The organism is Natribaculum luteum (assembly GCF_023008545.1).
GTDB lineage: Archaea > Halobacteriota > Halobacteria > Halobacteriales > Natrialbaceae > Natribaculum > Natribaculum luteum.
In genome coordinates this window covers 1,294,032-1,407,123 of sequence record NZ_CP095397.1, presented here as the reverse complement: position 1 = coordinate 1,407,123, position 113,092 = coordinate 1,294,032, and the positions used below count along the sequence as shown (strand labels likewise).

The window sequence follows — 113,092 nt, the reverse complement described above, 5'->3', positions numbered from 1 at the left end:
TAAAGGGGTAACGGGAAGTGGTGAATCGTATGGCAGACCTTATCGTCAAAGCCGCCGTGAAAGAAGCGCTCGATGACAAGAACGTCGCCTCGGACTTCTACGACGCTCTCGACGAGGAAGTCTCCGAGCTGCTCGACGACGCTGCCCGCCGTGCGGAAGCGAACGACCGAAAGACGGTCCAGCCCCGCGACCTGTAAGGGCTACTCGAGCGATATTTTTTCGCGAGTCGACGTCGGACAGCGACTGCTCCCGGCTGTGCGGTAGCGGGCCGTCGCGAGCTACAGCGGCCAGCGGCCGTCCGAACGGTCGGCCAGCCGTCGCACCGCGTCGTCGGTCAGTCGATACCCCTCGTCGACCCGCTCGAGATCGCCAGCGCGAGCCAGGTGCTCGAGGTGGGCGTACGCCTCGCCGGGGCCGTGGAGAACGTGGATGTCCGAAAGGTCGCCAAACAGCTGTGCGCTGACGGTCCAGGCGTCGGCCGGTCCGTACTCGTCGAGCACGGAGAGGACGCGATACGATCGTTCTTCGTGGTGTGCGACGATCTGTCGCGCCCTCGCCGACGGGTCGTCGATCGGATCGCGATGGCCAGGCCACGCGCGGTCGAACCCGCGGTCGGCGATCGTCTCGAGCGTCTCGAGGTACCGCTCGAGCGGTCGGTCGACGCGGACGTCGGCACCGCCGACGTTGGGCGTGTACTTGGGCAACAGGGCGTCGCCGGTGAGCACCTCGTCGCCGCTCTCGAGGACGAACGTGGAGAGGCCGGCGGTGTGGCCCGGCGCGTGGAGGACATCGAGTTCGAATCCGTCGAACGAGAGGCGGTCGCCGTCTTCGAACGGCGTGACGTCGGCGGGCGTGCCGGACAGATCGCGGCCGTCGTGGAGATAGGAGAGCAGTTCCTCGCGGTCGGCCGCCGGCATCCCCCACTCGTCGAACAGCCGTTCGTGCGTCTCTCGGACGTCGTCCCACGCGTCGGCGTCGCCCGCGATCAGCGGCGCGTCAGCGACGTGGGCGTGGACGGTCGCCCCGCTCGCGGCCTGAATCTCCCCGGTCAGCCCCGTGTGGTCGGCGTGGTAGTGCGTCAGGACGATCGCGTCGATGTCGGCGAATTCGACGTCGTGGGCGGCGAGACCGGCCTCGAGTTCGGCGCGCGTCTCCGCGACCGCGACGCCGGTGTCGACCAGGACGGTCGACTCGCCGGCGTGCAGGTACGCATTGTTCTCCCCCTCGAAGACGGTGTTCGCCAGCGTGATCCGGTGCATCTGACGGGAGTACGAAAACGAGATATTTGTCTTCAGCGATCGCGGCGACTCTCGAGGTACTCGTTCGTCCGGCCGAGGACGACGTACTCACACTCGCGCAGGTCGGCGATCGACTCGGAGCCGGTGACGAACATCGCCGTCGTGAGCTCGAGGACGAGGTCCTCGATCAGCTCGACGACGGCCTCGGTTCCCTGGCCCGCAGGCGCGAGGAAGGGTTTGGCGAGACCGCCCGCTCGCGCGCCGAGGGCGATCGCCTTCGCGACGTCGAGCCCGGAGCGGACGCCGCCGCTGGCGATCACGCAGTCGTGGACGGACGCGGCCTCGAGCGTGCTCACGGCGGTCGGGACGCCCCAGGCCCGGAAGCGCTTTCCGACTTTCTCTTGGCGGGTCGCGCCCACCGCGGCCGCCCGGTAGGACTCGATACCGGACCACGTCGTCCCGCCTTTGCCCGCGACGTCGATCGCGTCGACGCCAGCGTCGGTGAGGCGTTCGGCAGTCTCTCGCGAGATGCCGTTGCCCGTCTCCTTGACGATCACCGGGACCGAGAGGTCGCTTGCGACCCGTTCGATCTCGTCGAGACAGCCCCGGGCATCGACGTCGCCTTCGGGCTGGACCGCCTCCTGGAGGAAGTTGAGGTGGATCGCCATCGCGTCGGCCTCGATCATCTCGACGGCGCGTTCGACGTCGTCGACGTCGTACTCGAGCAACTGGGCCGCGCCGACGTTCCCGTAGAGGAACGCGTCGGGGGCGGCCTCGCGAACGACGGTGTACGACTCGAGGAGGTCCTCGTCGTCGAGTTCGAGACCGGCGCGCTGGCTCCCGACGCCCATCGCGATCCCCGTCTGCTGGGCGGCGGCCGCGAGGTTCCGGTTTATTTTCGTCGTGTTGGGATGCCCGCCGGTCATGCTCTCGATGACGATCGGCGCGGCCAGTTCGTGGCCGACGAGCGAAATCGAGGTGTCGATCTCGTCTCTGTGGATCTCCGGCAGCGCCTCGTGAACCAGTTCGACGTCCGCGAATCCGGTCCCCGAGGTCTCGACGTCTTCTTCCTGAATGATGCGAATGTGGTCGTCCTTCCGGTCGGATGTTTCGGGCATCTACGTCTCCACCCGGAGTGTGACGGGGGGAGAGTGAAAAGGTACCTGATCGTCGAAGGTGGCGTGCTCGAGCGATCGAAGCGGATCAGTACCGGTGGACGTCGACGCCGTCCGTGGTGCCGACGTAGGTGGCGTCCGCGAGGTCGACGAACAGGCCGTGTTCGACGACGCCGGGGATCGCCGACAGGCGCGCCGACAGGTCGCCGGGATCGTCGATTTCGCCGAACGCACAGTCGAGCACGAGGTTGCCGTTGTCGGTGACGACGGGGCCGTCCTTTCGCTCCGCGGCTCGAAGGTGGGGTTCGCCGCCCGCGTCGCGGACTCGCCGTTCGACGACCGGGCGAGCGTCCGGCAGGACTTCGACGGGAACGGGGCGCTCGAGCCGATCGACGAGCTTCGACGGGTCGGCGACGACCAGAAAGCGGTCGGCCGCCGAGTCGACGAGTTTCTCTCTGGCGTGGGCCGCGCCGCCACCCTTTATCAGGTCGCCGCCGGCCACCTGGTCCGCGCCGTCGATCGCGAGGTCGACCGCGTCGACTTCGTCGAGCGCCGTCAGCGGGATACCGACGTCGATCGCCAGCCGCCTGGACTGGTAGGACGTCGGGATGCCGCGGACCTCGAGGCCGTCGTCGACGGCCCGGCCGATCGCCTCGATCGCGTAGGCGGTCGTCGAGCCGGTGCCGAGCCCGACGACCATCCCGTCCTCGACCGCCTCGGCCGCGCGTTCGCCGGCGCGTCGTTTCGCCGCGTCTGAGCCACCGTCCGTCTTCATGCTCTCACGAGTGCGTGGGGAGCCCAAAAGCGTGTATATACTACCGGACGACAGTCAGTGACACTCGATCGCGTGCGATCGATGGATGACCCGTCTCGTCCGGCAGTATACTCCACGATCGGACGGACGACTCCAGAAACGACCACCTCGGCCGTATCTCTCGAAGTGACGTTTCAGCGAAGATTTTTCGGTCGGCAGGTCAACGGAACGTCCATGGAGACGGGCGAGACGGCAGTCGAGCTGATCGACGTCCGCAAGACCTACCGCATCGGCGAGCCAGTTCACGCGCTCGACGGCGTCTCACTCGAGGTGCCCCGTGGCTCCTACACCGCGATCATGGGGCCGAGTGGCTCGGGCAAGTCGACGCTGATGAACCTCGTGGGCTGTCTGGATACGCCGACGGAAGGGACGGTCGTCGTGGGAGGCCACGAGGTCGGTTCACTCGGCGACCGCGAACGGACGCGTCTCCGGGGGACGGAGGTTGGCTTCGTCTTCCAGACGTTCAACCTCATGCCGCGGCTGAACGCCGTCGAGAACGTCGCGCTGCCGCAGCTGTTCCAGGGCGTCGACCGCGCCGAGCGCCGCGAGCGAGCGCGCAAGCTGCTCGAGCGCGTCGGTCTGGCCGACCGGGAAGAGCACCTGCCGAACGAACTGTCGGGCGGCCAGCGCCAGCGGGTCGCGCTCGCCCGCGCGCTGGTCAACGATCCGGCGATCGTGCTGGCCGACGAGCCCTCGGGGAATCTCGACACCGACACCGAAGCCGAAATCCTGGACCTCTTCGACGAGTTCCACGAGGGCGGGACGACGATGCTCGTCGTCACCCACGAGCGCCACGTCGCCGAGCGGGCCGACCGAATCGTCCACCTCCTCGACGGGAAAATCGAGCGGATCGAGGAACTCGACGACGGATCGACGACGGACGAATCGGGGACGGAGGCGAGTGCCTGAATGCGACCGCTCGAGTTTCTCCGGCTCTCGTGGCGGTCGATACGCGGCCACAAGCTCCGGTCGTCGCTGACGACGCTGGGGGTGATCATCGGTATCGCCGCGGTGATCGCGTTCGTCACGCTCGGGGCGAGCCTGCAGGCGGGGATCATCGGCGACATCAGTCCCGACGACCAGCGCAACCTCTACGGCTGGGCTGCAGAGCCAGACGCCGAGGGCGGCCCGCTGGCGGGTGCACAGCCGGTGTTCAGCCAGCACGACCTCGAGGAACTGTCCGATCGCGAGGACGTCGAGGCGGCCTACGGCTACGCGACGATCCAGACGCAGGCGATCTCGAACGGGGACGAACAGGTGCCACAGGGAGACGGGTTGATCGCCGCGGGACCGTCGTACATCCGCGAGGACGACCTCCGGGAGGGACGGCAGTTCGAGATGAACGAAAGCGAGGCGGTGATCAACCCCGCCGCAGCCGAGCAGTTCGAGGAGAACGTCACCGTCGGCGACGAACTCACGCTCACGATCCTCGGCGGCCAGCAGACGACCGTGACCGTCGTCGGCATCACCGACACCTCCGAAGGGTTGAGTCCGTTCGAGGGATTCGAGACCGCGCCGCGCGTGTACGTCCCGACGGATCCGTTCTACGCGGAACAGGCTGCCGGGCTGGGGTTCGGCGACGGTGGCGGCGACCAGGCGCGGTACCTCGCGATCGTCGTCGAAGCCGAGTCCGCAGACGACAGGGCGGTCGACCGGGCCCGCGAGAGCGCGACGTCCTACCTCGAGAGCGAGCAGTCGGACGCGAGCGACCTGCTGGGCGACGACCTCGAGGTGAGACTCCAGACCAGCACGGAACTGCTCCAGCAACTCCAGGACGTCCTCGATCTGTTGCAGAACTTCATCGTCGGCATCGCGGCCATCTCGTTGCTGGTGGGCTCGATCGGCATCGCGAACATCATGCTCGTCTCCGTGACCGAGCGCACCCGCGAGATCGGCATCATGAAAGCCGTCGGTGCGCAGAATCGCGACGTCCTCGGTCTGTTCCTCTCGGAAGCGGTGATCCTCGGCACCGTCGGCGCGATCTTCGGAACCGCGGTCGGACTGCTCGCAGGCTATCTCGGAGCGTGGTACATCGACCTGCCACTCGTGTATCCCTACGAGTACGTCGCCCTCGCGATCGTCGTCGGGGTCGTCGTCGGCATCCTCTCCGGACTCTACCCCGCGTGGCGGGCCGCACGGACGGACCCGATCGACGCGTTGCGTTACGAGTGACCGGCGGCCGGAGTGTTAGTTCGACTCGAGGTCGTCCCGGCCCAGATCGTCGGTCGCCGACTCGTCGTTCCCGAACTCGCCACGGCGGCCGTCCTCGCCGGGACCGCGTCCGAACTCGTCGAGTTCGTGGTCGTCCCGACGGCTCGCACGCGAGTCACCCATTCCGATGGTCTCGCGGGCGTTCGCCTGCGTGTCGGGATACTCCTGGGCGAAGTACGCGCCCAGGAGCCCCCCGACTGCGGCCAGGCCGACGGTGTAGACGAACAGGACCGTCGCGGCGAACGCGAAGAAGAGCACGAAGACGGCGAACCCCTCGATCGGGAGGCCGCCGAGGCCGAAACCGAAACCCAGCACGCCGAGGACGAAGCCGCCGAGCAGGCCGAACGGGAGGTACATGAGCAGGCCGGCGAGCGTGCCGGCGACGGCACCCGCTCGTCCGTCCGATCCCTCGAGAAAGCCCGAGAGTGCACCGCCGAGCAGCGGCGAGAAGGGGAGAAACGAGAGCACGATCCCGGCGACGGCACCGAGAACGGCGTTGACGAACGTGTGGCGTCTACTCATAGGAGTTGTCACACGTCGAGGGCCCAAAAGCCCGAGGGTCATCATACACAGCAGACGGTATCAGGGAGAGTCACTCGCTCGCGACGGTTCGTCGGCGCGTGCCTCGCTCGAGGCGTCGGCAGCGTCGACGGAGACGTCGGGAACGCCGACGCGCGGGCCGGACGAGTCGTCGAGGTCGGGGAGGTCCTCGCCGTTGACCTCGTCGGCCAGCAGCGAGACGGCTTCGACGAAGATGGCGACGACGAGCGGCCCGACGACGATGCCGATCGCACCGAGCGTGAAGAGGCCACCGGTGAAGCCGACGAAGTAGAGACTGCCGGGGAGACCAGCCGAACGGCGGGCCAGCCGCGGTCTGACGACGACGTCGGGGAGCCAGCCGATGAGGACGACGCCGAGGCCGCCGACGACCACCGCAGCGACGGGTTCGCCGAGTGCGACGTGATAGAGCGCGATCGGGGCGACGAGCATCGTCGGGCCGACGATCGGCACGAACTGTAAGATGCCGGCGACCATCGCGAGCATGAGCGCCGCGTCGTAACCCAGCAACCGAAAGAACGGGTACGCAGCGATGGACGTCCCCACCGCCGTCGCCAGCTGGAGGACGTAGATGGCGTACAGCGTCGATCGGGCGCGCCAGGCCAGCGCGTGGACGACGTCGCGGTACTCGTGTGGAACCGGGGCGATCGCCGCCCGGCCAGCCGCGTCGCCCTTGAGGAGGAGTCCGAACAGCAGGAGGACGAACAGCGCGAACTTCACTGCTAACTCGGGTGCCGCCGTCGCAAGGGCCACCGAGAGGCTCCGTAGCTGGTCGATCAGCCACGCTCTGACCTCCGTCGCCTCGAGCGTCACCGTCGCGTCGGCGATCGTGATCGTCAGTTCCGTCGGCAGGTCGCGGACGACCGCGAGCAGTTCGTCCATTCGCAGGTAGAGCGTGACGACGATCGGCGAGACGACCGCGACTACCCCGGAAAAGCCGACGAGCGTGGCGACGACGCCCGCCGTCCACTCCGTGAGGCCGCGCCTGACGAGCCAGCCGTGGACCGGCAAGAGGACGTACGCGACGGTGAGCGCGAAGAGGATCGTCCCCAGCACCTCGAGCAGGATCACACCCGTCACCACGCCGAGCGCGGCGACGACGCCCGCGAGGACGTACCGGCGATTGGCAGTCACAGAAGAGAGTCACGCTCGAGGATGAAAACTGTTCGCTTCGACTGAAAGACGATCCACCGAACTTAAGACTACTCGGTGTAACAACCGCGTAATGAATCGACGAACGGTGCTGCGAGCCGCCGGTGCTGGCGTCGCGGGCGTCACGCTCGCCGGTTGTCTGACTCGCAACGGTGACGAAAACGGGACGCCGGCGGAAGACGACGGTCCCCTCCGGATCGCGACGTACACGTCCATGGTCGACGGCTACGATCCCGCCGGCCCGTGGCTCAAAGAAGCCTTCGAGGAGGAGCATCCGGACGCCGAACTCGAGTGGACCGTCCCCGAAGACGGCGTGAACCTCTACGTCCAGCAGGCCCAGCAGGACGTCGAGGTCGACGCCGACCTCTACTTCGGCCTCAACGTCGACGACCTCGTGCGCGTCGACGAGGAACTCGGCGAGGGGGCGCTGTTCCAGCCGCTCGATCGCGATCGCCTCGAGAACGCGGGTCGCGTCCGGTCCGACCTCGAGTTCGACGACCCGAGCGGCCGGGTCCTCCCCTACGACACGGGCTACATCAGCCTCGTCTACGACGAGAACGAGGTCGACGAGCCGACGACGTTCGAGGACCTGGTCGATCCAGCCTACGAGGGGACGCTGCTTGCCCAGAACGCCCAGCAGTCCGACCCGGGACAGGCGTTCATGCTCTGGACGATCGACGCCTACGGCACCGACGGCTACCTGGAGTACTGGCGCGAACTCGTGGACAACGACGTGGACATCCGCGGCGACTGGGACTCGGCGTACAACGCCTACCTCGAGGGTGAGCGGCCGATCGTCGTCTCCTACTCGACTGACCAGGTGTTCGCCGTCGCCGACGACCTGGACCTCTCGCGCCACCAGGTCGCGTTCCCGAACGAGCAGGGCTACGCGAATCCCGAGGGGATGGCGATCTTCGAGGGCGCACAGACCGACCTCGCGTACGAGTTCGTCGACTTCGTCCTCTCGAGTGAGGCACAGGCGGAGATCGCGACGCGCAACGTCCAGTTCCCGGCGATCGAGGCCGAGTACGTCGACCTCGAGGACAGTTTCACCGACTACGCCTTCGAACCGTCGGAGGCGGTGACGTTCAGCTACGACGACCTCCGGGGGAACCTCGACGGGTGGACCGACGAGTGGTCGCGCGAGATCGTCGGTCGGTAAGCGTGTCGGCGAGCGGTCGAATCGCCGACGTTCGTGCGTGGTTCGCCGGGCGCGCGCTCGTCGTGATGGCGCTCGCGACGGCCGCGGTACTCGTCGTGATGCTCTACGTCCCCGTCGGTGTCGTCTTCTCCGAGGCCCTGTTCGTCGACGGCCGATTCTCCGTCGGGAACTTCCGGGCGGTGCTCGCCGATCCGTTCTACCTCGGCGTCCTGGCACCGGTGTTCGCCGATCCGCTCGCGGTCGGAACGCACCTCGGCGCGCTCGTCGGCTGGCTCGCGTCGATCTCGGTGTCGGTCTCGCCCGCGTTCCCCTGGTTCACACTCGAGGTGCCGGACGTCCGGCTGGGACTGTTCGGCTTCACCGCCTACCAGGCGACCCTCTCGACCGTCGCGAGCGTCGTTCTCGGCCTGCCGGCGGCGTACGTCCTCGCGAATTACGAGTTTCGCGGCCGGCAGACACTGCGTTCGCTCACCATCCTCCCGTTCGTCCTCCCGGGGATCATGGTCGCCGTCGGCTTCTACGCCACGTTCGGACAGACGGGCACGCTCAACTCGCTGCTCGGACTCGCTGGACTCGGTCCCTATCCGTTTCTCGGCCGGTACCCGCTGGCCGTGGTGATCGTCGCCCACGCCTTCTACAACGCTCCGCTGGTCGCCCGAATCACCGTCGCCGCCTGGGAGAGCGTCGACGTCCGGACCGTCGAGACCGCCCGCTCGCTCGGCGCGAGCCCCCGGCGAGCGTTCCGGGACGTGGTCGTCCCACAGCTCCTTCCCGCCGTCCTCACCGGCGCGTTGCTCACGTTCGTCTTTACGTTCATGACGTTCCCCATCGTCCTCGCGCTCGGCGGACTGCAACTGGCGACGGTCGAGGTCTGGGTCTACGACCGCATCCGGCGGCTCGCGTTCGCCGAAGCCGCAACGCTCGCCGTCCTCGAGACGATCGTCACGCTGTCGGTCACCTACGCCTACCTCCGGTACGAGTCCGCACAGGCGGGGATGAGCCGGGCCGCCTCGCCACCGCCGCGCGAGCAACTGTTTCCCGACGTCCGAACCGCGTTTACCCCCAGTCGACTCGCCATCCTGGGGTACGGCGTCGTCGCCGCGGTCGTCTTCGTCGGCCCGCTCGCGAGCCTGATCGTCGGCAGCGTCACCGACGGCAGCGGCTTCACGCTCCGGTACTACGCGTTCTTGCTCGAGCGACAGGTCGAGGGAGCGTCGTTCCAGACCCGGCCGTGGCCGGCGATCCGCAACTCGCTTCTCTTCGGCGTCGCGACGCTCGCCGTCGCGCTCCCGATGGGCGTCGTGATCTCGGTGCTGACGGCTCGAGCGGGTCGGCTGGGGACCGTCGTCGACGCCCTCGCGATGCTCCCACTTGCGGTCAGCGGGATCGTCTTCGGCATCGGCCTGCTCCAGGGACTCGTCTTCGGCATCGCGCTGCCCGGTGGCTGGCGGCTACAGGTGACGGGCGCGGTCGCTATCGTCGCCGCCCACGCCGTCGCCGCCTACCCCTTCGTCACCCGGAACGTCTCACCGCTGCTCGCCGACCTCGACCCCGCGATGGTCGAGTCCGCCCGTGCGCTCGGGGCCACCCGCGCTCGCGCGTTACTCGACGTCGAACTGCCGCTAGTCGCGAGCGGGGTCGTCGCCGGCGCAGCCTTCGCGTTCGCCATCTCGATCGGCGAGTTCTCTTCGACGGTGATTTTGGCGGCCGGCAGCGAGACGTACACGATGCCCGTCGCCGTCGAGCGCTACCTCGGTCGCAGGCCCGGTCCCGCAATCGCCATGGGAACGCTCTTGCTCGTCGTCACGGCCGCGAGTTTCGTCGTCGTCGACCGCGTCGGCGGGAGGTTCGAACGTGACTGACCTGGCTCTCGAGTCCGTCACCAGACGCTACGACGGGACGACCGCACTCGAGTCGATCGACCTCACGGTCCGCGACGGGGAGTTTTTCACCCTCGTCGGCCCGTCCGGCTGTGGGAAGACGACGACGCTGCGGGTGATCGCCGGCTTCGAGGAGCCCACCGAGGGGACGATCCGCTTCGACGGCCGGGAGACGACCGGCGTGCCGCCCGAAGAACGCGACGTCGGCGTCGTCTTCCAGAGTTACGCCCTGTTTCCGCACATGACCGTCGCCGAAAACGTCGGCTACGGGCTGCGCTTTCGCGACCCGCCCAAGGGGACGAGCGAGGACGAACGGATCGCCGAGTTGCTCGACCTGGTCGACCTGCCGGGGACCGAAGAGCGAGCGCCGACGGAGCTGTCGGGCGGCCAGCAACAGCGGGTCGCCCTGGCTCGAGCACTCGCCCCCGAACCCAGCCTGCTGTTGCTCGACGAACCCATGAGCGCGCTCGACGCACGCCTCCGGGAGTCGCTGCGCCGACAGCTCAAACGCATCCAGTCGGACCTCGAGATCACGACCGTCTACGTCACCCACGACCAGGCGGAGGCGCTGGCGATCTCCGACCGCGTCGCCGTGATGTCCGACGGCCGGATCGAGCAGGTCGGCACGCCAGAGGAGATCTACCGCGAGCCCGCCACGCGCTTCGTCGCCGAGTTCGTCGGCGACAACAACGTCTTCGAGGGCCGGGTGCTCGAGCGCGACGGCGAGGGGACGAGCGTCGACGTCGACGGCGACGTCTTCCGGCTCCCGCCACTCGAGACCGACGCCGACAGACTCACCTTCTGCGTCCGTCCCGAGGCGCTCTCGCGGGCGGTCGAGGCGAACCGACTCGAGGTCGACGTCGAGACGAGCGAGTTCCTCGGCGAGAGCGTCCGGGTGCACGGCCGCCGGAACGGCACGCCGGTCGTCCTTCGGGTGAGCGACCCCCCTTCAGACGAGACGGTCACGGTCGGGTTCGATCCCGAAGCGGTCCACGTCGTCGACGGCTGATACTACTGGACGAAACGATTCACACATCGATCGCACTCGAACGGCCGTCGCCGGTGGCGACGGACCGTGAGACGCGATCGAGTGTTCAGTGACTGTTGTCCGGCAGTATGAAGCGTCGACGGCCGACGTCTGTGCGTTCACGGCGGCGATTCCAGCGAACTGAGAACGGGCGTCTCGACTGAAAAGGAACGGCGACGAACCTCGAGGTAGAATCGCGTCACCGAACCACGTTCCGTCGCAGATCACCATGGACCGATATACCGCTATCATCGCGCTCGCGAACACCACCACGCTCGTCGTCGGCGGGCTAATCGTGCTGCTCGCTTACCGGGCGTTCCGTCGAACCGGTTCGTCACCGCTTCGCGCGGTCGCCGTCGGGTTCGGGTTCATCGTCACCGGCTCGCTTTTGGGCGGTCTCGTGCACCTCATCGGCGAGAACGTCGCCCTCGGCATCGCCGTCCAGAGCTCGTTCACCGCCGGGGGATTCGTCGTGCTGTGGTACTCGCTGTACACGAGCGGATCGACGGCGACCACGATCAGACGATCGACCGGGTGAGGCGGGGCCGCGACGGACGGCTCACGGCTCCTCGAGTCGATCCCGGATTCGATCGAGACCGAACTCGAGCATGTCGGGGCTGACCGGCTGGAACGCCTCGCGTTCGTCGGCGGGCAGGTAGCCGCGAACGGAATCCCAGCTGTCGCGAGCGTAGCGTTCGTCGAGCAGGACACGGACACCGACGTCCTCGGGGCCACGGATGACTCGTCCGGTCGCCTGCCTGGCCTTTCGCACCGCGGGAACGAGCAGGGCATAGGCGAACCCCTCGCCGAACGTCTCGTCGTAGGCTCGCCGAACGGCCTCGGTCCGCGGACTCGAGGTGTTGACGATCGGAACGCCACAGACGACGGCCGCGTTGAGGCGATCGCCGCTGTAGTCGACGCCCTCTGTGAGCGTGCCGCGAAGGCTCGTCACCAGCACCTTCCCCTCGCCTGTGAAGAAGTCGTCTTTCAGCGACTCCGTGACCTCGTCGGCGCTCGACTCGTCGAGCAAGACGGGTTTGTCGACGCGATCCTCGAGGACGCCTGCGGCCCACTCCGCCTCGCCGTAACTGGGCATCCCGACGAGGACGTTGCCGGGCACGCGGGCGACCTTCGAGATCGCGTCGGCGTAGTGGGTCCGGGTCGGATTCTCCTCGCCGGGCCGGCCCCGGTTGTCGTAGGTGAACTTCGGCGCGGCGACGGCGAAGCTCTCGCGGTTCTCCGCGGGGAAGTGCAGGCCGTAGCGGCGCTCGACGACCGGACGGTCTTCCTCCCGCTCGACGTACTCGAGGCCCGTCACCTCGGCGAACGCCTCCATCGGCTCCAGGGTCGCGCTCATCAGGATGCCGCCGCCGAAAGCCGAAAGGCGCGAGCCGATCGCGTCGCTTGGCACGCAGTTGTGCAAGGCGAGGCGGGCGGTGTAGGCGCGTCGCCACGAGTCGGCGGGTTCGGTGTCGTCCCAGGTGCGCTCGAGTTCGATCTCGCGGAAGTAGTCGGTGTGTCCACACCGGTACCACTCTCCCAGGACGCGCCCGACGGCGGGCGTGGCTCTCGCCCGTTCTTCGTCTTCTGCCTCGTCCAGGATCCGCTCGACCACCGCGCCGACGTGTTCGGCCCGGACCCAGGCGACGTCGCCGTAGCCCGCCCCGTCGGCCCACTCGGAGAGTTCGTCCTGCGCGGGCGTCGCGGGGTCTCGCAGCGGAATCTCGTCGTCCTCGAGGTCCGTGAGGGTCGACTGCCAGCCGCGGTGGGTCCGATCGAGGTAGGCCCGCACGCGACGGTCGAGTTCCTCGCGGAGGTCGCGGACGAACTGGCGGGTCCGCTCGAGTTCCTCGAAGGAGACGTCCGAATCGGCCAGTTCCGCCCGCACGAGTTCGGCGTCGGCGGTCATCGAACCGCCCTCGGCCCGTCGTCCCTCGCGTTCGAATTTGATCGGCTGGATCACCCGCGAGAGTTCGGTCTCGGCGTCGCGCAACGTGGTGTCGGCGACGCCGTCGCTGACGAGGTCGCGGACGCGCGGCTCGAGCATGTGTGCCTCGTCACAGACGAGAAACGTCGAATCGTCGAGCAACGCAGCGGTGAACGCCGCGGTCGTCTGCGGGTCGAACGCGTGGTAGTAGTTGCCGATCACGACCTCGGCGTGGCCCAGCAGCGCGCCCATCACCGAGTGGGGACAGGTGCCGTGGCGTGCCGACAGCGCCACGAGGTCCTCGGGCGTGACGAGTCCGGTTTCGGTGAAGTCGAAGGGGACCGCCTCGGCGGCGTCGCCGTCGCTTCCCTCGTCTGGCAGGTCCTCGAGGTACTGCGCGTAGAACGGACAGTACTCGATCTCGCTTCCGACCGCGCCGCCGTCACCGTACGCCGGCAGGTCGGGCGGGTACGGCGTCGGTTCGCCGGCCGTCTCGAGAAAGCGCCCGCCGCCGCCCTGGCGGCCGCTGTCGGCGAGTCCGATCTGCTGGCTCCGCGCGTTCGCCGCGAGACTCCCCGCCGTCGTCTCGCCGCCCTCGCCGACCAGGTCACGGGTCCGGTCTCGCAGCGTCTCACAGCGGTCGTAGACGTTCCCGTCGTCGAAGTTCGCCGCTCTCTCGCGGTTGTACGGACAGACGTCGGCTTTCCCGACCAGCGTGAGTCCAGAAACCGGGTTCCAGCCGGTCGGCAGGTTCGCGTTGATCGTCTCGAGGTCGGCCTCGAACTGACGCAGTTGCTGTTTGACGCTCGTGAGCACGAACACGCGCTCGAAGTCGGTCTCGGGGTCGCGCACGAGGTCGATGCCCGCGGTCAGGGCGATCATGGTCTTGCCCGTCCCGCAGGCACCCTCGATCACGGTGTAGCCGCCCTCGCGGGCAGTGTCGATGGCCGTCTCGATGCCGTCGACCTGCTCGTCGTAGGGCTCGTCGTGTCCGAAGACAGCGCGCCAGTCCGTCATTCCTGCCGTACTCATCGTCGGTCGGTCATAGGGTTGACGGACGACACTGGCCCCGCTTTCGGATATAAACCTGCGGTCGTCGGTGGAAAAATACGCTACCGATCGGAAGCCGATCGGAAGATTCGGCGAGAGTGCGATCGGCGACACCTCGAGCGACCACCGATCGCTGCCTACGGCGGATTATGCGCTCTCGTTCCCGGTCTCGTTACCGTCAGTTTCGTTACCGTCAGTTTCGTTACCGTCGGTTTCGTTACCGCCGTCGCCTTCGAACTCCTGGAAGAGCGTACACCATCCCTGCGGGTCGATCAGTCCCTCGACTTCGACGCAGGCACCCATGCCGTCGTCGTTCTGGTCTGGGACGTAGAAGCGACAGTTCTCGCAGGCTTCGCCGTCGCTGGGTTCCTCCTGATACTGGACGTCGTCTTTCGCCAGGAGGTCGGCGTTGGGATCGTACTCCGTCCCGTCCAGTGCGGTCGCGCCCTCGTACTCCGACGGGACCTCGTCGTCGCCGCCGTCGCCGCCGTCGCCGCCGTCACCACCGTCGCCGCCATCACCGTTCCCATTACCGCCACAGCCGGCGAGTCCGACGACAGCAGTCGCACCGGTCAACTGGAGGAAGCGTCGCCGCTCTTTCGATAACTCGTTGGGCATCGTCTGTACGTTACAGACCATGAACTTTAAAAGGAGACCCTACGTTCTCAGCGATTGAGAACATTCTGACGAGTTCTTGAGGCGTACTGAAGCACACCGGAAACACAACGCCTTCACCTCGCGACCGACAACCTCGAGTATGACAGATTCCGTCGACGTCGACCGCTGGACGAGCGAACTCGAGGAGAAACGCGACGAGAAAGACCGCTTTTTCGCCGAACACCCGCAGTCGCCGATCCCGCCGGGAGAACGCGACGGGTTCGACGGGCTCGAGTACTTCCCGCCGGACCCGGACTACCGCGTGAGCGCGACCGTCACCGTCCACGACGATCCCAACCCGGTGACGATGGAGACGACGGCGGGTCGCGAGGTTCGCTACCTCCGGGTGGCGACCCTCGCGTTCGACCTCGAGCGCGACGACGCGGATCTCGAGGACGGCACGTTCGAACTGGCTGCCTACCAGCAGGAGGGTGCACGCGAAGAGGCGCTGTTCGTCCCCTTCCGGGACAAGACGACCGGCCAGCAAACGTACCGGGGCGGGCGGTACATGGAACTCGAGACCGAGCGGGGTCTGGAGACGGGCGACGAGATCGTCGTCGACTTCAACCTCGCGTACTCGCCGTTCTGTGCCTACAGCGAGACGTTCGACTGCCCGCTCCCGCCCGAGGAGAACTGGCTCGAGGTGGCGATTCCGGCGGGCGAACGGTTCGAACGGTAGGTTCGAGTGGAAACGGAGGGGTCGTCGGATTCAGGGCGCGACGCCGACAGTGAGGAGCGTCCCGAGCTCGCGGTAGCGTTCGACCATCTCCTCGCGGGTGTTCCACTCCTCGAGGGGGAACTCGGCTTCCGCCGGAATCGTAATCTCGCGATCGGGGACGTTGTCCTGTTCGGCAACGTGGAGACCAGCCTCGCGGAAGGCCTCGCGGTACTGCCGGCGAGACCAGCGGGTCATCTCGACCGAGATCGACGCCTGCCACTCGTGGGAGTGGACGTTCTCCTCGTAGTAGTTGACGGCACAGTAGAAGGTGCCGCCGGGCCGGAGGACGCGAACGATCTCCTCGAGTGCTCGGTGGGGGTCGGCGGCGTAGTAGAACGCCTCCATCGACCAGACGTGGTCGATCGAGTCGTCGGCGAAGGGCAGCGACCCGAAGTCGCCGACGACGTAGCCGACCTTCTGGTCGTCGGTATAGCCTCGGGCGTTGCGAGCCATCTCGGGTGCGCCGTCGAGTCCGTAGACGCGATCCGCGTCGTAGGTCTCGCGGATGGCCCTGCCCGCGTAGCCGCTCCCACAGCCCAGATCGAGGACGACGTCGCCGGACTCGACCGGCATCCTCGCGAGTGCGTGTTTGGCAGTGTGCCAGTGGCGTTCTTCCATTCCTCTGTCGCGGCCCGCTTCGGCCCAGGCGTCGAACTCCTCGCGAACGCTCATACCGACGTCATCGACCGCACGTGACTAAACGGGTTCGTATCACCGCGCCCCTTTGGCGGACAATCACCGACAAGCTTTTTAGGCCTGCCTAAATAATATCGACTCGAAGGGTTTAGGCCAGCCGAAAATCCATGGGCATCGGGTTTTCGTCGTCCGCAGAGTCCCAGACTCACCGCCCCCTTCAGCCTTTTTGCGGGAAGGTGTACCGTCGACGGCCGACACCGGCGAAAAACGAAGAAAAGTTGTGATACCCGCAATCTTAAGTCAGTGCCGAAACTTGTTCACTCCAATATGGAGTACTCGCTCGAGATCGACGAGACACCGGAGACGGTACCAGGGGGGACAGGCGTTCTCTTGCTCCACCCGAGTACGGGTGAAACAGACCGCATCGACACCGACTTTCTCAAGACCGACACCGACCACTTCCTCGTCGTCTCGACGCGAACGACCGCCCGCGAAGTCAGACAGAAACTCGAGTACTACGACGTCGACGAGAGCTGCGCCGACATTCTCGACACCCTGAGCATCGAACGCGGCTACTCGCGGCGCTCGAGCGACAACGTTCACTACGTCGCTGCACCCGACGACCTCGACGGAATCGTCGAACAGGTCCGACGGTTTCTCGACGCCAACGACGGGAAACTCCGGATCAGCTTCGACTCAGTCACCGAACTCGCATACTACGCCGGCGACGAACCGACCCTCGAGGCGACCGAGCGAATCCTGGACCTGCTCGAGGAACACGACGCTGTCGGTCTCTTTCACCTCTCCGAGGAGGTCCACGACGACGACGTCGTCGCCGACTTCCGTGCGCTGTTCGACGGCGTGATCGACCTCGACGAGGACGGGACGGTCACGGCCAAGTTCTGACCGCCGTGACCCGGTACGACAAGCTCGTTCGCGACCGGATTCCGGAGATCATCGTGGCCGACGGAAAGCAGCCGGTCGTCCACGTCTCCGACGACGACGAATACGAACGGCGACTCCGAGAGAAACTGCGCGAGGAAGCAGACGAGTTCGCCGAGAGCGGCGACCTCGAGGAACTCGCGGACGTTCTCGAGGTGATCGACGCCGTCCTCGAAAACCGGGGAGCGTCGAGAGCGCGCCTCGAACGGCTCAGACGGGAGAAACGCGACCGACGCGGTGGGTTTTCGAAACGGATCGTTCTCGAGCGGGTCGAGAGCGACGACGCCGATTCCTAGGAAAGCGCCTCGAACGTCTTCTCGGCCCACCGGATCGCGTAGGCCGGGCCGTGGTCGCGATACGCCGTCGTATCGAGCGCCGCGAAGGGTGCCGGGAGTTCGATCGCGTGCTTGATCGCGCTACAGGCCAGTTCCGTGGCGTCCGCGAAGTCCGTCTCGCCGCGAGCGACCGCCGCCGGTAGTTCGGAGACGCGACCCTCGAGTCTCGTCCCGGCATCTTGCCACGCGTCGGCGAGGGTGGGATTCTCGTCGTACCAGGTTGCGAACACGTCTCGCGTCTGGAGGCCCTTCCAGCCGTCGTAGAGCGCGGCCGCGACCTGGTACGTCCCGTTCGCCTCGAGCGGGAGCGCGGCGTCGAGATCGCGGTAGCCGTCCTCGAAGAACCCGAGGAAGTGCTCCGGAACGTCGAGGCCGACCTCGACGAGTGCTTCGGCGAGCAGGAAGTCGATGAACGATTCGGGAGACCCCTGTACGCGCGGTTTCACGAGCACGACGGGCGGGTGGGTCTGGCACGTCCAGGCGACGCTGCCATCGCCGGGCATTCCGACGGTGAAGTCGCTGCTCGCGTATCGGCACAGGAGCGTCGGCGCGTCTGCTGGGAGCCACTCCGCGGGATAGCTCGCCGGCTCGAGAGCGTCGACGAGTAAGCCGAGATCCTCGGCGACGGCCGGCGGGAGCGTCTCGAAGTCGCGCGCGCAGTCGACCACGAGCGTGTCGGGTGCGTGCTCGTCGCGAACCGACTCGACGGCATTCGAGAGTTCGCGGGCCTCGAACATCAGGCGAACGTCGTCTGGAAGACGAGCAGGATCGACAGTAGTGCCGCCGCGACGATCGTGGTGAGGACGATCTTGGTTGCAGTGCTCATGTTTCGTGGCTGTCGTCCACGTCGCTTAAATCCATCTTTCTTCCGCCCGTGGTACGTCTCGCCTGCACCAGACGATACCTCCGGAGTCGACGATCACCGACCGGGGCGATCGCGTCTTTTCGACTGGAGCCGAACCACCACGGACAGAGATTCATCATCAAAAATCGAGCTGATTCGCAGAAGAAACAGAGGCGTTGCAAACGTCGACTCACTCGGATGGGACACGCTGTGACGCGAGCAGGTCCCTCGGGGATCGTTACTCTGCGTCGCGCCAGGAGTCTGGTACGTTGATAACGTACCGACCGTCCTCTTGCAACGAGACGATGTACTCTTCGCGATCGTACAGTTCCATCAGGTTGAGTTCGTACTGGCCCGGACGGAGGATCTTGATACTCTCGAACTGATCGTTGAGCTCCTCGCGAAGTTCCTCGAGCGATGGCCGGTCGTCGGACGGCTCGCTGACGACGCGGCCGTGGTCCGGCCGCTCGTCCTCGTCAGGACGCGCCGAGTGTGCGGGCAACTCCTCGGACGAGACGACCTCGCTTCGGGCGTCGGCCTGTGCCGTGTCTTCGGTCTCGTCTCGACGTGTGCCATCGCCGACGTCCGTCGTGGCGTCGGCGTCGGGTCTCGGTCCAGCACGGGACGTGTCGACGCTCGAGGGTTCGTCACCGCTCGACGGCATCCCGGAGGCCGACGACTCGTTGCCGACCGACGATCGGTCTTCTGGCGGGCGGGCGGAGTCGGGCCACGCCGCGAACTCGCCGGTCGAGGAGTCCGACGCGGCGGTTTCAGCGTCGTCGTGTGACGGCCACGAGCGATCGTCGCTCGTTCCGTCGGAGACGAACTCGCGAACCGTCTCGACGCCTCGAGAGATCGCGCCGTCGGAGTCGTCGGACGGACGCTGTTCGGCGCGTTCGCGCGACTGGGCGGCCGCGCTCGATTTCGCGCTGGTGGACGGGACGAACTGGAACTTGTTGCCACCACAGTCGGGACATCCAGAGAGCATCTCTTTGGACCCATCGGCGAACGTGCGGCCGCAGTTCGTACACTGGTGAGGCATTAGTTTCGGGACACGAGTGCGCTGATGAGCGTTTCGTCTTTGTGGAGTGTTTCGATCTGATCGGCCGGCCCGATCACGGTCAGTTTGGCGTTCGATTCGCTATTGCCCATCAACCGCCCGAGCAGCGACGAGTTGTTCGCACTCGACTTCGGGTAAGTCTCGATCTCGATGCCGTTGAACTCGTCCGGGCTGATCTCGGTCATCGTCACCTCGATGAGCCTGCTCTCCTCGTCAGGGGTAAGTCCCTCCTCGAGGATGACGATCTTTCCGTCGTGGACGCCATCCAGGATCATCCGGATCTTCTCCATGGTGGCCATCTCGTCCATCCGCTGGCCACTGATGAGGTCGATCTGAACGCCGTCGGCGTCGTCTTTCCCTCGTGCTTCTGGCATGATATCACCCGAAGTACTCCGCGATGCTGTCGTACACTTCGTCCATGTTGTCACCCTCCTTCGCCGAAAGCGGGATCGTCTCGTGTTGGGGGAAGGCGTCTTCGATGCGTTTGACGCTCGACTCCTCCAGGTCGATCTTGTTCGCGAAGATGAGGACCGGAAGGTCGCGGGACTCGATGATCCCGATCAGCATCGTGTTGACCTGCGTGATCGGGTCTTCGGCACTGTCTAACACGTAGATAACGCCGTCGACGTCCTCGCGCAGCCAGTGCATCGCCTCGGCGACGCCCTCCGTCGCCTCGCGGGACCTGCGGATGGCGTCGTCCTTGCTCATCTCGTCGGTAAACTCCTCGTAGTCGACTTTCGTCGTCACCCCCGGCGTGTCGACGATGTCGATCGTGACCTTCTTGCCGTCGCGTTCGATATCGACGTTTTCCTTCCTGCGCGCACGTCGCGTCTCGTGTGGAACGTGACTTTCGGCACCGACCGCGTCGCCGGTCCAGTCGCGCGCAATTCGATTCGCCAGCGTCGTTTTCCCGGCATTCGGCGGACCGTAGATACCGATCCGCTTGGGCTCCTGTTCCGAAAACAGGCGTTCCGTAACGCGAGAGATACTATCTTTGAGTTCTGTGAACAGTCCCATCCTTGGGTCCTCCGGCACCTACGGGGGTGCGTCTGCGCGTAATACTGGACTCGACTCACTTAAGCCTACGTCAGACGTGATTAATAACCAATATTATGTAATGACAGTTATCTGTGACAGTTCTCCAAGACGAGTCGTGATGCTGTGTGCGGCTTCGGGGTGTGCGAGACGATGATACGGTATTACGGGCAGAGTACCGATAAGATACGGTACGATAGCACATGATAGATAATATCGATGCCTATCACTATAAGAGACAATATCACCTTTGACTGATATAGGCCCGGCGAGATGCCCCCCACCCCTTCGTTTCAACTGGAGACACTCGAGGCAGTGTCCCTGTAATCGACCGAACGGCAGGGATGTGGAGGAAATAGACCCCTCGTTTCACCTCGACCGAGGAGCTGAAGCCCAGAAACCGACGAATTCGACAGAAGAGTTCGTTCTAGTAACTCGAGGCTCTATCTGAGAGAATTCTAGTGGTTCCTAGCAACTAGAACGGCTATTTCTAGTAAAATACTCGATTTGCTAGGAGTGCGGATATTGTTTTCTTCCTATCTACTTGAATCTTCCCGTTCTAGAGACCGTCATCCCCCCACCCCCTCCCTCGGAGAGTTCCACCTGAAACGAAGGGGTGGGGGGGATACCCAGCAATTCGATAGACACTCTCTAACAGAAAACGATTCCGAGAGACACGATCCAGATCCTGCAAAAATCCTGCGAAACAGTCTCAACAAATTGGGTGACACTCACTGTCAATGACACTGGTCGGTGACACTCACTGTCAATGACACTGGTCGGTGACACTCACTGTCAGTGACACTGGTCGACAACTTTCGGCGCTGTCTCTCTACTGTGTGCTATCACGTATCATCGATAACGAGATTACGTGTCATCGATCGCGCAACCTCCACTGCATCTCTGGTCTCTCTTCTGGCTCGCTACCGTCTCGATTCTCGCCAAACTGTTAGTACACTCACACAACCTCGCTCGGTCCGTCGGTTCTCCATCACTTCGAGACGAAACCCACCGACTGCAGTCCAATCGGACGGATCGATCTCTTGAGCTACCTGACCATCTTCCGTTCTGAAGGGAATAATTTAATACCTAGGTACCCCTCTGGTTCGTTTGCATCAACTGGACCCGACGAACGGATCTGTTCGCACACGATGGCTTTCTCGAGCCGTGTACGAGCCCAAATTCCCGTCCTCGGGTCGGTGTTCCACACGAAACAAGGGGGTACGCGTACGACGAATGTCTGACGATAACTCAGAACGACCGGGCTCGAGCCAGGAGGTCAATCTCGACTCCCCTAGCGGGTTCGCGACGAATCTACCGGAAACCGAGCTGACCGACGACGAGTCGAATCAGGGCCTGTTCGACGATCTGCTCAGCGGCGAACCGATCTTCGAGAACAAGGAGGTTCTCCGGCCGTCGTACACGCCACACGAACTTCCACACCGGAGCGACCAGATCAACAAGATGGCGACGATCCTCGTCGCAGCGCTCCGCGGCGAGACGCCATCGAACATCCTCATCTACGGCAAGACCGGGACGGGCAAGACGGCGAGCGCGAAGTTCGTCAGCAAGGAACTCGAGAGCACCTCCCAGAAGTACAGCGTCCCGTGTGACGTCGAGTACATCAACTGCGAGGTGACGGACACGCAGTATCGCGTCCTCGCCCAGCTCGCGAACAAGTTCATCGAGGAGAACGAACGGCTCATCGACGACCGGATCGCCTCACTCGAGGACCTCGTCGCGGCCGTCGACGAGCACGACGCAAACGCAGATAGTCGCGACGACCCCCTCGAAACGACTCGAGACGACGACGGAATCGTCTCGCAGTCGGGCGATTCTCCAGTCGAAACGAAGGGGTATGGGTCGCCGGAGAACGGGTCCGAGTCATCGGGGAACAGATCCGAGTCACCCGGGATGTCGGTTTCGGACTCGTCGGTCGACGGTCGCGACGCCGCCGGACATCCACTCGCCGGGACGCCGTTCTCGTCGGTCGCCGACGTCGAAGCGCAGATCGAGTCGCTCGAGGCGGACAGAGAGAACTTCGAGGAGGTGCCGATGACCGGCTGGCCGACCGACCGCGTCTACAGCGTCTTCTTCGACGCAGTCGATTACTCCGAGCGCGTGGTCGTCATCATGCTCGACGAGATCGACAAACTCGTCGAGAAAAGCGGCGACGACACTCTCTATAACCTCTCGCGGATGAACTCCGAACTCGAGAACTCGCGGGTGTCGATCATCGGAATCAGCAACGACCTGAAGTTCACGGACTTTCTCGACCCTCGCGTCAAGTCGAGCCTGGGCGAAGAGGAGATCGTCTTTCCGCCGTACGACGCAAATCAGCTCCGGGACATCCTCCAGCACCGATCCGAGGTGGCGTTCAAAGACGGTGCGCTCTCACCGGACGTCATCCCGCTGTGTGCTGCCTTCGCCGCACAGGAACACGGCGACGCCCGACGCGCGCTCGATTTACTTCGCACGGCGGGCGAACTCGCCGAACGGTCCCAGGCCGAGACGATCGTCGAAGAACACGTCCGGCAGGCACAGGACAAGATCGAACTCGACCGCGTCGTCGAGGTCGTTCGGACTCTCCCCACGCAGAGCAAACTCGTCCTCTTTGCGATCATTCTCCTCGAGAAAAACGGCGTCCACAGCATCAACACGGGCGAGGTGTTCAACATCTACAAGCGTCTCTGCGAGGAGATCGACGCGGACGTCCTCACCCAGCGTCGAGTCACGGACCTGATCAGCGAACTCGACATGCTCGGCATCGTCAACGCCGTCGTGGTCTCGAAGGGTCGGTACGGCCGAACGAAAGAGATCAGCCTCTCGGTTCCACTGGAAGAGACGGAGGTCGTCTTGCAGTCTGACTCCCGGCTCTCCGACATCGACGACGTCCAGCCGTTCGTCCAGGCTCGATTCGACAACTGATCGTACGGCCTCGAGTCGAAACGTCGCTCCGGGCTCACGTGCTCCCGAACTTACGCAGTCACCAGCTTCCCGGTCGTCGACTGCCGGCGACGGCGAGTGCGCTCGCGACCCCGACGAGGCCGATCTCGATCCCGTCCGGAGCGGGTGACAGTCCGGACGTGGACGCCGCGCCCGCGTCTGGTGACGTCGTCAGCGTCTGCGCCGTCAGCGTCTGGTCGAACGCGAGGCGGATGTGGCCGAGCCACGGAATTCGGAACATGGCCTTGCCGGTGATCCACTCGGGCTTGACGATCCCCTTTCTCGCGCCGCCGTGTGCCTGATCGTAGCCGCTGTTCGCGTCGCCTTTCGTGACGAAGCCGGCGTACGGGGCGGGACAGGTTCGCACTTCCGCACAGGTGGCACCACCAGTGTACTCCGGGTTCGCTTTCGTCTCGACCCAGTTTTCGTCTTCGTCGACCCAGAAGTGTGCCCGATGGATAATCGGCGTCTGCGATTCGCTTCCGTCGGGTTTGAAGATGATGACGTCGCCGGGATTGCCGAACTGCTCGTACCCGGCGGTCGCGCCGGCGTCGTAGGTAACCACGCCCGTCCCGTCGATCGGCTCGTTGCCGACGAACCGCGTCTCGTTGACGACGAAGACCAGATCGCCGCGTTCCATGTGCGGTTCCATGCTGCCGCTCTCGACGGCGACCAGCGGTGGCCAGACGCCGCTGACGCCGAACAGCACGAGGCCGACGAGGAGGACGATCGCGACGCTACTTAAGACGTCGCGCATCGCGACGACCGTCCCGTCGTTGCTCCGCAGAAACCAGCGGAAGACGCCGTCGTCTTCGACCGTCACCGGCCTGGAACTCGACGTCGACCGTGCGTCCCGCGGTCGATCGGCGTCGCTGCGATACTCTTCCCTGTGCTCGTCGCTGGCACGACGCTCCACGTCGGCGTCCGACTGACCTGATCTGTCGTCGAGTCCTCCGCTGTCCGCTTCGCCCGTCGTCTCTCGACCGTCCCTCCGAGACGACGGCCGGCGTTGATCGTCGTGGTCGCTCGTGGACGACGACTCCCGTCGATCCCAGTCGTCACTGTCGCCGAAATCGTCCGAGGAGTCGTCGGAGCCGGGACCGCTCATCGTCACCTGTTTTGCCGGGGCCGGCAATCAACCTTCTGTTCCCTCTCACGTCACCGACCTGGCTCTCATCGACCTGGCTCTGTCGTCGATTCGTCTCGGCGAACCATCACCGCCGTCGACGCATTCGCCACCCTTATTTCCGCGCTCACGAATTCGAGTGGTGTGCCACTCGAGGGTCCCGCTCGGATCGTGAGCGAACTCACGAACCGCGGATACAACGCCGAACGCGAGGCAGTGACGCTGATCGCGTCGGCCGACGATCCGGGTGCGACGCTCGAGCGCGTCGTCGACGCTGTCCCCGAGGACGCCCTCGTCGTCGAATGCGACCACGTGCGATCGGTTCTCGACTCGTCCCGTGGCTCCGCTGGCGGTGACGCCGATCGACCCGACACCTCTACTTCAACTGGAGACGATTCGAGGAATCATCGAGATACGGAAGCGAGATCTGCAGTCGAAACGATGGGGTCTGACGGTGGCTTCGAGCGATCGGTCGATCCGTCGCAGCGAGACCTCGAGATCGTTGGCGACATGACGGGCCAGAGTACGGGAACCGGCGAGTATCGCGACTTCGTCTCCGTCTTTCGCGACCGACTCGATCGGCTCGGCTCGAAGCTCCGTGGGCGAGTCAACCACCGGCCGGCGACCGCCATCGAGGACATGCCCGGCGGCAGCGAGGTCGCGATGGTCGGACTCGTCAACGACGTCCGGTCGACCGCGAGCGGCCACTGGCTGATCGAACTCGAGGACGCCACGGGGACGTTCCCGTGGCTGGTGATGAAAGATCGCGAGTACGTCGACCTCGTCGACCAGCTGCTGTACGACGAGGTGCTGGCGATGGAGGGGACGCTCTCCGACGATTCGGGAATCGCCTTCGTCGACTCACTGTACTTCCCCGACGTTCCGCGAACGCACGACCCCTCGACTGCGGATCGCCACGTGCAGGCGGCGCTGATCAGCGACGTCCACGTCGGCAGCCAGGAGTTCATGGCGGACGCGTGGAACCGCTTTGCCGACTGGCTCCACACCGAGGCGGCCGCACACGTCGAGTACCTGCTGATCGCCGGCGACATGGTCGAGGGCGTCGGCGTCTACCCCAACCAGGACGAGGAACTCGATATCGTCGATATCTACGAGCAGTACGAGGCGTTCAGCGAACACCTGAAGCGAGTTCCCGGCGACCTCGAGATCGTCATGATCCCGGGCAACCACGACGCGGTCCGGCTCGCCGAGCCCCAGCCCGGGTTCGACGAGGACCTGCGCGAGATCATGTCGGCCCACGACGCCCGGATCGTGAGCAACCCCTCGACCGTCACCGTCGAGGGCGTCTCGGTGTTGATGTACCACGGCGTCTCGCTGGACGAGGTGATCGCGGAACTCCCCGAGGAGAAGGCGAGTTACGACGAGCCTCACAGGGCGATGTACCAGCTGCTCAAAAAGCGCCACGTCGCCCCGCAGTTCGGTGGCCACACCCGCCTCGCGCCCGAGAAGAAAGATTACCTCGCTATCGACGAGGTACCCGACATCTTTCACACCGGCCACGTCCACAAACTCGGCTTCGGCAAGTACCACAACGTGTTGGCGATCAACTCCGGCTGCTGGCAGGCCCAGACCGACTTCCAGAAGAGCGTCAACATCGATCCCGACGCGGGATACGCCCCGATCGTCGACCTAGATACCCTCGACGTTACGGTCCAGAAGTTCAGCTAGCGTCTGCGCTCGTTCCGTCTCTGTCGGCCTGACGCTCAGGAGCTCGGCTCGAGTCGAAACCGTATCGTCCGCGAGCCGTCGAACTGCGGGCCGAATCCGTTCTCCTCGAAGCCCAGCGCCTCGGCAGCCGCCTTGACGTCCTCGTCGCCGATCGGAACGAGCACCTCGACGGCCATCGCCTCGCGCTCGGCGAACCGAACCGGTTCCGCGAGGAGGCGTTCGCAGGCGTCTTCGGTTCCGTCGATCTGCGTGATGTGGACCGTCTCTTCCTGGGCGTCGAAGCTGATGAATCCGAGCAGATCTTCGGGATCCGAACCGTCGTACTGTGAGCCTTCGACGTCGGCGTTCGGATCCGTGGCCCGGGCGCCGTCTTCGGCCACGCGCACCGTGCGATCGTGCACGAGATTCCGCATTACGTCGGTTGGCGAGTCGGCGATCGCCGCGAGCGCGTCCGCGTCGGCCTCGAGTGCATCCCGTACGTTCATCAATGACCGGTAATGACACACACTGGTATAAATCCCGCCCGAACAGGCTTCAGTTCCGATACGAACGTACAGGTTTTTCCCATCGTCTGCTCGGTCTATACTACCGGACAACAGTCAGTGAATACTCGATCGCGTCTCGAGTGCGAACGATGTCTGTACCGTGTTGTCCGGCAGTATATCACCTCGGCTGACCCGCCCGTGTCCGGTAACATCGGGAGAGATGAACACAGTTATCTGCCCTCTCCGGCAACGAACCTGTACATGAGTGTATCCATCGGTTCGCCACAAGCCAGTGGGGTGTGGCCATGCGCGTCGTAGCGAAGTTCGGCGGCACCAGTCTCGGAAGCGGTGATCGGATCAACCGCGCCGCCGACTCGATCGCCGCCGCAGTCGAAGACGGCCACGAGATCGCCGTCGTCGCCAGCGCGATGGGATCGACGACCGACGATCTTCTAGACGAGATCACGTTCGAGGCCGACGAGGCGGATCAGGCCCAGATCGTCAGTATGGGCGAGCGCACGTCCGTTCGCATGCTCAAGGCTGCGCTCTCGGCTCGTGGCGTCGACGCGTGCTTCCTGGAACCCGGCAGCGACGACTGGCCAGTCGTCACCGACGAGTACGGCGAGGTCGACGTCGAGGAGACCCGCAAACGCGCACTCGAGGTCGCAGCAGATCTCGAGGGCGTGGTTCCCGTCATCACCGGCTTCCTCGCGGAAGGCCCCGACGGGTCGATCACGACGCTCGGGCGTGGCGGCTCCGACACGACGGCCGTGATGCTCGGCAAGTACATGGAGGCCGACGAGGTCGTGATCGTCACCGACGTCGAGGGCGTCATGACCGGCGATCCCAACGTCGTCGAAGGTGCCCGTAACGTCGGTGAGATCTCCGTCGACGAACTCCGGAACCTCTCGTTTCGGGGCGCGGAAGTGGTCGCGCCCTCGGCGCTGTCGTACAAGGACGGCGACCTCGACGTTCGCGTCGTCCACTACCAGCACGGCGACCTCCTGACCGGCGGCACCAGCATCGAAGGCCAGTTCGAGAACCTGGTGGACATGCGCGAGGAGCCACTCGCCTGTCTCACCGTCGCCGGCCGCGCCATCCGCAACCAGCCCGGCGTCTTCCAGTCGCTGTCGGCCGCCCTCGGCGACCACGACGTCAACATCGACGCCGTCGCCAGCGGCATGGACACTGTCACCTTCTACGTCGACGACGAGGAAGCCGAGTTCGCCGAGAACATCCTCCACCGACAGGTCATCGAACAGGACGCGCTCTCGAGTGTCACCGTCGACTCGCCGCTGGCCGTCGTTCGCGTCACCGGCGGTGAACTCCCCAACCGACCCGGTATCATCAGCGAGATCGTCAACCCGATCGAGAACGCCCGGATCAACATCCACGACCTCATCACGAGCGCGACCAGCGTCGCTATCTTCGTCGACTGGGACGATCGCGAGCAGACCCTCGAGATCACCCAGGACCTGTTCTAGCGTTCGACGACGCGTTCGCGTTCGGTTTTCGTCGGCTCACTCGTCTGCGAGTAACTCCTCGTCTGCGTACTCCTCGCGGAGCACCTTCTTGTCGAACTTGCCGGTCGCCGTCTTCGGCACCTCGTCGATGAAGACGATCGCGTCCGGCGTCCACCAGTCGACGAACTCGCCGGCGATCGTCTCATGGAGGTCTGCCTCGAGGGCGTCGCGATCGACGTCGGCGTCGTCGACCGGCACGACGAACGCCGCGGGGCGTTCCTGCCACTTCTCGTGGGGGACGCCGACGACGGTCGCCTCGGCGACGGCGTCGTGGGCCATGATCGTGTTCTCGAGTTCGACCGAGGAGATCCACTCGCCGCCGCTTTTGATGACGTCTTTCGCCCGGTCGACGATCTTGACGTAGCCGTCGCGGTCGACGCTGACGATGTCGCCGGTCTTGAGCCACGACCCCTCGAAGTCGGTCTCGTCTGCCTCCGGGCGCTTGAAGTACGAGTCGGTGACCCACGGGCCGCGGATCAGGAGTTCGCCGAAGTCCTCACCGTCTTCTCGCGGGCTTTGCCCGCTCGAACGGTCCGCGGAACTTCGTTCCGCGCTATTCCATGGCACTTCTTCACCGTCGTCGTCGACGACCTTGAACTCGAGGCCGGGGACGATCAGCCCCTGTTTCGTCCGCTTTTCGTACTGCTGGTCTTTCGGGAGGTCCTCGAGATCCGGCTTGAGGTGCGAGACAGTGCCGATGGGGGCGGTCTCGGTCATTCCCCAGGCGTGGACGACCTCGACGCCCAGCTCGTCGAATCGCCGGATGACGCTCCGCGGCGCGGCGCTGCCGCCGATGACGATCCGCTCGAGCGAGGAGAGGTCGACCTCGTTGTTCTCTATGTACTCGAGCAGGCCGAGCCAGACCGTCGGAACGCCCGCGGTGAGGGTGACGCCTTCCTCCTCGATGAGCGCCGCGAGATCCGCCGGATCGGGTGCGGGGCCGGGGTAGACGTGTTTCGCGCCGGCGGCCGTCGAGGAGAACGGCAGCCCCCAGGCGTTGACGTGGAACATCGGCACGACGGGCATGACGACGTCGGAATCGTCGATTCCGAGGCCCATCGGCGTCAGCGTCGCCATCGTGTGACTCCAGAGCATCTTCTGGGTGTACTCGACGCCTTTCGGCTCGCCCGTCGTCCCCGACGTGTAGCACATTCCCGCCGGGAGTTCTTCGTCGAGTTCCGGCCACTCGTAATCGCCGTCGTGCTCGCCGATGAACGACTCGTAGTCGACGACGGATTCGAGGTCGGTCTCCGGGACCGCAGCGCCCATCACGACGAACTGTTCGACGTTCTCGAAGGCCTCGGCGTCGTAGGCGTCCTCGAGCACCTCGAGCAGGGACGGGTCGACGAATATCAGCCGGTCGGCGGCGTTCTCGACGATGTACTGGATGTGTTTGGGTGGGAGCAGTGGGTTGATCGTGTGGAGTTGTCCGCCGACGTTCGGCGCTGCGAAGTACACCTCCGCGTGCCGGTGGTGGTTCCAGCAGAAGGTACCGACCCGATCACCTTCCCCGACGCCCGCGGCCTCGAGCGCGTTGGCCAGCTGTCGGATCCGTTCGGCGTAGTCGCCGTAGGTGTATCGTTCGATTCCCTCGTGCGTCCGCGAGACGAGTTCCCTGTCCGGGTACAGTCGTTCGGCGCGCCAGAGGAATGGTCGCAGGGTCTGGTCGTATCCTGCCATGTCATGTCATGACTCTCTTGCATTATAACTCCGTGTTTTTTTGACGGGAACGTAACGTGTCGCCGACGACCCCGTCGAGAGCGGACTGATTCGTACATCGCTCGTCGACTTCGGCGATAAACCGCCGCCTCGAGCCGTTAGAACCCGAAAACCACCAGATGGATTGAACAGGCCTCCGGTCCGTTCTAGGGTATGGTCGCCTACAAGTCCAAGATGGTCGAACGGATCTCGCTGCCCAGTCGGGAGCAGCGGGAACGAAACCTCGAGGCCGCCGGCTACAACGTCTTCAACCTCGACGCCGCCGACGTGTTCGTCGACCTGCTCACGGACAGCGGAACGGGGACGATGAGCGACGCCCAGTGGGCCGCGCTGATCCGTGGCGACGAGGCTTACGCCGGGTCGTCGAGTTTCGACCGCCTCGAGTCGGCCGTCCAGGACGTGATGGGCTTTCCGTACGTCGTCCCGGCCCACCAGGGTCGAGGAGCGGAGAACGTCCTCTACGGAACCCTGCTCTCGGAGGGCGACGTCGCGCTGAACAACACCCACTTCGACACCACTCGCGCTCACGTGGCGAACCAGGGCGCAGAGCCGGTCGACTGTCCGGTCGACGCCGCCCACGATCCCGACAGCGACGAACCGTTCAAGGGGAACTTCTCGGTCGAGCGCGCCCGCGAGGTCGTCGACGAGGTCGGCGCCGAGAACGTTCCCGTCGTCGTATCGACGATCACGAACAACTCGGCGGCGGGACAGCCGGTGAGCGTCGAGAACACCCGCGCCGCCCGCGAGTTCGCCGACGAGATCGACGCGACGTTCGTGATCGACGCCTGCCGGTTCGCGGAGAACGCCTCCTTCGTCACGGAGCGAGAGGCGACGTTCACGAACGCGTCGGTCGCCGACGTCGCCCGCGAGCAACTTGGCTACGCCGACGCCCTGGTGATGAGCGGGAAGAAAGACGGGCTCGCCAACGCCGGCGGGTTCGTCGCGACGACCGACCGTGACCTCTACGAGGCCTGCAAACAGCGGGCCATCCTCTACGAGGGCTTTCCCACCTACGGCGGGATGGCCGGCAGGGATATGGCGGCGATGGCGGTCGGCCTCCGGGAAGCCGTCGAGGAGGCCTACGTCGCGGATCGAATCGATCAGGTTCGCGAACTCGGTGCCGCTCTGGAGGCGGCGGGCGTCCCGATCTACACGCCCACGGGCGGTCACGCGGTCTACCTCGACGCAGAAGCGATCTTCCCGACGGTCCCGGCCGGTCAGTTCCCTGGCCAGGTGCTCGTCTGCGAACTCTACCGCGAAGGCGGCGTCCGCGGCGTCGAACTCGGGAGTTTCGCGTTCCCCAACACCGACCGTCCCGAACTCGTCCGGCTCGCACTCCCGCGTCGGACCTACCACCGCGAGCACATCGAACACGTCGTCGACACGGCGGCCGCCGTCCTCGAGAACCGCACCGAGGTGACGGGGCTTCGCATCGAGAGCGAACCCGAGATCCCCGAACTTCGCCACTTCACCGCCGAACTCGAGCCCGTTCCCTCCTGATCGTCGTGTACGCGAACGGCGTTCCGTCCCGGGTGATGGCGTCTTCTCCTATCGAATCTGTGTCACGACCTGGCGAGCGCGCTCTGTGAACGTCGGCTCGGGTTCGGACTCGCTCCCTAGCCGCTGTTTCGCCTTCGCTCGTAGCCCGGCCGTTCCCGTCGTCGATTCGCCACGAAGCCACTCGGGGACGCTCTCGAGCATCTCCTCGCGCTTTTCTTCTTTGAGCTGACTGTACTGCCGCAAGACGAGTCCCACGCCGAGGAACAGTCCGGCGTCGAGCAGTTCCCGGCGGAACCGCTCTCTGTCCTTTCGCACCGCGATCGCTTTCACCAGCGAGAGGACGCCGATGCCGATGTAGAGCATCGAACTCTTCGCGGGATCGCCGCTGAGCATCCGTTGTAGCGCCATGCGAACCGACGTACCACGCCCCCATTGATAGCTGTTAGCACGCACCTATGATTTCGAGAACGTCACGGTCACTTACCTCCTGCGTGTGCTCACTGCCCGCGGGTCAGACGCGTCCCGATGCGCTCGGGGAGTCTCGCCTCCTCGACCGTCTTTCGGACGGCGTCGACGTCGTACTCGACGCGGCAGGTGTCGACGGTCATCGCCTCGAGGTCGACGACGGCGTAGGCGGCCCGGGGATCGCCGTCGCGCGGCTGGCCGACGCTGCCGGGATTGACGACGATCCCCTCGGCGTAGCGTTCGACGTGCTGGACGTGCGTGTGTCCGAGCACGAGCACGTCCTCGTCGCCGAGCAGACGCGGCGAGAACTCCTCGGGGTAGGTGTAGCGGTTCGGATCGTCCGGGTGGCCGTGGACGAGTTTCACTCGCCCGTCGAACTCCCGACGCTCGGTCGGCAGCGACTCGAGCCAGCGGCGCTGCTCGGCGTCCAGTTGCTGCTGTGCGTATTCGACGCCGGCGCTGGCCAGTTCGTTGAACCGAAACGAACTGCGCTCGACGACGGCCAGGTCGTGGTTGCCCATCACCGTCGGCACGTCACGGGACCGGAGCGCGTCGACGCACGCCGCGGGCCACGGGTTGTAGCCGACGACGTCGCCCGCACAGGCAAGCGCGTCGACCGACGGCATGTCCTCGAGGACCGCCTCGAGAGCGACCCGGTTCGCGTGGACGTCGGAGATGAGTCCGACTCGCATAGCCGGATCGAAGCCCGCCAGAAATATGTAGTTTGTCCGGGACGACGCGCTTACTCGTCGCCGTTCTCGATCGCCGTCTCGAACCCGTCCTCGGTGCGGGCGACGCCAGCCGCACAGACCGCGTGCTCGAACTCGAGGTCGTACGCGTCCTGGGCGGCTGCTTCGGCCGTCGTCGCCTCGAAGTCGAACGCCTCGGGCGAATCCGTCTCGTAGGTCGCGACCAGCGTCGGCTCCGTGACGGTCTCGACGAGCAGGGCGTCTTTGCGAACGGTGCCGATCAACGCCTCGCCGTCGGCGTCGATCGTCGCCGCGATCCGCGGGGTGTCGTAGTCGTCTTTCTCGTAGTCGAGCGCGAGCAGGCTCGTCGCGAGGGCGTCCCGGGCGGGATACCCCAGCTCGAGTTTCTCGGCGATCGGATCGACGTGCGAGCCGTTTCCGAACGCCGCCGTCTCGCCCGTCGGCGTCTCGACGACTCGAAGGCAGTTGTACGAGACGTACGGGTTGTCGGTCGGCGGCGCGTCTTCGGTCGGCGAGACGGTGAGCGCGTCGTCTCGAGCGGTGATCTGGCGGTTCGGGAACGACCGCGAGGAGACGCGGTACGCGCCAGCCTCGGGTCCCACGACCAGGAATCGTCCGACGTACATACTCGAGGATGGGCGAGAGAGGGGAAAAGGGGTGTCGGTTCGCACTCGAGTGGCCGCAACTGTCCTGATCCGGACTCGAGAGTTTATAACCGAAAACGCGGCGAACGGCGGTGTGACGACGGAAGACGAGTGTCTCGAGGCGCTACTCGAGGCCGCCGACCGACTCGGCGAATCGCCGACGAAAGCACAGTACGAAGAGTTGGGACTGACACCCGCGTCCGCGACCATCATTCGAACGTGTGGTGGATAGAACAGGGCGAAAGAGCGTGCAGGTCTGGCGACAGCATCCTCTACCGGTTCTCGCGTTACGCCGAAACCTGACGACGTCGATCTCCCCTCGGATCTCGACTGGGACGACCTTTCGGTCGATCAGCGATGGCATTATCGGAACGCCGAGTGGAATACGGAACGAACGTTACGCCGTCGCTCTCGACTCCGTGCGTGGCTCAACGAACAAAAGCGAGACAGCGGGTGTTCCCGGTGTAGCGTCGATACTGTAGCATGTCTCGATTTCCATCACGACGACGAGAGCAAGGCGACGACTGTCGCGGAATTAATTTCGGATGACAGATCGAAGGATCGAATTCGCTCCGAGATCGAACGGTGTTCCGTTCTGTGTGCGAACTGCCACCGGATGAAACATTACAGAAATGCAGGAGAAAGCCCACGGCTTTAGCCGTGTGGAGGATGTCAAGACCCATCGACCGAATAACCGACATGAGGGGGTTTCTTCCCAGTGTGAGTCGGTATTCCAATCACCGATCGATTCGTAACACTCTAATACGAACACTCCATACCAGAGATTAGACCGTCGGTAGTTGGACCCGACGGATACATGTCAGTCCATTAGGGTAGTGGCCAATCCTGAAGCCTTCTGGGGGCTTCGACCCTGGTTCGAATCCAGGATGGACTACTTCTCTGCCATTTCGACTCGAGTATCCCCCCGACTCCTGCGTTCGGTTTCCAGTCGAAACGAAGGGGTCTCCGGTATCCCTCGAGTCACCAGAAATACTATTCCATCGCCGTCGGTGCCTAGCCGATATGAATCGACGGACCTGCCTCGCTGCTGGAGCGACGGCCGCACTCGGTGTCGTCGTCGGCTGCCTCGGCGGCGACACGGCAGCGAACGAGTACGGGTACGAGACGACGACCACTGACAGAACCGACGTTCCGCTCGCACCGGTCGACGACGTCTACCAGTGGTACGAAAACGGCGAGGCCCGGTTCGCCGACGCGCGTGGCCGCGACCAGTACGAGGCGGTCCGGATCGCGGACGCCGTCTTCTCGCCCGCACCGGACGGAACCGAAGACGATCCGGTCGAGGCGTGATCGACCGATACGCAGATCGTCACCTACTGTGGCTGTCCGCACCACCTCTCTACCATGCGCGCTGCGGCGCTGATCGACGCGGGGTACGAACACACGTACGCGATCGACGAGGGGCTCGGTGGGTGGATCCAGCGTGGCTACCCGCTGGCCGGATCGGACGTTCAGACCGAGCGTCGGAGCTACGAGATCCGCGGAACGAGCAGTGCCGACTACGCCGGCGAGATGGTCATGCTCGAGCAACTCGAGGCCGACCGTCGCGAGGCAGCGCCGATCGCCGCCGACGGGTCGTACACCCTGACGCTGCACTACGCTGGATCGCCCGAGTCTCGGTTCAGAGTCGACGCTCCGGACTACACGCTCGAGGCACCGCTCGCCGAACTCACGAGCGTCGTCGTCACTGGCTAGCGCTCTCGAGCAGACACTCGATCGTACAGTAGTAGTGTCTGATCTTCCTGGTCGAACCCTTGTAGTCGACGGGTTTGACCACCGTGACGTGCGTGTCGGTCGTGTCGTCGATCTCCGTCATACAGGCGTTGCACTGGGGCACTCTCTCACCAGGCGGGCGATTCCGCCTCCACATCGATCCCGACGCCGACGGGCGTTCCCCACGTCATCGAATCGAATGTGTCTTGGTACCGTGTATCTTTATCGATCAGTATCACTGTATCGGAACCGTTCACGACTGCGATCCCTGGTCGTATGCGCCTGCGCGCTCGAGTTCGCCGCGCTTTCGCAGCACCGACGGCGTCCGGCACATCCCCGGCGCGCCGGTCACCTGCGGTACGGTGCAGTTGTTACAGCTTTCACAGAGGACCCGCGACGCCGTCGTCTCGAGCAGTCGGGTGCCGAGTCGCGGTTCGGCGTAGAACGGCCGGGCCATGCCGACGGCGTCGCAGGCCGGGTCCCTCGCGCCCGCGCCGAGCAGTCGATCCATCTGTGCTCGCTCGCGGATGCCGCCCTCGGCGAACACGGGGATCGACACCGCCTCGCGGACGCGCCGGCAGAACGCCTCGTTCCACGCCGGTTCGGTTCCGTACTGCAGCGACTGGAGTCGATTCGCCGCGGCCACGAGTCGGGTTCGCCACGGGCCGCCGAAGGCCGCGTCGTATCCCTCTCGCAGCCCCTCGTTCGCCCAGGCCCGCTTCGGGTACTTCCCGCGGACGATGCTCATGTCCCACGTGACGGACGTCTGTACGGGAACGACCGCGTCGTAACCGATCTTCTCGAGTCGGCGAGCGATCTCGACGCCGTCCTCGAGCGACAGTTTCCGCCGGATTACGGGCGGCGCGGGCGTTTCGGCGGGCACTTTCGTTATCAGCGGGACGTCGCCCGCCCGCTCGCGGATCTCGTCGTGGACGACCGCGAGAAATCGCAGGCGGGCCTCGGGCGAGCCGCCGAACTCGTCCTCGCGACGGTTGTAAAAGGGTGAGAGGAACTGCTGGACGATGCCCATGTTCGCCCCAGCGATGTGAATCCCGTCGTAGCCCGCGTCGACCGCGTACGCCGCCGATCGCCCGAAGTCGGCCGCCAGTTCGTACACCTCGTCGGTCGAGAGGACGTGCACGTTGTAGTGCAAGAACCCCAGGCGATCCAGCAGTCGAAGCGGCCACGGCGGCCGCGAGACGGCCAGTTGCTCGAGGTCCGGATGCGCTCGACGATAGTCGGCGTGCCAGGTTTCCATGCTCCGCAGCCCCCCGTGCTCGAGTTGCAGGAAGATCCGTCCCCCGTGGTCGTGGATCCGGTCGGTCAGCCGCTCGAGGCGGGCGACGAACGCCGGGTCGTGGACCCGCGTCATCCCCGGCGCGGCACAGCCGCCGTCGCCGCGGACGATCGTCGCTCCCTGACAGACGAGTCCGACGCCCGATTCGGCCGCCGGCTCGAGGTCGTCGATCAGCGTCTCGACGGCGTCCGGACCGTTGCCCGCACACTCGAGCAACGGCGCGCGATACAGTCGGTTCGGGATCTCGACGCCGCCGACCTCGAGCGGGTCCTCGAGCGTGGCCATAGAGTTGCGTCTCCGTTCGACCGGCGCGAACAAGAGCGTAGCGCCGAGCCCTAATTCTTTGGCATCGTGTGTCATACCAGAACGAACTTGAAGTGGACAGGCGACTATCGGCGAGTATGCCAGGTGCAGTCTTTCTCGAGGGGGAGGTCGTCGAACTGCGGACGATCGAGTGCGAAGACGCCGAGTTCCTGCAGAAACTCGTCAACGATCCTCGGGTTCGCCGTCACATCGGCGCAGGAGCGCCGCTAAACGGAGTGCAAGAGCGCGAGTGGATCGACTCTCTCGGCGAGTCGGACAAGGTTCGGCTCCTGATCGCCGTCGACGGTGAACCGGTCGGGTCTATCGGACTCGACGCGCCGAACGACGTCTGGGGGACGACCGAACTCGGCTACATGGTCGATCCGGATCACTGGGGGCAGGGCTACGCGACGGACGCAGTTTCGCAGGTGTGTCGCTACGCGTTCGCACAGCGGCGGCTCGACAAGGTGTACGCCTGCGTGTACGAGACCAACCCCGCCTCGCGTCGCGTCCTCGAGAAGGCGGGTTTCACCGAGGAGGGACGGCTCCGAAACGAGGCGTTCGTCGAGGGCGAACGCGTCGACGTCCACCGGTACGGACTGCTGGCCGACGAGTGGACCGGCTGAGTCGCGCCGTTCGTCACTTCTCGACCTCGAGCAACGCCACGCGCTCGCGGACGAGGTCTCCGAGACTCGCCCAGGTCGCCTCGCGCTCGGCCTCGGTGACGTCGAAGAACGAACACAGCAGCTCCTCGTCGTACTCGCCGAGCGTCGGCTCGGGTTCGACGAGCGCCTCGAGGTCTGCGAGCGCGCCCACCTCGTCGTCACCGTCGACCAGGACGACGACGCGGTTCTCGCCCGTCGAGACGCCCATCTCGAGTGCGTCGTCGATCTGCCTGCGGCCGGCGGCGTACAGCAGGATCTCGACGGCCCGATCGCGAGCGACGTTCTCCCCGCGCTCGATCGCCCGGTCTGCCAGTTCGACGGCCCGTTCGAGGTGGCGGGCGTCGGCGACGTAGCGGGCGTCGAACGCCTGGATCGTCACGTCGTGGTCGTCGCCGATCTCGCCCAGCTGGGCGACGAAGCCGTCGAGGTCGTCGATTTCGAGTCGGCCCTCGAGTAGCTCCATCAGAAATCACCCAGGCTGGACTGGCTCTCGGCCGGTTCGTCTTCCTGGCCGTCCGTCGACTCGGCGTCCCGCGCTCGTTCGAACCCGTCGTCTTCGTCGGGTAGTTCCTCGACGCCGTCCATCGACGGGTTCTCGCGGCCGGCGTTCTCGAGAATCGTCTCCGCGGTCTTCTTCCCTTTCAGGGCGTCGAGGACGACGCGCTTGTCGGCCTCCCGGAGATCGGCGGGCGTCTCGATACCGACGTCGTAGAGCTGGCGGGCGCGCTTGCGTCCGACGCCGCGGACCGAGACGAGCTCGAGCAGTTCCTCGCCGACGCCGTGTTCGACCCGCGCTCGTGCCTCGCGGACGGCAGCGGTCCACTCGCTCCCGACCTCGGCGGCGAGCGACTCCGCCGCCCCGAGCAGCCACTCGGCGGTGTCGACCTTCCCGCGGAGGTCTCCGGGGCCGATTCCGTAGCGGTCGGTGAGCCGGTCCTCGTCGGTCTCGTTCGCCCAGTCTGCGAGCAGTTTGCCCGTCTTGAGCGCGGCGAGCCAGTCCTCGAAGCGGGCGTCTTCGTACTCGCTGGGCCCGTCGCCGAGCAGTTCGTCCTCGCGCTGGTAGAACAGTTCCGCGTACTCGTCGTCCTCGCCCGAGCGCAAGTAGAGCTCGTACATGTCCGGCGTTCGCGAGACCAGCTGGTAGAGCCCGAGTGCGGTCGGACGCTCGTCGGCCGACTCGAGGCCGTGGACGATCTCGGCGGCGCTCATCGGATCGAGGTAGAGCCGCGAGACGGTGTGGCCGAGACTCGTCGCCCGGAGTTCGACGTCGTCGCCGTCTCCGGCGAGGTCGGCCGCGGACGTGAACGCGCCCGCGTCGTCGTCCGTCGTCTCGCGCTCGACGAAGTCGTTGGCCTCGAGGTATTGCAAGACGCTGTCGGTCACGGTCTCTAACCGTCCGGACTCGGTCGACTGGCTCGCGTAGAGCGTCTCCGCCATGAACTCGAGCAGGCCCGTGCGGGTGCGGGCGAAGCCGGAGGCGATCGTCGCGAGGACGTGTGTCCGGAGTGCGGGTTCGGCCGCGAGTTTCGAGCGGACGGGCTCGGGGTCGGCCCAGACGTAGCGGTCGAACAGCTCGTCCATCTCGTCGTGACTGTTGGAAAGCAACACGGCCTCGCCGTAGGGATCGAGGCCGGGACGGCCCGCCCGTCCCATCATCTGGTGGACCTCGAGGACGTTCAGTGGCGTCATGCCGCCCGCGCTGGGGTCGAACCGCCGCCAGTCGCGGACGATCACGCGGCGGGCGGGCGTGTTCACCCCGGCGGCGAGCGTCGGCGTGGCGGCGATCACCTTGAGCAGGCGGTCGCGGAAGGCGTCCTCGACGAGCGAGCGGTGTTCGCCGGCGAGTCCGGCGTGGTGGAAGGCGGCCCCACGTTCGACGCAGTCGGCGAGGTCGTCGCTGGTTTCCGTATCGCTCACGTCGCGGATCTCCTCGGCCAACTCGGCGAGGTCGGCCCGTTCGCCGTCGGTGAGTACCCGCGAGGTGACGTTCGAGAGTCGCCGCGCTGCCGCTTCCGCGTTGCGCCGGGAGTTGACGAAAGCGAGCGACGAGCCGCCCTCGTCGAGGATGTCGCGAACGAGTGCGGCTTCCTGCTTCTCCCCACCCTCGACGGGCACTTCTCGCGTCTCTCCGTCGTCGAAGTGCAACGCGTTGCCGTAGTGGACGCCGCTTCGGAGGTCGATCGGTCGCCAGTCGGTGTCGACGAGTTCCGCGTCGAGCCACGTCGCGATCTCGTCTGCGTTACCGACGGTCGCCGAGAGGGCGACCACCTGCAAGGTGGGGTTGAGCTTCCGGAGCTTCGCGAGCGTGACCTCGAGCGTCGGTCCCCGGTTGCGGTCGTCGATGAGGTGGACCTCGTCGCTGACGACGCAGGTGAGGTCGGAGAGCCAGTCCGCGCCGTTTCGAACGAGCGAGTCGACTTTCTCGCTCGTGGCGACGATCACGTCCTTGGTGGCGAGCCACTCGCTCGTCGACTCGTAGTTGCCCGTCGTGACGCCGACGGTCACGCCGAACTCCTCGTAGGCCTCGAACTCGGCTTTTTTCTCGCTGGCGAGCGCTCGCAGCGGGACGATGTACAGCGCCTTTCCGCCGCGTTCGATCGCCGAGAGCATCGAGAGGGCGGCGATCATCGTCTTGCCGCTCGCCGTCGGCACGGCGGCGACGAGGTTCTCGCCCTTGAGGATCCCCGACTCGACCGCCGCGGCCTGTGGCGGGTAGAGCTCCTCGATCCCCTCGTCCTGGAAGTGCGAGACGGCCCCGGGCGGCAGCCCCGACAGCTCCTCGACGTTCATCACTCCCTCTTTTCTCGTCTTGCGGTTTAAACTGTCGCTCGACCGGCGATAGGCCCTTGGGACGGTCACGCGAAGTGGATGTCATGGTCGATCCGGACCGTGTCCTCGTTCCCACGCTCGGCCGCCCCCGCGAGGAGGAGGCACTCGAGTACGCACTCGAGAACTTTCCCGACGCCGACGTGACGGTGCTGGCCGTCGTCACGCCGCTCGACGCGCCGCTGAGCGAGGGCGGTGTCCTCGAGCGACACGACGAACGGACCGCACAGACGCGAGAGCGTGCGGCGGCACTCGTCGAGTCGGTCGACGCCGCCGACCGCGTGCGAATCGTCACGGCCGAGGGACGGCCCGGGACCGTCGTCCCGCGGTTCGCCACCGAGGGCGGGTTCGATCACGTCGTCGTGCGCGGGCGGGAGTCGTCGTGGCTCCTCCGTCGGGTTCTCGGCCGCGGGATCGCGGCGACCCTCGTCGACCGGACGCCGGTTCCCGTGACGGTACTCGAGTGACGCTCGCCGCTTAGCCGACGACCGTCGCGAACGCGCGATAGAGGGCGAACCCGACGGCGATCGACGAGCCGAGCGTGAGCAGCCAGAAGGCGACCGTAAAGCCGATTTTCCGGCGGGAGACGCCGGCAGACCCCGCTGCCAGCCCGCCACCGATCACGCCCGAGAGGACGATGTTGTTGAGCGAGATGGGGATCCCGAGCGCGATCGCGAGCTGGGCGATGACGAACCCGGGAACGAGCGCCGCGATCGAGCGCCGGGCACCGAGCTGGGCGTATTCCCTGGACGTGGCCTGTAACAGCCGCGGCGCACCCATCCACGCACCGGCGAGGATGCCGGCCGCGCCGATCGCGAGCAGAAGCGTCGTCGGCAGGCCGAGTTGCGTTCGAAAGAGGTTCTCGAGTGGCCCGGTCGCGAGGCCGACCTGCGAGCCGCCGGAGGAGAACGCGACGATCCCGCCGAGTACGAGCAGGAACGACCGGATTCCCCGTTCGGCGGAGACGAGGACCTGTTTGCGAACCAGGTAGGCGCTCACCAGGCCTGCCCCGAGCGTCACGAGGACTATCCCGAGGTCGACGCCGTCGGTGAGCGCAGGGCCGTTTCCAAGCTGACGCGAGAGGAAGCCGGCGAGTGTCCCCTGGGCCGCGTCGGGGGCGGGAATGACGCCGAGGCGGACGTTCGCGAGGATCGCCCCGACGAGGCCGGCGAGCGCCGGAATGCTGACCGACTCGGGGACGTCGTCGCGCCGGAGGACGACCGCGGTGACGTAGGCGAGGCCGCCGGACATGAACGGGACCAGCAGCCAGAACGTCCCCAGCCTGCGGTAGGTGTCGAACGCGGGATCGCCGCCGAGGCCGAGTCCGACGCCCACCATCGCCCCCGTCGTCGCGAACGCCGCCGGAATGGGATAGCGCGTGTAGATCCCGACCGCCATGAACGTGGCCGCGGTCAACAGCCCGGCGGTGGCTGCAAGCGGAGTGATCGCCACCCCGTCGATGAGGTCCGCGCCGATCGTCTCGGAGATGCTCCCGCCCTGCATGAGCGCACCCGCCGCCGCCAGGAGGCCGATGACGAACGCCGCGCGCATCGTCGAGATCGCGTTCGCTCCGATCGCCGGCGCGAACGGCGGCGAGTTGCTGTTGGCCCCGAGGACCCACGCCATGAACAGGCAGGTGACGATGGCGACGGCGACCAGCACGCCGAACGAGAGGGCGACCATTCGTCCACTGGATTCGCTCAACGGCGGCAAAAGCGTTCGGCCGTCGATCACGCCCACTCTCGCAGTCGAGAAAGACGGCTGGACGAAGCGACGAACGTGGACCGCCGATACGCGACTGCCTCGCTCGAGGTGCCGGCTGGAACCGTCACCCCGTCTCGCTATCGACCGTTTCTCTCGTTCGCTTTCGTCAGGACCGCCCTGTAGTGGCCGTCGCCACCGACGACGTCGCGTACCGTCCACGGCGTGGCGATGGCAGCCTCGCGGAGGCGGTCGGGCGAACACAAAAGAAAGTGCAGCGACTTCCCGACCTCGCAAACTCGCTCGCTGTCGTCGGTCTCGAACTCGTACTCGAAGTGGAAACACCGGTGGGCGACGCCCTCGCGCGGATCTGGTCGGTAGCCGAAAAACGACTCCTCGAGGCCGGTCGGATCGTAGTTGTCGACCACGGCGACGGCCTCGCCGTCGGTGACGCGGGCGAACTCCGCGAGGAGGTCGCCGATCCCCGCGAGCGACCCGGCGAGGCCGAGTTGCGTCCCGCCGGCGTAAAGCGATCCGAACGCGTCGCGTTCGAACGGCAGGGCGAACATGTTCGCGATCGAAACGGCCTCGACGCCACGTTCGCGGGCGGCCGCCACTGCCCAGGGGCTGACGTCGACGCCGACGACGTCGACGCCGCGTTCTTGCCACCACAGGGCGTGCTGACCCGTGCCACATCCCACGTCGAGCACCGGTCCGTCGGCGGCCGCGAGTCGCTCGAGCAGCGACACCGTCGCGTCGGCCCACTCCGATGGCGGCTGAAAGTAGTACTCCTCGACGTGGCCGTCGCGCACTGCGGCACCGTCGCGGTAGGTCAACGTCCCCTGGTCGCCGCGCTGGTAGTCGTACATCGCGCGTCCGAGCGGATCGGCGTGCCCGTCCTCGGTCGATCGCATACGCGACTGGACGGTCCACCTGATTGTAAAACGGCGCTGACATTTGGTTCCGTATAACACATAACACGACCCCGTCCGTCAAGGATTTACGCCGATCGTTCGAACCCTCGAGTATGAAAGTCGAGTTCGACCGGGAGACCTGCATCGGGATGTACCAGTGTGTCGCCGAGTGGGACGCCTTCGAGGAGGACAAGTCCGCAGGGAAGGCGGTCCTCGAGGACAGCGAGGAGGTCGAGGACGGCGTCTTCGTCCGCAACGTACCCGAGGACGCCGAGCTAGACGCGAAGTTCGCCGCCCGGACCTGCCCGGTCGACGCGATCACGATCTACGACGACGACGGCGAGCAGCTGATTCCCTGAGCTGCCCGAGCGCCCCTCCGTTTTACCTCGAGTGACTGCCGGCCCCATTTTCGATCGGTCACGTGCGATTGGGCTGTGGCTCGTTTCGTTCCATCGTCCGAGACGGGATCGTTCTACCGGCGGTTCACGTCCTCGAGTCCCGACCGTCTCGTCGACCGGACGCTCGAGGTACCAGTCGCCGGGGTGCTCGGCGACTGGCCGAAACGCGACGGGCGACTCCGCCGTGACTCGTCCCGTGATGGTTACTGGCCCCTGGATATGCACAATAGTCATATCTCTATTAGAGATATAAATTCGGGTCATTTAACCGTGTGCGGATAGCACAATACCGTGGAGATCAATACAGCATGAGTGTACAAACGGAGACGGAAACCGGCGGCCGATCTGCGCAACACGTCGTCAGCGTGGTGACGGTAACGTTCAGCGTGATCGTGCTGCTCGCGGCCGTGTCGTATTCTGTAACGGTAAACGTCGTCAACTGGATGACGGTCGACGTTCTCACCTATCCCGTTCAATCTGTCGCCCCGTTCGTGGTCATCAGCGGTGCGATACTGACGATTCCCGTCGTCATCCCGACCGTCCTGGTCAGCATGAAAATCGTCGAGTAACCCACCGCTCTGTGGGGTCGAGAACAATATAGTCGTTCCAGTGAAATAGCGTCATCTCGTCACGGCGCCGACGCAGTCGCGCTCGTGACGACGTTCCGGCCGCTCGTCCGAGGGTTTCCTCGAGTTCGCGTTTTCGAGGACGGTCAGAGCCCGGCGACGTCTTCGATGGCGTCGGTCAGCGCCTTAATCGACTCGAGGTCGTGTTCGCCCATGTGGCCGATGCGGAACGTCTTCTCGCCGAGCTGTGAGCCGTAGCCGTTCGAGAAGACCATGTCGTACTCCTCGGAGACGGCCTCGATGGTTTCGGCGACGTCGATGCCCTGCGTGTTCTCGATGCAGGCGACCGTCTGGGATTCGTAGCCCTCCTCGGGGAACATCGCGAAGTGCTCGCGGGCCCACTCGCGGGTGTACTCGGCCATCTCCCGGTGGCGCTGGTCGCGGGCCTCGTGGCCTTCCTCGAGCATGTGTTTCATCTGTTTTCGATACGCGAGCATGATCGGGATCGCCGGCGTGGAGTGGGTCTGTCCTTTCCGGTCGTAGTAGTCGAGCGTCCGCTGGAAGCCGCCGTACCACGACGCCGAATCCTTCTCGAGTTCGCGCTCGTAGGCGTCCTCGCTGACGACGCAGACCCCGAGTCCCGGCGGCATGGCGAACGCCTTCTGGACCGACGTGAAGATGACGTCGATGCCGTGGGCGTCGATGTCGACGTAGTCGCCGCCCAGCGACGAGACGGCGTCGACGACGAAGTAGGTGTCCGGGTACTCGGCGACGACGTCGCCGATCTCCTCGACGGGGTTTCGGACGCCGGTCGAACTCTCGTTCATCACGCAGGTGACGACGTCGTAGTCGGTGTCGCTCGTCTCGAGGGTCTCGCGGACGTCCTCGGGTTTGACCGCCTGGCCCCACTCGTACTCGAGGGTGTCGACGGTCTTGCCGAGGCGTTCGGCGACGTTGGCCTGGCGCTCGCTGAAGCTCCCGCAGGTCGTCACGAGGACGTTCTCGTCGACGAGGTTGAGGATCGAACTCTCCATGAACTCGGTCCCCGACCCAGTGAGGACGACGACGTCGTTGTCGGTGTCGAGGAACTCCTTCGTGTCCTCGACGATGGTCGTGTAGAGGTCCGTCATGCGGTCCATGCGGTGGCCGAACATCGGCTCGCACATCGCCTCGACGACGTCCTCACGCACCTCGGTCGGACCCGGGATGTACAGCGTCTTGTCGGGGTAGTCGTCTCTGTATTCGCGTTTCTCGGTCACGGAATCACCTGAGTACGGTCCACTGGGTCGCGGGGGGGTATGGTACTTTTGATGCCGTACCGAGAGCGGGTCGGCGACGGTCGTCGACGAACTGCCGCTCACTCGAACGCCGGTACGTTCTCGAGACCCGGGACGCCGTCGGGCGTCACGCGCTCGACGAGCGAACCGACGTCGGCGAGGGCGCGTCCGCCGACGTCAGAGACGTCGTCGAGCAGACTCGAGACGAAGTCGGGGACGGCCGAGGGCAACTCGGATGGACCAGCGTCGCCCGGCTGTGCGGCGACCGGTCCCGTCGCGAGCGCGAGGCCGGCGAGCAGTACGACGAGCATCGTGACTGTCGTTTTCGTCATACAGTCGTTCGGAGGCGACAGTCGGAGATAAGGTCCGCGGCAGTTCAAACCGTTAGATCGCGTTCAGATCGTTTCGAACGTCGTGAACGCTGAAACCGACTCGAGCTAGTCGGCCGACGCCGGCGACCCCGACGATCGGTTCGCGTCGTCGTCGCCCGAGACGTAGACGTTCCCGTCTACCACGACGCCGTCCGTCTCGGCGGACGATCGGTGTGGGCCGGCACCGACGACCGGTGCGACGACGCTCCAGAGCGCGTCGATCTTGCACAGGGCAAAGCCCAGCAGGATCAGCGCGAACCCGGCGACCGTCGCCGCAGTCAGCGACTCGCCGAGTGCGATCCAGCCGACGACCGCCGCGACGACGGGGACGGCGTAGTTGATCAGGCTGAGTTCCGTCGCGCCGATGCGCTCGAGCAAGACGAAGTAGGCGAAGAAGCCACCGGCCGTCGAGACGAGCGACAGGTACGCCAGCGCGCCGACGGCGGCGAGCGTCGGTTCGACGGCGGCGATCGACTCGGCGGGGTGGACGGCGCTCAGGGCGTGCAAGACGAGGGCACCGCCGGCCATCGCCCACGTTTGCAAGGAGATGATCGGCAGCGTCCCCTCGAGTCGTTCGGTGAGCACCGACCCGACGGCGAAGACCAGCGCCGCAGCGAACAGGAGTGCGACGCCGATCGCCCGTCCGTCGAGCGCTCCGCCGCTGACGGCGATGACGGTAACGCCGGCCAGGCCGAGCAGCAGGCCGACCACGGCGGGCGCGCGGATCTCCTCGCGCGGGAGGACGGCGAGTGCGATCGGCGGCGTCACGACCGGCGTCAGGCTGAGGACGATCGCGCCGACGGCACTCGAGACGTACGTCTGGCCGAGAAACAGCAGTGCGAAGTGGGCACCGAAGAGCAGGACGCCTCCGGCGACGATCTGGAGGACGTCCGCACGCGTCTGTGGTCGCCACGGGAAGCCGACCGCGACGACGGCCCCCGCGAACGCCACGGCGGCGACGTCGAGCCGGAACGCGGCGAACAGCAGCGGTGGCAGCGTCTCGAGTCCGACCTCGATCGCCGTGAAGGCGCTCCCCCAGACGACTGCGAGCGCGACGAAGAGCAAGATGTCTCTATCGACGTTCATGTTATTACGAAGGAGTGTGTCACTACTTCTATCTTGCTATTCTCCATTTCTGGGGCTTGAAACGCCAAAATTTGACGATAATTGGTACCACATAACAACGATAGCTCTACGTATGGTAATAATTGTGTAGAGAAGAGTTCTCCTGGCCGACGATCGCTGCCGTCGTCGACGTCGTTCTCGTGACTGGTCCGAGAGTGACTCCTCGTGTCGCGTGACCGCCTAGCCAGCGGTCTCGTCGCCGTCGGTCTCACCCTCGACGACGATCGCGCCGTGGTGGCCGATCTCCTCGTGGACCTCGCAGTAGTACAGCACAGTCCCGTGCTGGTCGAACGTCTTCTCGTAGGTGTGGCCGGCCTCACCGACGGGGGCGCCACTCCGGAACTCGACGTCGGACTCGTCGCTGCTGGCGACGTTGTGAGCGCCACCGTCGCTGGTCCACTCCCAGACGACCGTCGTCCCCGCGTCGATGCGCATCGCGGCAGGATCGAACGCGTAGCCACGTCTGCCGGCCCCGACTGCGACCGTGACGTCGTCGTCGCCGGTGTGATCGGCCAGCGCGCCGTCGTACAGGTTCGCGTCGTTTTCGGTCAGGTACGCGTCGACGTCGTCGGGAACCGCCCGGTCGTCGCCGTCGTCGACATTGTCAGTGTCGCTGTCGTCGTCAGCGTTGCCGTCCCCGGTCTTGCTCCCGTCGTCAGCTCCATCGTCGCCGCCGTTGGTATCGTCACTGTCGTCACCACCGTCCCCGACGGTACCGCTGCCACCACCGTCGCTCAGACACCCGGCGACGAGCGCCGTCGATGTTGCAAGTCCTGCGAGCACCACCGTCCGCCGAGACACTGCTCGAGTTCGCGTCACGATCGCGGATCCGACGCGGCCGATTAAAAGTAATCAGCACGTGAATGTCTGTTTTCCTGTCGTTTCTGTGGCCGTCTCGCTCACACGTCCTTGCCCTCTCGTTCGTCGAGGGCGAACGTCGTCGAACGCTCGAGCGAGAGGCGGACGAACGCGGGGGCGGCCACGAGCGCGATGGCGATCTCGAGGCCGCCGACGACGAGAAAGGCGGCCTCGTAGCCGTAGGCGTCGGCGACGGTGCCGCCGACGAGAAAGCCACCGAGGAAGCCGAGGCTACCGGCGAGGTTGAAGCCGGCCATCGCGACCCCGCGTTCCCCGTCGTCGGCGAGGTCGGACACGAGCGCCATCGTCGCGGGGGCGACGAGCGCGCCGAGGACGCCGACGGCGATCATCGCGACGGCGGCGACGGGGATCGTCGGCGACGCGCCGACGCCCAGGATGCCGACGCCGTACAGCAACGAGCCGACGACGATCGGCACGACGCGACCGACCCGATCCGAGAGGACGCCAAGCGGGTACTGCAGGAGGGCGAAGGGGGCGAAAAAGCACGCGAGCATGAGGCCGGTGCCGGCGGCGTCGAGTTCGAAGGCGTCCTGGAAGTACAGCGTCCCCACGAGCGCGAAAAAGCCGGCTGTCAGGCGATCGACGAAGCCGAACGCGTACGGGATCGTCAGCACCGGCCGCCGACGGAGGCCGTCGACGACGGCTCGAGCCGTGCGCCGATCGCTGGGCGCGCGGTCGGGGACGGTCGAGACCAGCAGGCCGACGCCGACGAGCAGGCCGGCGGCGACGAAAAGCGGTGCGAGCGGATCGATCCCCGTCAGCTGGCCGCCGACGGGTGCGCCGAGTGCGGCCCCGAGGCCGATGGCGATGCCCGCCGCACCCATGTTCTTCCCGTGGCCGCCCTCGAGGTCCATGAGCATCGTCATCGTCAGCGAGAACGCGCCGATCGTCATCGCTCCCTGCAGGACCCGAAGCAGGAGGACGCCCTCGAACGAGAGCGACAGGATCGACGGCGAGACGGCGAGGGCGGTGTAGCCGACTGCGCCCGCGAACGCGCCGGAGACGATAAACGACGTCCGGCGGCCGGTCACGTCGCTCGCGACGCCCCAGACGCCGACGAACGCGACGTAGGCGGCGAACTCGGCGACGAGAAACCACATGCTCGCCGACAGCGCCGTCTCGGCGAGCGGCGACGTCGCGACGTCTGCGCCCAGTGCCTCGACCAGCGTCGCCACGCCCGGGTAGAGCAACACCTGCGAGAACAACACCGCGAAGACGACGGCGGCGAGGACGACCCGGTCGCGGTTACTCGAGTGCACGATCGGCCGTTGGACGTCCGAACGTATCAAACCGTTCGTCTGTGCCGCCCGTTCGACGATCGCGCCACTCGAGCGAACGGCCCCGATTCGTGCGGGTAGCTGGCACGGACTGCGGATTTTGCCGTTACTGCCAGTCATAAGAATCTGGGTGAGTTATGCACACAAAACATGAGTGAGGACGAGCGCGACGAAGAACACGTTCCGGAGTCGAGGCGGGGCTTCGGGACCAGAAGCGTCCACGCCGGACAGTCGCCGGATCCCGCGACGGGCGCGATGGCGCCGCCGATCTACCAGTCTACCTCTTACGTCTTCGAGAGCGCCGACGCCGCGGCAGAGCTGTACGCCCTCGAGGGCGAGGGCCACATCTACTCGCGAATCAGCAACCCGACGGTCGAGACCCTCGAGGATCGACTCGCGACGCTCGAGGGCGGGGCCGGTGCGGTCGCGACGGCGAGTGGCATGGCCGCGCTCGACTCGGCGACGCTGCTCCTCGCGAAGGCGGGTGAGAACGTCGTCTGCTCGACCGACACGTACGGCGGGACGACGGCCTACTTCGCGAAGACCGCCTCTCGACGCGACGTCGAGGCGCGGTTCGTCCCCACGCTCGAGTACGACGCCTACGAGGAGGCGATCGATTCGGACACCGCGTTCGTCCACGTCGAGACGATCGGCAACCCGTCGCTCGTGACGCCCGACCTCGAGCGCGTCGCCGAGATCGCCCACGACGAGGGCGTCCCGCTGGTCGTCGACAACACGTTCGCGACGCCAGCGCTGTGTCGGCCGCTCGAGCACGGTGCGGACGTGGTCTGGGAGTCCACGACGAAGTGGATCCACGGTTCGGGGACGACCGTCGGCGGGATCCTCGTCGACGGTGGCTCGTTTCCCTGGGGCGAACACGGCTACGAGGAGATCGCCGGCCAGAACGACGCCTACCACGACGTGGACTTCTCGCGGGACTTCGCCGACGCGCCGTTTGCGGCCGCGGCCCGGTTCCGGTCACTGCGCAGTCTCGGCAACCAGCAGTCGCCGTTCGACGCCTGGCAGACGCTGCAGGGTCTCGAGTCGCTGCCCCTGCGGATGGAGCGACACTGCGAGAACGCCGCCGTCGTCGCCGACTACCTCGACGACCACGAGGACGTCGCGTGGGTCACCTACCCCGGCCTCGACTCCCATCCCACCCACGACGACGCCTCGCGCTACCTCGAGGACTACGGCGGGATGATCGCCTTCGGACTCGAGGGGGGATACGAGGCTGGAAAGGCCGTCTGCGAGAACGTCGAGGTCGCGTCGTTCCTCGCGAACATCGGCGACGCGAAGACGCTCGTCATCCACCCCGCGAGCACGACCCACGGCCAGCTTACCCCCGAAGAACAGGAGGAGGCAGGCGTGACACCCGACCTCGTTCGGCTCTCGGTCGGCATCGAGGATCCGGAAGACATACTGGCCGACCTCGAGAACGCCATCGACGTGGCGACGACATCGACGGAGGGGCGATCCTGACGATGCGACCGGAGGTGACCCGAACGTGACGACCAGAGACGTAGCCGACCTCGGCGAGTTCACCTTCGAGTGTGGCGAGTCGATCCCCACGCTCGAGGTGGCCTACGAAACGTACGGCGAGTTCGACGGGACGAACGCGGTGCTGGTCTGTCACGCCCTGACCGGCAGTTCGCACGTCGCGCGCCGGCCCGACGCCGGCGACGACACGGCGGGACAGGCCCGCGCCTGGTGGGGCGACGTCGTCGGCCCCGGCAAGGCGGTCGACACGACGGAGTACTACGTGATCTGTGCGAACGTCCCCGGGTCGTGTTACGGGACGACCGGCCCCGCCAGCACGAACCCCGAGACGGGCGAACCATACGGCACCGACTTCCCGCCCGTGACCGTCGGCGACTGGACCCGCGCCCAGCGGCGACTGCTCGACGAACTGGGCGTCGGCCGCCTCCACGCCGTCGTCGGCGGGAGCGTCGGTGGCATGAACGTCCTGGACTGGCTTCGGCGCTACCCGGACGACGTCGACCGGGCCGCCGTGGTCGCGGCCGCACCGCGACTCGACGCCCAGTGTCTCGCGCTCGACACCATCGCCCGTCGCGCGATCACCGGCGACCCGAACTGGAACGACGGCCACTACTACGGCGGGCCGGAACCCGAGGAGGGGCTGGCTCGAGCGCGCCAGATCGGCCACGTGATGTACCTCTCGAAGTCGTCGATGGCCCGGAAGTTCGGTCGCCGGTCGGCCGGCCGCGAGACGGTCCGAGACGAGCCCCCGGACCCCGCAGCCGCCTTCTTCCCCTATCGAGAGGTCGAGTCCTACCTCGACTACCAGGCCGAGAAGTTCACCGACCGCTTCGACGCCAACAGCTACCTCTATCTGACCCGGGCGATGGACGACTTCGACCTCTCGGCTGGCTACGAGTCCGACGCCGACGCGCTCGCCGCCTTCGAGGGCGAACTCCTCCTCCTCTCGTTTACCGGCGACTGGCACTTCACGGTCGAACAGGCCGACGCCCTCGCCGAGTCGTGTCGCGAGGTCGACGTCGACGTCGCCCACCACGTCGTCGAGTCCGATCACGGCCACGACGCCTTCCTCGTCGAACCCGAGAAGGTCGGGCCGCCGCTATCCACGCTGCTCGCCGAGGGACTCGGCGGTCGGGCGATCACCGACACGCGACCGGCCGACGCCGACGACGACTGCTTCGCGCCCGTTCACGCGAGTCTCTTCTCGAAGTGACCCCACTCGCCGACTTCCCGACAAATCGACGAGTCGTTTTTTGGTGACGGTTGTCGAAGCGACACGTACCATGCCGATCGAGTACGACAGCACCGTCCAGGAGGCCCGCTTTCACAGTCCACTCGAGGAGTTCGAACTGGACACGGTCGAGATCGAGATCCGCGAGGACCCGCTGACGGATCGACAGACCCGGATCGTTCCGGAGGTCTTCCCGCGGCCGGACGAGCCCGTCGACCTCGAGACGTTCGCCGACGGCGAGGGCTGTTTCTTCTGTCCGGACAGCGTCCAGGAGGCGACGCCGACCTATCCGGACTTCGTCGGCGTCGACCGCGGCTCGGTCGGCGAGGCCGTCTCCTTCCCCAACCTGTTCCCGTACGCGAAACACTCGAACGTCGTCGTACTCACCGAAGACCACGTCAAACCGCTCGACGAGTTCACCGCCGACGTCCTCGAGGACGGCCTCGCCTGCGCACTCGAGTACCTCCAGGCGGTCACAGCCCACGACGACGAGGTCTCGTTCGCGTCGATCAACATGAACCTGCTGCCGTCCGCCGGCAGCAGTGTCGTCCACCCGCATCTCCAGACGATGGCCGACGACCGCGGGACGAACGAGGTGCGCCGGATCGCCCGGCGAGAACGCGAGTACTACGACGACCACGACCGAACCTACTGGGCGGAGCTGCTCGAGGAGGAGCGATCGGGGCTCCGACACGTCGGGTCGACCGGCGACGTCGAGTGGATCGCGCCGTTCGCGCCGGCCCACCAGTGGCACGTCGCCGGCGTCACCGACGTTACGGGGATTCCTGACCCGAACGCCGAGGTCGTCGGCGACCTCGCCGCCGGCCTCGAGAACGTCCTCGAGTACTACGCCGACCTCGGCCTCACCGGGCACAACTTCTCGCTGCTTTTGACCCCCGACGAGCCGGCGTCGCCGGCAGTGATGGACGTCGTCGCGCGTCCGGCGCTCGAGGAGTACTACGTCAGCGACGCGTTCTTCTTTACGACGCTCCACGACGAGCGGGTCGTCGACGTCGCGCCGGAGGAGTACGCCCCGGAGGTCGGCGAGACGTTCTGATCGAGCGATCGATGCCTCGAGTCCGATGGTCGGCGATCAGTCGGCTGACTGTCCGTACTCGGCCCGGTCGTACTCGTACTGGTTTCGCACACTCGAGCCGACAACGAGTCGTTTCGCCCACCGCAACGCATCGTTGCCGAAGAGGACGACGTCGTCGCGGCGAGTCAGGACCGGCGACTGTGCACCCGGCGAGCGGTAGAGGGCGATCAGCGACCACATCGTCGCGGCGGCGGCCGCCCCGGCCGCGGAGAAGGACATCCCGAGCGTGGAAAACGTGAACGCGTACACGCCGCCGATCCCCATCGACGGGAGACTCGTTCCGAGCGGGACCCGTGCGGTCCGATCCCGCAGGGTCGGGGCCAGAAAGACGATCGACAGGCTGCTTCCGACGAGGAACACGAGGTCTTGCCACATCATCATCAGTAGTAACTCGGTAGTGAGTAAAAACTCTCTCGGTATCGAAAAGCGATCGTTGTGCTGACAATCCGCGCGTGGCTATCGTCTCGAGAACGCGATGGTCGTGAGTACGATTCGTTACTTGCTGTCGAGAATCCCGTCTTCGACGAGCACGTCGTGAAGTTCCGCCATCGACGTGACGACGATCTCGCAGTGGGGTTCGACCGCCGGTTTCGGCGCGAACCCGATCGACAGGCCGGCGACCTCGAGCATCGGCAGGTCGTTGGCACCGTCGCCGACGGCGACGGTTTCGGCCATCGGAACGTCGACGTCGGCGGCCAGTTCCTCGAGGGCGTCGTCTTTCGTCCCCTCGATCAGCGACCCCTCGACGTCGCCCGTCAGGACGTCAGCCTCGATCGGCAGCCGGTTCGAGACGATGTGATCGACCGAAACGCCTTCACTTTCCAGGGCCGCCTCGACGCCCTGCTCGAACCCGCCTGTCAGGATGGCGGTCGTGACGCCGGCGTCGTTCAGCGTCTCGATGAGGTCGGCCGCACCCGGCCGCAGTTCGACGCGGTCGTAGGCGACTCGTGCCTCAGACTCTGGCAGTCCCTCGAGCAGGGCGGCCCGCTCGCGCAGGCTCTCGGCGTAGCCGATCTCGTCGTTCATCGCACGTTCCGTAATCTCGGCCATGTCCTCGGCGACGTCGATCCGTTCGCCGAGCAGTACGGTCATCTCGGAGTCCGAAAGCGTCCCGTCGAAGTCGAAGGCGACGAGTGTCATCGCCTCCGGCTTTCGGCCGGGAGAATAAACCAGTTCAGGTTTCCGCTCGTCACTCCTCGACCGGCGTCTTGACGATCGTCACCGGCCGCGAGGCCAGCCGTGCGATCCGTTCCGTGACGCTGCCCAGCAGGCGACGGTACTCGCCGGGCCGTTCTTTCGAGCCCATCACCAGCAGGTCGACGTCCTCGTCGTCGGCGTACGCGAGGATCTCCTCGTGTGGCCGCCCGTGACGAACCGCGACGACCGGCTCGAGACCCGCCTCGCGGGCCTGGTCTGCGATGTCCTCGAGCGCCTCCTCGCCTTCCTGCTCGAGGGCCGACTCCAGCCCCTCGAACTCGTGGACGTACTCGTCGCCCGTGTACGACGAGTAGACGTCGCTGTCGACGACGTACAGGAGGTGGAGTTCGGCGTCGTAGTGGTCGGCGGCCTCGATCGCGTGGTCGATCGCTCGCTCGGTCCCTTCGTCGGCGTCGGTCGGCAGGAGAATCCGATCGTACATACGAAACCGCACGTCTCGGAGCGCAATAATGCCCGTGGGCCCACCTCACGCCGCGGGAACGACGCGAGTCGTCGACCGCGGTACCACACTCCTGTCACGATCTGACACCACAACCGCTTTGCTGCGGGCGACTCCACTGTTGGCTACGACGTGATCGCCGTCCGTTCGGTCCGTTCGATGGGATTCTCGCTCGAGGTGGTATCGTGAGCGCCACGCTCGAGGTGCTCGCGCTCGCGCTCGTTCCCGCCGTCCTCTGGGGGTTCGCGCCGGTGTTCGACAAACGCGGTATGGCCGCCGGCGGCGGCTCGGTGCAGGCGTCGCTGGTCGTCGTACTCGTCGACTCGCCGATCTACTGGCTCGTCATCGCCGTCTTCTACGGCCGGGGCGCGTTCGCGGGACTCGCCCTCGAGGTCCTCGCCGTCTTCGTCTTCGCCGGCGTGATCGGCACCGCACTCGGCCGGATCGTCATCTTCGTCGGCGTCGACAGAGTCGGCGCAAGTCTCAACAGCGCCATCCTGAGTTCGCGACCGCTTTTCGCGACGCTGATCGCGCTGGTCGTTCTCGGCGAACCGCTCGGCCCGCTGACGGCCGCCGGCATCGTGATCCTCGTCGCCGGACTCGCCCTGCTCGCCGTCTCGAAAGGTGGCGACCTCGAGGGCTGGCGGCCCCGCGACCTGGCGTGGCCGATCGCCGCCGCGGCCACGTTCGCCGTCGCCAACGTCGCCCGCCGCTACGGCATGCTCGAGTCGCCGATCTCCCCGCTCGAGGCCGTCGCGCTCAACGAGACGGCGGGTCTCGTCGCGCTCGTGGCCTACGTCGTCGCCTTCGGGCGCGACGACGTGCTCTCGATGCCCCGCGAGACGTACGCCTACTTCGCCGGCAGCGGTCTGCTGACGACCGTCGCCATGGTCTCACTGATGGCCGCCCTCGGCCTCGAGGACGGGCGGATCGCTATCGTCGATCCCCTGGTGGCGACCGCCCCGCTTTTCACCGTCGTCTTCGCGGCCGTCCTCCTGCGCGACCTCGAGCGCGTGACGAAAGGTGTGGTCGCGGGTGCCGGCCTGATCGTCGTCGGCGCGGCGATGATCACGATCTGACCGGTTGTCCTGCTGATCGAATCGGTTCCGTTACCTGTCATCGATACGTCGGCCGAATCGAAGCGCAATGATGTCCCTGCGTCCGCCCGACGGAGACGACCGGACCGCTTTCGTGCCGGTCTTGCTCGCGAACCTCCTGCCGCTTCCCGGCGTCGTCTGGCTCGAGTGGGAGCCGACCGTGCTCGTGTTCGTCTACGGTCTCGAGGTCCTGCTGTCGCTGCTGCTGGCGAGCGTGAAGGCGCTGTTCGCCCAGCGACGGCCCCCGTCGGACCGGGAGAGCGGCGTCCTGACTCTGTCGGACTCCCGGCTGGCCGAAAAACGCGGCAGCGTCCAGCCGGTCGCGTGGCTGCCGCCGATCTTCATCCGGAACGTGCCGTTTGCCCTCGTCGTCCTCTACGTGACGCCCCTCTACGGATTGTTCTTCGGGCTCTTCTTGCTCGCGATCGCCGACGTCGGACCGGAACTCCTCAGCACCTCGGTGCTGGCGAGCGTCGGCGCGCTCTTCGTCGGCCAGCTCGTGGAACTCGACGGGCAGTACCGTCGGCGGCGACAGTACGAGCGCGTCTCCCCGTACGCGGCCGTCGAGACCGCCGCCCGGCAGGTCTTCGTGCTGATCTTCGTCGTGGGGACGCTCGGCGTCGCGCTGGGTTCGACGGGCATGCTCGTGTTCGTCGTCGGCCTGAAACTTCTCGTCGAGTGGGCAGCCCATCGCACGAACCGCGCGGACGACGAGCCGAGTCGCTTCATCGCGTGGTTCGCCGGGCCGTCGGAACCAGACGATTCCGAAGCGTCCGTCCGCGTGCCTTCGGCGGCACCGACCGGACGCGTTCGGCCCGACCGGAGCGCGGTCGTCCGCAACGCCCTCTTCCGGGCGGCCACGCGGGGCGTCGGATACCTTCCGATCGCCGGCCTCGTCTGGGCTCCCGTCGTCCTCTCGCTTGCGGGTCTGCTCGAGTCGTCGCCTGTCGTCCCCCTCGGCGTGGTCGCGCTGGTCGTCCTGATAGCGGCGGCAGTCGGCGTCCAGGTAGTGGTCTACTTCCTCGTCTACGGCACGCTCGAGTACCAGCGCCGCGGGGAGCACCTCGTCGCCTACGACTGGCTCGTCGAGGAGCCACAGTGGTCGACGCGCGTCGAGGACCTCCGGGACGTGACGATGGCGAACGACCGGTTTACCGATCGACTGCTCGGCACGCGGACGATCCAGACGACGACCCGAGACGAACCGGAGCGAAACCGACTCCTCGGTCCCTTCGCCGATCCCGGACGGGCCGTCGACGCCCTCGAGTTGCCTCTCGAGGCGGTCGCCCTCGAGCCGATGGATCGACGGCTTGCGGTGGGCGCGGCCACCCTCGTCGGCGTGGCGATCCTGTCGATCGTCGTGACGACGGTCGCACCCGGTATGCCGGACGCGGCGTCGACCGTCGCCGGGCTGGCCGCGTTCGTACTGGTGGTCATCGCACTGGGGCTCTGGCACCAGGCATTTCCCGACGGTGAGTGATCGTCGACGGGTGAACGGATCGCCGCTGCCGAGTTGCAGGTGACACCGAATCGACCGACCGATCACGCGTTCCGGAGCGAGGTTGACGACCCGAGCGCGTCGCATGCGCTACCGGCCGTCGAGGAGGTAGTTTTTGCCGGCCACGGCGACAACGGAAGGGTTTACCCGTTCCATCCGATTGTCTCGCGCATGAAGGTGCTCGTCACAGACCCCATCGCAGATGCGGGTCTCGACGTACTCCGCGACGCCGGCCACGAAGTCGAAACTGGCTACGAACTCGAGGGAGCGGACCTCCTCGAGGCAGTCGCCGACGCGAACGCGCTGATCGTCCGTTCTGGAACCGAAGTCACGAGAGAGGTGCTCGAGGCGGCCGACGACCTCGTCATCGTCGGCCGCGCCGGGATCGGCGTCGACAACATCGACATCGACGCCGCCACGGACGAGGGCGTCATCGTCGCCAACGCGCCGGAGGGCAACGTCCGCGCGGCGGCCGAACACACCGTCGCGATGACGTTCGCAGCCGCTCGCTCGATCCCGCAGGCGCACGTCCGCCTGAAGGGCGGCGAGTGGGCGAAAAGCGACTACCTCGGTGCCGAACTCAACGGCAAGACGCTGGGCATCGTCGGCCTCGGCCGCGTCGGCCAGGAGGTCGCAAAGAAACTCGACTCGCTGGGGATGGATCTGGTCGCGTTCGACCCGTACATCAGCCAGGAACGCGCCGATCGCCTCGGGGCCCAACTCGTCGAACTCGAGGACTGTCTCGAGCGTGCCGACTTCCTGACCATCCACACGCCGCTGACCCCCGAGACGGAGGGCATGATCAGCGACGACGAACTCGAGATGCTCGAGGGCGGCTACCTGGTCAACGTCGGCCGCGGCGGCATCGTCGACGAGGAGGCCCTCGCCCGGAAGGTCGAGGACGGCACCCTCGAGGGCGCGGCGCTCGACGTCTTCGCCGAGGAACCCCTGCCGGAGGGCTCGCCACTGCTGGGCGTCGACGACGTGATCGTCACGCCCCACCTCGGCGCGTCGACGGAGGCCGCCCAGGAGAACGTCGCCACCTCCACCGCAGAGCAGGTCGTCGCCGCACTCGAGGGCGAACCCGTCATGAACGCCCTGAACGCACCCTCGGTCGACGAGAGCGCGTTCCCCCGCATCGAACCGTACATCGGCCTCGCCGAGACTGCGGGAAAGGTCGCCGCCCAGCTCCTCGAGGGCCGCATCGAAGGTGTCGAGGTCACCTACGAGGGTGACATCGCCGACGAGGACGTCGAACTCGTCACCGCGAGCGCGCTGAAGGGCGTCTTCGAACCCCTCGAGTGGCAGGTCAACGCGGTCAACGCCCCCCAGATCGCCGAGGACCGCGGCGTCGAGGTCACCGAATCCAAGACCCACCAGGCCGCGGACTTCCAGAGTCTCGTCTCCGTGACCGTCTCCGACGGCGACGAGGATATCTCGGTCGACGGCACGCTCTTCGCCGGCGACGACCCGCGGATCGTCCGCGTCGACGGCTTCCGCGTCGACGCCATCCCCCACGGCCGGATGGTCATCACGCGCAACACCGACGAACCCGGCGTCATCGGCCTCATCGGCTCCGTGATGGGCGACTACGACGTCAACATCGCGGGCATGTTCAACGCCCGCGAGACCATCGGCGGCGAGGCGCTGACGGTGTACAACGTCGACTCCGAAGTGCCAGACGCCGCACGCGAGGAACTCGAGAGCGACGAGCGGATCATCGGCGTCCGGTACATCACGCTGAACGGGCAGGCATAAGCTGACGTCGACGCGATCAGGGTGCGCCGATCAGGACGAATCGACTCTCGGTGTCGCCGTTTCGTATCTGGTGGGTCACGTCCGGGGCGATCCGGATCGCGTCGCCTGCGTTCATCGCTATCTCCTCGTCCTCGACGGTGACGGTCGCCTCCCCTTCCACCAACACGTAGACCTCTTCCTGTCTTTCTTCCTCGTGATCGTGTTCTTTCCCCTCCCAGCCGGGCTCATACTCGACGACGGTCACGCCCATGTTCTCGCAGTCTAGCTCGTCGCGGAGGAAGTACATCCCGTTGCGGTCGTCGACGTCCTGGTAGTTCGCTTTCGTGTAGTCGACCATCACGACATCCTGCCCACGCGGCGACTGATAAACGTTCGCGGTCGACACACTGCCTCGAGGCGGCAAAAGACCTATCGCCCTGACGGTCATCCTCTCGGACATGGACGACGTTTCGGTCGATTTCGGCGAGGACGGACTCGTCCCTGCCATCGCACAGGACGCCGAGTCCGGCGAGGTACTGATGCTCGCGTACGTCTCGCCGGAGGCCCTGGAGCGCACCCGCGAGACCGGGCTCGCTCACTACTACTCGCGTAGCCGGGACGAACTGTGGCAGAAAGGAAAGACGAGCGGCCACGTCCAGCACGTCGAGGAGGTCAGAGTCGACTGCGACGCAGACACCCTCCTCTACCTCGTCGAGCAGGAGGGCGGAGCCTGCCACACGGGCCACCGGTCGTGTTTCTACCGCACCGTCGACGGCGAACACGTCGGCGAACGCGTCTTCGACCCCGACGCAGTCTACGAGTAGATGAGCGAGACCCTTCACCGAACCGATCACTGCGACCAACTCGAGCGGGCCCGTAGCCGGCTCGCCGACGTCGAAGCCCGGATCGACGACCACGGCGAGGAGACCGTCGACCGCGTGGCCGACGCCTACCGGCGGGCGTCGGACCTGCTCGCGGAGTACGTCGACCGGGCGACGGGGACGGGCCGGGAGAACTTCAAGGCCTACGTCCAGCTCGAGGGCGAGTTCTCCACGCTCGTCGAGAACCTTTCCGCGGAATTTCCCCGCAGGGAGGCGTTCGAGGCGGCGCTGGATGCCATCGACAAACGTCGACTGAGCGAGTCGGACTTCCAGCGGGCCGAGGCCGCTCTCGAGCCGGCCGAGGTGTTCGCCGACCTGCTCGAGGAACGCGAGGCCGCCCGCGAGGCCCTCGAGGAAGCGCGCACGGACGCCGGCAGACGGCTGCAGGAACTCGACGAGGAGATCGCTGACCGCGAGCGACTGATCGAACTGGGGAACGCCGATCTCGGCGCACCGGTCGAGCGACTTCGCGACCCGATCGACGACTACAACGCGGCCGTCCGGTCGGCGTTCGCCGACTACCGCGCATCTGCCTCTGCACGCGAACTGTTCGCGCTGCTCGAGCGCAGTCAGTGGTATCCGCTGGTCGCGTTCGAGCGCCCGCCCGACGACCTCGGTGAGTACGTCGAGACGAACCCGGCGGGGGAGTACACGATCCCCGAGTTGCTCGAGTACGCCGAGTACTCGCGCTCGAAGCTCGACCACTACGTCGACGACGCGGGCGAACTCAAACGGCAGGTGGCGACCCAGCAAACCTACCTCGACGGGATCGACGCCGAGCCGCTGACCATCGCGTGGCCTCCCGAACCCGCTGGCGTGCTCCGGTACCGGTGTCGCGAACTGCGGCCGTTCGTCGCCCGCGTCGCCGACGAGTCGGTCGTCGCCGCGCTCCGGTCGATCCGCGACCTGACCGCCGACCCCGACTACGAGCGGTTGCGGACGGCCGCCGTCGCGACCGACCAGTTGAGCGCCGACGAACGCGATCGGCTGGCCGACGGACGGGTCGAAGACGAACTCGAGACCCTGCGCGCCGAGCGCGATCGGCTCCGCGAGACGCTCGCGGCCGGCGGCGATCGCTAGGAGAGTCCACGCCGACGGGTTCGGGCGGCGACGGCGTCGACGGATGCGTTAGGCGTCGGCTTTCGCCGCGGCCAGGGCGTCGTACATGTTGCCCGCGAGTTCTTCGGCACGGTCTCGGTTGCGAGCTTCGGCGTAGATCCGAACGAGCGGTTCGGTTCCCGAAGGCCGTGCGAGGACCCACGCGTCGCCGTGGTCGAGCCGGTAGCCGTCGCGGGTGTTGAGTTCGGCGTCGGACGCCTGGGCGTGGTTCGCGGCGGCGTCGAGCATCGCGTCGCGTTCCGCGGTGGAGTCGTAGTGGATGTTGCGCCGGACGTTGGCGTAGCCGCCGTACGGCGCGACGATCTCGCTTGCCGGCCGCTCGGCGACGAGTTCGAGGAACCGGGCGGCGGTGTACGCGCCGTCTCGCGAGAGCCGGTAGTCAGGAAAGAAGATCCCGCCGTTGCCCTCACCCGCGATCGGGACCCGCCTGCCGTTGGCCTCGAGCTCCTCGATTCGAGTGATGATGTTCGTCGAGCCGATCGGGGTGAGTTCGAGGTCGGCGTCCGCCTCGGCGGCGACATCGACGAGTCGCTGGGAGACGTTCACGGCGGAGACGGTGGTGTCGTCGGCCTCGAGTTCGGCGGCGGCCAGCGCGGCCAGCGCGGCGTCGCCTTCGACGTACTCGCCGTTCTCGTCGAAGAAGATCGCGCGGTCTGCGTCGCCGTCGTGGGCGATCCCGACGTCGGCGTCGGTCGCGCGAACGAGTCGGCCCAGGTCCTGGAGGTTGTCCGGAATCGGCTCGGGATCCCGACCGGGGAAGTGACCGTCGGCCTGACTGTTGACGGTGACGACGCGACAGCCCAGCGCGCGGAAGAACTCCGGGCTCGTCAGCGAGCCCGCCCCGTGGCCGGGATCGAGCGCGACGGTCAGGTCGGCGTCGGCGATCGTCTCCCGGTCGACGGCCGCGAGCAACTGGTCCACGTAGGCCCGGTTGGCGCTCTCGACGCTCGTCACGCGACCGATCTCGTTCCACGGAACGACGTCGAACGCTTCCCGCAGCAGCGTCTCCTCGACCGCCTCGAGGTCCGACACCGCGAGTTCGACGCCGTCGCTCCCGACGAGTTTGACGCCGTTGTACTGGGGTGGGTTGTGCGAGGCGGTGATGACCATCGCCGGCACGCCCTCCCGCTCGGCGTAGGTCTGTGCGGCCGGCGTCGGGACGACTCCGAGACGGTCGACGTCACAGCCGGTGCTCGCGAGGCCGCTCGTCGCCGCGTCGGCGAGCATTCGTCCGGTGAGTCGCGTGTCCCGAGCGACGGCGACCCGTCTTCCCCCCCAGGCCGTCCCCGCGGCCTTCGCCACGCGCAGGACGAACTCCGGCGTCAGTTCCTCGTTGGCGACGCCACGCGTCCCGCTCGATCCGAACACTTCCATCGGGAGATACTCTTGGCGGAGTCCTCAAATGGATTCCGGACGGTCACGGCTATCGCGACGCGTCCCCAGACGGAACGCTTTCGAGGGCGGCGCGTCTCCCCTCGCGTATGCTCTCGATCGAGGAGAAACGCGTCTACGACGACCGCCGCGGCGCGGTCGAGGCGTACGTCGCGAGCGGCGTCGGCGTCTGCTGGGTCCGGGTCGCAGACGACATCGTCGGCGAGTTCGGCCTCGTCGCCCGCTGTAACGCACGCGACGTCGCTGCCGGCGGCGAGACGGTCGCGGTCGCGACCGACGAGGACGTCCGCGTGCTGGCGCTTTCGGACGCGGACGACGACGCCACGTTCGAACCGACCGAGTTCGGTCCCGCAGTCGCCGTCGGCTACGACGGGGGCGACCTGCTCGCGGCCGCACCCGACGGCCGCGTCGCTCGTCGGCGGGACGACGAGTGGCTCGCCCTCGAGTCGCCGTTCGACGGCGAGGTACGGGCGATCGACGGCGACCTCGTCGCCACCGCCGACGGCGTCTACCGGGTGCGCGGCGACGCCCTCGAGCACGCCGGTCTCTCGGCGGCAAACGACGTTTCCGCTGCGGGCGTTCCCCTGGCGGCGACCGACGACGGCCTCTACAAACTCGGCAACGGCTGGATGCGCGAACGCGATGGCCGGTTCGACGTCGTCGGCGCGGACCCGCTCTCCGAACCCGGCCGACTCGAGCGCGCCCACGCGATCGCCGGGTCGACGGTCTACGAACACGTCGACGGCGAATGGCTCGAGTTCGCCGGGGCCGACGAACCAGTCGTCGGCGTCGGATACGGCGACGCGCTCTACGCGGTGACCGAGGGAGGGATCTTCCTCGCGGCGAGCGTAGACGGCGAGTCGGACGCCGACGACGCCTGGCGCTCGCGATTGCTCGGCGTGACAGACGTAAGCGGCCTCGCAATACCTCTCAAATAAATTGACTATGTCTGACGAACAATTAAGCGATTCTGCCGACGAGCGGTCAGCATGAGCGGACTCACGCGTCGTCGCGTCCTCGCGGCGACCGGCGTCGCCGCGACGGGGGCGATCGCCGGCTGTCTCGGCGGCGACGACGACGAGAACGGGGGAGGAGACGACGGTGTCGACAATTCGACCGACGGCGCCGACGAACAGATCAGCGGGACGGACGATTCCGCCGACGGCGAAGACGAGACCAGAACGACCGTCCTCGGCGACGTCTCAATCGAGAACCTAGACGACAGTGCCCACACGATCGACGTCCTGGTCCAGTTCGAAAACGAGATCGAACACTGGTCGACCCACGAGATCCAGGCCGACGGCGAGGGCGTCACGCTCGAGCGCGACTGGCCGACGACCGGCGGCGAGTTCCGGTTGACGGTCCGACTCGACGGCGCGCAACTCACCCAGGTCACGCCCGAGAAGTGGAACCATCCGGACTGCCTGAACCTGCTCGTGCTAGTCACTCGCGACGGCACGCTGTCGGTTCCGGGATCGACCGACGGCGGCGCGTGTACTGCAGGGGGCGACGGCGAGTAATTGCAGGAGAACGAAAGCGGGTTTAGGACCCGTGCTGTGAGTTCGAGTATGATCGTCGCTGGCTCCGCGTCGCAAGCGCTCGCCGCGGAACTCGCTCGAGAACTCGAGGAACCGCTCGCCGACGTCGCGTACGACCGATTCCCCGACGGCGAACTGCTCGCCGCCGTCCCGGAGTTCGACGCCGACCGCGCGGTGATCGTCGCCTCGACTGTCTCGAGTGACGCCCACGTCGAACTGCTGCAACTCCAGGACGCGGTCCGGGAAGCAGGTGCCGAGGAAGTCGTGACGGTGCTCCCGTACATGGGCTACGGTCGCCAGGACGAGGCCTTCGATCCCGGCCACCCCGTCTCGGCGCGGGCGGTCGCCCGCGCCATCTCGACCGGAACGGACCGGGTGCTCACCGTCAACCCACACGAGGAGGCGATCTGTGACTTCTTCGAGCCGGCGGCCGAGTCGATCGACGCGGCGGGTCGACTCGCCGAACCGCTTCCGGACGACCTCACCGATCCCGTCTTCCTCTCGCCCGACGCGGGCGCGATCGAACTCGCAGCGACCGTCCGCGACGCCTACGGCACCGGTGAGACCGACTACTTCGAGAAGGTCCGTCACTCGGGGACGGACGTCGAGATCACGCCCAGCGACGTCGACGTCGCCGACCGTGACGTCGTCGTCACCGACGACATCATCGCGACCGGGTCGACGATGAGCGAGGCCATCGGCGTCCTCAGCGAGCGCGACGTCGGCCGCGTCTTCGTCACCTGCGTCCACCCGCTGCTCGTCCGCGACGCCTACGTGCGCCTCTCGAGTGCCGGCGTCGAGGCCATCTACGGGACGGACACGATCGAACGGCCCGCGAGCGACGTCTCCGTCGCCTCGTCGGTCGCGGCGCGACTCGAGTAGTCGTCCGCTTCTACTGGCGGCGTCCGTGTGCCACGGCGACCACGACGAGCGCGCCAAACGCGACGGGGACGCCGAAGCCGGGTATCGATTCGGCACCCGATTCGATCCGCGACGCGAGGCCGTCCTCGACGGCGACGACCGCCACGCGGTCCCCGGCCGCGACCTGGTAGCGTCCCGCCTCGTCGAACGCGAGGCTCGTCTCGACAGTCGTCCGTTCGCCGGCCGCGAGCGTGACCGTCCGCTCGTCTGCGACGCCCTCGGGCGTGCGAAACCGGACTGTCGCCTCGCCGGGGCGGTCGGCGTCGTTCTCGACCGTCGCGGTCGCCGTCACCGACTCGCCGGGTTCGACCGTCGCCGACTCGAGCCTGAGCTGCGTCACGGTCGCCTCGGCTGGCGATCGGACGCGAACCGACAGCCGCCGGTCGCCGACGGTGACGTCGTACAGGCCGGGCTCCTCTGGGGTCCAGGCGAGTCGTTCGACGCGGCCGTCGCCGGCCGCGAGCGTTCCACTCCGTGTCTCGAGTAGCCCGCCGTCCGCCTGCAGCGTCGCGTCGTAGCTCCCCTCCCGGTCGCCGACGTTCGCGACGGCCACGTCGAACGCCACCGTTTCACCGACCACGACGGTCGTGGTCTCGGCGAACGCGGCCTCGCGGTACAACCCGGTGATCGCGGCATCCTCGATCCGGTACTCGAAGAGCGCGATCGGACCGGCAAAGGCCGTCCGGTGCTCGAGTCGCGACCACGTCTCCGGAACCGCGTCGGTCTCCGTGTATCGCTCCGCGAGCGTCCGAACGTCCGCGCCGCCAGCCCGCTCGAGCGCCGCAAGAAACGCCGCCTGGGTCAGGGTGTCCTCCTCGAGGTTCAGCTCTCGAACGACGGCCGAAAGCGATCGCTCGCCGTCGGTCGCGAGGCGAAGCTCCCTGTCGAGCGCGCCGAGCACGAGCGCTCCCCTGACGTAGTCCGTCCGCTCGTGGTCCCACGTCGCCGGCGCGGCGAGCGTGCCGTCGGCGTACGGCGACCGCCCGCCGGCTTCCAGGAATCGCCGGAACTCGTCGTAGTCGATCCGGTCCTGCTCGAGCGTCGCCAGTGCGGCGTAGTACTCCGCGCCGCCCTCGACCAGCCACCGCGTCTCCGCTGTCGTCCCGGTCTCGCCCCTCGCGAAGTCCTGGCGCGTGTGGACGTACTCGTGGATCCAGACGTTTTCGGGTTCGTCGAGAGGTGCGTCGTCTCTGACCCACGCGTCGCCGTCGCCGTACTGGATCCCCCGCGGTCCCCACTCGACGCTGTCGGTCGGTGCCGCGACGACGAACACCTCGTCGTTGGGCGCACCGATCCGGAGTTGTTCGCTCGCGGTCGCGAGCGACTCGAGAATTTCGTCGGGACGCTCGGCCAGGTCGGCGGCCTCGGGGACGACCAGACGGAACCGTTCGCCGTCGACGGTCCGTTCGTACTCGGTCGCCTCGCCGAAGAAGGCGACGTCGCCGCCGGTCGCGCCGGGACCGTCGACGACGACCGTTCGATCCGTACCGACGCGCTCGCGCTCGCGCCACTCGAGGGCGACGACGTCGGGAACCTGGACCACGCCCCACGAGCCCGTCTCGACGAACGTGTAGCCCTCCTCCGACGCGGTCGCCGCGCGCCGGCGCTCGGTTCCCGTCCGGTTCGCCGGCATCGTGAACGTCACCGTCGGTTCGGCGGTCGACCCGTCCCACCGGTAGACGTCTTCTTCGAGTCGCTCGAAGCCCGCCGTCTCCGTCACCGTCGCCGCCGACTCGAGTGTGATCTCGAGGTCGCCGACGGCCTCGGGAATCGAGACCGTCAGCTCGGTCTCGAACTCGCCGGGCCGGTCGGGTCGCTGTCTGAGGACGAGCGTTCGGTGGAGGACGCCGTCGTCCGGTGCGCTCGAGACCGAGGCGGCGCCGCTCACCGCGACCGATCGGTCGTCCTCGAGGCTCGCGGCTGGTGGTGGTCCCGTGCCGGCGGCGACGGTACCGATCGGCGCACTCACGACGAAGAAAACCGCTAGCACGACGGTGACGACCCGGTTTTTCACGACGTACGCTGTCGCGTGAACGTTCAAGGATCTTACGACAGCGTCCGGAGCGACGACCCGCCGGCGATTCGGTCAGCGACCCGATCGGGTGGCTCCGTTGAAATCACTGCGGAGTTACAGGTTTACCACGTTCTACCCGTCTGCCGTTCGAAATTCGACGTCTGCGAGAGAAGACTTCGACAGAGCCGGCTTTGTTGAAATCCTCCAACGATGATAAATCTCTGGAGTCGTGCTGAATAGACAGCGCGAATGTGGCAGTAGATCGTGGTCGATCTACGAAAGGGGGGGATCGGTCAGTACAGGCTACAGGTCTAACGGTCGGTGACTGTCGTGAAGATCACACCAGCTATAATTGTACCACCGACGACGGTACCGGCCAAAGTGACTATGGTACGGTGTCCCAGTACAGCGCTTACAAACTCAGAAAGTACAATCATCCAGAAGGCGAGTTGGACTGCAGTTGTACGAACCGAATGAGCACAGATTTCGGAGGGGTTGGTAACAATTCTATCGAGATCTATGATGTTCATACACCACTCCCGGAATCTGTCTACCTCACCCATCAACTGACATTTGAGTTACTCGGAGTTAGGTGTTATGCAGTGTTCATTTGGCAAATCTACTAAGCGGTTGGTTCGCTGGTTTCGGAGCGAAGCAAACGAAGGAGGTGTGCTGAACTCAACCTCTACATTCAGCATGCCGTTTGTATCAACGTCCGAGGGTTTCAACAGAGCCACGGAGCCGTTAATCCTCGTCCGATTGGAATTCTGGTCGATATGTGACGATTCCGTCCACGTCGTCTAGTGCCCCTTCGGTTAACGGTTTGACCATAAATCCTTCGTCAGCACCATACTCATTACCGAGTCCATACTCGCTTGCCCGTTCGAAGCCAAAGCGAGAATAGTATCCTGGGTCACCCAAAACGACCACGGCGTCGACACCGGCGTCACGACACTCCACGAAACCATGCTCGATCAGCGACGAGCCGACCCCCTCGTTTTGGTTTTCCGGTAGTACGCCGACCGGCGCTAGCCCAGCGACTTTCCCCACCTCTTTTTGATCTGCCACAGATACTGGGGAAAATAGGACGTGACCCACGATCCGGTCGTTTTCAACAGCCACCAGTGACACGACAGCCTTGTCAGCGTCGTGTAATCGCTGCACGATGCGTGACTCGTCGGTCCGTCCTTCGAATGCACGCCGATGAACCTCGAAGACAGCATCAGCATCACTAGCGGTAAAGGGTCGTATTTCCATCAACGGGCTCGTAGTACAGGACGAATCCGCGCGACAAGACCTGATCGATCTTTTCGGTACCGAGTTGGCCTGGCTAGCCCCTTTCACGACCGACTCGCCGGTATCGAGCAGTTTCGAGGGCATTCAGCGCATCTATTTCTGGTGTGAATGGAAAAGAAACGAATACTAGTCGAAGATCGAGCGGGTCGACCGTGTTTTGCGCGTCGTATTCGACGGCCTCGACAAACTATCAGCGGCTGCGGATTCCGACAGAGCCGATCGGGTCGGAACTCGACCGTACTCAGAGTTCGATCGTCGATCCGACCCCGACCCGAACGAAGGCGTCGCCGAACGTCTCCCGGAGGATTCGCTCGGCCTCGTGGCCAGTACAGTGTGTCGGGACGATCCGCTCGATTCGGTCCTCGAGCCATCGCGCGATCGACGTCAGTTCGTCGACGTCGTCCGACCGAAGGTGGGTGCCGCCGACGACCGTCCGGACGGGTTCGTCGAGGGTGGCCTCGGCGTGGACGACCGTGTTCCGAAGCCCCGCGTGACCGCAGCCGAGGACGAGTCCGATCCCGTCGTCGGTCTCGACCGCGAGCGCCTGGTCGTCACGGACGGGATCGGCGACACGACGGCCGTCCCGGTCGACCGTCTCGCCGGTAGGGTTGTCCGGGAACTCCCGTGGGATCTCACCGAGCGCGTAGATCCCGTCGGCCACCTCGACAGGCTCGTCGTGAGTCGTCACGGCGACCTGGGACTCGAGCCACGTCCGAGCGTACGGCATCCCGATGGGTTCGTCACCGCCCCCGCTGTACTTCGGCTCGAAGGCCGCGGGATGGCAGTACAGCTCCGTGGCGTCCTCGAGAAACGGCGGGAGTCCGGACGTGTGATCGTAGTGGCCGTGGCTGAGGACGATCGTCTCGAACGGGCCGACCTCGAGTCTCGTGGCGTTGTCGGCCGCGACGCCGGTCTGTCCGGCGTCGAAGAGGACGTCGCCGACGGCCGCGGCGAACCCCCACTCGGCGCGCAGTCCCTTCGGTCGCGACGTGCCGACCTCGTTGTCCGAGAGGATCGTGACCGTCGTCATCGGTCAGGCCGTCGACTCCGCAAGCGGCGCGATCGCGAGTTCGACGTCGACGCCTTCGACCTCCCACTCCTTGCGGTGGCCGTCCTCGACGGTCCCGACCTCGTCCGCACGCACTTCCTCGCGGATCAGGTCCTCGCGGTCTGCGACGAGGTTGGCGACGCGGTCGTCGTCGATCTCGAGTTCGAGGGCGATGCGCTCTTCGACGTCCAGGTCGAGGTCCTTGCGCATCTCCTGGACGCGGCGGATGACCTCGCGGGCGTAGCCCTCGCTCTCGATGTCCTCGGTGAGCGCAGCGTCGACGTAGACGACGCCGCGGTCGTCGCCGTTCAGGCCGAACGAGGCACCGGCGACGCCCTCAGGAGTTTCGGTGACGAAAGAGACCATCTCCTCCTCGAGTTCCTCGCCGTCGAGGACGTCCGAAACGGCGTCCTCAAGCGCCTCGAGGGTCGGCTCCTCGATGCGGGCCTCGTTGAGCGCGGTCATAACCTCGCCGGCGCGACCGCCGAAGGCGGGGCCGAGCTTGCTCATGTCGGCTTCGGCGCTGTAGGCGAGTTCACCCCACTGCTCGTCGGGTTCGACGAGCTGGACCTCGCGGGCGTTGAGCCGGTCGGCGAGCAGCGTCTCGTGGCGCTCGACTGCCTCGACGGTGCGCTCGTCGGCGGCGGCGACGATCACGCGCTGGACGGGCCAGCGAAGCTTCCGACCGGCCTGCTGGCGGGCGTTCGCGCCGCCCTCCTCGATCGCCCGCAGGAGGGCGACGTCTTCCTCGAGCTGTTCGTCTGCCAGGTCCTCGTCGACCGACGGCCAGTCTTCCATGTGGACCGTCGGGTGTCCGTCGTCGCCGGTCAGCGTCCCGTAGATCTCCTCGGTGACGAAGGGGGCAAACGGCGCGAGTAACGCGACGACCTCGTGGAGCACGCGGTAGATCGTCGCGTAGGCCGCCGTCTTCGAGGGACTGTCCTCTTCTTCCCACATCCGCTCGCGGACCGCCTGGACGTAGAATCGCGAGACGTCCTCGACGATGAACTCGAGTAACGCCTCGAGCGCGCGGTCCTGGCGGAACTGCTCCATCTCTTCGGTCATCTCCGCCTTCGTCGACTGCAGGCGGGCGAGCACCCACTCGTCGACGAGCTCGAGGTCCCCCTCGACCGCTTCGAGGTCCGTCTCGGCCGGGTCGAAGCCGTCCAGACGCATGTACGGCAGCGGGAAGCGGAAGACGTTCCACAGCGTCCGAAGGTGGTTTTCCATCGTGGCCATCTCGTCCCACGAGAAGCGCATGTCGTCGCCCTGCGGGTTCGCCGACAGCAGGAACAGCCGCATCGCGTCGGAGCCGTGGCGCTCGATCGCCGTGTCGGGTTCGACGACGTTGCCGACGGACTTGGACATCTTGCGGCCGTCCTCGTCGAGCGCGTGGCCGTGCATGAGCACCTGCTCGTAGGGAATCTCGCCCAGCGCTGCGGTGCCCATGCCGAGTTGCGACCAGAACCAGCCACGCGTCTGGTCGTGGGCCTCGAGGATGAGGTCGGCGGGCCAGAGTTCGTCGAACTTGCTGTCGTCCTCGGGGAAGTTGAGCGTCCCCCACGACGCCACCGAGGAGTCGAGCCAGACGTCGAAGACGTCGGGGACGCGGGTGTAGGTCGTCCCGTCTTCGGTGATCGTCAGTTCGTCGACGGTGTCTTTGTGGAGGTCGACGGTCTCGGGATCTACCTCCTGGTCGACCCGGTCGGCGAGTTCCTCGCGCGTGCTGACGACGATCCGATCCTGATCGTCGTCACGATCTTCTGGCGTCCAGATCGGTAGCGGGATGCCCCAGTAGCGCTGTCGGGAGACGTTCCAGTCCGGTGCCTCCTCGACGAAATCCCGGAAGCGGTTGTCCCGGGCCCACTGCGGATACCACTCGCTGTCCTCGATGTTCTCGAGCAGTTCGTCTTTGACGTCGGTGATCGTGATGAACCACTGGTCGGTGACGATCTGGATGATGCCCGTGTCACACCGCCAGCAGTGGCCGTAGCTGTGGTCGACGGTGCCCGAGTGGAGCATCGCGCCCGCGTCCTCGAGGTCGGCGATGATCTCCTCGTCGGCGTCTTTGACGAACTGGCCGGCGTACGTGCCACCCTCGTCGGTGTAGACGCCGTCACCGGCGACGGGACAGAAGATGGGGAAGCCGAGTTCCCGACCGCGCACGAAGTCCTCTTCACCGTGGCCGGGCGCGGAGTGGACGAGCCCCGTCCGGTCTGCCTCGACGTAGTCGGCGGTGTAGACCTCGAGTGCGCCCTCGTGGTCTGCGTGGTCGGGGACCTCCTCGGCGAGGGGGTGTTCGTAGGACCAGCCGACCATCTCCTCGCCGGTGAGTTCCTCGACGACCTCGTAGTCCTCGTAGCGTCCCTTCGAGAGGACGTCCTCGACGCACTCCTCGGCGACGTAGAGGACGTCCTCCTCGCCGTCCTTTTTCGCGCGGACGCCCTGGTAGGTGAGGTCGGGGTCGACCGCGACGAACGTGTTCGCCGGGATCGTCCACGGGGTCGTCGTCCAGATGACCAGCGAGCCTTCCCGGTCTTCGAGGTCGAATTTGACGTAGATCGAGGGGTCCTCGACGTCCTCGTACTCGACCTCGTTGTTCGCGATCGCCGTCTCACACCGGGGACACTGCGAGATGCTTCGCTGGCCCTTCTCGACGAGGCCGCGTTCGGCGGCCTTCGAAAAGCCCCACCAGGCGGCCTCCATGTACTCCGGATTGACCGTCTTGTAGGGGTCGTCCCAGTCCATCCAGACGCCGAAGGACTTGAAGTCCGACTGCAGTCCCTCGAGTTGGTCCTCGGCGAATGCCTTGCACTCCTCGATGAAGTTCTCCTCGCCGAACTCCTCGATGTCCTTTTTGTTCTCGAAGCCGAGTTTCTCCTCGACTTTCGTCTCGATGGGGAGCCCGTGCATGTCGTAGCCTGGGCGGTCGGTGACGTCGTACCCCTGCATCCGCAGGAAGCGGATGTAGACGTCTTTCAGTGTCTTGTTCCACGTCGTCCCCATGTGGGCCGCCCCGGAGGTGTACGGCGGCCCGTCGACGAAGAAGTACGATTCGCCCTCGGCTCTGTGCTCGACCGTTCGCTCGTAGGCGTCGGTCTCGTCCCAGTACTCGAAGACCGCTTCCTCGAGTGCGTGCGGGTCGTACTGGTCGTCGACCTCGCCGAACCTGCTCATACGTGACGTGACTCACTCCGAGATTAAAGGACAATCGGTCCGGCAGGTGTGACTGCCCGACCACGCTCGCGAGAGCCGAACTCCGTGGCGGCCGAAAATCAGAGACGCGACGTCAGTCGACCGAGGAGTTTGCCGTAGGCGATGCCGTAGACGCCGGCGTACAGCATGACGCCGCCGATTGCGGCCAGCCACAGTCCCACCGTCACGTCGCCCGCGCCGTAGTGTTGCAGGCTCGCGAACTCGGCGACGACGCCGCCGACGGTCAACGCTCCGGCGACGAGCGCGTACACGAGCAACGAGAGCGATTCGCCGAGCAGTTCAGGCAGCAGTGATGACATACGTTCGTATAGCTCATCCGACGAACGTAAACTTGTCCCCTCGAGACCGACTGGATCCGGGACGCCGTCTCTCACGCATCGAACGACGTCGTCGGGTCGGCGGCCGGCCGCACTCGGCCGGGCGGTCCGTTCGACTCCGTGGGCTGGTATTCGCACGCCGTCACTCGTCTGTGGACGTCACGTTCGAGAGCGTCGCCTCGACGACACCGCCGATTCGCGAGCGAACCACGCATCCGACGTCCCCGCTGGACTGGCCCCTTCGGCTCCCGTCACCGTTCGATTTCCGGGGCTGGTATCCGCGTGTTCGTCGACAGTTCCGGACACGGGACACTCGGAGCGCGTCGTCGCTCGCGAACGGCTGGCAGTTCGAGGGGCACATCATCGTTCTGGCTGGAACGTCGGTACGGTTTCGCCGGCAACACATCTCGATCGGTCTACTCGAGCGAGTCGCTGAGAAGGTTCAGATCCGAACTGAACATCGTCGCGTCGCCCTCGAAGGTCTCGGTGTCTTCCGTATCCAGGGTCTCGTCTCTGAGGAAGACGAACGTCGTCGTGCCCGCCGTGTCGGCGTCCGTGTTGTACCGAACGGCGTACCCGTTGTACTCGTCCGGCGAACTGATCTCGTCGACCTCCTCGTCGTCAAGCTGGAGCACCTGGACTGTCGTGCTCTGGTCGAGCTGGGAGAGCACCTCGAAGTCCTGTCCCGGGATGTAGTCGTAGGCGAACACCAGCGCGTCGCCGTCGTCGTCGTCCTGTGCTGCTACCGTACTCGAGGCGGCCGCTCCGAGTGCGAGCCCACCCGCTGCGAGTGCGCCTTTTCTCGTGAACGACTGTCGTGATTCGCCGTCGCTATCGTGCTCGGATTCGTATTCGTCGTCAGTCATGTCTCTCACTCCTGTATCCCCTGCCGGGGCAGCCACTGGTTGGTCGACTCGTCGCATAAGAACGGTCGATCGTTTCACACACGTGTCGTCGATGCCCTCGTGACGGACGCTCCGTAATGTGTTCTTCGCTGGTGGTTTCGTCGCTCGTCGATCGCGCTCGTGGCGACGACCGGCCCACGCTCGCCCGAAGAAACCTGTGTGCCATCTGTCGAACGAATACCGTCTGATCCGTCTTCGATCGGGGATTTCGGTACGGACGGCCCATCTCTTGGCCGACGAAGAAATCGTCCGTTTCTACGTGTAATCGATCGGTCTCTCGACCGTTGTGGGCAGCATTTCCTCTCGCAGTCCCGGAACGGAAACTGTCACTGACGTCGATGCGTCCGACTGGCTCGCGTCCGGTACGATCGGCTCGACAGTCACGTTACGGATAACCGGAAGATCGAAACTACCGGCGCAATACTATCGTTAAACAGCGAGAGAATCCCGCCCGTTGGGGCGGGTGAGGATGTCACTTTCCGTACTCTCGACAGTACGGGCGATTATTCGTCACGTTGCGAAGAAGGGGTGAAATGGCCGAAACGAGGGATCAGGCGGTGGTGTTCGTCTCGTTGTCCTCTTCGGTGGCGTTGTCAGCCATCCCGCCGTCTTCTTCCTCGGTGTCGTTTTCTTCGCCGTTTTCCTCGTCGCCACCGTTTCCGTCGCCGCCGCCCAGCGACGCACTGAGGATGTTCAGATCGGAACTGAGCATCGACGCGTCCGCCGACATCGTCTCGGTGTCGCCCTCACTCAGACTCGCCTCGTCCGTGAAGAGGAACGTGGTGACGCCAGCGGTGTCCTCGCCCATGTCGTACCGGATGACGTACCCGTCGTAGTCGTCGCCGCCGCCGATCTCCTCGACCTCCTCGCCGTCGAGCTCGAGGATGCTGATCGTGGTGCTCTGGTCGAGCTGGGCGAGCACTTCGAAGTCCTGGTTCGGGAGGTAGTCGTAGGAGAACACCAGCACGTCTCCGTCGTCCTGTGCGGCTGCCGTACTCGCGGCGCCGGTACCGAGAACGAGGGCACCCGTCGCGAGTGCGCTCTTCTTCATGAACGACCGGCGCGAATCTCCGGATCTGTCGTGTTCGGATTCGTACGTTTCGTCTGTCATGTCTCTCACTCTCGTCCCCTGTCGGGGCGCCCGATTGTTTCTCGAGTCGACGCATAAGTGCGGTCGATCGTTTCACAGCGTACCGATAACCTACGTGCGCTGTACCCACAGTAGTACGTCTTTTGACAGCCATGCGAGGCTATTCTTCGCTCCGAGATGGTGACGTCGCCGGCCGAAATTCCCGTCGATGGGCGTTCGCTGCCCGTATCGGCAGTCGCCGTCGACGTCTCGGCTCGTTCTCGCCGAACCGACCGCGTCGTCGTCGGTCGTCGATCGATATTCGGTGACGGCGACGCGATCGTTCGACCCAATATCGATCGTTTCAGCCGTTCCAAGAACGCGTTATAACGGAAACGGTCACTACCCCGACTCGTCTGTCGGCATCAGTCGCCGGCTGCTCGAGGCCGTGCATCGACGTTGTGAGCGTGCATAGCCGCCAAAATGGATCCACGGTTGCTCGTCCGGACGCGTCGGTGGTGCCATCTCGTCGCGTCGACAGTCAGTCACGCTCGCTGTCAGTCTATCTGCCGACACTCCATCGTCGGTGATAGATTACGGGTCGGTCGCCGATCGCGACGGGATGCGAGCCGACCACTTCCGTCGTGTCAAAAGGCGAAAACGCGGTCGTCGGAGAGTGGTCAGCGCCGTCGTCGGAACGCCGCCCGTGGCGGACGATTGTAGTTACGCGCCGTTGCTTTCGTTGTCCTCGCCGACTTCCGTCTCGACCGTGACGCCGCCGTCTTCGTCTTCGGTTTCGTTGTCGGCGTCGTTTTCCGCTTCCTCTTCTTCGTCCTCGTCTTCGTCGTCTCCGTTGTCCCCGTCGCCGTTGACCGACACGCTGAGGATGTTCAGATCGGAACTGAACATCGTGGCGTCGGCCGACAGGGTCACGCTGTCACCGCTGTCCAGGCTCGCATTCCGCAAGAAGAGGAAGCCGGTCGCGCCCGCCGTCTCCTCCCCGATGTCGTACCGGACGGCGTACCCGTTGTACTCGTCGGGCTGGCTGATCTCGTCGACCGTCTCGCCGTCGACCTGGAGCAGGTTGATGGTGGTGCTCTGCTCGAGTTCGGTGAGTACGTCGAGGTCCTGTTCCGGGATGTAGTGGTAGGGGAACACCAGGACTTGGTCTGCATCCTGTGCCGTCGCCGTGCTCGAGGCCCCCGCCCCGAGCGCGAGTGCACTCGCGGCGAGCGCACCTTTCTTCATAAACGATCGGCGCGATCCATCTGATATGTCGTGTTCGGATTCGTATACGTCGTCAGTCATGTCTCTCACTCCTGTATCCCCTGTCGCGGGGCGGCCAATTGTTACCCGACTCGTTGCATAAGTGCGGTCGATCGTTTCACGACGTGTCAGCCTGGTTGTGGTGGCGATTCGAGTCACGGCGTGGTGTTTTCGAACTGAACGGCGACCGGGACGACGGTCAGTGGAATCAGATATTTACAGCGATTACGTGCCGAATGCTCGACGGTCGCCCCTGAAATTGAAGCTGATATTCCGTGATCCGAACAGTAATTATCGACACGTCGACCAAAGCGGTGTAACGTCACGTCGCGTACAAGGTCTGGTCGACGAACGACGATAGACCGGACGTCTCGCTGCCACGCCGCTCGAGAAACAGCCGGATATACACTTCTGGTGACTGGAACCCCCCGCGTTCACGTCGAATATACGGTTTTGTCCTGGAGGCGGGCTTCCCCGGGGACAACCCCGAGGTGCCACGTCGCCGACGGGTCACGTCCCTCGAGCGCTCGAACGAGATCGGGAAAAGTCGTCGTTTTGCCACCCAAATCGATAGCCGAATTCCACTCGTCAGTTACGTTACTCGCCAGTCACCCGCCGTTGATCGACACGCTGAGGATGTTCAGTTCGGAACTGAACATCGTGGCGTCGGCCGACAGGGTCACGGTGTCGCCGTCGTCCAGGCTCTCGTTTCGCAAGAAGAGGAAGCCGGTCGCGCCCGCCGTCTCCTCTCCGATGTCGTACCGGACGACGTAGCCGTTGTACTCGTCGGGCTGGCTGATCTCCGGGACCGTCTCGCCGTCGAGTTCGAGGACGTTGACCGTGTTGCCCTGTTCGAACTGGGAGAGCACGTCCAGGTCCTGTTCCGGGATGTAGTGGTGTGGAAACACCAGCGCTTCTCCGTTGTCCTGTGCCGCTGCTGTACTCGAGGCTCCCGCCCCGAGCGCGAGCGCGCTCGCAGCGAGTGCGCCTTTCTTCGCGAACGTCCGGCGTGAGTCGTCTGATCCGTCGTGTTCGGATTTGTATACGTCGTCAGTCATGTCTCTCGCTCCTATCCCCTGTCGGGGCAGCCAACTGTTACTCGACTCGTCGCATAAGTACGGTCGATCGTTTCACGACGTGTCAGTCCGATTGCGCTGACGATCACCCTCTGGCACGTTGTTTCTGTTCCGACAGATGGGGCCAGGCGACGATCACTGGAATCTGTCATTTACGTGGCCAATGGGTCGCTTCGTTCGACTCGTCTTCGGGAACGATCGAACCGGCCGACCGTTCCGTCGCCAGAATTATTAATTGCATTGTCACTTGGCCGTTCCAGTCCGTTCGCGAACCGTGCTCACGTCAGCGCGAATCGATCGCTACGCACGACAGTCCGAACCCGAGACGGAAAGCGCTCATATTCGACTCGAAATGATCTGATTCGGAACTGATTGTAATCCTGATACTGTTCCCGTTCCGAGGCTGTGCTGACACCTCGAGCGACGTGACCGATTTCGGTGACGTCTCGAGTCGTGTCGGCCGTCCGATCGTAGCAACCTCCCACGACCCTCACCTCGCCGGCCGTCGATCGGCATCGACACCGTGATTCGACGCGCCGACCCACGACCACACGTGCCCGAGTTCCCGACCAGACGCCACGTCCTCGAGTCGAACTGCACCCGGTGTCCGGCCCTCGTCGACGCTCGAGAGCACATCTCCTGGGGTACCGGCGATCTCGACGCCGCCGTGATGGTCGTCGGCGAAGCGCCCGGCTACGGCGACCCCGACGCCGACCGCTGGCGAGGCGGCAACTGGACCGGCAAGGCCTACACCTCGAGACACTCCGGCCGTCGCGTTCGCGACCTCCTCGAGTCGATCGGCTACGCCGACGATGCCTACTACACGAACGCCGTCAAGTGTTTTCCCGCGGCCGACGACGACGAGACGACCAACCGCGAACCGACCGCCGAGGAACGGGCGACCTGCCGGTCGCACCTGCGTGCCGAACTCGAGTCGGTCTCGCCGGCCGTCGTCCTCGCGACGGGCAAGCACGCGACGACCACGGTCCTCGAGGCCGAAGGACGCGACCTCGAGGGGTTTCTCGATTCGGTGCTCGATCCCGTCCGCTGCGATCGACTCGAGACGTGGCTCCTCCCGATCCTGCATCCATCGTACCAGGACGTCTGGATCGCTCGCCTCGGCTACGAACCGGCGGAGTACGTGGCGGCGATCGAGGACGCCCTCGAGACGTGTCTCGCCGCTCCTCCCGAGGAGTGGTCGCTCGAGTAGTCGGCTGCCCCGCTGGCGAGTTGCCGGTCGTCGGCCCGTCTGGTCGGCTGCCCTGCCGACGGCGGGATCGGTCCTGCTGTCAGGAGGATGGAAAACGGCTTCAAGTATAATTTTTCTAGCTCCAGTATGTTTGGATTCACCGACGACGAGATTCGGGCAGTGTACCGGACGATCTACGCAAGGCGGGATATCCGCCGATTTCGGGACGAACCGATCCCCGAGGAGACACTCGAGCGGGTGATCGACGCGGCCCACCACGCGCCGAGCGTCGGCTTCTCCCAGCCCTGGGACTTCGTCGTCGTCCGGGATCCGGAGACGAAAGCCGAGATCAAAGCGATCGCCTCGAGAGCGATCGACGCCGCCCAGGCGGCCTACGAGCAGCCCCGGCGGTCGCAGTTCGGACGGTTGAAACTCGAGGGGATCGAGGACGCGCCGGTCAACGTCTGTGTCACCTGCGATCCGACGCGTGGCGAACCGCACGTGCTGGGTCGCAACTCGATGCGCCGGATGGACGTCTACTCGACGTGTCTGGCCGTCCAGAACCTCTGGCTGGCCGCCCGCGCCGAGGGAATCGGGGTCGGCTGGGTGAGCTTTCTCTACCCGTCGGAGGTGCGCGAGGTGCTCGACGTGCCACCCCACGTCAAGCCCGTGGCCTACCTCTGTGTCGGCTATCCGGAGTCGTTCCCCGAGGAGCCGATCCTCCAGACGGAAGGCTGGCGCGACCGTCTCGAGCTCGACGACCTCGTCCACCTCGAGGGCTGGGAGGACGAGGGCGGTCGGGGCGCGGGCGACGGCGATCCGGCGCGAGACCGGCGGGCGTGAGCTCGAGTCCGACTGCTGATAACCGACGACGAGCGCCCTCGTGATCACCTCCTCGAGTGCGTAGACTGTGGGAAGCGTACTCGCTCGAGTCGTAGCCCGCGGGTAACTGCTCGAGGAGTCGAACGCCCGAAACGTCCCTGCTCGAGTGCGGACGACTGCGGCGACGAGTGCCCTGCTCGCACGAACACGATGAGAGCCACGTCCTCCCCAGCCGATTCGCTCGCTCACGCCGTTCGCTCGCTCATCCCTCGCACGACGTCGAGCCGTGGCTCACTCGTCGTTCGCCACGGCCCGGCGCGCGCCACGGGTAGATGTCGGGGGCAGTCGCTGTCGATGCGGTTGTCGTCGACGTGGTTGTCACCGCCGATCGCATCGGCGGTCGTCGACGCGCTGGTCGCCGAGGCGGTCGGCGTCGATCTAGCCACGAACCCCGGGACGTCGTCGCCACGAGTAACCTTCTTGATGGGTGCGACCACACACTCGCCTATGAGTTCGATCTTCAGTCAGATCGTCGACGGCGAGATTCCGGCACGGATCGTCTACGAAGACGAGACGACGCTCGCGTTTCTCGACGCGAACCCGCTCGCGCCGGGGCACACGCTCGTCATCCCCAAAGCGGAGTACGAACGACTCGAGGACGTCCCCGAAGACGAGGCGGCGGACCTCTACGCGACGATCCACCGACTCGTGCCGGCCGTCGAGGACGCCGTCGACGCCGACGCGACGACGGTCGCGTTCAACAACGGCGAGGCCGCCGGCCAGGAGGTCGACCACGTCCACTGTCACATCGTCCCGCGCTTCGAGGACGACGCCGGTGGGCCGATTCACGCCATCTTCGGCGACCTCCCGGATCTCTCCGACGACGAACTCGACGACATCGCTGCGGACATCGAGTCGCAAGCGTAACTAGACGTGACCGACGTCCTCCTCGAGCGACCACCTCGACGATGAGTCTCCGTACTGACCTCGCCGCTCTCTGGGAGACGGCACGCGAACATCCGGTCGCGGCGACGCTCGAGTTCGGCAGCCTCGCGGTCTGTGTAGCGCTGTTCGTCGGCACGTTCGCCGCGATGGCCAGCGGGCCGCCGACCGGTCGCGGCGACCTCTGGCTCGCCGTGGTCGTCGTCGGCGCGGCGTTCGTCCTGCTGTGGACGGTTGCGGTCCCGCTGTACGACCGCGCGTTCTCAGAACAGTAGCCCGAGCAACAGGTCGCCGTAGCCGAGTGCGATCACGAGGCCGACGAAGACGGGGACGAGAAACGGCGTTCCCGGCGAGATCCAGACCGTCTCCTCCTCGACCAGCACCTCGAGTCCCGCCCGGAGGTCGTCGGGAGTCGTCCCGTACGTACTGCGCTCGACGTCCTCGAGGAACGTCTCGGCGCCCCAGGGATCCTCGGACGCCGTGGCGTCGCTCGGCTCCCGATACTCGACGGTTTCGCCGCCGTCTTCCAGGACGTCGGCGTCGCGGGCCACCGCGCCGTCGGTCGGCGGATTCGGCTCGTCGGGAAGCGTCGCGGGGTCGCGATAGCGGTCGGGGTGGTCGCGAACCGCCTCGAGCGTGAGTCCCCGCCAGCGCAGGTACATCCGCAGGGCGTCGAGGTCGAGGCCGCCTCGAGAGAGTCCGTCGGGCGTCTGCAGGAGTCGGCCGTGCGTCCGTGGAATCTCCTCGACGTCGACGGGCCAGCCGACGATCATCACGGGCGCGATCCGGCCGGCGATGCCGTTGCGGATCGCCAGAACGATCGGAATGGTGAGGCCGACGAGGACGGCGTTCGTCAGGATCGTAAACGAGAACGCGCCGATGGGCGTGGTCGTCGCCGGGAATTCGACGCTGGCGACCACGTAGCGGGGAAACGTCGGGAACAGCACGGCGAGGACCATGAGTGCCTTGGCGTCGGCTCCGCCGAAGCCGCCGAACCACCAGAACAGATAGGCGATCGGAACGACGACGCCGAGACTGACCGTCGCCGGAATCACGAACTCGGCCCACGCGCCCGTCTGTCGGGCGATCCAGCCGTCCCAGGCGAGCAACGCCGCCCCGAGCGCCGACAGCGGCACCCACAGCGAACTCGAGATCCGTCGCGTCCTGACGTCGCGAACGGCGGCCCAGGCGAAGACGGGGACGGCGACGAGTCGAAGGAGGTCGGGGACCGTCGCCTGGAGCGCCGAGAGCGTCACGGGCCACACTCGAGAGTCAGGCAGTGTTACCTTTTCGACTTTCCGTGACACGCGACCGTCGATTCGACCGGCGGACGTCTCGCTGGCCAGCGTGCAACCGAGTTCGGGTTAGTGGGCGACGCGGTCGTTCAAAACGGCCTCGATACGGTCTTCGTCTGTCATCCCTCCGCGGGCACCCGTTCTGGTGCAGTTGTAGCTGCCTGCCGCGGTCGCAAAACGGCCGGCTACGTCGGCCGGCTCGTTCTCGAGGAGCCACCGGTGAATCAGTCCGCTCACGAACGCGTCGCCTGCACCTGTGGTGTCCACGACGTCGACGTCGAGTGCCGGTACGTCGACGACCTCCTCGTCGTCCCAGAGTATCGCACCGTGTTCTCCACGGGTCAACGCCCCGCGACGAACGCCGCGGGTGCGCAGGATATCGACCGCTTCTCTCCCCCTGGCTCCCAGATACGACCTGATCGACGGCCCGTTGGCGACAAACAGCGCGAGGTGTGACAGCAACTCGTCTACCGTCTTCCGTTCGGTCCCCCGTCCTTCCAGTCCCTCGAGCGGACTGGCGAGGTCGAACGCTAGCTGGATGTCCCCGTCTGCAGCGAGCTCACACAGCTTGCGCGTGACACGATCTGGACAGAACCCGTTCGTGAAGACGACTTCGGCCGATCGGAGGTACTCTTCGTCGTCGGCGTTCAGCGTCAGCTGCTTTGCGGCGCCACCGCCAGTAACGATCATCCGTCGCCCGTCGGAATCGCGAAATACCATGCAGTAGGTCGATCGTTCGACCTCGCTTTGTCTGACGCGATCGGTCGCCACACCCTCCTCGCGGAGGTTCTTCGTGACCGTGTCGGCAGTGTCGTCGTTGCCCAGCCGCACGACGATTCCAGTCGTCCGACCCAGTCGCGAGAGCGCCACGGCGACGTTGGCGGCGACGCCGCCGAACGCTTCCGATTCTTCGGTCACGTAGGCGCCGCCGTCGGGCTCCGGCAGGTTCGTGACCAGGTACTGTTCGTCCAGAAGTGCGCTGCCGACCGCCACTACCTCGGGAACGCCGGTCATGTACACAGTTTACGTCGATCGTTGTGGTACCTGTGATGTTATTACCCTGCTGGCAGGTTCTAGACGGTGACGCGAGAACGAGATGCGGTTTCGTCATCTGCCCGCTCTGTCTCCGTCGTTCTCGGTTTCTTCCTGGCGTACAGTCGAATACAGGCCGATTCACCGATGAGAACGCGCCTCGGAACCGACCGCTGTTTTTTCACGTCGATCTCTTTTCTCGTGATCGTCGTTCCTGCCTGTTGGAGCATCTCGACCAGTTCGGCCTGCGTATAAAACGAAACCAGCAGTCCGGGCGCGGCCTGGTCGTCGATCGCCGAGGCGAGTCCGGTGAAGTACTTGAGTCCATAAAAGATCGCACACGAGGTCAGTTCGTCGGGGCCGACCGGACTCCGGTAGGAAATGTCTTTGACGACGAGATGTCCGCCCTCTTTCAGGAGGTTCGCCGCCTCGATCAACGCAGCCTGGGCTTTCAGCTTCGACTGGGATCGGCGATCTCCCACGAGGTGGTGGAGGACGTCACTCAACACGACGAAGTCGAACGACTCCGGCTCGAACGGTAGCGGCAGATCCGTCGCCGACGCGTTCAGGTACTGGGCCCGTCCGTCGTCGGGAAGCATCTCCGTCGAGATGTCCAGTCCGTGTGCCTCCGTAACGTCGGTGTACTCGAGTGCGTACTCGGGTAAGAGTCCGTCACCGCATCCGATCTCTAACAGCCGATCCCCCTCGGTGCTCGCCTCCTCGAGAAACTCGTCGAAAAGTGGCCACGATTCGATCTCGTCGATGTCTCGCTTTCGCGTGTACGTCTCCGACGTCGTGTCGAAGTACTGCTCTACTTCTAGTTCGTTCATCTTCGATACTGCCACGAACCAACTACAATTGGTTCCATTAGTATTATCCCCTTTTGTTGCTCTACGTTCTCCATTCATACGCTATGTGTGAAAATATCATTTAGTACATGACGGTGACGTTCTGGTATGCGACCACTTGTACACCTCCATCCGAGGTCAGTCGAATACGGCGTTGGCAGGTCATCGTCGCCAGCATCGAGCGACGTGACGGCCAGTAGGTGCCACCACACCCGTTTGTCGACGTGTAATCTTCGACTGCGAAAACTGTAAGACGTTCGTACGCCGTGACAGGTAACTGTCGAACGGACGGCGTTCTGGCGGCACACCTGTTTGGCGATCAGGACGGCGAGACCTGCCGGCCACTGTGATAGACGAGCACGTCGTCGACGGCGTCGATGTCCGTCCCGAGATCGATCTTGATCGTGTACGTGATCAGGACCGGACAGTTGCTGTCGAGCGAACAGCTCGTGTCCGTCGTCGTCCCAACGGAGACGTAGAGGTCGCTTCCGGACAGTTCGACGGAACTCAGTTCGGCCGTCTGGCGTGACCCCCCGTCGGTGAGCTGCCCCGAGACGACGAGCCGCTCGCCGTCTCGTTCGTCGACCCACACCTGGTTTGCCTCCTCGACGCTCGTCTCGCCCAGACACTCCTGGTTGCGAACGAACAGTCGAGCCTCGGGGTCGGGGTCGGGGTCGGCGTCGTCCGACGACAGACAACCGGCGAGCGAAAGCGACGACACGCCGGCGACGAACGTCCGTCTGTCCATCGCTCGAGGATTGGGTGGCGCTGCCGATAAGGGCCGTGGCGCGATCGTCGAAACGAGAGTCAAACGAGAGACGTACCCCTCGAGAGGGTGTGCGTGAAAAATATCGGTGGGTCGACTAGTGCGTCGACGGATGCGACGGACCCGCCCCTCGGTCGGACGAGTCGTGGGCGTCCCTCTAGATGACGCGGTTCTCATTTACAACATATGTACAACTTACATATAGGGTGGGTCGGTAGTTGGCCCTATGCGAGACGGACGAACCAAAATCAACTTCTGGGTTTCAGAAGATGAGAAGGCCAAATTCAAAGAGTACGCAAAGAAATCAACAGAGTTCAGCGACTTGTCCGACCTTTGTCGGAAGTCAGTATACCGTGAAATGTCGGACAATAACGCAAACGACATCAATACAGACGAAATCAAGGGCCTCTTCGAAGCATCACTTGAAACCACAAAACGTGCAATCAGCGACATCCGTGATGACATGGAGGTCGTCAAAGACAGCCTGAGCGACCCGTCTGATGTCGGTTCGCTTGCTGTCGAAATCTACGACAACCTTGCCATCGTTGACGACCCGAAGGATTGGGGGACTACCCTTCCCGGCGTCGGAAAATCGGAACTTCCCGGAGTGGAGGGTGAGGCCCCTGATCACGTTGAAATTGAGGAGCGACGCGATCCGGTGACGAACGTCTATGATGCCCAGAAATGGGGGGATGCGAAGGCATGGACGGAATATCTCGATGCGTCTCCAGACGATGTGCGTCGTGCATTGTCGTACTGTCGTGCAACGTACAAGGATGTGGACGTGTACGATTACAAGCCTCGTATTCGGGGCAACATGGACTCTGACGACGTAATTCTTCGGCGGTACTACCGGAGGGCGAAGTAATGCCGCCACAGCAATACCGCGACATTGAGGACTGTCGACCGGGGCTACGTCGGTATGCGAAACGTTTGAAATCGCAAACGGACGATGCAGACGACGAGAAGAACAGCACATCGTCGCTGACATCGTATCTGCAAGACGTGCGCTGGTTCGATCATTGGTTGGACGACAACGAGTTTGATCGGCCTGCAGATGTGTCTCCGGTCGACATTTTGGACCTCATCGATGACCTTGATAATCAGTTCAACGGGACTACCCCGAGATACCGGTATGACCGCATCCATAACCTCTACGAGTTCTTGATTCGTGCAGATTTGGCGGATGAGAACCCGCTAGAGAAGTGGCGAGGGGACCATGGATTGTCCAAGACGACGGAGCAATCACGACATCTGGATCCGGGCGAGAAACGTGCTGTGACGCCAGAGGAAGTTGATTTGATTGAACGGAATGTGGTTCGTCATGCAAAGCGTGACCGTCTGATAGTCCGGATTCTGTGGCAGACGGGGATGCGTCGCGGGGAGTTGGCTGAGCTACTACTGGATGACATCGATCGTAGCCGCCGGGAAGTCCGTATTCGACCGGAGGTTGCGAAGAATGGGAAGCCTCGTGTTGTTGCGTACCACCCTAGCTTGGACGGGTATCTGTCACGCTGGATTGACGGCGGAGACCGTGACGCTCTCAATCGTAATAACAGGGAGACTCTATTGGTTGGGGAACGCGGCGGTAAGGTTCGGGGGGAGCGTATCAACGAGATCGTTCGTGATGCGGCGATTGAAGCCGGGATTAACGAGGTGGATTACGTTGATGCGAACGGTGGCGAGCGGTGGAAAATCACGGCTCACAGTCTTCGGAAGGGGTATGGAACCTATATGGCGAACGAGACGGATATGGGTATCTGGGAGTTGAGTAAACAGATGGGGCATTCATCGGTTGATATTACAGAGAAGCGGTATGTGGACCATGATGAACGGGCGGGGGTTGAACAAGCACACCGGTTTGTTCCAGAATAACTGCAGACGGTGTTTTGCATGCTATATCGGCCTTTGAGTGTTCGCTCATTCAAAACGAGGGGCGTCAACACCCCTCGTTTTGAATGAGCGACTTGTACCGCCACCCTCCAGATTGTAAGTGTAAAACGGCGCTTCAGTAGTTAAGATATAGATATACGCCCATATCATTTTGCTGACTTAGGAACCTCCGTTGTAAGTGTAACGTCCATGGCCACACCCCTCGTTTCGAGTTTAGATTCGCATCAGGAAGCGGTGTTGACGTGCCAGAAACCGAAGTGTACGATGCAATCGGCGACGACCAACTGGAGGAAGAGATGAAACAGCGCTTCGAAGAGGCCAAAGAACGGGGCGTCACGGGCATCCCGACGTTCGCCTACGACGGCCACGCCGCTCGTGGGGCCATCCCGCCCCATCAGTTTGACCGGTTGGTTAAGGGAGCATAGATACGGCTAGCCTCTTCTCGGAAGCGAACACTGTTCGTTTTCGCACTGGAAGCCTAGTGATTGAAGTACTAGAGGTGAGCATCTCTATTTCAGACCAATCGTGTGTGCGAAGAATGGAGGGTCCTGATGGTAGGAAACCCGATTATGGCTAACCCCGGAGGACGCGAGTACGATGTTCTCCGTATGCCGAGTCATCGACAGGCGCAGGATGCGCCCGAGTGTATCTGCTATGCCCTATGGATGGTGGCCCACTACGTTGCTAACGAGTACCCCGACAAGGACGTTCGTGCAAAAACAAACCCACCCAAGTTGGACTTGATTCGAGACTACCTTGAGATCGGCGACTTGGGTTGGGAAAACGTTGGTCAGGAACCACTCACTGAACTCGCCACTGAAATCTCTAGCTTGAAATTCCACCTTGAGTACCGATATAACGGGCTTCCACAAAGCGTTGATGAGTTCGCCAACGAAGGATTAAATCAACTTCTCCCAACGATTATTATGGTTGATCGTGTTCTACTCAAAACTGGGAATCGAGGTGAGGGTCCTGTACATGCTGTTATCGTATCTGGTGTTGGTGACTCGCATATTACCATAGAGGACCCGCTTGTGGAAGGGACAACAACGATGGAAATAGGAAAGCTAGAAGAAGCTTGGGACCCAGAGTTTAATACGTCAATAGCAGTTAGATTGTCAGACGGACTGGAACCCACACGGAGGGACGAACTATGAGTACCAAGGAAAGTACGTCCGTGAGCAAGGATGAAGCACGCCGTCTAGCGATGGAAGCCATCCGTTTCAACCTTGGTACGTATCTCCGTCTGAACTCTGGTGACTTCGATGGAGATGACCTTGAGTACTCGTTCCCTATTATCCTCCGGTCGCCGAAGCTTATACTTGACGAGGACAAGGAGGATGCAGTCGATCTCCGATTCCTAGATCCGATCCATGTTGGGGAAGTCACTGTCGATGCGAACTCGAAAGAAGTTGATTACCCAACATCGAGTCAGGTAAAAAGTGAGTTGGAGGACTACGAAAAGGAACTGAACCAAGCAGTACAGAAGGCATTGGTTCGTGCATCTGGCAGTAGCCTTTCGCATCTTCCGTTCCCCGAAAATCAGTATGCACCCATTCAAGACCTCCTCTCTGAGGTAATCCTGAACGGCGAAATTGAGGTTGATGCAATCAAGACGATGGATAGCTACGAAGATGGGGAGAAGTACCAGAAGTACATCGATAGTCTGGTTGAGTTAGATCTGCTGAAACGCGGGGATGTCGTTCTCCGAAGTGGTGACGTCCTGAACACTATCCAAGAAAAAAACCAGTTCAAGGGCCACCAGATAGAATCCCATCAGGACGAACTCAATGCGGCGCTTGGTCGGTACTTCGAACACAATGTTGGTGAATTTAAGATGATCAAGCGAACACTCGGACCATATCTGGCTCTCGCCGGGTATTACTACCGGCGTGCCCTTGAGCTTGATAACCTTCCGGTCGTCAAGGAGGAGGATTTGCGTGATGGGATTAAAGCCGAGTACGATGGCCGGGAACGCCGGAAGAAGTTGTTCAAAATGTCCCGGTATCTCGTCCAACTGGAGGACGTTGGTGTTCTAGATTACGTCTACCAAAATGGAGAACGGTATTGGGTTGGCGATGAGACTACGTTCACTCGCCTGAAAGCCAGTGCGGATCAATTGGGTCCTGTGACGGAGCTGTTTAGCCCCTCGCTGAGCGAACAACAAACGCTCGGTGGAATGTCGGACTAATCTTGATTGATGGTAGGGCTGCTGGTATGGATCGGAGTAAGTCTCTTCGCCCTTACACTTGGATATGATTTCTGGTCCGAATGGCTTAGTCCACGGTTGTTGTCTCGATCGTGGTTCCCTTGGGAGCCTGATTTACCGCCTATTGCGGGGGAGGTCGATGAACCGTCCCCCGAGAATTATCGACGAGTAGTGTTGGCCGGGTATTTTACCGGTACTGCATTCCTCATCATCGGACTACTGGACGCATCACCTGTGGAACCGATGTGTCTTCCGTACGCTAACGTGGTGAAAACGTACGGTATGGCGTTTTTCTCACTCACAACCATTTTTATGTGGTTCTCCGAGGGTCAGAATGTCGTGATGCCCTATCATAAGGGTATCCGATACACGATTGGTGTGTTGACGGTGATTATCCCGGTATACATGGCCGGATGCGGATCGGGGATGTTATGACAACATTCTCTTGTGACCACGGTATTATCTATGACCGTCTGAAGTGGACGGCTAGGGGCAAAATTTCAGCCATTGCCGCCATAGATGTTCTTCTATAACCTCACTCTCGGCATACCTTCACCTACCTCGCACAGATTGGCGCTTCTGTGATTGTAATCGTTGCTAACTACCGAACGGATAGTGAACCGATGGTGAGTTGGGCCTGACGAAATCCACCGAACAGGATAGGCAGATGGAAGACGGGGAGGGTTACGCAGTTGATCAGTCCGAAGTGCGGTTGATGGAAGAGGCCGTGAAGCGTCACAAAAATCGTGATAAACTTGTCATCCGGATTCTCTGGCAGACAGGGATGCGTAGAGGGGAATTGGCCGAGCTGACGTTAGACGACATCGACCGTCCACGCCGCGAAATTACGATTCGTGAGGAAATCAGTAAGAGCGACTATACTCGCGTTGTTGCGTATCACCCGAGTCTCGATGGATTACTGCGCCAATGGATTGACGGTGGAGACCGAGATGCGTTGAATCGTAAAAACCGAGATGAACTACTGGTCGGTGAACGTGGTGGGAAGGTTCGAGGCGAACGGATTAACGAGATTGTTCGTGATGCGGCCATTGATGCAGGCATCAACCGGAAGTTAGGATATACGGATGCAAATGGGGGTACTCGCTGGAAGATTACGGCTCACTCACTGCGACATGGGTATGGAACTCACATGGCGAATAAGACGGATATGGGTATTTGGGAGTTGTCTAAGCAAATGGGGCACGCCTCTGTTGACACGACTGAGCGTATCTATGTGGAGCATGACAGGCGTGCTGGGTTGGAGTCTGCTCATCGGTTCGTGGCCGAGTAGGTTGTGTCGAATACTCTGAGTCGTGAGTGTAACTCGAGGAGGGGGACTCTTCGGTCTGTAAGTGTAACTTCCCCCCGGCCACACCCCTCGTTTTGAATGAAGGAAGTGTATCGGCACCCTCCAGATTGTAAGTGTAAACCGGCGCATCAACGGCTGAAGTGGCGATATATGCCCATATCATTTCGATGACTTAGGAACCGCCATTGTAAGTGTAAATCACCACCCCTCATACCGGGTGAATTGTGCGGTATTCGGCAAGTATAGTGGCTCTCTTGCATGAATTTCACCCGGTACGAAGGGTGTGTTCGGCTAAAATCTCCTTCAAAACGAGGGGTGTATCATTCAATAGTGTAGCGCGATGACGAACTTTTCAACGGCGAGCTGGATGACTTTGCGCCGGTTGTCGGAGACAGAAATTGTCGTTGAGTACTTCATTGACCCGGTTGGCCAACAGACACTACCTGCGCCCTGACTCTACTCCTCGTAGTATCTTTGTTGGATCGCATCTTCTTCCTGCGCCAGTTGACGAACACCCTCCTTTACCCCTTCATCGAGGACAGTCCGACCGAGATCGGTAATTGAATAATATGAGTACGGCTCTTCTCTCCCGGTGTTCGGGTCTTTGCCCTCACGGATGAGTGCGACACGCTTGAGATTCCAAAGGTTGTGAGGGAGATCATCATGCGGTCTATCAAGTGCCTCTGCTAGCTCGCCTATACTCATTCGTTTGTGTTTCGCGAGCGTCTTGAGGATGTCAAGCGCAGGATCGTTGACGAGGGTTCGATACATTCGGACGTAATCCTCGTCGCGAAATATACTGTCATCGGGAAGGTCTGGAAGATCCAGTGCAGACATGTTGCCTTGAGGGACTGGATTGTTGTCGGCGTCAACTTCGCCAGCATCCTCTTTTGCTGCGTAGTGTTCGATGGCTTCCCATTCGACCTTCTGCAGGGCTTTTGCTGCGCCGTTCTCGGTGTCAAGCTGGTACTGCTGGCCAGCACCGACCGTCTTGACGAGACCCCACCTACGCAACTCGGGGAGATGGTCCTGAACGGTAGGTGTGTCCAAGCCAGCGTAATCTGCGAGTTTGGCCGGGTCGAATTTGATGTCGGGATAGTCAATAAGGACGGCTAACATGCGTATCCGAGGAGAATCCCCGAGAACATCGAGGAGGAGGTGTTCGTCGGAGATTGCTGAGTCTTGGTTGGCCATACTGATACGACGGGCTAGCCCGCGAAGTATCTATTGTGGAAATTACATTAAGCGTTAAGTGAGTGGCAGGGACGTCATCTAGAGCCTCCGATACAATGTGATGAGTGGCCGAAACCCACCCCGGACCGCAAATGAAAATCCGACACAAACGGTACAGAACCGCGTTGTACATCGACAATTCGATTCTGGGAACACTCCAGACCACGAATGTATCTGCAAATTCGTCTCCCCCTCCGATTCGAGACTGTACTTCAAGGAGTGATTTTGGAACCGTAGGAAATGCTACCAGCAGTTCTGTCACCAAAGACATCTCGAACAGTTCCGGCCTTTCTAACCGACCATACGGATCTAACCGCAGAAACAGTGGCAGTACTGAGTAGAAACGTCAGGAACGCCAGAACCATTAGAAACGTCAATATCGGTTGGAACGCCAGATACCGTGGGCGTGGCTCAACGCTGGTTCGGACAAAGCAGGGTTGAGACGTTTCCAACGTCATTTCCGGTAGAACCATCAACAACGTTCCAAGCATCAGAAACGGATGGAACGTGCCAGCAGACCCGTCTCCAATATCAGAACCATTTCTGATGGTACTTACGTCGCAAACGGATCTTCCATCGGCAACGACACTGACCTGCTGAATGCCGATATAGACTATATTTCTATCCGTTGCGCGTTCAATCACAGAGCATATTATGTATGCACAGGACCAGTAGGATATGGCCATTTCGCTGGACGAGTTGGAATCTCATCTGTTCAAATGCGCCGACATAATCCGAGACGCCGTTGACCCGACTGACTACAAGGAGTACATCCTCCCGCTCGTTTACTACAAGTCAATCTCCGACGAGTTCGAAGTACAGTACGAACAGAACGTCGAGGAGTACGGCGAGGACTTCGCCCGCCGGGAGAATCTCTACGACATTCCCATCGTCCCCGAGGGCTATCTGTGGGACGACCTCCGTGCAGTAAGCGACAACGTCGATAAGGCGATTGATGATGCTTTCACCGAAATAGTTGCCGAGAATCCGGGATTGAGAGGGGTTTTCCGGGCGGATTTCAGCGACACCGATGCTTTAGACGATGGGAGACTAAGCAGGCTACTCGAACACCTCGGAACCTACGATCTCGACCGCGATAGCGTCCCCCCGGACATGCTCGGGGAGGCGTATATGGACTTGGTGCGCCACTTCGCAGAGGAAGAAGGCAAGTCCGGCGGGCAGTTCTTTACGCCGCCGCACATCGTCAACCTCTGCGTGCGTCTTGTCGATGACTTCGAGGACGGCGATACGTTCCACGATCCGACCGTTGGCTCCGGTGGGATGCTCATCGAGGCCGCTAGGTACTACGAGGAGCAAGGCGGTGACTCCTCAAAGCTGACGTTTACCGGGCAGGAAATCAACCCCGACATTGCGGCGATTGCGAAGATGAACCTCTCCATCCACGGCCTCGATGGGGAAATCAAGCGCGAAGACTCTCTTTCGCGTCCACAGTTCACCGACGAGGAGAACAACGAACTCACCCGCTTCGACCGCGTGCTGGCGAACTTCCCGTTCTCCGCTGATTGGGCGAAAGACGAACTTCAGGACGACCCGTATGGCCGCTTTGACTGGCACGAGAAACTCCCGCGTGCTGACCGGGGAGATTATGCCTTCATCATGCACATGGCGAAGCAGTTGAAGCGCCCCGACAAGGATGGGACGGGCGGGAAGGCGGCTATCGTCATTCCCCATGGTGTGCTGTTCCGGAAGCACGAGCAACGCTACCGGAGGCCTATGCTGGAGAACGACATGGTCGAAGCCATCGTTGGCCTCCCCGAGAACCTGTTCCAGAACAACTCGATTCCCTCCGCCGTTCTCGTGTTGAACACGGACAAACCCGAGGGGCGCGAGGGCGAGGTACAGTTCATCCACGCTGCCGACGAAGCGTTCTACGAGGAGTTGTCGAACCAGAACGAACTCACCGAGGACGGCCTCGATCACATCGTCGAGAACTTCCGCGAGTGGGCGACCGAGGAGCGTGTGAGTCGGACGGTGTCGCTTGACGAGATTCGCGAGAATGACTACAACCTGAACATCGCACTCTACGTCGATACGACCGAACCAGAGGAGGATATTGACGTAGAGGAGGAACTGACGAAGTTACGTGAGTTACAGGCAGAGCGCGACGAGATAGAGGCGACAATGAATGAGCATATGGAGGCCCTCAATTATGAATGACGAAGCCACCTTAGATGAGTTCGTTGACGGCGACGTATCCAATTCCGAGGAATGGATCGTACGCTCTCTTGGTGAGTTGGCCGAGTACCAGAACGGGAACGCATTCAGCAAAAGCGAGTGGGGCGACGAGGGATACCCAATCATTCGGATTCAGAATCTGACTGGTGAGCAAGATGAGTTCAACTACTTCGACGGAGATTTGGAGAGAAGGTATGAGGTAGAAGCCGGAGATACACTTTTATCTTGGTCTGCAACAATCGACGTATTCCAATGGTCAGGGCCTAAAGCCGCGTTGAACCAACACATATTCCGTGTCGATACCTCCGGTGATGTTAACGACACTTTCTACCGATTCAAATTGGAGCATCTGCTACCCCGGTTGATCGCACTCTCACATGGGAGTACGATGCAACATGTTCGGAAGGCCGATTTGGTAAATGTTGATGCGAATATTCCACCACTCCCCGAACAGCGCAAAATCGCTACCGTACTCCAGACGGTTGACCGGGCAATTGAGAAGACGGAGAAACTGATTGAGCAAAAAAAGAGGCTACGAGACGCTGTTGCCCAAGAGTCGCTTGTTCTTGAAACGAATAGTTATACGCGTCCGACAGAGTGGGGGAGAATACCTGAATCGTGGGAGGAGAAAACACTGGAAGAAGTATGCCGGCTAATTACTGATGGCACACATATGCCTCCTGAGCGGACTGAAACTGGTATCCCACTAATCGGCGTTGATGAAATCGACGGGATTCAATTGGATTTCTCCGGGGACTTGAGTTACATCTCCGAAGAGGACTATCAGGAGATGAGCGAAAGTAATAAACCGAATGAGGGAGATGTGCTTGTGGCTGTAGTGGGAGCAACAATAGGTAAGAGTGCTATCGTAACCCGACAAAAACAATTTGCAATCCAACGGAGCCTTGGGTTACTCCGTACTAATGAGTCCGTCCTTCCGAGGTTTCTCCATACCGTCGTTCAATCTCCTAATTTCAAAAGACAACTCGATACTCGGTCAAGAGCAACAGCGCAAGCAGGTGTCTATTTAGAAGAATTGAAGCGCGTTCGTATTCCTGTTCCCCCCATCGAAGTGCAGGAAGACATTGCCGACCGTGTCGATGAAATCACGTACTCAATCAGAAACGAAAATGAGTATCTCAGCAGTCTTAAGCGCCTCAAACAGGGCCTCATGCAAGACCTCCTTTCGGGGGAAGTCCGAACAACCGACACTAACATAGAGGTTCCCGAGGAAATCACACAGCATGGTTAGCACTCCATCCGAATACGGCGTCGAACGCTCTCTTCTCTCGTGGCTCGACGGCGTCGGATGGGGAACCCACGGGCAAGACGGCGACCGTGGCGCGAACGTACTCGATGACACCTACGAGCGCGACAGCCATGAAGTTATCTACTGGAACCTCCTTGCCGAGCAGGTCGTCGCACTCAACGACGCCATCACCGAGGACAACGTCGAGAAGTTCATCTCCTCACTGAAGCGCGACCTCGATGCGGAGAACCTCATGGACGGCAACCGGGCATTCCACCAACTGCTCACCAAGGGCAAGACCTTCTCCGTCCAGCGCGACGACGGCACGAGCGAGACGATCTACGTTGACCTGATCGACTACGAGAACCCCGAGAACAACCGCTTCCACGCGGTCAATCAGTTCTCCGTCTCCCGCGAGACGACCATCCGCCCGGACGTGTCCCTGTTCGTCAATGGGATTCCGCTGGTGACGATGGAACTCAAGAGCCAAGCACAGGACAACGACTGGCACGACGCCGTTAGTGATCTGCTTGCCTATCAGGACGATGTCCCCCGGCTGTTCGTCCCCGGTCTGTTCAACGTTGCCGCCGACACGATGGAACTCCGCTACGGTTCGGTCGGCGCTCCCCGCGAGTTCTACGAACCGTGGAACGACGCCCCCGCGAAATACGAGGACGACAACGAGATGCGGCAGGCGGTGAAAGCACTCTGCAACCCCAGCACCATCCTCGATCTGCTGAAGAACTTCGTCTTCTACGAGCGGCGGGCTGGCGGTGATGCGAAGATCGTCCCGCGATACATGCAGTACTACGCGGTGAACCGAATCCTTAACCGCGTCCATCGGGCCGAACACAAGCGCGGCCTCATCTGGCACACCCAAGGGTCGGGGAAGTCTTTCACGATGCTGTACGCCGCCGAAAATCTCCTCAAGCGCGACGTAGCCCGGAACCCGCAGGTGTTCATCATCGTCGATACGGATAAGCTCAACAGCCAGATGCGCGACCAACTGGCGAACCTCTCGCTGGAACAATGGACGGAAGCCGAGAGCATCGACCATCTGCAAGAACTCATCGAGCGAGGACAGAGCGAGCTTGTTCTGACGACTATCCAGAAGTTCGAGAACGTTGACCCCGACGTGCAGGGCAACGACGAGGTCATCGTCATGTCCGACGAGGCCCACCGCTTCATGGAAGCTGACCTCGGAAGCCGCCTCGATTCGGCCTTACCCGACTGTTACCACTTCGGCTTCACCGGGACGCCCGTTCGGGAGGGAGAACGCCACGAAGATCGGAACACGTTCCGCGAGTTCTCCCCCGAGGGTGAGGACTACCTGCATCGCTACTCCGTGAAGCAAGGCATCGAGGACGGCCTGATTCTGCCCGTGTACTTCACGCTCCGCCACGAGATGGAGTGGGAAATCGACGAGGCGGGGCTGGACGAGGAGTTCGAGGAGAGCTTCCGTGGCATGACCACCGACGAGAAGCGTGAGTTCATCCGCGACAATGTGAACGCAACAACACTCGCGGAGATTGAACCACGGGTTGACCGCGCTGTCGATGAGATTGACCACCACTACGACGAACACGTTGCGCCGAACGGCTGGAAGGGAATGGTCGTTACGCCAAGTCGACGGTCTGCGGCAATGTACGGAGAACGTCTCATCGAGCGGCGTGGAGAGGACGAGGTGGAAGTTCTCTACACCGCGACCAAGGACGACCCTGACCTGATTCAGCAGTTCCACACGGATTCCGAGGAGCGTGACGGCATCATCAAGGAGTTCAAACAGGAAGACGAGCCGAAACTCCTTGTGGTACACAACATGCTCCTGACGGGCTTCGACGCCCCGGTTCTGAAGACGATGTATCTCGACCGGAATCTGAAGAACCACAACCTTATGCAGGCCATCGCCCGGACGAACCGACCTGCCGAGGGGAAGGAGAACGGGGAGATCGTGGACTTTCAGGGCGTGTTCGAGAACATCGACGAGGCGCTAGATTACGACGCCGAGACGAAAGCCTATGCCGCACGCGACAAGGACGAACTGTTCGATGATCTCGTTGACCAAGTCGATTCCGTGTTGGAGATTTTCGACGGGATTCCGAAAATCGACACTCAAGAGGCGACCTACGAGGCCGTCAACCGAGTCAGTACCCATCCAGAGAGACGCGAGTTCAAGCAGGGCTTCCGTCACCTCCAGAATCTCTATGAGGCCGTCGCTCCGGATGGCCGACTGGTGAGCGAGGGTATCGAGCAGAAATACAAGTGGCTGAGTCGGATTCACGTCGCATTCAAGCGTACCACTGGAGAGCCAGAACCCGAGGACGATATGCGAGAGAAGACGCGAGACATTATCAGCAACAACGTCGAAATCACGGAAATCAAGCGGGACTTCCCGACCTACAAGCTTGGGGAAGAATACCTCGAAGATGTCGAAGGACTCGATAATCCCGGTGTGAAGGCTTCGCAGATCGCTCACGCGACTCGGGAACACCTCCATCCGCGAGAGAACCAGAACCCCCGGTATAAGCGGCTGAGTGAGCGCGTGACCGACATCGTCGAACGCTGGCAAGGTGACGAGATTAGCGACCCCGAGGCAGTTGAAGCTCTGAGGTCAGTCGAAGAGGAGGTTCTGGAGGTTGAGGAGGAAGCTGAGGAGCAGGGGATGAGTAACACCGAGTTCGCCATCTATACCCATCTCACAGAGGAAACGCCGGAGGCGATTCAGTCAGAAGAGCAAGCCGAAGAAGTCGCAGAGAAAATCGTCTCAGAGTTCAACGACCGCGTTGACCGTGATTACGCCGGTTGGAAGACGAACCAGCAGACTATCGCAGAGATTGAGCGCATCCTGCTCGACGTACTAGTGGTCGAACACGATCTTGGCCATCTGATTCAGGACAACGATGACTTCGTAGATGCAGTTCGTGACTACCTGATTCAAAACCATGTCTGAAGTACAATGCCAAGAGGTCAGCCTCTTGGGACGCACCGTCGAATACGATGTGCGTTACAGTCCTAATGCAACTGAGCCTCGAATAGACGTGGACATACACGGAGTGACTGTTGTCATTCCTGAGTCGGAGGAACTTCGGCCAACAAAGCTACTCAAAGAGAACGCTGCATGGGTCATTGAAAAAAAGCGCAAGTACGACACCTATAAAACAAACATACCGGAGCGGAGGTTTGAAGCTGGAGCGACATTCCCCTATTTAGGGGAACAGCACGAGGTCGTTATTGAACAACGACCGTCGTCTAGTGTGGTCGATGGCAAACTCCGGCTAGCCAAGTATCATGTCAAAGATACCTCGGTGAAACGCGCTCTTGAAACGCTCTACCGACGCAATGCCCGCCAAACGTTTGAGCGGCGAGCCGACCACTACGCAACGGAGATGGGAGTTGAGTATGGGCAAATCGAGATTCGAAACCAGAGAACCCGTTGGGGCAGCTGTTCTACCACGGGAACACTCGGCTTGAATTGGCGATTGATGATGGCCCCTATCAAGATTGTCGATTATATTATCGTCCACGAACTCGCCCACCTTCGGGAACCGAACCACACAGCAGCGTTCTGGTCCCTTGTCGCGGAACACGACCCAGATTATGAGGATCATGCCCAGTGGCTCGAAGAGAATAGTATTCGTCTGATTTTTTCCGAGGAGGACCTTTGATGACCCGCCGGATCCACCTGAATAGTCCTTTTCTGCCGAGCGCATTCTGCGCTACCTGCTAGCTCAGAATTACCTTGAGAAAACATATACGTACCAACAGGTATCCATCAGTCTATCATCCCTGTCTCACTGGGGTCGGCTAGCCGCTTCATCCCTTAGAACGATGAAGAGGTGTTATACTCTGTACGGGGACCGAGAGAGTGTTTCATCCATAAAGTCCGTTGTAACTGTGTGCTACTCGTTCAGGCGAGCTTGGGAGTCTATTTACAGAATCCCAAACTGGCACAGGTTTAAGGGCGGTGAATCTCCAGATTTCGATAGGTACAGTAACTCAGTGATTCGATAAATGTCCTCTACAACGAATACCCAAACTCAGACAGAAGAGAAAGCGAAAGCATGGCTCAAACCAGAACAGGTAGACGAACTCCGAACCACGACAGTCGCGGAGTCGGCCAACTATCTCTCCCTCCGCAACGACACAATCATCGCGATGCTGTACGACTCTGGACTCCGTGTCGGTGAGCTGGTCCAGTTGGATGTCGACATGCTCGATCTCGATGAAGGCATCATCATGCTCCCTCCGGACATACAGAAGGACTACCCCAACGACAACACTCCTTCATACACAGAAATCGAGCTAGCCACTGATACCGTCCGGACACTTCGCAACTACCTCAACTCTCGCTGGAAAAACCCAGACGCCCTTTTCCCAAGTCGGCAATCCGAACGAATGACGACGGAATCTGTCCGCAACGTCGTTGAAGACGCTGCTGTCGAAGGAAACGTCCACCCTCAAACTCTCAGAGGCCGAGGTGAACCAAAGGAAATCACGCCACACACACTTCGTCACTCAGTCGCGTATCGGATGTTGAACAGGGAAGATGGGAACACGCTGTACGACGTGACCAAGAGGTTGCGACACGCAACTATTCAGACGACTGAGCGCGTGTACTCGCACTTTGACCGTGTATAACTTCCAACCCGGTTCATTGATATAGCCATCCGGGTCGCTTACATCCCGTATCTAGATGGACACTCGCTTACAACCTAGAGCGGTGGGTCCCTTATTCTGAGTGAGCCAGACCGCCCATAGGACTACAACCAAAATGACGCCTCTTATCAGCTGTGCTGAATCGAAGGCGCGTATACTGCACTATTGTAAAGATGTAGTGACGAGACTATTGCAACATGGACGCGGAACAATACGTGGACAGACTTGTTGAAGCAGAACGTGATGGAATGATTGAACGAGCAAAATGGATTTCCGACTACCGGCCACAGTTCTCAGCGGGTATGGCAATTTCCGGTGGCGAAGAATCAACAATCCTCTATGACGATGCTCAACTCTGTTATATTTACGGGCTGTTCTCGGGGACAATAGTCCTTGGCCAATCCTTTATCGAGCGGTCGGTTTGTGGTGTCGCATACAGTGCAGGCGAGTTCACTGAAGACGAACGACCGGGATACCATGATGCTGTGGACTTTCTTGAGGAAAACAACATTTTAACTCCAGATGAGGTGGAAGGAATCGCATTAGATGAACTCCATAAACTCAGAAACCCACTTGTGCATTTCCGAAAACCAACGGACGAAAGTACCTTGCTAGGGAGAAAGATGGAAAGCGTTCGTGAAAGGCCTGAAACAAAAGCTCCGACTACATATGAGATGCTCAAAGAGGACGCAGAGAAGGTGCTGAGAACGTGTTTCTCCGTGAGCAGAATATTTGGAGTCTAATATAAAAGTACAAAACAGCGTAGTGCTGTGGTCTGGAGGGCGAGTCTACCGGTTGCTGAGGTTATAGGAACTGTTCTACCTCAAGTAATACTCTTTTAAACAGTATCGGAGGTGCGAGATGTTGAGGCTTCTCTACCACCCATCAAAAGTGGCTAGCAAGGCTAGTCACCAATCACCATCTCGTGTAAGAAGAGGACTCAACTGTAACAACAACCCGTGGGCATCAACTAGTCGAGAATATCAAGCGTCTCACGCGCAGACTCGATCTTGTCACGCGCCGCACGGAACTCGTTATCGACCGTGTTACGAGACCGACCCAGAACACCCTCCAACGCAGCACGGTCAAACGAACTGTACTTACGATAAACATACGATTCGGCCTGATTCCGAGTCAATAGACCAGCATCCACTAACTTATCGATTATTCCCTGATACCGTTCAGAGTCAGTTGTCATAATCCCCGTGACGGAATCGAACCGCAGACATTAGACCACTCGGGGAACATTGCGAAAATCGTTCGATTACTATCCGTGAATTGGTGCCCCGTGGTTGTCTGGGAGCTTAGCGACCGAGATTGCGTCCTCCTTAGAGAGTTTGAACCTCCGCTGAACCTCCTCCTCAGAGGCGTCAGGGCTAACTACGAACGTGAAGAGGACACCGCTACTCCACCGGATCGATTCTCCGCCACCGAGCCAGTTTGCAGACCCAATTACCACATCTCCGTTGTCGGTATACACCGGGATTTCGAACCGACCGTGGAAGTCGCGGGGGTCAACTGCGTCGCGTCCGGAGAGACGTTCGATGTCGTCGTCAGAGAGTTGCGCTGACTGAAGGTTGTTGAGCATGCTGTTCTTGTTGTCGGAGACTGTCTTTGTCTCGTTCATATTTCTACGTGAGTTCCACCCGCCTTTATACCTTACCCCAAAAACATAGTAACTTAAGTGGGTGGTGAAGTGGGGCACCCGTATGCACAACCATAGCATTTTATTGAATTTGTATACGTGTGCGAGAACACAGAATCCACTTTTGCTAGCCAACGCCAGCACCACCCACTCAACTATTAACACTTTTTTGAAGAAATTATATCGCTCATCAGTACGACTACCCGAATATGACAAACAATCCTAACGACGAGGAGCGGCTAGCTGAACAAAAACAGCGGACTCGCATGGCCATCAACGCCCTCCAACAGCACCCTGATACGATCTATGCTGACGGCCACTGGTGCGGATTAGAAATCTGGACGGGATTGGAGACAAACAAAGACAGTGATACTCTCGAAAACATCGAATGGCTATTCGGATTAACCCTAACGCACGCAAGCGTCAAGCACGACGACGAACACGGTACAGTTCTTGATCTCGAATATGACCTAATCGAAGACCACGAAATCCCAGTCGAGGACGACCGCATCACCGAACTCCTCGACTTCTACGATCCCAACCAAAGCGTCGAGAAGCCTATAGGAGCAGCCATTGATGACGAACACGAGTTTCGAAAGGGCCTCGTCTCACGAGAAGACCTCAAAAAGGGAGATGTACACAACCACGATGACGTGCTAGCCGCACTCCACTACGATAACCACAATATCCTCCATGATGACGCATCAGGCCTCCTCTCCGACGATAACCCCTTTGGGATTGGGCACTACCTTGACATTCTCGAGCTAGCGGTCGAACCCAACCGGTTTGCCATACTTCACGCGCTTTTCAACACGAACGACGGGAAGAGCGCCTCTGAGTTGGCGGACGTGCTTGGGAAGGACGGTTACGGCCTCCACCAACATCTCGACAGGCTGGTGGATGCTGGATTAGTTGCCAACTGGACGAAACACGACCCTGAGACAGGAAACTACAGTTACTTCGAGATCACCGGCACCGGTCATTCCCTCCACGAGGCAATCACTCATCTCATCGACGTGGAGCAGGAAGCCTCCGAACAGTTTCGTAGCGGCGAATAGTGCTGCATGAGTTCCTTACTGAACTAAGGGTTCTTATGACTCGCATGGCCAGTCGACATTGGATTAGAAAACTATGGCTCGCATCAACATCGAGATTCCCGATGACCTACATCAGCAACTCCGCACCGAAAGCGCGGTAAAGAATGTGCCAATTAAGTTGCTGGTCATCAAGGCCCTTCGGGGCCACGCCGACTCAACAGACCTTGACGTCGACCCGGAATTGACTCAGTAGCGTGATTTTAAGCAATAACGAAAGAGGAGATAGAAGTCACTATTAAGCCAACAACATAACTAAATCCAGTGACATAGGTAGGCCGGAGACCCCAGCTAGCCCCACTCTTCCGCGTACTTTTCATCAGGATCGCCCACAGCGTCGGATTCTTCAAGTAACTTCTTCACCGTCCAGAATTGCTTCTCCAACTCAGTCACCTTCTTCTGCAATTTCCGATTCTGTTCTCGGAGTGCTTCGTTCTCCTTCCGTAACTGGTCTTCCACCATATTAATCCGGTTCTTGCGTTTCGTGTTGTGGCTTCGCTCCCGGTTGTCAAGGCGGTCAACAGCATCCTCCACGTCATCCACGCGCTGGTAGAGTCGGGCGGTTACGTCGCTAACCTCGTTCAATTTCTCGACTGCTTCGGCGTTCGAGCGTACATCATCAAGTACCCCGTTGTTAGTGTCGAGCCACGCCACACCGTCACTCGTCAAGAAGTGGGTGTTAACCCCCATCGGGTACTGTGGGTGGTCTTCTTTCCGTGTGTTCACGAGGCCGCAGGCGCGGAGTTTCTTGTCGATCCTGTATTGGACGGTCTGGTTTTTGTCTAGCGTGCTGTGTTCGTCGCGGATTGTGCCAGTGGTGGCCTCCCCGTCGTGAAGGCGAAGTATCTGCATAATTTCGAGGGTGGCGTCATCCATCGAGACGGATTCTTCATCTGGTTTCTTGCATATTGGCTGTGCTGTCATATTTGCTCGTATACCACCATTCCTTAAAGGACTTCCATGCATATTCACAAGTAATTTTCAAGTAATCGAGACTGCCGAATCGGGGGAAAACCACCTCCCCGTAGGGGAGGTGATAGGGCGAAAACAGGGAACCCCCGTCACTGTAACACATAAGGTAGGTTTCAGGTTCCGGGCGCGAACCCACATCACGATGCCACTGACTATCGCTCCACGACCGCGACTAGTCCCAGCAGAAAAACACGGCTAGCCTCATCACGCCCCGATAACACTCCTAAGCAACGACCAGCATCAGGACTCACCCCGAACATCCCGAACAACAGGCGTCAACGCCTGCAGGATAACCTCTGCCTCAACCATCGACAAGTCGATCTCCCGAGCCATAATTCGGTGATTCATCGACCCATCTTCCCGTTCGATAGCATACTCAACAGCCTCTCTTAACTCGTCTCGGCCATGCCTATTGAAAAAGACTGCAATATCCTCGTCATCATCCTTCAGCGCCAGTGCCTCGTTTACAACCTCATCCACGACGTCCTCACTCCTCGTCATCCCAACCACACTCTCGATGCTCCGCCAACATCCGGTGCATCTCCTCATCCTCGATCTCCAACCACCCTCCTCCCATCAGCATGACCTCCGAAGGATACTCGTCTGCGGGATACTCCGGCCAGTTAGGGTCACGCGCTTGCTGCTTCCGAACTCTTTCTTTCAGGTCCTCGTAACTCATCTCGTCGTTAGTCGTCATAGGAGACTCACTCCCATCCCTCATCATCGTCGTCATCATCAGACAGCTCAGCCAATACCTCCTCAGCATTCTTCCGGTTCGAATCTAACAAGCGATACATCTCCTCATTAACAACCTCAATCTCACTCCAATCACGGAGGTCAATAGTGAATGGAAAATCGTCGCTGTCCGGGTCATCAATCCATCCAGCTTCAGGAGGCGATGTACGTGCTGAACCAGTGTAACTGAAGTCACGTTCGTCAGTCTCGCCGCCATCATCAGGGTCAACCTCGTCAACCATACCTCAAAGCAAGGAGAGAGGGTATATCAGCCCTCTGTAATTGTCAGAACACGCCTATATATTATGGGCGTAACCAACCGAAGACAACGGCCTTTAGCAACGATGGAACCCCTCAGCTCCGCTAGCCCGTCATACTCAATTTCGGCCACAGAGATAGCTATCCAACTAAGGACGACAATTGAAGTCACGGTCGTCGGGTCATGGTCCCCCGATTACAGAGAGTGAGTCAGGAGAAAACGTTCACATTGCGAGTGAGAGTGCGTTTATCCACGTCTGGATACTGCCCCATCATGTCTCTTTTTGGCTCGCGCCAATCGACGTACCCTTCTCGCCACGCCTTTCCTTTCCCCTTTTGTGTCGTACTTCGCGTGGCTAGCCACGCCTGTTAGAATTACCACATTCGAGGGCGTCACGTCGTGTTAGTTAGTGAGTCGCGTCAGGGTTGTAGCCGTGTCTTGATCATCACAAATAACTCCTTAGTCCATGTTTGGGCCAAACCAGTCCACACGCAATTTCAACGAATTAGGTGTTTAGACGCGAATTTATGGGAAGAACGGGGGTAGTCGGTAGCGGTATAATTCCCTACCCCGCGTTTTGTTTTCGGCGCACGGAAGAGAAGGACAGGAGAAAGTAAATGACGAAACCCATTTACACACCACCATGTCATGAGAGTCGTGTGTGTCCTGAGACGGAAATCAGACAGTAGCGACGTTCTCAGATTCTCGGTGGAGTCGTTGCCCCCACGTTTGGCCCAACTTGTCCCAGACCTGATTCTGCCGAGTGAGTCGGTGAGACCCGTGGTTGGCGGGAGTATAGAGGGTCGGAGGTCAGGAGAAATCGGCTACTCTGCATTTTGTTTTCGACGCACGGAGGAGAAAGGCGGGGAGGGAGAACGCGAATACACCACTACTAATTGGAGCAACCTTTATAACTCTATAGTATATACCTTACCCGTAATGGGTTCAAAGCGAACGGGATCGTGTAAACTACTCCCGTGAGCGGTTGCTCGTCCTCCGCCTACGTCCTCTTTTTGTCGTTCTGATGTTCGGCGTGCTGACCGCGTGCAACAATCCTGTCGACCCGCTCCCACGTCCCGCCTTCCCTGTCCTTCTCTTTTGTTCGTCGAAAACAAAACGCGAATTGGTACTCTCCACGTTTATTACACGTCCCATCTCCTTCCTACGAGTTTCATTTCGGGAGAGTATGGCTATGTAAGGCGTGTTCTTATTAGTCGTACCAATTGGGCCAAATGTGGGTATGCCAAGTCGTCAAGGAGTAGAGAACGTTACTATTACCTGATTTTTCATCTCAGGACTCACACGACTCTCATGACGCGGTGTTGATGGGATGTGACCGGTTCGTTCACCCTTCCCCCTCCTTCCCTCTCGTCGCTCAAAAACAAAATAGGGGTTAGCTAACTTCGACCTATCGTTGGATGATGTTCTGGTGTTTTTGGAGGTTAGAGGAGGTGCGTGGGACGAATCGTGCATGGGACATTTTGGCCCAGACGTGGGGTTCGGTGTCTTGAGATCGGCTGTATTGGCGTGTGTTGGTTTCATGACTCTCGTGACTCTCATGACGTGGTGGGTTTTGGAGGTTCGTGTGTATGTTTTTAAATGCGTGCCAATTCATTCTATATGTGGGGTATTTTAGCCCTTTCTCTCGGGGACTTTAAGTCCGTATCATGGATATTGTTAAGTGAAATGGCGAAATCGGAACGAGTTCGAACTTCACTCGAGCCAGAGATGTACAGCGCGTTCAGTGAGAAAGCAAACGCAGAACATGGAGGTGAGGCTCAAGCGCTCCGGTATCTCGTTAACAAGTTCGTGAACGACGAGATCGCGTCGTCAAACGTCACGAACGAGGATTTACTGGAGGAGATTCAGAATCTCAAGGACAGACGTGTTCAGCCCCGTACAACAACCAGTAGTGAAGTTGATGAGACGATGCTACACGAGTATAACCCGGACGACATCCAAGTCCCAGAACAATTGCGTCCTGACGTGCGTGATGACGCGAATTATGACTACACGACAACCCTGTCGAATGAGGCACTTCAGGCGTTTAAAGAGTCGAACAAGGCGTTAAATCCCTTCCACGTCTCGGATAGCCAACGACCGTCTGGTGAAGAGAATGCAGTTGCATTGTCAATTGCGGTGTTGAAGTATAACTACGACACTGTATCTGAGACGACAATCCTTGATGCAATTACAGACAATGATGATGGGGTTGGATATGACCGGGATTACGTGAAGAACAAGGTGAAGTACCACAAGAAAGTGGGTCGACAGTTACTCAAAGATCCGGGGGCCGACAAATATGCTGTGACACGGAAAGGGGAGGCCCAGATAATTAACAGTGTCATTGACCGGTTTGAGGAGGATTTGTCGACCATTCGTGTCGCGGAGTCTAAGATGCAATTCGAATCAGGAGTTCAAAACGCAAAGGAGCGTATTGCGTCAATCTTCGATCTTGTTGACCAGTCTCGTCATGATTGGACCCTTGATCTCGAGGAGAGGTTGGCCGATGCCAAAGCGGATGGTCGTGAGAATCTGTATAAGGAACGTAAACTGAAGATTGAGACGAAATTGAATGCTGCGGACCAGAAGATTGAATCGTTGGGGGAAGCGTCCACTCCGAACGAGATAAACCGTATTGCAGACGGTTTTAACAGGCTCACCGACCGTGTTGAAGTAATCGCACAAAAGATCGACTTCGATGTGTCGGATGACGTGGCTGATTTGGAGGAAGAGTTTGAGGAGATGCGAGTCGTTTCTGAACGGCGTGTTCAGATGGAGCTGAACGAAGATGCTGATGAGTTGGTTGTAGAGCTACAGACGATGCTTGATACGTATAGTGGCTGGGATCTTCGACATTCTGGATTCAAGGAGAAGATGGGGCGCTTGGAAGAGTTGTTGGAGTTTGATGGTGTTGATGTTGGTGTCGATATTGCTGAGTTGAAGGCTGTATTCGAGGATAAATCTCAGTATGAGTTCGGGCGGGAAGAGTCAAGACAGACTGAGAGTCAGTTCGAACAGTCGGTAGAGAAGGCTGAAGAGTTGATTAATCAGGCTGTTGAAGGAGATCGTGACGTTGATGAGTTGATGCAGAGGTTCAATGAGGTGGTTAGTCTCGTTAGGGATATGAACGAGATGGATGATCGGGATTGGATGGCTGATGCCTTCGCTGATTTAATTGTGGAGTTTGAGACTGCGGTTGACGAGTCGTATAATCCGTCTCCTGCTCTCTTGAGCCTTGACGAGAGGGATAAGTATCTAGATTAGGTTGTCGCCGTCTGTTGAATCTGAGCTATACCGGCAGGAGTACGCGGACGGTGATGACAGTTGATCTTAGATTGGAGGCGACGTACTACGGCCACGGGTTACGGTCGATGTCAAAACGACTCGATGGGATGGAAGTGGCCGACTCCTCATGGACACTCACCACGTCTACCGAGTACTCAAAGAGGATGGGAAGTCCCTTCCGGATGCGTTTCTGCTAGCCGAGGAAATCGAGGTCGGTGTTATCGGTCTCGTCGGGTGGGTGTATCTGGAAGAAGTCAGTGATGCGCGAGATATTTGCTAAGGAACAGCTATAATTCGGCTGTATATCATCTGACGGCAGTCGATCGATGACTCTGGATGGTGGTTACAGGGTTTCTACCAAGAAAAATGCGGGCGTTTGTAGGGATTTGATTCTCTCCAATGCGCTCCTGTTGTACGTACAATGTACGTACAGCAGAATTTATATGACGCGGTTCTGGAGGTAGTCGAGGTGCTTTGCGTTGTAGACGATCTTGACCTCGTCGGCGGCCGGCGAGCCGATGCAGGTCAGGCGAACGTTCTTGTCCTCGACTTCCTCGTCGCTGAGGATCTGCTGCATGTCCATGTCGATGTCGCCCTCTCTGACGATGGCGGCACAGTTCGCACACGCACCAGCACGGCAGGAGAAGGGCCAGTCGTAGCCCTGGGCTTCGGCTGCCTCGAGGATGTACTCGCCTTCGTTGACCTCGAGGGTGCCGTAGTCCTCCTCACCGAGGCCGGCGTCTGCGGCCTGCTCGAAGAGGTCGTCGTCGTCCATGTCCCAGCCCTGGTCGTCCAGTACTTCGTAGTTGAGGTATTCTACCGTGGGCATCACTCCCCGCTTCGAGTCCCGTACTGGTATAGCTTGCTGTTCGGTTTCGTATGATTTGTCACGAACGACCGTTCAGACGAGGGTGAATATAGCAGTGAAAAAGAGATACGAGAGCGTGACTGCGGACCCGGGCGTGAAGATCCACAGCGCGATGACACGTCCCGTCGCCGCGGGATCGTAGAGGTCGCTCGCGTCGAGGACGTCCTCGGGTTCTTCTTCGCCGATGGCCCGTGGTTTCTTCTCTTCCTCTTCGATCGTCAGTGCGCGGGTCGTCACCGGAACCTCCTTTTCCCGACGGACGGCCTGTGGGATCGTCGTCACGCGCGTCGCACGCCCCCAGCCGAGGCCGACGATGCACATGATCGCCGACAGCGCGAGGCTGACGGGGATGCCGATGTACGAGAGGAAGGTTGTCAGCGACGAGGCGACGGTCGCGACGATCAACGCGGCCAGAAGCGGCAGGTCGGTGAGGTCGCTCCCGACGGTGTCGAGCGTGCGACGGGCGATCGTGAACGCGCCGACTGCGACGGCCGAACACGCGACGACGACGCCGGCTGTCATCGAGAGTGCACCGCTGCCGACCAGCGGTGCGACGGCGTTGGCGACGTTACTCGCCCCGGCGCTGAACGCGCTGTAGCAGGCGATCGCGAGGATGACGACGCTGCCGACAAGTTCCCGTCCGGTCGTCCCGGGACCGAGTGCCGGCCGGGGGATCGACCTCGAGCGGTCGATCGTGAGGAGGGGGCCATCGGAGCTCTCGAGGGCGAACCGGGCGTCGAGCCACGGGTAGATGTAGCGGCCGATGACGCCGCCGATCCAGAAGGCGAGGACGGGGGCGACGATCCACCAGGCGACGATGCGGCCGAGGACGTCCCAGTTGACGTCGCCGACGGCCATTCCGAGTCCGACGATCGAGCTGACGGCGGTCATCGACGTCGAGGCGGGGACGCCAAAGGAGTTGGCGACGAGCAGGGCCCCACCGACGAAAAAGAGTATGCCGACGCTCGCCGCGAGCGAGAAGTGCTGCTCCGGGACGATATCGCCACCCATCGTGCTGACGACGTTCGGACCGACGATCGCGCCGCCGGCGAGAAAGAAGATCGACATCAACACGCCCGCCGTCACCTTCGACAGTACGCCGCTACCGACCGCGGGACCGAACGCGACCCCGGTCGACGATCCACCGATGTTGAATCCAACGAACATTGCGACCCCAACTCCGACGACGAGAAGGATCTCGACCATGTCTACGTCGTTACCTCTCCCGGTGGATTGCCTTTTCGCTCTCGGTTCTCGAGACGGTTCGGCGGTTGATCGGCCCGTCTTTCAGAAGAGGGGGACAAACCGGAACGTGAGGAACGCGCCGACGGTCGAGACGACCGGCACGACGTTCTGCATGAGGATGACCCGGGCGGTCGTCGACGGGTCGAACAGGTCGGAGCCCCGCGGAATGTCCTCGACGCTCTCTTCGCCGATCTCTGGCGGGGTTTCGCCCTCCTCTTCGGCGGTCAGTGAGCCGACCGAGACTGTCGTCTCCTCGCCTCTGGCCGCGCCGGGAAGGGTCGTCGTCCGCGTCGCTCGCCCCCATCCGAGACCGACGATGCTCATCGTGGCGATGATGACGAAACTCGCCGGGATGCCGAGCCACGAGAGAGTGATGACGATCGCCGAACTGACGACCGCGACGACGATTGCAGCCGTCAGCGGCAGGTTCGTGATGTCGTTGCCGAGGGTATCGAGCGTGCGACGGGCGATCGTGAACGCGCCGACGGCGACCGCTGCGGAGCCGATGAGAATCAGCGTGACCATGTCGACGTCGCCGGTGCCGTAGATCGGCGCGATCGCGTTCGCGATGTTGCTCGTGCCCGACGAGAAGGCCATCAGACAGCCGATCACGACGACGACGGCGGCGCCGATGGTCTTCCGCCGTCCGAGGTCGTCCGACGTCGCGATCGTCGGGATACCGCCGTTCGTCGTGACCGTCACCATCGGATCCTCGCGGTCGGGGTCCTGCTCGATCGCGATCCAGGCGTTGAGCCGTGGGTAGAAGTACCGGCCGATGACGCCCGACACCCAGAAGCCGACGACGGGGGCGACGATCCACCACGCGACGATACGGCCGAGGATGGCCCAGTTGAGTTCGCCCGTCGCCAGGCCGAGCGCCGAGATCGCGCCCACGGCCGTCATCGACGTCGAGGCCGGAACGCCGGCGTAGTTGCCGAGAAACAACGCCCCGCCGATGAAAAAGAGGACGGCGACGTTCGACCGCATCGTAAACACCGCAGTGTCGGTGACGAGTTCGGTGCCGAGCGTGTCGACGACCTGCGGACCGATCGTGATCGCGCCGAGAAAGAAGAACACGGACATCAACGCCGCCGCGAAGAGCTTCGTGATCACCTTCGCGCCGACCGCCGGTCCGAACGCTGGCCCCGTCGTCGCACCGCCGATGTTGTATCCGACGAAGACCGCGACGAGAATTCCCACGAGCAGCAGTACTTCCGTCACGTCTTGCGATCACGGCTCTCTCCCCTAAAAACGCGCCTATTTCTCGAAGGGAGGCGGACGGGCAAGGACGGCTACACACCCCAGATCGCGACGATCCCGAGCGTCGTCACGACGGTCAAGATGAGTTGCAACGGCGCGCCGACTCGAGCGAAGTCGGTGAACTCGTAGCCGCCGGGGCCGTACACCATCAGGTTGGTCTGGTAGCCGACGGGCGAGAGCAGGGGCGTACTCGCGGCGAAGACGACCGCGAGGACGAACGAGTACGGTTCCGCACCGATCCGGACCGCCGCGTCGAACGCCACCGGGATCATCAACACGACGCTCGCGTTGTTGCTCAACAGCTCGGTCAGGACGGCCGTAAAGAGGTAGAATAGCCCGAGCACGACGATCGTGTTCAGGCCGCCGGCTCCCGAGACGGCAAGTCCTGCGAGGAACGCCGCCGCCCCGGTCCGCTCCATGGCCAGCCCGAGCGGGATCAGTCCCGCGAGCAGGAAGATCACGCCCCAGTCGACCGCGCCGTAGATCTCGCCGGGCTCGAGGACGCCGGTCACCACCATCGCGACCGCCCCCGCGATCGAGGTGACGAGGATCGGGTAGATCTCGAGGGCGGCGATCGCGACCACGCCGGCGACGATCGCGAGCGCGAGCGGCAGTTTCGACCGCCGATAGGTCGGCCGCGTGACGTCCCCGGCGACGATGACGTCCCGGTTGTCGGCGAGTCGCTCGAGCGCCTCCGTGCTCGTCTGGACGAGCAGCGTGTCGCCAGCCCGCAGCGGCCGCTGGTCCATGCGCGCGTGGACGACTTCCGGACCGCGTCGGACCGCGAGCACCGTCGCGTCGTAGCGCTCCCGAAAGTTCGAACTCGCGAGCGTCTGCCCGACGAGCCCGCCGTCGGGTGCGACGATCACCTCGGCGAGCGACTGCGGAGTCGCCCGTTCGTCCCCGCGGGTCTCGAGGTCGGCGTCGCCGAGGTCGAGTCGAGCCAGCAGTTCGAGCCCCTCGACCTCGGTCACGTCGAGGACGGCCTCGCGACCGGTTCGAACGACGAGCACGTCGCCGGCGACCAGCTCTTTCTCTCCGATCGACGCGCCGAAGACGTCTGTGTCGCGGACGAGCGTGACCGCCTCGAGGTCGACGTCGACGTCGGAAAGCGCCTCGCGGACCGTCCGCTCGACCAGCGGCGAGCCCTCGGGGATGACGACCTCGGTGAGGTAGGAGGCGAGGTCGAACTCGTCGGTCAGCTCCTCGCGGGGTTCGATCCGCTCGGGCAACAGGTACGGCGTGACGACGAGCAGGTAGATCGAGCCGGCAACGAGCACGAGGACGCCGAGTGCGGTGAACTCGAACATGGTGAACTGGCGGCCGAGGTACTCCGGGCGGGCGACGATGCCGCTGGCGAGCAGGTTCGTCGAGGTGCCGATGAGCGTGAGCATGCCGCCGAGCATCGAGGCGTAGGAGATCGGGATGAGGAGCCGCGACGGCGACGTGTTCGTCCGCTGGGCGAGTTCGTCCGCGACGGGGATCATCAGCGCCACGACGGGCGTGTTGTTGACGAATCCCGCCGAGAGACCGGAGACACCGATGACGGAGCCGAGCTGGCGGCGCTCGTCGTCGCCGGCGAACGTCGCCAGCTGCTCGGCGAGCAACTGGACCGCGCCCGTCCGTCGCACCCCTTCGCTGAGAACGAACATCATCAACACCGTGATCGTCGCCGAGTTCGCGAAGCCGACGATTCCGTCGTCGGGCGAGATCGTCGTCCAGGGCTCGAGGACGACGAGGGCGACGATGACCCCCAGCGCGGTCACGTCGAGGGGAACCGGCTGCGTGACGAAGAGGACGACGGCGACGGCGATGATCGCGAAGACGACGAGTACGTCGGTCGTGAGCGCTGGCGTCTCCGTCGCCTGTAACGGCGTCTGTATCGCGAGTGCGAACGCGAGTTCTCTCACGCTGCCGACCATGACCCCTCCTCGAGCAGCTGGTACTCGTCGGTCGCAACCGACTCGGTGATCGGCTCATACTGCCGGAGAACACGGTTCAGACATCGATCGCACTCGAGACGCTGTCGTCGCTGCCGACAGCCGTCGAGACGCGACCGAGTGTGCACTGACCGTTGTCCGGGAGTATCAGGAGACGGTTCCAGGAGGACCCACGCCGCCATAGGAAACCGGCCACCGCACAAACATGTAATAGTTCTCCACGGAACGTAGACAGTGTCCCGACCGTGACGGTCGATTCCCCCTCTCGAGTGACGCCATCCGGTGGCCGGCCGGAACCGTCGCCTTTACTCGAGTCGCCCCCGCTCTCACGACCATGAACGAGGCGTTCGAGGTGATCCCGGCGGTCGACGTACAGGACGGCGAGGTCGTGCAACTGGTCCAGGGCGAACGCGGCACCGAGAAACGCTACGGCGATCCGGTCGAGGCCGCCCGTCGGTGGATCGACGCGGGCGCGCGGACGCTCCACCTCGTCGACCTCGACGGCGCGTTCGAGGGCGAGCGGATCAACGCCGACGCGATCGACGCGGTCGTCGACGCCGTCGACGTCCCGACGCAACTCGGCGGTGGCATCCGCACGGTCGAAGACGCCCTCGACTTGCTCGAGCGGGGCGTCGACCGCGTCATCCTCGGCACGGCGGCGGTCGAGAACCCCGAGATCGTCGCCGAAATCAGCGACCAGCGGCCCGACAGCGTCGTCGTCAGCCTGGACGCGAAAGACGGGGAGGTCGTCGTCGAGGGCTGGACCGAGGGCGCTGGCATCTCGCCCGTCGAGGCCGCCGAACGCTACGAGGACCTCGGTGCCGCCGCGATCCTCTTTACCAACGTCGACGTCGAGGGGCGACTCGAGGGCGTCGCGACCGACCCCGTCCGCGACCTGGTCGAGGCGACCGACGTCCCGGTGATCGCCAGCGGCGGCGTGGCGACGCTCGAGGACGTCCAGAACCTGAACGAGGCGGGCGCAGCCGCGGTCGTCGTCGGCAGCGCGCTCTACGAGGGGGCGTTCACGCTCGAGGAGGCACAGGCGGCAGTCGAGGAGTAACCGACTCGCGAACGACGACAAGAGAACCGGCCGGGAGCACGGCTCGAGCGACGCGAGAGTCGTGTGACCCGGGGAAGGGCAGGCGGCTCGTCGATGCTCGCCGAGACTCACCGCGACCGGCGACGGGTGGGCCACATATCCAGCCTCGAACGCGACGGCCCGACACGGGCGATCGGTTCACGACCGCCAGTACGCCGGCGTCAGCAAGACGAGTACGGGGACGATCTCGATCCGGCCAATCCACATCATGAGCACCATCACGAAGCGGGTGCTCGTCGGGAACACGAGGTAGTTGTCGTAGGGCCCGGCGGCTCCGAACGCGGGACCGATGTTGAGGAAGATCGACGCGGCCGCGCTCAGCGCCTCGAACTCCGTGACCGTCGTTCCGACTCGAGCGGCGTCGACGACGACGAACACGGTCAGCAGAAAGAAGATGACCATCGCGAGCATGACGTACGAGAAGACGTCCCGGACGGTCCCCTCGTCGACGACGTCGCCGCTGAGCCGGAGCGGACGGACGGCCTCCGGGTGGACCGAGGTGAAAAAGTCCCGCCGAAAGCTCTTGAGTATCACGAGCCACCGCAGCAGTTTGATCGAACACGTGGTGCTGCCGGCCATCCCGCCGAGGAACATACACAGAAAGAGGACGTGTTTCGCGCCGGGGCCCCAGAGGTCGAAGTTCGTCGACGCGTAGCCGGTCGTCGTCACCATC

At 63.0% G+C, this 113,092-nt stretch carries 107 protein-coding genes, 1 tRNA gene and 2 pseudogenes (1 of these 110 running past the window's edge); 51 read left to right on the top strand and 59 right to left on the bottom strand.

Features of this window, described 5'->3' with window-relative positions; genetic code table 11:
- Positions 1-29: 29 nt before the first annotated feature.
- Positions 30-197: a DUF1931 family protein gene (locus MU558_RS07205; protein WP_008013450.1), complete on the top strand. Its 168-nt coding sequence runs from the start codon at positions 30-32 to the stop codon at positions 195-197.
- 81 nt (positions 198-278) lie between these two features.
- Here MU558_RS07205 and MU558_RS07200 read toward each other — a convergent pair whose 3' ends face one another.
- The 3 genes from MU558_RS07200 to rpiA form a co-directional block, all read right to left on the bottom strand.
- Complete coding sequence (locus MU558_RS07200) at positions 279-1,259, bottom strand: MBL fold metallo-hydrolase (RefSeq protein ID WP_246973448.1); 981 nt, start codon at positions 1,257-1,259, stop codon at positions 279-281.
- A gap of 32 nt (positions 1,260-1,291) precedes the next feature.
- Positions 1,292-2,356, bottom strand: coding sequence for a type 2 isopentenyl-diphosphate Delta-isomerase (fni, locus tag MU558_RS07195; protein ID WP_246973445.1), 1,065 nt, complete (start codon positions 2,354-2,356; stop codon positions 1,292-1,294).
- A gap of 85 nt (positions 2,357-2,441) precedes the next feature.
- The gene (gene rpiA / locus MU558_RS07190) at positions 2,442-3,128 is read right to left on the bottom strand and encodes a ribose-5-phosphate isomerase RpiA (RefSeq protein WP_246973442.1); all 687 of its coding nucleotides are present in this window, start codon (positions 3,126-3,128) and stop codon (positions 2,442-2,444) included.
- Positions 3,129-3,341: 213 nt separating this feature from the next.
- On the opposite strand from rpiA, the gene MU558_RS07185 reads away from it, so the two are divergent.
- Together MU558_RS07185 and MU558_RS07180 are read left to right on the top strand one after the other, a co-directional pair.
- A complete protein-coding gene (locus tag MU558_RS07185; RefSeq protein WP_246973439.1) occupies positions 3,342-4,076 on the top strand; it encodes an ABC transporter ATP-binding protein in 735 nt (244 codons plus the stop codon).
- The gene (locus MU558_RS07180; RefSeq protein WP_246973436.1) at positions 4,077-5,339 is read left to right on the top strand and encodes an ABC transporter permease; all 1,263 of its coding nucleotides are present in this window, start codon (positions 4,077-4,079) and stop codon (positions 5,337-5,339) included.
- Between the two features lie 15 nt (positions 5,340-5,354).
- Here MU558_RS07180 and MU558_RS07175 read toward each other — a convergent pair whose 3' ends face one another.
- Positions 5,355-5,900, bottom strand: a complete 546-nt coding sequence (locus MU558_RS07175; RefSeq protein WP_246973433.1) for a DUF5518 domain-containing protein — start codon at positions 5,898-5,900, stop codon at positions 5,355-5,357.
- Positions 5,901-5,960: 60 nt separating this feature from the next.
- Entirely contained in the window at positions 5,961-7,070 is a 1,110-nt protein-coding gene (locus MU558_RS07170) for an AI-2E family transporter (RefSeq protein ID WP_246973430.1), read from the bottom strand.
- A gap of 91 nt (positions 7,071-7,161) precedes the next feature.
- Between MU558_RS07170 and MU558_RS07165 the strand changes: the two genes are divergently transcribed.
- From MU558_RS07165 to MU558_RS07150, 4 genes are all read left to right on the top strand, one after another.
- A complete protein-coding gene (locus MU558_RS07165; protein ID WP_246973427.1) occupies positions 7,162-8,250 on the top strand; it encodes a thiamine ABC transporter substrate-binding protein in 1,089 nt (362 codons plus the stop codon).
- 2 nt (positions 8,251-8,252) lie between these two features.
- Complete coding sequence (locus tag MU558_RS07160) at positions 8,253-10,112, top strand: ABC transporter permease (protein WP_377071396.1); 1,860 nt, start codon at positions 8,253-8,255, stop codon at positions 10,110-10,112.
- A complete protein-coding gene (locus MU558_RS07155) occupies positions 10,105-11,139 on the top strand; it encodes an ABC transporter ATP-binding protein (RefSeq protein WP_246973424.1) in 1,035 nt (344 codons plus the stop codon). The genes MU558_RS07160 and MU558_RS07155 overlap by 8 nt, the downstream gene beginning before the upstream one ends.
- A 247-nt stretch (positions 11,140-11,386) precedes the next feature.
- Entirely contained in the window at positions 11,387-11,695 is a 309-nt protein-coding gene (locus tag MU558_RS07150; RefSeq protein WP_246973422.1) for a DUF7521 family protein, read from the top strand.
- A gap of 21 nt (positions 11,696-11,716) precedes the next feature.
- Here the strand turns inward: MU558_RS07150 and MU558_RS07145 are convergent, their stop codons facing one another.
- Together MU558_RS07145 and MU558_RS07140 are read right to left on the bottom strand one after the other, a co-directional pair.
- Positions 11,717-14,101: an ATP-dependent DNA helicase gene (locus tag MU558_RS07145; RefSeq protein ID WP_246974860.1), complete on the bottom strand. Its 2,385-nt coding sequence runs from the start codon at positions 14,099-14,101 to the stop codon at positions 11,717-11,719.
- A gap of 180 nt (positions 14,102-14,281) precedes the next feature.
- Complete coding sequence (locus MU558_RS07140) at positions 14,282-14,752, bottom strand: high-potential iron-sulfur protein (RefSeq protein ID WP_246973417.1); 471 nt, start codon at positions 14,750-14,752, stop codon at positions 14,282-14,284.
- 139 nt (positions 14,753-14,891) lie between these two features.
- On the opposite strand from MU558_RS07140, the gene MU558_RS07135 reads away from it, so the two are divergent.
- Entirely contained in the window at positions 14,892-15,470 is a 579-nt protein-coding gene (locus MU558_RS07135) for a DUF1684 domain-containing protein (protein ID WP_246973415.1), read from the top strand.
- A 30-nt stretch (positions 15,471-15,500) separates the two neighbouring features.
- Here MU558_RS07135 and MU558_RS07130 read toward each other — a convergent pair whose 3' ends face one another.
- Positions 15,501-16,181, bottom strand: coding sequence for a class I SAM-dependent methyltransferase (locus tag MU558_RS07130; RefSeq protein ID WP_246973413.1), 681 nt, complete (start codon positions 16,179-16,181; stop codon positions 15,501-15,503).
- 291 nt (positions 16,182-16,472) lie between these two features.
- Between MU558_RS07130 and MU558_RS07125 the strand changes: the two genes are divergently transcribed.
- Both MU558_RS07125 and MU558_RS07120 read left to right on the top strand, forming a co-directional pair.
- Positions 16,473-17,051 (top strand): DUF7090 family protein, encoded by a 579-nt coding sequence (locus MU558_RS07125; protein WP_246973411.1) that lies wholly within the window; start codon positions 16,473-16,475, stop codon positions 17,049-17,051.
- A 5-nt stretch (positions 17,052-17,056) separates the two neighbouring features.
- Positions 17,057-17,383 (top strand): nucleoside triphosphate pyrophosphohydrolase, encoded by a 327-nt coding sequence (locus MU558_RS07120; RefSeq protein ID WP_246973409.1) that lies wholly within the window; start codon positions 17,057-17,059, stop codon positions 17,381-17,383.
- On the opposite strand, the gene MU558_RS07115 is transcribed toward MU558_RS07120, so the two are convergent.
- The 4 genes from MU558_RS07115 to MU558_RS07100 all read right to left on the bottom strand — a co-directional run bounded on the left by MU558_RS07115 (position 17,380) and on the right by MU558_RS07100 (position 20,343).
- A complete protein-coding gene (locus tag MU558_RS07115; RefSeq protein ID WP_246973407.1) occupies positions 17,380-18,159 on the bottom strand; it encodes a DUF7089 family protein in 780 nt (259 codons plus the stop codon). The two genes, MU558_RS07120 and MU558_RS07115, sit on opposite strands and share 4 nt — an antisense overlap.
- A gap of 345 nt (positions 18,160-18,504) precedes the next feature.
- Positions 18,505-19,308 (bottom strand): Zn-ribbon domain-containing protein, encoded by an 804-nt coding sequence (locus tag MU558_RS07110; RefSeq protein ID WP_246973405.1) that lies wholly within the window; start codon positions 19,306-19,308, stop codon positions 18,505-18,507.
- The gene (locus MU558_RS07105; RefSeq protein ID WP_246973397.1) at positions 19,308-19,700 is read right to left on the bottom strand and encodes a DUF2073 domain-containing protein; all 393 of its coding nucleotides are present in this window, start codon (positions 19,698-19,700) and stop codon (positions 19,308-19,310) included. Before MU558_RS07105 ends, MU558_RS07110 begins: the two co-directional genes overlap by 1 nt.
- A gap of 4 nt (positions 19,701-19,704) precedes the next feature.
- Complete coding sequence (locus MU558_RS07100; RefSeq protein ID WP_246973395.1) at positions 19,705-20,343, bottom strand: Era-like GTP-binding protein; 639 nt, start codon at positions 20,341-20,343, stop codon at positions 19,705-19,707.
- Between the two features lie 1,254 nt (positions 20,344-21,597).
- Between MU558_RS07100 and MU558_RS07095 the strand changes: the two genes are divergently transcribed.
- Positions 21,598-23,289 (top strand): Cdc6/Cdc18 family protein, encoded by a 1,692-nt coding sequence (locus tag MU558_RS07095; protein WP_246973392.1) that lies wholly within the window; start codon positions 21,598-21,600, stop codon positions 23,287-23,289.
- A 58-nt stretch (positions 23,290-23,347) separates the two neighbouring features.
- Here MU558_RS07095 and MU558_RS07090 read toward each other — a convergent pair whose 3' ends face one another.
- Complete coding sequence (locus tag MU558_RS07090; protein WP_246973389.1) at positions 23,348-24,415, bottom strand: S26 family signal peptidase; 1,068 nt, start codon at positions 24,413-24,415, stop codon at positions 23,348-23,350.
- A 162-nt stretch (positions 24,416-24,577) separates the two neighbouring features.
- Between MU558_RS07090 and MU558_RS07085 the strand changes: the two genes are divergently transcribed.
- Positions 24,578-26,122, top strand: a complete 1,545-nt coding sequence (locus tag MU558_RS07085) for a DNA-directed DNA polymerase II small subunit (RefSeq protein ID WP_246973386.1) — start codon at positions 24,578-24,580, stop codon at positions 26,120-26,122.
- A gap of 35 nt (positions 26,123-26,157) precedes the next feature.
- On the opposite strand, the gene MU558_RS07080 is transcribed toward MU558_RS07085, so the two are convergent.
- Positions 26,158-26,607 carry a hypothetical protein gene (locus MU558_RS07080; protein WP_246973383.1) on the bottom strand — a complete coding sequence of 150 codons (450 nt, stop codon included), beginning with the start codon at positions 26,605-26,607 and terminating at the stop codon, positions 26,158-26,160.
- 305 nt (positions 26,608-26,912) lie between these two features.
- Here MU558_RS07080 and MU558_RS07075 point away from each other — a divergent pair, with 305 nt between their 5' ends.
- Positions 26,913-28,091, top strand: coding sequence for an aspartate kinase (locus tag MU558_RS07075; protein WP_246973380.1), 1,179 nt, complete (start codon positions 26,913-26,915; stop codon positions 28,089-28,091).
- A gap of 36 nt (positions 28,092-28,127) precedes the next feature.
- On the opposite strand, the gene MU558_RS07070 is transcribed toward MU558_RS07075, so the two are convergent.
- Positions 28,128-29,810, bottom strand: a complete 1,683-nt coding sequence (locus tag MU558_RS07070) for a long-chain fatty acid--CoA ligase (RefSeq protein WP_246973376.1) — start codon at positions 29,808-29,810, stop codon at positions 28,128-28,130.
- Positions 29,811-30,002: 192 nt separating this feature from the next.
- Here MU558_RS07070 and MU558_RS07065 point away from each other — a divergent pair, with 192 nt between their 5' ends.
- Positions 30,003-31,349 carry a tryptophanase gene (locus tag MU558_RS07065; protein ID WP_246973374.1) on the top strand — a complete coding sequence of 449 codons (1,347 nt, stop codon included), beginning with the start codon at positions 30,003-30,005 and terminating at the stop codon, positions 31,347-31,349.
- A gap of 48 nt (positions 31,350-31,397) precedes the next feature.
- Here the strand turns inward: MU558_RS07065 and MU558_RS07060 are convergent, their stop codons facing one another.
- The 3 genes from MU558_RS07060 to MU558_RS07050 form a co-directional block, all read right to left on the bottom strand.
- Positions 31,398-31,757, bottom strand: a complete 360-nt coding sequence (locus MU558_RS07060; RefSeq protein ID WP_246973372.1) for a hypothetical protein — start codon at positions 31,755-31,757, stop codon at positions 31,398-31,400.
- A gap of 89 nt (positions 31,758-31,846) precedes the next feature.
- Complete coding sequence (locus MU558_RS07055) at positions 31,847-32,506, bottom strand: metallophosphoesterase family protein (protein WP_246973370.1); 660 nt, start codon at positions 32,504-32,506, stop codon at positions 31,847-31,849.
- A 50-nt stretch (positions 32,507-32,556) separates the two neighbouring features.
- A complete protein-coding gene (locus MU558_RS07050) occupies positions 32,557-33,150 on the bottom strand; it encodes an IMP cyclohydrolase (RefSeq protein WP_246973364.1) in 594 nt (197 codons plus the stop codon).
- A gap of 112 nt (positions 33,151-33,262) precedes the next feature.
- On the opposite strand from MU558_RS07050, the pseudogene MU558_RS07045 reads away from it, so the two are divergent.
- The 3 genes and pseudogenes from MU558_RS07045 to MU558_RS07035 all read left to right on the top strand — a co-directional run.
- A pseudogene (locus tag MU558_RS07045) lies at positions 33,263-33,796 on the top strand (homing endonuclease associated repeat-containing protein); the annotation flags it as partial.
- A gap of 194 nt (positions 33,797-33,990) precedes the next feature.
- Positions 33,991-34,063: transfer RNA gene (locus MU558_RS07040), tRNA-Gln, on the top strand.
- A gap of 128 nt (positions 34,064-34,191) precedes the next feature.
- Positions 34,192-34,884, top strand: a pseudogene (locus MU558_RS07035) (rhodanese-like domain-containing protein).
- On the opposite strand, the gene MU558_RS23145 reads toward MU558_RS07035, so the two are convergent.
- Together MU558_RS23145 and MU558_RS07030 are read right to left on the bottom strand one after the other, a co-directional pair.
- Positions 34,874-35,005 carry a hypothetical protein gene (locus MU558_RS23145; RefSeq protein WP_265781576.1) on the bottom strand — a complete coding sequence of 44 codons (132 nt, stop codon included), beginning with the start codon at positions 35,003-35,005 and terminating at the stop codon, positions 34,874-34,876. The pseudogene MU558_RS07035 and the gene MU558_RS23145 sit on opposite strands and share 11 nt — an antisense overlap.
- A gap of 150 nt (positions 35,006-35,155) precedes the next feature.
- The gene (locus MU558_RS07030; protein ID WP_246973361.1) at positions 35,156-36,484 is read right to left on the bottom strand and encodes an oxidoreductase; all 1,329 of its coding nucleotides are present in this window, start codon (positions 36,482-36,484) and stop codon (positions 35,156-35,158) included.
- Between the two features lie 116 nt (positions 36,485-36,600).
- On the opposite strand from MU558_RS07030, the gene MU558_RS07025 reads away from it, so the two are divergent.
- A complete protein-coding gene (locus tag MU558_RS07025; RefSeq protein WP_246973358.1) occupies positions 36,601-37,128 on the top strand; it encodes a GNAT family N-acetyltransferase in 528 nt (175 codons plus the stop codon).
- A gap of 13 nt (positions 37,129-37,141) precedes the next feature.
- Here MU558_RS07025 and cgi121 read toward each other — a convergent pair whose 3' ends face one another.
- The gene (cgi121, locus tag MU558_RS07020) at positions 37,142-37,630 is read right to left on the bottom strand and encodes a KEOPS complex subunit Cgi121 (RefSeq protein WP_246973355.1); all 489 of its coding nucleotides are present in this window, start codon (positions 37,628-37,630) and stop codon (positions 37,142-37,144) included.
- Entirely contained in the window at positions 37,630-39,957 is a 2,328-nt protein-coding gene (locus tag MU558_RS07015; protein ID WP_246973353.1) for an ATP-dependent DNA helicase, read from the bottom strand. Before MU558_RS07015 ends, cgi121 begins: the two co-directional genes overlap by 1 nt.
- 83 nt (positions 39,958-40,040) lie before the next feature.
- Here MU558_RS07015 and MU558_RS07010 point away from each other — a divergent pair, with 83 nt between their 5' ends.
- A complete protein-coding gene (locus MU558_RS07010) occupies positions 40,041-40,460 on the top strand; it encodes a universal stress protein (protein ID WP_246973341.1) in 420 nt (139 codons plus the stop codon).
- A 10-nt stretch (positions 40,461-40,470) separates the two neighbouring features.
- On the opposite strand, the gene MU558_RS07005 is transcribed toward MU558_RS07010, so the two are convergent.
- Both MU558_RS07005 and MU558_RS07000 read right to left on the bottom strand, forming a co-directional pair.
- Complete coding sequence (locus MU558_RS07005) at positions 40,471-41,676, bottom strand: inorganic phosphate transporter (protein ID WP_246973339.1); 1,206 nt, start codon at positions 41,674-41,676, stop codon at positions 40,471-40,473.
- A 158-nt stretch (positions 41,677-41,834) separates the two neighbouring features.
- Positions 41,835-42,608: a class I SAM-dependent methyltransferase gene (locus tag MU558_RS07000; protein WP_246973337.1), complete on the bottom strand. Its 774-nt coding sequence runs from the start codon at positions 42,606-42,608 to the stop codon at positions 41,835-41,837.
- Positions 42,609-42,721: 113 nt separating this feature from the next.
- Here MU558_RS07000 and MU558_RS06995 point away from each other — a divergent pair, with 113 nt between their 5' ends.
- Complete coding sequence (locus MU558_RS06995) at positions 42,722-42,967, top strand: ferredoxin (RefSeq protein ID WP_246973335.1); 246 nt, start codon at positions 42,722-42,724, stop codon at positions 42,965-42,967.
- A gap of 347 nt (positions 42,968-43,314) precedes the next feature.
- On the top strand, positions 43,315-43,575 hold the full coding sequence (locus MU558_RS06990) for a hypothetical protein (RefSeq protein WP_246973334.1): 261 nt from the start codon (positions 43,315-43,317) through the stop codon (positions 43,573-43,575).
- 143 nt (positions 43,576-43,718) lie between these two features.
- Here MU558_RS06990 and MU558_RS06985 read toward each other — a convergent pair whose 3' ends face one another.
- The 5 genes from MU558_RS06985 to MU558_RS06965 all read right to left on the bottom strand — a co-directional run bounded on the left by MU558_RS06985 (position 43,719) and on the right by MU558_RS06965 (position 48,483).
- Positions 43,719-44,831 (bottom strand): pyridoxal-phosphate-dependent aminotransferase family protein, encoded by a 1,113-nt coding sequence (locus MU558_RS06985; protein ID WP_246973332.1) that lies wholly within the window; start codon positions 44,829-44,831, stop codon positions 43,719-43,721.
- Positions 44,832-44,929: 98 nt separating this feature from the next.
- Positions 44,930-45,181: a hypothetical protein gene (locus MU558_RS06980; RefSeq protein WP_246973330.1), complete on the bottom strand. Its 252-nt coding sequence runs from the start codon at positions 45,179-45,181 to the stop codon at positions 44,930-44,932.
- A gap of 105 nt (positions 45,182-45,286) precedes the next feature.
- Positions 45,287-46,306 (bottom strand): DMT family transporter, encoded by a 1,020-nt coding sequence (locus MU558_RS06975; protein WP_246973328.1) that lies wholly within the window; start codon positions 46,304-46,306, stop codon positions 45,287-45,289.
- A gap of 219 nt (positions 46,307-46,525) precedes the next feature.
- Positions 46,526-47,164, bottom strand: coding sequence for a halocyanin domain-containing protein (locus MU558_RS06970; RefSeq protein WP_246973326.1), 639 nt, complete (start codon positions 47,162-47,164; stop codon positions 46,526-46,528).
- Between the two features lie 80 nt (positions 47,165-47,244).
- Positions 47,245-48,483 (bottom strand): MFS transporter, encoded by a 1,239-nt coding sequence (locus tag MU558_RS06965; RefSeq protein WP_246973323.1) that lies wholly within the window; start codon positions 48,481-48,483, stop codon positions 47,245-47,247.
- Positions 48,484-48,651: 168 nt separating this feature from the next.
- Here MU558_RS06965 and MU558_RS06960 point away from each other — a divergent pair, with 168 nt between their 5' ends.
- From MU558_RS06960 to MU558_RS06950, 3 genes are all read left to right on the top strand, one after another.
- On the top strand, positions 48,652-49,983 hold the full coding sequence (locus MU558_RS06960; protein WP_246973320.1) for an O-acetylhomoserine aminocarboxypropyltransferase/cysteine synthase family protein: 1,332 nt from the start codon (positions 48,652-48,654) through the stop codon (positions 49,981-49,983).
- Between the two features lie 25 nt (positions 49,984-50,008).
- Positions 50,009-51,214, top strand: coding sequence for a homoserine O-acetyltransferase MetX (gene metX / locus MU558_RS06955; RefSeq protein WP_246973318.1), 1,206 nt, complete (start codon positions 50,009-50,011; stop codon positions 51,212-51,214).
- Between the two features lie 70 nt (positions 51,215-51,284).
- Positions 51,285-52,289: a hypothetical protein gene (locus tag MU558_RS06950; RefSeq protein WP_246973316.1), complete on the top strand. Its 1,005-nt coding sequence runs from the start codon at positions 51,285-51,287 to the stop codon at positions 52,287-52,289.
- A 36-nt stretch (positions 52,290-52,325) separates the two neighbouring features.
- On the opposite strand, the gene MU558_RS06945 is transcribed toward MU558_RS06950, so the two are convergent.
- The 3 genes from MU558_RS06945 to MU558_RS06935 all read right to left on the bottom strand — a co-directional run bounded on the left by MU558_RS06945 (position 52,326) and on the right by MU558_RS06935 (position 53,967).
- Positions 52,326-52,706, bottom strand: a complete 381-nt coding sequence (locus MU558_RS06945) for a hypothetical protein (RefSeq protein WP_246973315.1) — start codon at positions 52,704-52,706, stop codon at positions 52,326-52,328.
- A gap of 117 nt (positions 52,707-52,823) precedes the next feature.
- A complete protein-coding gene (serB, locus tag MU558_RS06940) occupies positions 52,824-53,468 on the bottom strand; it encodes a phosphoserine phosphatase SerB (protein WP_246973313.1) in 645 nt (214 codons plus the stop codon).
- 49 nt (positions 53,469-53,517) lie between these two features.
- Positions 53,518-53,967, bottom strand: coding sequence for a universal stress protein (locus MU558_RS06935; RefSeq protein ID WP_246973311.1), 450 nt, complete (start codon positions 53,965-53,967; stop codon positions 53,518-53,520).
- 200 nt (positions 53,968-54,167) lie between these two features.
- Between MU558_RS06935 and MU558_RS06930 the strand changes: the two genes are divergently transcribed.
- The 3 genes from MU558_RS06930 to serA all read left to right on the top strand — a co-directional run bounded on the left by MU558_RS06930 (position 54,168) and on the right by serA (position 58,338).
- Positions 54,168-55,064 carry a DMT family transporter gene (locus MU558_RS06930; RefSeq protein ID WP_246974857.1) on the top strand — a complete coding sequence of 299 codons (897 nt, stop codon included), beginning with the start codon at positions 54,168-54,170 and terminating at the stop codon, positions 55,062-55,064.
- A 70-nt stretch (positions 55,065-55,134) separates the two neighbouring features.
- Complete coding sequence (locus tag MU558_RS06925; protein ID WP_246973309.1) at positions 55,135-56,562, top strand: DUF6498-containing protein; 1,428 nt, start codon at positions 55,135-55,137, stop codon at positions 56,560-56,562.
- Between the two features lie 189 nt (positions 56,563-56,751).
- Positions 56,752-58,338: a phosphoglycerate dehydrogenase gene (serA, locus tag MU558_RS06920; protein WP_246973306.1), complete on the top strand. Its 1,587-nt coding sequence runs from the start codon at positions 56,752-56,754 to the stop codon at positions 58,336-58,338.
- A 16-nt stretch (positions 58,339-58,354) separates the two neighbouring features.
- On the opposite strand, the gene MU558_RS06915 is transcribed toward serA, so the two are convergent.
- The gene (locus MU558_RS06915; RefSeq protein ID WP_246973303.1) at positions 58,355-58,675 is read right to left on the bottom strand and encodes a cupin domain-containing protein; all 321 of its coding nucleotides are present in this window, start codon (positions 58,673-58,675) and stop codon (positions 58,355-58,357) included.
- Between the two features lie 100 nt (positions 58,676-58,775).
- Between MU558_RS06915 and hisI the strand changes: the two genes are divergently transcribed.
- Both hisI and MU558_RS06905 read left to right on the top strand, forming a co-directional pair.
- Positions 58,776-59,141, top strand: coding sequence for a phosphoribosyl-AMP cyclohydrolase (gene hisI / locus MU558_RS06910; protein WP_246973300.1), 366 nt, complete (start codon positions 58,776-58,778; stop codon positions 59,139-59,141).
- Positions 59,142-60,278 (top strand): DUF7118 family protein, encoded by a 1,137-nt coding sequence (locus MU558_RS06905; protein ID WP_246973297.1) that lies wholly within the window; start codon positions 59,142-59,144, stop codon positions 60,276-60,278. It begins immediately after the preceding gene.
- A gap of 48 nt (positions 60,279-60,326) precedes the next feature.
- Here the strand turns inward: MU558_RS06905 and glmM are convergent, their stop codons facing one another.
- Positions 60,327-61,691, bottom strand: coding sequence for a phosphoglucosamine mutase (gene glmM / locus MU558_RS06900; RefSeq protein ID WP_246973285.1), 1,365 nt, complete (start codon positions 61,689-61,691; stop codon positions 60,327-60,329).
- 107 nt (positions 61,692-61,798) lie between these two features.
- Between glmM and MU558_RS06895 the strand changes: the two genes are divergently transcribed.
- From MU558_RS06895 to MU558_RS06885, 3 genes are read left to right on the top strand one after another with little or no spacing between them, the layout of a single operon-like run.
- Positions 61,799-62,647: an HVO_0234 family beta-propeller protein gene (locus MU558_RS06895; protein ID WP_246973283.1), complete on the top strand. Its 849-nt coding sequence runs from the start codon at positions 61,799-61,801 to the stop codon at positions 62,645-62,647.
- 51 nt (positions 62,648-62,698) lie between these two features.
- Entirely contained in the window at positions 62,699-63,229 is a 531-nt protein-coding gene (locus MU558_RS06890) for a hypothetical protein (protein ID WP_246973281.1), read from the top strand.
- A 48-nt stretch (positions 63,230-63,277) separates the two neighbouring features.
- A complete protein-coding gene (locus tag MU558_RS06885) occupies positions 63,278-64,129 on the top strand; it encodes a ribose-phosphate diphosphokinase (RefSeq protein WP_246973279.1) in 852 nt (283 codons plus the stop codon).
- Positions 64,130-64,139: 10 nt separating this feature from the next.
- Here MU558_RS06885 and MU558_RS06880 read toward each other — a convergent pair whose 3' ends face one another.
- The 9 genes from MU558_RS06880 to MU558_RS06840 all read right to left on the bottom strand — a co-directional run bounded on the left by MU558_RS06880 (position 64,140) and on the right by MU558_RS06840 (position 76,357).
- Positions 64,140-66,182 carry a M61 metallopeptidase family protein gene (locus MU558_RS06880; RefSeq protein ID WP_246973277.1) on the bottom strand — a complete coding sequence of 681 codons (2,043 nt, stop codon included), beginning with the start codon at positions 66,180-66,182 and terminating at the stop codon, positions 64,140-64,142.
- Positions 66,183-66,926: 744 nt separating this feature from the next.
- On the bottom strand, positions 66,927-67,439 hold the full coding sequence (locus tag MU558_RS06875) for a GNAT family N-acetyltransferase (protein ID WP_246973274.1): 513 nt from the start codon (positions 67,437-67,439) through the stop codon (positions 66,927-66,929).
- Between the two features lie 280 nt (positions 67,440-67,719).
- Entirely contained in the window at positions 67,720-68,508 is a 789-nt protein-coding gene (locus MU558_RS06870) for an MBL fold metallo-hydrolase (RefSeq protein WP_246973270.1), read from the bottom strand.
- A gap of 3 nt (positions 68,509-68,511) precedes the next feature.
- Entirely contained in the window at positions 68,512-71,703 is a 3,192-nt protein-coding gene (gene ileS / locus MU558_RS06865; protein ID WP_246973268.1) for an isoleucine--tRNA ligase, read from the bottom strand.
- A gap of 98 nt (positions 71,704-71,801) precedes the next feature.
- The gene (locus MU558_RS06860; protein ID WP_246973266.1) at positions 71,802-72,041 is read right to left on the bottom strand and encodes a DUF8151 family protein; all 240 of its coding nucleotides are present in this window, start codon (positions 72,039-72,041) and stop codon (positions 71,802-71,804) included.
- A 434-nt stretch (positions 72,042-72,475) separates the two neighbouring features.
- Positions 72,476-72,925, bottom strand: coding sequence for a calcium-binding protein (locus MU558_RS06855; RefSeq protein ID WP_246973264.1), 450 nt, complete (start codon positions 72,923-72,925; stop codon positions 72,476-72,478).
- 589 nt (positions 72,926-73,514) lie between these two features.
- A complete protein-coding gene (locus MU558_RS06850) occupies positions 73,515-74,075 on the bottom strand; it encodes a twin-arginine translocation signal domain-containing protein (RefSeq protein ID WP_246973262.1) in 561 nt (186 codons plus the stop codon).
- Positions 74,076-74,756: 681 nt separating this feature from the next.
- Complete coding sequence (locus MU558_RS06845; protein ID WP_246973253.1) at positions 74,757-75,341, bottom strand: twin-arginine translocation signal domain-containing protein; 585 nt, start codon at positions 75,339-75,341, stop codon at positions 74,757-74,759.
- A gap of 566 nt (positions 75,342-75,907) precedes the next feature.
- Entirely contained in the window at positions 75,908-76,357 is a 450-nt protein-coding gene (locus tag MU558_RS06840) for a calcium-binding protein (protein ID WP_246973252.1), read from the bottom strand.
- Between the two features lie 571 nt (positions 76,358-76,928).
- Here MU558_RS06840 and MU558_RS06835 point away from each other — a divergent pair.
- Together MU558_RS06835 and bluB are read left to right on the top strand one after the other, a co-directional pair.
- Positions 76,929-77,585: a uracil-DNA glycosylase gene (locus MU558_RS06835; protein ID WP_246973251.1), complete on the top strand. Its 657-nt coding sequence runs from the start codon at positions 76,929-76,931 to the stop codon at positions 77,583-77,585.
- A gap of 126 nt (positions 77,586-77,711) precedes the next feature.
- The gene (gene bluB / locus MU558_RS06830) at positions 77,712-78,407 is read left to right on the top strand and encodes a 5,6-dimethylbenzimidazole synthase (RefSeq protein ID WP_246973250.1); all 696 of its coding nucleotides are present in this window, start codon (positions 77,712-77,714) and stop codon (positions 78,405-78,407) included.
- 224 nt (positions 78,408-78,631) lie between these two features.
- Here the strand turns inward: bluB and MU558_RS06825 are convergent, their stop codons facing one another.
- Positions 78,632-78,832 (bottom strand): hypothetical protein, encoded by a 201-nt coding sequence (locus MU558_RS06825; protein WP_246973249.1) that lies wholly within the window; start codon positions 78,830-78,832, stop codon positions 78,632-78,634.
- Between the two features lie 61 nt (positions 78,833-78,893).
- On the opposite strand from MU558_RS06825, the gene MU558_RS06820 reads away from it, so the two are divergent.
- Together MU558_RS06820 and MU558_RS06815 are read left to right on the top strand one after the other, a co-directional pair.
- Positions 78,894-79,313 (top strand): HIT family protein, encoded by a 420-nt coding sequence (locus tag MU558_RS06820; protein WP_246973248.1) that lies wholly within the window; start codon positions 78,894-78,896, stop codon positions 79,311-79,313.
- A gap of 41 nt (positions 79,314-79,354) precedes the next feature.
- Complete coding sequence (locus MU558_RS06815; RefSeq protein ID WP_246973247.1) at positions 79,355-79,603, top strand: hypothetical protein; 249 nt, start codon at positions 79,355-79,357, stop codon at positions 79,601-79,603.
- Here the strand turns inward: MU558_RS06815 and MU558_RS06810 are convergent.
- The 4 genes from MU558_RS06810 to MU558_RS06795 all read right to left on the bottom strand — a co-directional run bounded on the left by MU558_RS06810 (position 79,592) and on the right by MU558_RS06795 (position 83,251).
- On the bottom strand, positions 79,592-80,584 hold the full coding sequence (locus tag MU558_RS06810) for an A24 family peptidase (protein ID WP_246973246.1): 993 nt from the start codon (positions 80,582-80,584) through the stop codon (positions 79,592-79,594). The two genes, MU558_RS06815 and MU558_RS06810, sit on opposite strands and share 12 nt — an antisense overlap.
- 108 nt (positions 80,585-80,692) lie before the next feature.
- Complete coding sequence (locus tag MU558_RS06805) at positions 80,693-81,637, bottom strand: carbohydrate kinase family protein (RefSeq protein WP_246973244.1); 945 nt, start codon at positions 81,635-81,637, stop codon at positions 80,693-80,695.
- Positions 81,638-81,696: 59 nt separating this feature from the next.
- The gene (locus tag MU558_RS06800) at positions 81,697-82,485 is read right to left on the bottom strand and encodes a class I SAM-dependent methyltransferase (protein WP_246973241.1); all 789 of its coding nucleotides are present in this window, start codon (positions 82,483-82,485) and stop codon (positions 81,697-81,699) included.
- 337 nt (positions 82,486-82,822) lie between these two features.
- On the bottom strand, positions 82,823-83,251 hold the full coding sequence (locus MU558_RS06795; RefSeq protein ID WP_246973239.1) for a hypothetical protein: 429 nt from the start codon (positions 83,249-83,251) through the stop codon (positions 82,823-82,825).
- A gap of 244 nt (positions 83,252-83,495) precedes the next feature.
- On the opposite strand from MU558_RS06795, the gene MU558_RS06790 reads away from it, so the two are divergent.
- The 6 genes from MU558_RS06790 (at position 83,496) to MU558_RS06765 (ending at position 88,662) form a co-directional block, all read left to right on the top strand.
- Entirely contained in the window at positions 83,496-84,137 is a 642-nt protein-coding gene (locus tag MU558_RS06790; RefSeq protein WP_246973236.1) for a hypothetical protein, read from the top strand.
- Entirely contained in the window at positions 84,137-85,144 is a 1,008-nt protein-coding gene (locus MU558_RS06785) for a tyrosine-type recombinase/integrase (RefSeq protein WP_246973233.1), read from the top strand. Before MU558_RS06790 ends, MU558_RS06785 begins: the two co-directional genes overlap by 1 nt.
- A 260-nt stretch (positions 85,145-85,404) precedes the next feature.
- Positions 85,405-85,587: a DsbA family protein gene (locus MU558_RS06780; protein WP_246973230.1), complete on the top strand. Its 183-nt coding sequence runs from the start codon at positions 85,405-85,407 to the stop codon at positions 85,585-85,587.
- A gap of 126 nt (positions 85,588-85,713) precedes the next feature.
- A complete protein-coding gene (locus tag MU558_RS06775) occupies positions 85,714-86,319 on the top strand; it encodes a hypothetical protein (RefSeq protein WP_246973226.1) in 606 nt (201 codons plus the stop codon).
- Entirely contained in the window at positions 86,316-87,353 is a 1,038-nt protein-coding gene (locus tag MU558_RS06770; protein ID WP_246973224.1) for a hypothetical protein, read from the top strand. Before MU558_RS06775 ends, MU558_RS06770 begins: the two co-directional genes overlap by 4 nt.
- Before the next feature lie 685 nt (positions 87,354-88,038).
- On the top strand, positions 88,039-88,662 hold the full coding sequence (locus tag MU558_RS06765; protein ID WP_246973222.1) for a tyrosine-type recombinase/integrase: 624 nt from the start codon (positions 88,039-88,041) through the stop codon (positions 88,660-88,662).
- 474 nt (positions 88,663-89,136) lie between these two features.
- On the opposite strand, the gene MU558_RS06760 is transcribed toward MU558_RS06765, so the two are convergent.
- Positions 89,137-89,874: a hypothetical protein gene (locus tag MU558_RS06760; RefSeq protein ID WP_246973220.1), complete on the bottom strand. Its 738-nt coding sequence runs from the start codon at positions 89,872-89,874 to the stop codon at positions 89,137-89,139.
- Between the two features lie 717 nt (positions 89,875-90,591).
- Between MU558_RS06760 and MU558_RS06755 the strand changes: the two genes are divergently transcribed.
- The 6 genes from MU558_RS06755 (at position 90,592) to MU558_RS06730 (ending at position 98,757) form a co-directional block, all read left to right on the top strand.
- Positions 90,592-92,091: a type I restriction-modification system subunit M gene (locus tag MU558_RS06755; RefSeq protein ID WP_246973218.1), complete on the top strand. Its 1,500-nt coding sequence runs from the start codon at positions 90,592-90,594 to the stop codon at positions 92,089-92,091.
- On the top strand, positions 92,084-93,361 hold the full coding sequence (locus tag MU558_RS06750) for a restriction endonuclease subunit S (protein WP_246973216.1): 1,278 nt from the start codon (positions 92,084-92,086) through the stop codon (positions 93,359-93,361). The genes MU558_RS06755 and MU558_RS06750 overlap by 8 nt, the downstream gene beginning before the upstream one ends.
- Positions 93,354-96,308 (top strand): type I restriction endonuclease subunit R, encoded by a 2,955-nt coding sequence (locus MU558_RS06745; protein WP_246973214.1) that lies wholly within the window; start codon positions 93,354-93,356, stop codon positions 96,306-96,308. The genes MU558_RS06750 and MU558_RS06745 overlap by 8 nt, the downstream gene beginning before the upstream one ends.
- Positions 96,301-97,023: a M48 family metallopeptidase gene (locus MU558_RS06740; RefSeq protein ID WP_246973212.1), complete on the top strand. Its 723-nt coding sequence runs from the start codon at positions 96,301-96,303 to the stop codon at positions 97,021-97,023. Before MU558_RS06745 ends, MU558_RS06740 begins: the two co-directional genes overlap by 8 nt.
- 346 nt (positions 97,024-97,369) lie before the next feature.
- On the top strand, positions 97,370-97,996 hold the full coding sequence (locus tag MU558_RS06735) for a tyrosine-type recombinase/integrase (protein ID WP_246973209.1): 627 nt from the start codon (positions 97,370-97,372) through the stop codon (positions 97,994-97,996).
- 215 nt (positions 97,997-98,211) lie between these two features.
- Entirely contained in the window at positions 98,212-98,757 is a 546-nt protein-coding gene (locus tag MU558_RS06730; protein WP_246973197.1) for a hypothetical protein, read from the top strand.
- 524 nt (positions 98,758-99,281) lie between these two features.
- Here MU558_RS06730 and MU558_RS06725 read toward each other — a convergent pair.
- The gene (locus tag MU558_RS06725; RefSeq protein WP_246973194.1) at positions 99,282-99,641 is read right to left on the bottom strand and encodes a hypothetical protein; all 360 of its coding nucleotides are present in this window, start codon (positions 99,639-99,641) and stop codon (positions 99,282-99,284) included.
- Between the two features lie 227 nt (positions 99,642-99,868).
- Between MU558_RS06725 and MU558_RS06720 the strand changes: the two genes are divergently transcribed.
- Positions 99,869-100,717, top strand: coding sequence for a winged helix-turn-helix domain-containing protein (locus tag MU558_RS06720; protein ID WP_246973192.1), 849 nt, complete (start codon positions 99,869-99,871; stop codon positions 100,715-100,717).
- A 327-nt stretch (positions 100,718-101,044) separates the two neighbouring features.
- Here the strand turns inward: MU558_RS06720 and MU558_RS06715 are convergent, their stop codons facing one another.
- The 4 genes from MU558_RS06715 to MU558_RS06700 all read right to left on the bottom strand — a co-directional run bounded on the left by MU558_RS06715 (position 101,045) and on the right by MU558_RS06700 (position 102,702).
- The gene (locus MU558_RS06715; protein ID WP_246973190.1) at positions 101,045-101,677 is read right to left on the bottom strand and encodes a hypothetical protein; all 633 of its coding nucleotides are present in this window, start codon (positions 101,675-101,677) and stop codon (positions 101,045-101,047) included.
- 288 nt (positions 101,678-101,965) lie between these two features.
- A complete protein-coding gene (locus MU558_RS06710; RefSeq protein ID WP_425607626.1) occupies positions 101,966-102,226 on the bottom strand; it encodes a DUF7437 domain-containing protein in 261 nt (86 codons plus the stop codon).
- Complete coding sequence (locus tag MU558_RS06705) at positions 102,213-102,422, bottom strand: hypothetical protein (protein WP_246973185.1); 210 nt, start codon at positions 102,420-102,422, stop codon at positions 102,213-102,215. Before MU558_RS06705 ends, MU558_RS06710 begins: the two co-directional genes overlap by 14 nt.
- 7 nt (positions 102,423-102,429) lie before the next feature.
- The gene (locus MU558_RS06700; RefSeq protein WP_246973183.1) at positions 102,430-102,702 is read right to left on the bottom strand and encodes a hypothetical protein; all 273 of its coding nucleotides are present in this window, start codon (positions 102,700-102,702) and stop codon (positions 102,430-102,432) included.
- A 1,826-nt stretch (positions 102,703-104,528) separates the two neighbouring features.
- Here MU558_RS06700 and MU558_RS06695 point away from each other — a divergent pair.
- Entirely contained in the window at positions 104,529-105,986 is a 1,458-nt protein-coding gene (locus tag MU558_RS06695; protein ID WP_246973177.1) for a hypothetical protein, read from the top strand.
- Between the two features lie 460 nt (positions 105,987-106,446).
- Here MU558_RS06695 and fer read toward each other — a convergent pair whose 3' ends face one another.
- The 4 genes from fer to MU558_RS06675 all read right to left on the bottom strand — a co-directional run bounded on the left by fer (position 106,447) and on the right by MU558_RS06675 (position 111,302).
- Complete coding sequence (gene fer, locus MU558_RS06690) at positions 106,447-106,836, bottom strand: ferredoxin Fer (protein ID WP_246973174.1); 390 nt, start codon at positions 106,834-106,836, stop codon at positions 106,447-106,449.
- 72 nt (positions 106,837-106,908) lie between these two features.
- Positions 106,909-108,081, bottom strand: a complete 1,173-nt coding sequence (locus MU558_RS06685; protein WP_246973171.1) for an inorganic phosphate transporter — start codon at positions 108,079-108,081, stop codon at positions 106,909-106,911.
- A gap of 81 nt (positions 108,082-108,162) precedes the next feature.
- Positions 108,163-109,341: an inorganic phosphate transporter gene (locus MU558_RS06680; protein ID WP_246973169.1), complete on the bottom strand. Its 1,179-nt coding sequence runs from the start codon at positions 109,339-109,341 to the stop codon at positions 108,163-108,165.
- Between the two features lie 71 nt (positions 109,342-109,412).
- On the bottom strand, positions 109,413-111,302 hold the full coding sequence (locus tag MU558_RS06675) for an SLC13 family permease (protein WP_246973167.1): 1,890 nt from the start codon (positions 111,300-111,302) through the stop codon (positions 109,413-109,415).
- 352 nt (positions 111,303-111,654) lie between these two features.
- Here MU558_RS06675 and hisA point away from each other — a divergent pair, with 352 nt between their 5' ends.
- A complete protein-coding gene (gene hisA / locus MU558_RS06670; RefSeq protein ID WP_246973164.1) occupies positions 111,655-112,380 on the top strand; it encodes a 1-(5-phosphoribosyl)-5-[(5-phosphoribosylamino)methylideneamino]imidazole-4-carboxamide isomerase in 726 nt (241 codons plus the stop codon).
- Positions 112,381-112,557: 177 nt separating this feature from the next.
- Here hisA and MU558_RS06665 read toward each other — a convergent pair whose 3' ends face one another.
- A protein-coding gene (locus MU558_RS06665) for a TrkH family potassium uptake protein (protein WP_246973162.1) crosses the window boundary here: on the bottom strand, positions 112,558-113,092 show its 3' end. It continues 962 nt past the right edge of the window; 535 of the gene's 1,497 nt are visible here — the last part of the coding sequence; its start codon lies off the right edge, out of view — the gene reads right to left on this strand; its stop codon occupies positions 112,558-112,560.

What these genes read in the sequence shown, in the direction of transcription:
- MU558_RS06915 (WP_246973303.1), bottom strand. Translation starts at nt 58,675, where the DNA reads ATGGTCGACTACACGAAAGCGAACTACCAGGACGTCGACGACCGCAAC.
- MU558_RS06700 (WP_246973183.1), bottom strand. Translation starts at nt 102,702, where the DNA reads ATGGTTGACGAGGTTGACCCTGATGATGGCGGCGAGACTGACGAACGT.
- MU558_RS07030 (WP_246973361.1), bottom strand. Translation starts at nt 36,484, where the DNA reads ATGGCCACGCTCGAGGACCCGCTCGAGGTCGGCGGCGTCGAGATCCCG.
- MU558_RS23145 (WP_265781576.1), bottom strand. Translation starts at nt 35,005, where the DNA reads ATGACGGAGATCGACGACACGACCGACACGCACGTCACGGTGGTCAAA.
- MU558_RS07000 (WP_246973337.1), bottom strand. Translation starts at nt 42,608, where the DNA reads ATGCGATCGACCGAGGACGGGCACGCCGATCCGCTCGGACGCGCGATG.
- MU558_RS07010 (WP_246973341.1), top strand. Translation starts at nt 40,041, where the DNA reads ATGGTCGATCCGGACCGTGTCCTCGTTCCCACGCTCGGCCGCCCCCGC.
- fni (WP_246973445.1), bottom strand. Translation starts at nt 2,356, where the DNA reads ATGCCCGAAACATCCGACCGGAAGGACGACCACATTCGCATCATTCAG.
- MU558_RS06760 (WP_246973220.1), bottom strand. Translation starts at nt 89,874, where the DNA reads ATGGCCAACCAAGACTCAGCAATCTCCGACGAACACCTCCTCCTCGAT.
- MU558_RS07175 (WP_246973433.1), bottom strand. Translation starts at nt 5,900, where the DNA reads ATGAGTAGACGCCACACGTTCGTCAACGCCGTTCTCGGTGCCGTCGCC.
- MU558_RS07150 (WP_246973422.1), top strand. Translation starts at nt 11,387, where the DNA reads ATGGACCGATATACCGCTATCATCGCGCTCGCGAACACCACCACGCTC.
- MU558_RS07145 (WP_246974860.1), bottom strand. Translation starts at nt 14,101, where the DNA reads ATGACGGACTGGCGCGCTGTCTTCGGACACGACGAGCCCTACGACGAG.
- MU558_RS06800 (WP_246973241.1), bottom strand. Translation starts at nt 82,485, where the DNA reads ATGAACGAACTAGAAGTAGAGCAGTACTTCGACACGACGTCGGAGACG.
- MU558_RS06745 (WP_246973214.1), top strand. Translation starts at nt 93,354, where the DNA reads ATGGTTAGCACTCCATCCGAATACGGCGTCGAACGCTCTCTTCTCTCG.
- MU558_RS06770 (WP_246973224.1), top strand. Translation starts at nt 86,316, where the DNA reads ATGAGTACCAAGGAAAGTACGTCCGTGAGCAAGGATGAAGCACGCCGT.
- MU558_RS06805 (WP_246973244.1), bottom strand. Translation starts at nt 81,637, where the DNA reads ATGACCGGCGTTCCCGAGGTAGTGGCGGTCGGCAGCGCACTTCTGGAC.
- MU558_RS06885 (WP_246973279.1), top strand. Translation starts at nt 63,278, where the DNA reads ATGATCGTCGCTGGCTCCGCGTCGCAAGCGCTCGCCGCGGAACTCGCT.
- MU558_RS06840 (WP_246973252.1), bottom strand. Translation starts at nt 76,357, where the DNA reads ATGACTGACGACGTATACAAATCCGAACACGACGGATCAGACGACTCA.
- glmM (WP_246973285.1), bottom strand. Translation starts at nt 61,691, where the DNA reads ATGGAAGTGTTCGGATCGAGCGGGACGCGTGGCGTCGCCAACGAGGAA.
- MU558_RS06725 (WP_246973194.1), bottom strand. Translation starts at nt 99,641, where the DNA reads ATGAACGAGACAAAGACAGTCTCCGACAACAAGAACAGCATGCTCAAC.
- serB (WP_246973313.1), bottom strand. Translation starts at nt 53,468, where the DNA reads ATGACACTCGTCGCCTTCGACTTCGACGGGACGCTTTCGGACTCCGAG.
- MU558_RS07165 (WP_246973427.1), top strand. Translation starts at nt 7,162, where the DNA reads ATGAATCGACGAACGGTGCTGCGAGCCGCCGGTGCTGGCGTCGCGGGC.
- MU558_RS06905 (WP_246973297.1), top strand. Translation starts at nt 59,142, where the DNA reads ATGAGCGAGACCCTTCACCGAACCGATCACTGCGACCAACTCGAGCGG.
- MU558_RS06950 (WP_246973316.1), top strand. Translation starts at nt 51,285, where the DNA reads ATGCCGATCGAGTACGACAGCACCGTCCAGGAGGCCCGCTTTCACAGT.
- MU558_RS07070 (WP_246973376.1), bottom strand. Translation starts at nt 29,810, where the DNA reads ATGGCAGGATACGACCAGACCCTGCGACCATTCCTCTGGCGCGCCGAA.
- MU558_RS07110 (WP_246973405.1), bottom strand. Translation starts at nt 19,308, where the DNA reads ATGCCTCACCAGTGTACGAACTGCGGCCGCACGTTCGCCGATGGGTCC.
- hisA (WP_246973164.1), top strand. Translation starts at nt 111,655, where the DNA reads ATGAACGAGGCGTTCGAGGTGATCCCGGCGGTCGACGTACAGGACGGC.
- MU558_RS07180 (WP_246973436.1), top strand. Translation starts at nt 4,077, where the DNA reads ATGCGACCGCTCGAGTTTCTCCGGCTCTCGTGGCGGTCGATACGCGGC.
- MU558_RS06895 (WP_246973283.1), top strand. Translation starts at nt 61,799, where the DNA reads ATGCTCTCGATCGAGGAGAAACGCGTCTACGACGACCGCCGCGGCGCG.
- MU558_RS07065 (WP_246973374.1), top strand. Translation starts at nt 30,003, where the DNA reads ATGGTCGCCTACAAGTCCAAGATGGTCGAACGGATCTCGCTGCCCAGT.
- MU558_RS06705 (WP_246973185.1), bottom strand. Translation starts at nt 102,422, where the DNA reads ATGACGACTAACGACGAGATGAGTTACGAGGACCTGAAAGAAAGAGTT.
- MU558_RS07130 (WP_246973413.1), bottom strand. Translation starts at nt 16,181, where the DNA reads ATGAGCGTTCGCGAGGAGTTCGACGCCTGGGCCGAAGCGGGCCGCGAC.
- MU558_RS06795 (WP_246973239.1), bottom strand. Translation starts at nt 83,251, where the DNA reads ATGGACAGACGGACGTTCGTCGCCGGCGTGTCGTCGCTTTCGCTCGCC.
- MU558_RS07075 (WP_246973380.1), top strand. Translation starts at nt 26,913, where the DNA reads ATGCGCGTCGTAGCGAAGTTCGGCGGCACCAGTCTCGGAAGCGGTGAT.
- MU558_RS06980 (WP_246973330.1), bottom strand. Translation starts at nt 45,181, where the DNA reads ATGACGAAAACGACAGTCACGATGCTCGTCGTACTGCTCGCCGGCCTC.
- MU558_RS07015 (WP_246973353.1), bottom strand. Translation starts at nt 39,957, where the DNA reads ATGAACGTCGAGGAGCTGTCGGGGCTGCCGCCCGGGGCCGTCTCGCAC.
- MU558_RS07205 (WP_008013450.1), top strand. Translation starts at nt 30, where the DNA reads ATGGCAGACCTTATCGTCAAAGCCGCCGTGAAAGAAGCGCTCGATGAC.
- MU558_RS07140 (WP_246973417.1), bottom strand. Translation starts at nt 14,752, where the DNA reads ATGCCCAACGAGTTATCGAAAGAGCGGCGACGCTTCCTCCAGTTGACC.
- MU558_RS07105 (WP_246973397.1), bottom strand. Translation starts at nt 19,700, where the DNA reads ATGCCAGAAGCACGAGGGAAAGACGACGCCGACGGCGTTCAGATCGAC.
- MU558_RS07100 (WP_246973395.1), bottom strand. Translation starts at nt 20,343, where the DNA reads ATGGGACTGTTCACAGAACTCAAAGATAGTATCTCTCGCGTTACGGAA.
- MU558_RS06720 (WP_246973192.1), top strand. Translation starts at nt 99,869, where the DNA reads ATGACAAACAATCCTAACGACGAGGAGCGGCTAGCTGAACAAAAACAG.
- MU558_RS06675 (WP_246973167.1), bottom strand. Translation starts at nt 111,302, where the DNA reads ATGGTCGGCAGCGTGAGAGAACTCGCGTTCGCACTCGCGATACAGACG.
- ileS (WP_246973268.1), bottom strand. Translation starts at nt 71,703, where the DNA reads ATGAGCAGGTTCGGCGAGGTCGACGACCAGTACGACCCGCACGCACTC.
- MU558_RS06855 (WP_246973264.1), bottom strand. Translation starts at nt 72,925, where the DNA reads ATGACTGACGACGAATACGAATCCGAGCACGATAGCGACGGCGAATCA.
- serA (WP_246973306.1), top strand. Translation starts at nt 56,752, where the DNA reads ATGAAGGTGCTCGTCACAGACCCCATCGCAGATGCGGGTCTCGACGTA.
- MU558_RS07055 (WP_246973370.1), bottom strand. Translation starts at nt 32,506, where the DNA reads ATGCGAGTCGGACTCATCTCCGACGTCCACGCGAACCGGGTCGCTCTC.
- MU558_RS06755 (WP_246973218.1), top strand. Translation starts at nt 90,592, where the DNA reads ATGGCCATTTCGCTGGACGAGTTGGAATCTCATCTGTTCAAATGCGCC.
- MU558_RS07115 (WP_246973407.1), bottom strand. Translation starts at nt 18,159, where the DNA reads ATGTTCGAGGCCCGCGAACTCTCGAATGCCGTCGAGTCGGTTCGCGAC.
- MU558_RS07135 (WP_246973415.1), top strand. Translation starts at nt 14,892, where the DNA reads ATGACAGATTCCGTCGACGTCGACCGCTGGACGAGCGAACTCGAGGAG.
- MU558_RS06925 (WP_246973309.1), top strand. Translation starts at nt 55,135, where the DNA reads ATGTCCCTGCGTCCGCCCGACGGAGACGACCGGACCGCTTTCGTGCCG.
- MU558_RS06815 (WP_246973247.1), top strand. Translation starts at nt 79,355, where the DNA reads ATGAGTCTCCGTACTGACCTCGCCGCTCTCTGGGAGACGGCACGCGAA.
- MU558_RS06975 (WP_246973328.1), bottom strand. Translation starts at nt 46,306, where the DNA reads ATGAACGTCGATAGAGACATCTTGCTCTTCGTCGCGCTCGCAGTCGTC.
- MU558_RS06785 (WP_246973233.1), top strand. Translation starts at nt 84,137, where the DNA reads ATGCCGCCACAGCAATACCGCGACATTGAGGACTGTCGACCGGGGCTA.
- MU558_RS07060 (WP_246973372.1), bottom strand. Translation starts at nt 31,757, where the DNA reads ATGGCGCTACAACGGATGCTCAGCGGCGATCCCGCGAAGAGTTCGATG.
- MU558_RS06875 (WP_246973274.1), bottom strand. Translation starts at nt 67,439, where the DNA reads ATGGAAATACGACCCTTTACCGCTAGTGATGCTGATGCTGTCTTCGAG.
- MU558_RS06945 (WP_246973315.1), bottom strand. Translation starts at nt 52,706, where the DNA reads ATGATGTGGCAAGACCTCGTGTTCCTCGTCGGAAGCAGCCTGTCGATC.
- MU558_RS06995 (WP_246973335.1), top strand. Translation starts at nt 42,722, where the DNA reads ATGAAAGTCGAGTTCGACCGGGAGACCTGCATCGGGATGTACCAGTGT.
- MU558_RS06685 (WP_246973171.1), bottom strand. Translation starts at nt 108,081, where the DNA reads ATGGTCGAGATCCTTCTCGTCGTCGGAGTTGGGGTCGCAATGTTCGTT.
- MU558_RS07080 (WP_246973383.1), bottom strand. Translation starts at nt 26,607, where the DNA reads ATGAACGTACGGGATGCACTCGAGGCCGACGCGGACGCGCTCGCGGCG.
- cgi121 (WP_246973355.1), bottom strand. Translation starts at nt 37,630, where the DNA reads ATGGAGCTACTCGAGGGCCGACTCGAAATCGACGACCTCGACGGCTTC.
- MU558_RS06715 (WP_246973190.1), bottom strand. Translation starts at nt 101,677, where the DNA reads ATGACAGCACAGCCAATATGCAAGAAACCAGATGAAGAATCCGTCTCG.
- MU558_RS06860 (WP_246973266.1), bottom strand. Translation starts at nt 72,041, where the DNA reads ATGTCATCACTGCTGCCTGAACTGCTCGGCGAATCGCTCTCGTTGCTC.
- MU558_RS06735 (WP_246973209.1), top strand. Translation starts at nt 97,370, where the DNA reads ATGTCCTCTACAACGAATACCCAAACTCAGACAGAAGAGAAAGCGAAA.
- MU558_RS06775 (WP_246973226.1), top strand. Translation starts at nt 85,714, where the DNA reads ATGGTAGGAAACCCGATTATGGCTAACCCCGGAGGACGCGAGTACGAT.
- MU558_RS06740 (WP_246973212.1), top strand. Translation starts at nt 96,301, where the DNA reads ATGTCTGAAGTACAATGCCAAGAGGTCAGCCTCTTGGGACGCACCGTC.
- MU558_RS06960 (WP_246973320.1), top strand. Translation starts at nt 48,652, where the DNA reads ATGAGTGAGGACGAGCGCGACGAAGAACACGTTCCGGAGTCGAGGCGG.
- MU558_RS06845 (WP_246973253.1), bottom strand. Translation starts at nt 75,341, where the DNA reads ATGACTGACGACGTATACGAATCCGAACACGACATATCAGATGGATCG.
- MU558_RS06765 (WP_246973222.1), top strand. Translation starts at nt 88,039, where the DNA reads ATGGAAGACGGGGAGGGTTACGCAGTTGATCAGTCCGAAGTGCGGTTG.
- MU558_RS06890 (WP_246973281.1), top strand. Translation starts at nt 62,699, where the DNA reads ATGAGCGGACTCACGCGTCGTCGCGTCCTCGCGGCGACCGGCGTCGCC.
- MU558_RS06850 (WP_246973262.1), bottom strand. Translation starts at nt 74,075, where the DNA reads ATGACAGACGAAACGTACGAATCCGAACACGACAGATCCGGAGATTCG.
- MU558_RS06990 (WP_246973334.1), top strand. Translation starts at nt 43,315, where the DNA reads ATGAGTGTACAAACGGAGACGGAAACCGGCGGCCGATCTGCGCAACAC.
- MU558_RS07090 (WP_246973389.1), bottom strand. Translation starts at nt 24,415, where the DNA reads ATGAGCGGTCCCGGCTCCGACGACTCCTCGGACGATTTCGGCGACAGT.
- bluB (WP_246973250.1), top strand. Translation starts at nt 77,712, where the DNA reads ATGTTTGGATTCACCGACGACGAGATTCGGGCAGTGTACCGGACGATC.
- MU558_RS06820 (WP_246973248.1), top strand. Translation starts at nt 78,894, where the DNA reads ATGAGTTCGATCTTCAGTCAGATCGTCGACGGCGAGATTCCGGCACGG.
- MU558_RS07125 (WP_246973411.1), top strand. Translation starts at nt 16,473, where the DNA reads ATGGAGTACTCGCTCGAGATCGACGAGACACCGGAGACGGTACCAGGG.
- MU558_RS06730 (WP_246973197.1), top strand. Translation starts at nt 98,212, where the DNA reads ATGGACGCGGAACAATACGTGGACAGACTTGTTGAAGCAGAACGTGAT.
- MU558_RS07200 (WP_246973448.1), bottom strand. Translation starts at nt 1,259, where the DNA reads ATGCACCGGATCACGCTGGCGAACACCGTCTTCGAGGGGGAGAACAAT.
- MU558_RS07050 (WP_246973364.1), bottom strand. Translation starts at nt 33,150, where the DNA reads ATGTACGTCGGACGATTCCTGGTCGTGGGACCCGAGGCTGGCGCGTAC.
- MU558_RS06790 (WP_246973236.1), top strand. Translation starts at nt 83,496, where the DNA reads ATGCGAGACGGACGAACCAAAATCAACTTCTGGGTTTCAGAAGATGAG.
- rpiA (WP_246973442.1), bottom strand. Translation starts at nt 3,128, where the DNA reads ATGAAGACGGACGGTGGCTCAGACGCGGCGAAACGACGCGCCGGCGAA.
- MU558_RS07185 (WP_246973439.1), top strand. Translation starts at nt 3,342, where the DNA reads ATGGAGACGGGCGAGACGGCAGTCGAGCTGATCGACGTCCGCAAGACC.
- MU558_RS07095 (WP_246973392.1), top strand. Translation starts at nt 21,598, where the DNA reads ATGTCTGACGATAACTCAGAACGACCGGGCTCGAGCCAGGAGGTCAAT.
- MU558_RS07005 (WP_246973339.1), bottom strand. Translation starts at nt 41,676, where the DNA reads ATGGTCGCCCTCTCGTTCGGCGTGCTGGTCGCCGTCGCCATCGTCACC.
- MU558_RS06750 (WP_246973216.1), top strand. Translation starts at nt 92,084, where the DNA reads ATGAATGACGAAGCCACCTTAGATGAGTTCGTTGACGGCGACGTATCC.
- MU558_RS06710 (WP_425607626.1), bottom strand. Translation starts at nt 102,226, where the DNA reads ATGACGAGGAGTGAGGACGTCGTGGATGAGGTTGTAAACGAGGCACTG.
- MU558_RS07025 (WP_246973358.1), top strand. Translation starts at nt 36,601, where the DNA reads ATGCCAGGTGCAGTCTTTCTCGAGGGGGAGGTCGTCGAACTGCGGACG.
- fer (WP_246973174.1), bottom strand. Translation starts at nt 106,836, where the DNA reads ATGCCCACGGTAGAATACCTCAACTACGAAGTACTGGACGACCAGGGC.
- hisI (WP_246973300.1), top strand. Translation starts at nt 58,776, where the DNA reads ATGGACGACGTTTCGGTCGATTTCGGCGAGGACGGACTCGTCCCTGCC.
- MU558_RS06935 (WP_246973311.1), bottom strand. Translation starts at nt 53,967, where the DNA reads ATGTACGATCGGATTCTCCTGCCGACCGACGCCGACGAAGGGACCGAG.
- MU558_RS06870 (WP_246973270.1), bottom strand. Translation starts at nt 68,508, where the DNA reads ATGACGACGGTCACGATCCTCTCGGACAACGAGGTCGGCACGTCGCGA.